Raw genomic sequence first — 115,343 nt, 5'->3', positions numbered from 1 at the left:
CCGGACGAACGCAGCAGCCCCAACGTCACAGCCATGTTTTGAGGGACCGAGGGAACTGATCAGCGCCCGGACTTGGCTCACGATCAAACTACGATTGTGGCGGAGAATTGGGGATCGTAACAATCGATCCGTCCGTCGATTGGCTTGCTCATTTCCCTGCTCCTTGTCATCGTTACGCCTCTTACCTTGACCTACGCTGTCACATCGCAACCAAGCCGCTGCCCTCGTCGAGGCGCCAAGCGAACGCTGATGCGTCGGGGAGCTGCGAGCCCGACCACTACAACCCCAGCGGCTGACGGGGACTAGTCGTCAAAACCTGTGCAGAGTAAGAAAACTTCCGAAAGTGATAACCACTTTAGAGTGAACCTAACGAAGTGGGTTCCGGGCTCATCCCACTCACAAGCAACGGTGCAGCTGCTTTTCCAGCTCGACCGCGAAAGAAAGACGTCGACCCTAGTTGCATTGGTAACGTCGACAAACCATATCTCCACTCGGGTAAGCCCACTGAAGAGTTCAGAAGGTGGGAAGTAGGATGCCGGCAGGCTTACTGCGGGTATTTAGGGGGAAGAAGTGACAGCCGAAATTGCTATCCTCAACCGGAGTGCCGTTGCGCTTGCGGCTGACAGTGTCCTGACACTGGTCGGCTCCGAGTCTGGCAAAAAGACATTCGATTCGGCCGAGAAGATTTTTGAATTGACCAGATATCAGCCTATCGGTCTGATGATATACAACAATGCTACCTTCATGAACGTTCCGCTGGAGGTGCTGATTAGGCGCTACCGCGAAACGCTGACCTTGGGCGCGTTTCGTGTGGTTGCGCAAGCCCGGTCGGAATTTGAACGATTTCTCCTGGGTTTCAAAGCCTCGGAAACAGATCGGATGGAGCACTTTCAGCTGCTTCTGAACTCCGAGATAGCGACAATAAACAAGACCGTACTAAACGAAAAAATCAACGCGCTTCTTGCGAGGAAAAAGAAGCGGCCAGCGACGCTGAGACGGATCGCTGAGGGGGTGATAGCAAACCGTATTGCGGAATTGAAAAAAATACCTCTCAAGAATCAGGCTTTCATGAAGGACGTTACGTTCGAAACGTTCATGGGGCAGTTTGAGAGCGAGATACGGACTGCCGTCGAAGCGGGGCTCAAGACAACGATGGAGGAGATCGCAGAGTCCGTGCTTATCGGAATCGGAAGGCTAATGTTCTGCCTATTGAAGTCGGAGACACGTTCTCAGGCATACACGGGTTTGGTGTTTGCCGGATTGGGCAGCGATGACTTGTTTCCGTCGCTGGAATCAGTGGAGCTTGATGGGGTTTACTTTGGACAGGCCAGGACATTGAACTCCCTGTCGATTGACATTGACCGTGCCGGACCTACGTCCAGGATCGTACCATTTGCACAGACAGACATGGCTGAGCGTTTCATCCACGGCATCGATCGGACGTTCGAACGAGGGCTGCAGGAGTTGATGTCTGATGTGGTGGGGTCGCTAGTCGAACGCTTAGGCGGGAATGCAACCGGCAACAGTGCCGCGCTGGTAGATGAGACGCTGACAACCCTCCGTCAGTCGCTGAGCGAACTTAAAGATAGCGCCGAGGCGAAGCTCAATTCAGTTGTAAACCACATGTCGAGGAAGGAGCTTGGCGAGCTTGCATATTCCCTGGTGGAGCTTACCTCCCGCAAACGGCGGTATTCGACCGAGATCGAGACCGTCGGTGGCCCTATCGACGTCGCTATCCTCACCAAGAATGAAGGCTTCATATGGGTCAAACGAAAGCATTATTTCGATCTTGAGCTCAACCCCCGATTTCGCTCGCCCAAGGCGCAATATTAAGCCGGGCGGAAATAACCGATGATAGAGCGCTCATTTCGGACGGCAATTTGCGTGTGGGTATGAGTGAAAAATCCCCCGCCTGGATAAATTTCTGACCCCTCTAGAAAAAGACCGCGCACGGTATCAAACGGCCGAATACTAGGAAACGCATCGCCGGAAAGCTCATCGCTATGTGCCTTCATATTTTCATGAAGGTGTTCAATGACCGCGCAATCCAGATATCGGAGAAGTTTGTCCTTTCCGCCCTTGGGAGGATTGCTGTTTTCGGGGAGCTTCTTGCCCGCGGCATCGAAGCCTTTTTTCAAGGACGCATACGCGTCCTTCAGAAGTTCAAGGTCGTCTCGCGTGGTCAAATCGAGGCAGTTGCCAAGGTCGATCACGGCCCCGAGCACCGCCGGGTGCTTAATCTTTCCACGTTTATGACGATCTTGAGCCCATTCGAGCGCTCGACGTGGATCGCCCTCCCAAAAATACGCGCCAGGACCTAGCCAATCGTATTTTTCCGCGCTTGATTTTAGCTTGCCACCTGCGATGGCGGCATCCGCAATAGACTTGTCACAGCCGTGATAGCCCAGAACGAAGCCGGTGCGAATCTGGCTCACTTCCTTTTCGTCTTCTCAGATTCGTCTTCGCCGCCATATTGAGCTCTCAGCTGCCCTTTTGTGGTGAGCAGGCCCTCATCGATGAGCCATTTGGTCGCCTGTTTTTTCGATTGGGTGTTGGCTTCCGAGCGTTTAGCCAACATGTCCTTGATCGCCTGGCGCTGTTCTTTGTCCATGCTTTGCCTCCGGGCTAATTGTTCTTGCTCAGGCGGAGGTATGCCGCCGTGATGAGGTCCATCATAGTGGCCCGCCCGTCCTCGCTGAGAGTCGAGTCGGAGTAGAGGACGTTAGCTATGTCGGACAGAGGTTGAACTCTCTTCCCAACTTGATCGGCTCGCGCAACAAAGGCATCGGCGCTTAGCCCGGACCAGTTCACCAAAGCTGCAAGGCTATCGACGTCGGGGCGCTTGCCTTGGGCAATTCTTGTCAGCGTGGAAGCACTCACGCCAGATTGCTCGGCAACCTGCTTCCAGTTCAGACGCCGTACCAATCGCACACGTTCCAGGGCGGCATAGAATTCATTAGCCTTGAATTCCGGTTTCGACATCCAATTTCACTCTTGCAATCGACGGGTCCTAGCGTTACATAGGACAGCAATTGCACTTCTGCAATCGAAAACTCCATTCGCAAGGGAGGCTTAGGATGTCTGACGAGCCTAATCAGTTGCCTAGAAATGTCACGTTCATCCAGGTGGCGGACGTCGATCTGAATTTCCGTCCCATCAGCCTCACCGACGTAACCCCGACGGGAGAGCAGATTCTGGCGCTTTGCAACGTCACGCCGCGCAGTGACTACGTCGTGCTTCAATGGTTAGCCTCAGGCGATATAGAGGAAGTCCGGCCTGATGAAAATGCGTTGATTTCGGGACCCGCTCCCGCCCGCTTTATCGTTTCGAAAACCGATCGTCTGTTCCGGTTCAAGCTCGAAGACCATTCGCTAGTCTGGCCACGAGGTAAGATCTCTGAAGAGATTCTTCGGAAACTAGGCAACGTCGAGGCATCGTCGACCCTTTACGTCAGGAGGAAGGACGTTCCCGACGAGGTGCTTGAGACTGGTTCAGATCTCTCCCTGGCTGAACTCGGCGTCGAACAAGTCTACGCCAGCAAGCAAACGTGGAAAATCAACGTTCAAGGGGTGGTGGTTGAGTTTTCGGAACCGGAAATTACTGTGCGCCAGGCAATGCAGGAAGCTGGTTTCGATCCTGAGCAAAATTGGATTATTGTACTAAAGACCGCCAGCGGGCGCCGTAACGTGTCGACAGATGACCGGATCGACCTGCGTGAGCCCGGCATCGAGAAACTGCGCCTTACCCCACGCGACGTGAATAATGGCGAGCTGGCGAGAGAGGGTGGCAAGCGTGAGTTTCAACTCCTCAAGTCTGATGAGGACGGTCTAACAAGGCGTCAGCTTCCCTATGACACGCTCGTCGATGGGGCCAGACGTTGGCTCCTGCTCAAAGGTTACAAACTTCCTGCTGGCTATAACGTTGCCGAGACCACGGTAGCGATCGAAATCCCAAGCAGTTATCCATCCGCTGAACTGGACATGTTTTATTGCTTTCCGGCGCTCAACTTGACGAGTGGGCGAATCATTGAACAGACCCAGGTCGTTCAAGATATCCGCGGTATAAAATTCCAGCGGTGGTCCCGCCACAGGGGACCGACCGCGCCATGGAGACCTATGCGCGATAGCATTCTGACCCACCTGACGCTTATTGACACCTCGCTGGTGCGAGAGGTTGAGCCGTGACTGATTCTTACAGCCTATCCCTGTCGGGATTTCACCATCAGATGCTGAAAAAGCATCTTTTAGGAGACGGGAATGAGGCTGCCGCTGTTTTATTCTGCCGTGATCTGTCTCCGCACCGCGCCAAGCTTCTAGTCTTTGACGTGCTGTTAATTCCAAACGATGAATGCAAGATCCGTAGGCCTGACTTCATCACCTGGCCCGGCGCGCGACTGTCCGCGGCGATGGACCGGGCAGAAGACGAGTGCTGTTCTCTGATCCTGATCCATTCGCATCCAGGAGGCTTTCTGGAGTTTTCTGGTGTCGATGATGACAGTGATCAGAGTGCTATTGGAAGTCTCTTTGGAGGCTGGTCCGGCGAACCGCCGCCGGCTGGCCACGGCTCGGCCATCATGGTCGCCAGCGGGCGGATTCGCGCCAGACTCTATGACCCGACCATGAGATCCACGCCGATCCCTGACGTCACGGTCGTTGGAGATGATATTCTTCATTGGAAAGACGACCAGCCGGAGAGGCCGGCAGTGATGGCGTTCGGCTCGGGCATGACCAACGAATTGGCTCAACTTCGGGCGGGGGTTATCGGTGTCTCCGGAACCGGCTCGATCATCGCCGAGCAGGCGGCTCGGATGGGCTTCGGGGCTTTGACCTTGGTCGATTTCGATCGAATCGAGCACCGGAATTTAAACCGTATTCTTGGATCGAGTTTAGAAGACGCGATCGGCGGGGAACTTAAGGTGAACGCCGTTTCCCGCGAAATCAGCCGACATCGAGATCAAATTCTGCTGCAACTCGTCCCAACCTCGATTATGACGCGAGAGGCCGTCCTTGCTACGGCATCGTGCGACATTCTGTTCTCCTGCGTGGACTCAGCCGAGGGGCGTCATTTTGTTGATCTGATCGCCCAAGCATTTGTGATTCCGTTGATCGACATGGGCGTGACCATTCCCACTCGGCGACAACGCAATGGCAATCCGGCGATAGCGGAACTGATGGGCCGAATCGACTATGTGCAGCCATTTGGCTCTACGCTAGGGTCCAGACAGGTGTTCACGCCAGCACTGCTAAGGGCCGAATACTTGGCTCGGGCAGACCCTGACGCCTACGCCCAGGAATTGAAGGAGGGGTACATCAAGGGAACTTTGGAAGAAGCCCCCTCCGTCATATCGTTGAACATGCGCGCCGCCAGCAGCGCCATGCTGGAGTTTGTCGCCAGGATGTTTCCGTTCAGGCACGAACCTAATCGATCAGCAGCTCGCACTTTGTTCGCACTGGCAGACGGAGAGGAAGAAAGGTTCTCCGAGGATACCTTCCCAGTTGATGAATTTGGTGTGGCGGGCCGAGGCTTAACGGCCCCTCTGCTGGGTCTGCCACTCTTGGAGGCATAATGTTCAAGCGGCTTTGGAAACGAATTAAGTCGTGGTTTGTACGGCCCTATCAGCCGGCCGGCGAGAAATTCGCTCCAGCACCTGCCGCTCGCAAAGTCGTTTTCTATGAATCCGATGAGCTACCGAAGGAGCTGCCAGATTTTGATATCGCAGTAGCACGAGAAGGCGGCCAACTGTGGGTAGCCGGTATGCTATGCCCCTGCGGTTGCCAGCGACGTGTTGAGCTCATGCTTCTCAATGAAGTGCGACCCCGATGGAGACTGCGGGTTGATGATGGGAACCATCCCACTCTGAGCCCCTCCGTCTGGTTGGCCGAGGGATGCCGTTCACATTTCTGGATAACTCGGGGTCAGATCCATTGGTGCACTCCCGATGAGCAACCCCACACCTGGGATGTGTCTCTGCCAAGCACCTGAGCCTCGTGGGAAGCGCTCAGCGGCACCAGGCGGGCTTGGTGACCAAAAAACCATGGGCGCGTTTTCACCACCGCGCTATCGAATGCGTAAGATCGCCGGAGACGCATCGCCGGAGACGCATTGTGGGGACGCACCACGCTCCATCCGCAATGCCTGCCTTCCATTTCCCCATAGACGGAGCCGTGCAGGGGGGCGGTCTTGCATCGCATTTGGGATTATACGCATGAGCGGTGTGCGCGGGCGATCAGCTGGCGAACGATTGCGCAAACGCCGTCTCCCGTTGGATCTTGGCCAGACAGCGCGGCGAGCTTTTTGACAATTTCACAGGCTTCCCACGAGAACGGTTCCCCTTCGTCGCGAAGGTCGATTTCGATGTCGTCACCGGTGAAATCGTCGCTCTGCCGTAGATAACCGATCTGGTCACCTTCGATGCCTTCCGGAAAGTGGGCAAGATATTCCGCGGGATCGATCATAGCGGCGTGCTCTCTAGCATTCTCCAAGCTTTCGGCCTCGAACTCGATTTCGTAGAAGGCGCGCGTGGTGACGCCGATGCGGAGCGAGAACTCAATCGTCTCCGGGCCGTCCTCATCTTCCGCCAATGCTTTACGCTCCCGGGCGGCCCACCAATCCAGGAAGCTGTCAGTGGTTTCGCCAGCTGCGACCGCGTCAACCCATGCCTGCCTTGAAGAGTCGACCATCATATTTTGCCCTCTGCCTTGAGGTTGTGCCAATCGCGTTCCCGCGCCCTCCGTGCGGCAGCCATCGCGGCGTCGTGCTTGGCTGCCAGTTGGCCGAAATGGCTGACTTGGTCGTATGAACGATTTTCAGCGTGGCGGGCCGCGCCTTTGGCTGAGGAGAGTGCAAGCCTAGTCTTGTTCGCGGCACGCGGCGCGCCAGCTGCCTTAGGCAGTCGCGCGCGAAGGCCAAGGCCTCCACCGCGGTCCGCGCGGCTTCGATTGCATCTTTGGGGACCGTTGGTGCTATGTCGATTCCGTCGGTGTCGATGCTCCATGAAGTGTAGGGGCGGCAACTCGCCATCGCCTCGGAGACGTCGTTGTTGAAGAGAGCCTTGAGTTCTTCCACGGTGTCGGCGTCGAGGTGTTCACTATGGTCGAATGCGTCCTTCCAAAAGTAATCGTCGATTTCATCTTGCGTGGCGCGCACGATGGATGCGGTGCCGTGTCGATTCTCGTCGTAGGCGTGGTAGACCCTGAATTTCATCAAAGGCTCCTCTTAAAAGGCCGATCGGTGCTTCGATAGCGTGAGCAGGCACTGGCACGATCTGCGGAATGCTTGCGGGCTGCGACGGCAAGATGCGGCGTGGAGTGGGCCGAAGGCGTTAGTTGGGCTTGGTAATCCTGATGATTTTGGTGTGCACCTTGGCCGTTGCGAAAGTGTCGGTGGGGAGGATTTCGAGCGTCTCGGCGTTGGGGTGTACGAAGGTAGTGGGGACCAACGCGACAAGGACCGCGTGCGCCTCGTGACCGCCGCGTCCGAGCAATGTCAGTGCTGCCGCGATGTGTTTGCGGACCTCACTGAAGGGCGGATTCATGATGATGCGCGGATATTCAACCCGTCCTTCGACCTCTGCAGCCCACTCGAGAAAACACCGGTTGATGACTGGGCCGAAGCGGTGAAGTCCGCTCGCGAGCTCGGTGTGTCGTTCAACCTGCGTGAGTTCATGCGGACTGTGGCCGGACGCCAGTAACGCCTTTGAGAGTTGGCCCGTGCCGGACTGGGCTCTAGCGTGAGGAAGTCGCCCTGCGGCCCAAGGTATGCGACCATCCGGGCCGCCACATCGTCCGGGGTGACGTGGCATTCGGTGAACTTGTCGACGATCACCGGTTCAACGACCCGAATGGGCTGAAGCTTGCCGAAGCCGTCGCGGTGTTTGATTGAGATCCGCATCGGCTTGTTGGGACGGGCATACACCGCGCGCTTCATTGCGTGTCATCCGAATTTTCGAGAACCGCCACGCTGTGGGGCGCCGGATGGGCTTTTGCGTCGGTGAAGAAGACGGCCACGAAGGGTGCCAGGTAACGCGGCTCATGTTTCGGGTTGATGCAAATACGGAAACGGAAGTCGCCACAGAGCGAAAGCCGCACCCCGCGTTGTTCAAGATGAAACTGGGCATATTTCGACTTGGTCATCTCGACCACGGGAAACGTCTGTATCTGATCGCGGTGATAGCGATGCCGCGACCGGAGTGCCTTTGCGTTGAGATTCAAAATAGGCGGCAGCGCATCTCTCTCTTGCGGGACCTCGTAGCCGACGGACTGCATCAGGTCCCGCCATTCCTCCGCAGACAGGGAAAGTTCAGTGTCGTTGGCGAGGTGGAGTGGCAGGGTGGCTTCGCTTTCCAGGATGAAGGTCTTGGCGTCAATCGCACGCGCCTGCGGCTTGTGCGCCCCGTGCTCGCGAGCAAAGGCTTGTAGGATGACCGGTGTGAGCTCACCCTCGTATCGACGCACCGGCCCGAGCAGTTCGCGTTCGTAGCTGAGCCGGTTGAGGGTGTGTTCGATGTAGCGGCGGCGCCTGTCGCTGGAAAGCGATCGTTGTGCGGCGTCAATGCACTGTTGCCGCGCTTCCTGCGGTGACACCTCGCCTCTCTCGACCTTGCCCCAAAGATCCCAAGGAGCGAGTTGGCCCGTGGGTATGCTGCGGCCGATTGCGACCTTGATGGTTTCGTCCTCGGTAACCTTCTCCCACATCGCGAATGTGAGGTAAGCGTGATTGATCTCACGCTGCATGTCGCGCAGGTCGGCAAGCAGAGTTTTGATGCGGTTGGCCCGCACGCGAGGGTCGTTTTTGTAGTTGGCGTGTAGTTGGACGCCTTCGGCGCGGTAGAGCCAGTAATTTGCCAGCTTCTGGGCCTTATTGGCATTGGTCATGGCGGCCTGCATGCGCTCCTGGGTTTTTCGCGCTTTGCGTTCCGAATGGTGACCGACCAGGATTGGCTGTCCGTAAGCGAACGCCTCGGACAGATCCTCCGCCGCGCGCTGGAATGCGTTCGCCTGGCGATGGCGCTTGATTGCGAGTTCGTCGAGCCGTTCAGCTTTCGCTTGCGCGCGTTCCACGAGAGTCATCTCTTCCGGTTCAATTTCACCGGCCAATTCGATGGCCAGATCCTCTCGCGCAGGAGACCACTTTGGGGCAACGAAGAGTTCCTGTTTTGGCGCCCAGACGAAGCCAGCGTCCTTGACGCGCTGGTAGGTCTCAGCATCCAGGCGAGCTGAAGGATAGAGGCGAAGCTTGTTGTCTTCAGGGGAATAGGTTGCGCTGATTATCATGGCGATCTCGCTGGTCAGGAACTGTGGTTCAGACATGGTCCGCCCGCGCGCAACAGACGCACTTCAGCCGAGCGGTTGCGGAAGTAGAACGGTGTTCGTTCAATGGGTTAGGAAGTTTACCTGACTCAGCCTTGGAGCGCTCTCGCGCAGGAGCGCGTCAGCTCTGCGGGTCGCGATACGCGAGATAGGACCGACGTTGCGCTGCGCAGCTATCGGACACGGTTGGCCGCAGTCGGCTTGGAACAGAAGGCCAATTCAGGACTGAGGGACGAAGGATCTATGTGTCGTATGAACGTGTCGGCCGAGCGGGGTCGCGTTGTTAGAACGGGTTCTGGACCGGGTCGGACGGAGCGAACACCTGGGGCCACAGAAGTGCGTAGGCACGTTTCTCGGTCGCGCATTCCCCTTCGGTCATGTCGGATAGCTGCGCGGGTGCACGTTCCTGGATCGTTTTCCAAATCTCGTCTTTTCGTTGTTGCGACAAATCCATCGTCGCGAATGTTTCCTTTAACGTGGCTTGCAATCGGTCTACTTCATCCGATGTGAAGAACGCGTCGTGGTCGGCGCAATATTTTGCCACGTAGAACCGCAGGGAAAACTGAAAGAATATACCCGCCTGTTCGGCTTCTCGTTCCGATACGGGCGCTGAGGTAGTTGTTGGTATATCTGGGCCCGTGGTTGTGGCGCCTTCGCCTTCAGCCGCGTTTGCCTTCTCCGCTAAAATCTTATCCCGCGCCGCACTTACAACTTGTTGGATGGCCGGAGGGGTTGAAGGCCAGCCATAGGATTGTACGAGGGCGGTAATTTCCGCGAGTTTTTGATCCGGGGAGGAGGAGCTTTGGGTGATCGCCGAGAGCTTCTCCATGAAGATAGGCGAAACACCCGGCACGACTTGGTTCTCTTCTTCTTCGTTTTCGTCGCTCTGCGCGACTTGATCAGAAATGTACGATGGCATGGTTCTCGGGATGTGCATCATTTCTCGTATTGTCGACGCGAGGCCAGGCTTCAAAGCAAACAGCACTCCACCGATCCCGATACAAACGATCATAGTCAGCACGCTCCGAACTACGGCGACTGGAGCAGCGTGAGGGTGCTTTCGAGTCAGTCCCATGATCAGTTCCCCAAGGTGAAAAAGGAAATATGATGGCTATAGACACTGGTTTGAATGGCGGCAAGCTGCGTCTTTGCTGCCATGAAGGGAAGGGCGGTTCTGGCTTGGAATTTGCGGCGGATACGGGTCGCTCAAGGCATGTCTCAGGACAGGCTCGCGGCGGACACTGAAATCGATCGGGCCTACTTGGGCGGGATCGAGCGGCAGACCGAAAATCCATCCCTGGATTTGATGGATAGGCTGGCTGCGGCTCTCGGTGTTGGGCTGGCCGAATTGTTTAGGCAGCCTGCTCCAGGGGAGGAGCCCCCAAAACCCTTGCGTAGTGGGCGACGCGCACGCGGCCACAGTTGAACTCTTAGAAAGCTTGGCCGGTTTGCCGGACCCCAGATCCTGGACGTGCCGTGCAGGACGCACATGATTGTTTGGAGTTCATTTTGTTTCCTCAGTCTGTTGGGCATCGTCCAAGGTTCAACCGAGCATCGTCGGCATTGCGTCCATGAGAGCTTGGCGATCGTTCGAGCGGGCGAGCAAATACATATTATAGTTGATACTTTTACGCGACGAATTCCGCAACCCAGTGCGGCATGGATATGCGCGCTCTGGTCGGCGACAATTTCGCTCGCCTTCGACGTGAAAAGGGTCTCACCCAAGAAGAGGTGGAGGCCCGATCGGGCTTTAGTCAGCAGTACCTGAGTGACTTAGAACGCGGCAAGCGCAACCCCACTGTTATCACCGTCTATGAACTGGCCGAGGCGCTCGGGGTCAGCTATCTCGATCTTCTTACACCTCTCCAACAACACAAAGGTCAGCCGGACTAACGACCGGTCCAGGGCGGCCTTTCGCTTTCCCGTCCGGCGTCGGATAGTTGCATTTCGACAATCACACCTAACGCACGATCACCAAATCCAGCCTTGCTGCGACAAGAATGTCTTCCGGCGGGTTCTCATCCGTCGGTGACGAAAGGCAGTGTTATTGTCGGAATGCTATGATCCGAGCTCCTGACAGCTTGGGACGGGGTTAAGAGGAACGGCGGGTAGTGTCTCAGTTTGAAATTTGAAGCGCAGGCGAAACCGCTGCGCCCCGTTTGCTCCAATAGGCCGAACCGCCTATACGCTTACCGGAAAGCATGAGGAGAACCCGATGGGTTGGAATGATCATATCCCCGATTTGTCCGGTGAGGCAGAGGCTGTTTTGTCCGGTGAGGCAGAGGCTGTAGCCGTCAAGGCGAAAGCGGTCGTTCGGTGTGAGCTTCACGAAGACATAGTGATCGACAATGGCGACCCGGATGCGAGATCATATGCTTTCGCAATCGGCACCAATCGATGGAAACAGGGAGACATGGGTTGCACACGCGAAGAGTTCATTGACGCAATCGCGGAAGCTATTGATCAGTCTGCCGACGAATGCCCCATCTGCGCCAAATATCGGGACGACTAATGCCGACCGGGCCTAAAGGACAGAGGCGACCGGCAGACGTAATCGGCAATGCCGTCTGCGTCATGCGCATACTACCCGCTTTCGTCGGCATTTGCAGCCGGGCAGCAGCGCGACTCTTTGAGGAACAAACTTGTTTCAAGCCGTTGGATCGTGACCGATAGCCGTCCAAAGCCGCCTAGCGGCGGCTTTGGATCTGGAGGCTTTTTTGGACTTCGTCAGCAGTCAGGCGTCTTCCGCCGTTTCGGTCTTGGCTAGGTTGAAGTCGTTGGCCGTCGGCGTTGTCACGATCGTTTCCATTACGTGGCGGACCACGCGATGAAAGTCGCAATAGCGTGCCCAAAGCAGTGAGGCGTATTCGGCTTCGCCCGCTTCCGCGATTGTACGAATGACGGCTTCGAGAGTGAAGGCCTCGAAGCCCACGCGCTCGCGCCCGTCGTCGTGCTGCGTGTCGCCGGACGGATCGTGTAGCTCCGCTGCGTAAATTGCCCCAGATGCGACCGCGCGCCGGTTCAGGCGTGGGACGATTGTGATGAACTTCCCGCGTGATGCGACACCTTTGTCGACCATCAGTTGCGCCATCACATGTTCTCGACGAAGTTGTTCGAAGCCGGGCCGCCTAAGTAGCGGATCTTCTGGGTCGAGATAGAGACCGGATTCTCGCGTGGTTTCGTCGTATCGGTCGCGGTGGCGGGCGGCGGGTGCCAACATTTCTTCGACGAATTTTATTTCGGCCGCGACGAAGCCTGGTTCACCTTCGGGGGTGACGATCTCGGCCAGGACGTCGAAGGCGGTGCCGTCGCCGAAGTAGTTTTCCTGGAAGCGGCCCGGGCTGTGTTCGAAGCGAATGCGGGTCACGCTGTGGACGAAGCCGGGCAGGAGAGTCTGCCAGACGGCGCTGGCCAGGTGGAGGTCAAAGGCCATCGGAGCCCAGAGATTGACCGTAAGTGCTTGAGAACTAAGGAGATTTGTCCATAGGCGCTCCTCGTCCCAGACGGAGCCCGGTTCACGAAACAGGAGCTCGGCCTTGGCAAGGGCCGTGACGTCGCTGGTCATGAAGTTGGCACCGGCCCGGGCCGCCGCAGGGGATATTCGGGACCCGAGCTTGATCCTTCGGGTATCGCCCTTGGTGCCCACGATGAATGCGCCGATCGGGAGCTTTTGTTCTTCGCGCCACAAGGCGCTTAGGAGACGGGCGGCGGCGCCGAAGCGGTTATCCGTGGAGACGAAGACCTGCTTGGCTCGGCGCACAAAGTCAGGGATCAGAGGTGGATGAACGAGGGGGCGTTCGAAGACGGTTCGGGCTCGGTCGGAGCTGCCAAAGGTAGGTTCGATATTGGTGAGAGATAGTGCCGTTTCCATTTGAACTCCTGTCGGTGACATAGGAGGTTCAATGAAAAGGGGCAGCAATTTATGGAAGTTCTGTTTTCTTTGGTCAAGGTGTTGGTGTTGGTGTTGTTGTCTTGATCTTGGGGTGTTGGTGGGAAGGTATAGGGAAGGTCCAGAGGAGATCTAGAGAAGGTCTAGGGGAGATCTGCTAATAATAATAGGGTTTCAACCAGACGGTTCGCATTCGCTACGCTGCAAGGGGCCGAGCGATTTCATCAACCTGTTCACAGGCAAACGCCTCATCCTGCACTTCCACTGCTGCTTTGTCCTCTCGTAGGCCGATGAAGCTTGCACCCCGCACGCAACCGTTCGAACTCAATTCCAGAAATTCGATTTCGGCAACGAGTTTCGGCGGCAACAACTGGATTTCGCCCTTCAAGGTAAGCGAAGCCAAAGGTTCTCCAAGTGAGCTGGATGTCGTAAAGAACTCGGCTAGCTCCCGTCGTTGGGGAACAGAAAAGCCGGTGCCCACGCTACCTCGGGGCGTAAGCGCGCCATCGTCCATCGTCGCGATAATTATCGACTTCACCGCGTTCGTTTTCTTATCGGGGCGCCAACCGGCGATTATGAACTCCTGACGACGTGTGAACTTGACCTTTCGCCAAGCCGGCGATCGGACGCCCGGTTGATATGGCGAGTTATGATCCTTGGCCATGACGCCTTCCCAACCTGCATTCTTCAGACTCTCGGCCAGCGCGTCACCCTCTAGGGTGTGCTCGACAAGTTTGACGCTCTCAATGCCCAGGGAGGAGATGGCTTCCGCAAGGCGCTCTTTCCGAGCGCACAACGGTAGGGAGGTGATTCTTTCGCCCGAGCAGGCAAGCAGATCGAACGCGAAGTAAGTGAGCGGCACGCTTTTGTTGGAAAGAGCTTTGCACAGCAATCCGAAGTCAGGCCGACCGTTCTGATCGAGCGCGCAGATTTCGCCATCCAACGCACAGTCCTGCGTCTCGCAGACGCTTTCCGGCAGAGAGCGGCCGAGGCGCTCTGTCCAATCGAGGCCGTTGCGCGTGAAAAGCCGCAGTTTGCCGTCCTTGATCACAAGCTGGCAGCGATAGCCGTCAAACTTCGGCTCGAAGATAAAGTTCGATCCTGACGGTAATTCGCGGGCAGGGGTTGCGAGTTGGCACGGCGTAAATTCAGACATGATGCCACTCCGAGTTGACTCGGAAGGTTCAACTGACCTCGCTGGTTGTTGCGTGTTTGCGGCGATCGTGGAAAGGCTCAGGCTTGGGAGGGCCGAAACCGATGATCCGAGCGATGCAGGAAGACGAAGTTCTCGAGGCGCTTGCCAAAGGAGTGAGACGCACCTCAGATTTGATACGCCAAGCCACCGAATACCATGGCGGCGCGGTGCGGACGGAATATCTTCTCACGGCCGATATCGCCCGCGAATTCATCGAGCGCCACTTCCAAGTCAAGGTCGAGTGCCTGAACAGGAGCTTGGTGAACGCTTTGACGCGTAGCAAGGGAACGGCGCCTAGTAAACTCCTTCGCTCGAAGAGGATCGATGTGGCGGTCGTAGAAAGTGACCTCATCCCTTTGGCGATCGTCGAGGTCAAAATTGGAGTGTCGAAACTCACGCGTTTGAAAGGCGATCTCGAAAAGATTTCGACGACCCTCGCTTTGATGCAACCGAAGTTCGCAAGCCGCGCGGTTGGCGCTCTGGTATTTCAAATGCACACGACCAGTAAAAAGTGGTATCGGGCCGAGCAGTTTAGAGCAGCTGCCGAAGCGAAGGAAAAGCGGCTTCGGGAGGAGCTTCGCATTTTCGCCAAGGGGCGAACTGACACTATTTTTGCTATGCACTCGCTCCAAAGACCCGATGAGGGAGTCACCGGAAGAGCGGTTGACGGGATAGGCGAAGAAGCCGAGTGGGGTGCATTCGGTCACGCCACCCGCTACCACGCGATCTTAATCCGCGACACCCGTCCGGTCCCGCCGCCTCCTTCAACGATCGCGGAGCTGCGCAGCCAATCCGGACGATAGTCTCGATGCCGCCTATCGCCCGGTCATATCCTGGAACGCGACGCCGCTGCATTTACGGACCTTCAGCCACCAAACCGGTCGAATCGTGTTCTTGATCGCCGAGGCGCGGCTCATCTTCAGCCTGTCCCGTTGACTCGAAAAGCCATTCCGCTGCTCGGGACGCCTGCGCGGCCGCGACAAAGATCGCTCGAGGGTCATCGCGCAACAGAGGAAGCCACCCTGCTAGGTATGCGGCATGATTTTCGTGCGGTACGCTGGCCAATCCCAACCCGGCCAAGAGGAATGCGGAACCGAGCTCGGCCACGAGTTCTTCGGCCGCATAAGCTCGCTTGCCAAATCGTGCCGAGAGATCGCGCGACAGTCGCGCCCTCGCGCCGGTCCAATGTACGAGCTCGTGTGCCGCGGTAGCCGCATATCCCTCGGGGCTCTTGAAATGCTCCCGCATAGGCAGCTGAATGTGGTCGGTTTGCAGGCTATAGAACGCCTGCGTTCCGCCAAACCTGACGACAGCACCCGTCTTATCGAGGAAACGGTCGAATTTGTCCGCGGTCCAATCGCTCTCAAGCTGGGGTTCGCCGTCCGGGGGCAATCCGTCAACTTGGTCGCGATTGAACAACACCGAAGTTCGCAAGACATAACGGCGCTCGGAAGATTCGCCCTCGTCGGCGCCCTCCGCGCCGTTTTGCTGCTTGTCGATTTCCTTATAGAAGACGACGAGGGTGCCCTTTTCGCCGCGACGAACCTGGGCACCTTTGGATTGCCACTGGCGGTAGCTGGCCCAGCGGTTATCGGCAAAGCCCGAGCGCTCGGCAGCGCACCAAAGGTTCAGAATGTTGATCCCGCGATATCGCTGGCCCGTCTTGCCATTCACGGGCAGACCCCCGCCCGTTCGATGCCAGGGACAGACCCATGCACCCGAATGGGTCTGTTGCAACTGCTCGATCAGAGCGTCTGTCACTTGCCGGTATATGCCTGAAACCATGGCCGCGTTCTCCAACGTTTTTCGCTGGGCGGTTCATCGGTCTGGCGCTTGAGTTGCGAGGAGGGGCAGCCAATTCAAGAAGCAGCGTGATCACCGGCTCTTTCAGGTCACCATAAGGCACCCCGTCTTGTCGCGATTCTCGGCCCTCTAAGCTGAATGTGTAACCGTTTGAATAAGCGGTTGTTAAGCAACTAAGCTTGCGCGTCAAATCTTATGAACCAAATGGGAGTATCGGCAACAAGGACGCATAGATGGACGACAGCCCAAGGGTGCAGCTGCCCAATTCAACCGACGGTGAAGCCCCTGGCCCGACGCCTTCCGAAGAGGCCCAAGCCTCTCAAATGGCGGCGGCACTACCTCCGGAGTTCGACCGGACGGACCCTGAGCTTTTTGTGAGGCAATATCTGCGTCACTATCGGTTGGAGATCCTGTTTGACGGCTCTATCGCCGAAACTGATGCTCACTTAAGCCCGCCAAAGACCGTGCCCGAGTTGCTCGCCAAACAGGAGGAAACGGTTCCGGACCTGATTGACCGGATGGTTCTATTCGCCAGGGTCCGCAACTACCGGTTCCAGAGGTCGATTATTTCCACCGCGTGCCGGCGAGTGGCAAAGGGAGCGCAGGGCTCTCGTCGAAAGACAGTGCTGCAGCCGCTGATAGAACCGCCACTTAGTGAGCTGGAAGTTGCCAAATCGCGAGACGAATGGAGACGAGTGGGCACTTTATTCGACCTTGAGCCATCACTCAGCGTTGCCATAATTAAGCACTTCATCTGGCAGGTGAAAGCGAAATCGCTTCGTAAAGGTGTAAAGCATCACTTAATGCCGATTGTTTGGAGCTCTATCCAAGGATCTGGCAAGACGACCTTCGTCAGCAGGCTGGTCGGCCCGCTAAAGGAACTCGCTTGCTTCACCTATTTGAGCGACATCGCCGATACGCGGTCCAAAGGGATTTTCGAGTTTCCCATCGTGGTCATCGACGACATGGCGCCTGAAAAAGGGGTAGCTGTCCTAAAATCCCGGCTCACTGGCGAAAAGATGGCGGGGCGTATGATGCACTCGTCGTCGCCTTCACCATACAGCATCAGGTCTACCCTCATCGGGACAGCCAACACCAGGATCCAGGAGCTGGTCCAGGACGCGACGGGCAGCAGGCGATTTGCGATGCTGCCGTTTCGCAACGGATCCGTGCCAAAGGGCGGCAGTCCGCACATATGGTCGACTGTCGAATCACTTGACTGTCAACTGCTTTGGCGCTCGGTGTCTGCAGCGGAGCCTTCGCCGATTCTAGACGTGCTCGATCAACTGACCCGGCATCAAGGTCAGTTTGTTCCAGAAAGTTCGGTCTTGAGGTGGGCGAAGGGGCTGGATTGCGCCTCAGAAGAGGTGCGCGAAATCCGTTACAAGACCGGAGTGTTGGGTGAAGAGCTGCGTCAACTTTTCATGAGACAAACCCGAGAGAGCATCAGCGCGCAGGCATTCTCGGCCGAGATATTGAAGAACTGCGATGACCCCGCCATGCCATTTGCAAAAAGGCAGAAAACTGAGAAGGGCGCCCTGTATGTCCTGAAGAGCAGCTTTGCTAAGGCCGCGACGCCAAACGCGGTCGTTTCGTCGTCGGCTGTTTTTTCGCCGCCGTCAGATCCGTCAGATCCGTCAGGTCCGCCAGATCCACCAGTTCGCGAGGCTACGCTGGCCGAAGCACACCTCGAACCCGCACCCCTAGGTGCCGACGCCGCAGATGGCAGTGGCGATTAATGAGCCTTGCGAATAAGTATCGCCCAACCCGTTTTTCAGAGGTTTTGGGGCAGCCTCACGCGGTCACATTCCTGTCGACCGTGATCCTGCGCAAGGCAAAGCCTCGGAACCTGCTGCTGTTCGGGTCTCATGCCTCGGGGAAGACGACGCTGGCCCGCCTCTATGCGAAGGCACTGAATTGCTCCGACGTAGCCCCCGATGGTTCCCCCTGCAACCGCTGCACGTTCTGTACGGACGTGGATTACGAGGACTGGGAGTATGATGTTCCCGGGACGGGTGGGGAGGATGCCGACATCGAGGCATGGCTGGACGGGCGCTACCGAAAGCCAACCGACTGGAAAACGACCGTGCTCTTCTTCGACGAAGCGCATGAAATCAAGCCAAAGGCAGCAGACAGTCTGCTCAAACGGGTCGAGGAGCCCTTGCCTGGCGTGGCATTCGTCTTTGCGACCACTGAGCCCAGGGCACTGAAGAATACGTTGCGCTCGCGTCTCATGGCCCTGGAAGTGCGTCGACTCGGCGCGACCGAGGCTGTGAAACTTCTTCGCCACGTTGCGGAACGAGAGGGCATCGCCTACGACATCGACGGCTTGGCGTTGCTGGCATCTATCAAGCGGGGATACCCAAGGGATTTGCTGATCGGGCTCGACCAGTTAGCGGGCATGGGCCCCATAACCTTGCAGTCCGTCAAAAGCATGTTTGGCCTCGATCAGACGGAAAGGCTGATCGACTTATTTCTTGCCTTGGCTGATGCAGACGAGGCACGGCAAATCACCATTCTTGCCGACTGGCCCGAAGAGGTCGGGATTATAGTCAAGTGGATACAGTCCTTTCTGACATCGGTATTTTATCGCGACATTCTAGGTCTCGATTTTGTCGGCGACCCGATCACCCAATCAATTACCGTGGGCAGGTCCGAAATTTTGGGGGGCTTCTGCCGGCGGCTGGATGTGCCTTCGCAACGAGATCTGCGCCCTTTTTGGGAGCCGATGTTGTCTTTCTGGGATCGCCCCTCATCCGACCATGAGACCGAGCTGCAATTGCGCTTGGCGTTGTTTCAGGACCTCGTGAACCGGCGCCTCGGCGAGGCGCGGAGCGCGCTGCAGATCGGGTCCTACGAATCCAAAGGGGAAAGTTTTGGGATCGCCGTTCCCGCGCCAGCCATTCACCCACAGACATCGTCTCAGAGCCTTGTCGAGGCCAACGAAAAGATCGGCCAGCCGAGCAACGAACCAAACAGTCTTGACATCGAGGGCGTCCGCGCGATCGTCAATCGAGCAAGTGCACTGACGCAGGCAACTGGCTACGTGATCAACGCTGCGTTTGAGATATCCTCCTACCCCGGTGTGAAGGCGCCGACCACTGTCGCGAGGGTGCAACGTTTTGTTCGAGAGCTGGAAGAGCAGGCAGCGGGCCGGCCCTCCTCCCTTGCCACGATTACCCTCTTGGAAGCGGGCCAATTCGGCCCGGTTACGGCCCGGATATGTGCCCACCTCACCCAGTTGGACACTCCGGGCGCACAGTCTCGGGTTCAGGAGTGGTTCGACGCCTTCTGGCAAGCCGACGAGGGCGTCCACGACTTTGATAGGCGACTTTCAGACGTGAAACGGGGCATGAAATTCCATTGGGCCGAAGTGATGGGGCTTTGCGCGGGCCTCGGCGGCGATTCCTTTTATCCTGATGTCGGTGCCAGGGCCCTCATGAAGAACCTTCGGGTTCAAAAAACGAGATGGCGACAGCCTGTGGCCATCCCCTATCGAGTGCTGACCTTCACCGGGCTGGTAGGTCAGGACGCTATCGAGAAAGCTGCCTCTGAGGGCATGGGGTTCCTGTCGGCATATGACGACCGCGCATGGCGACATATCAAATCTGAATGGGAGCCAAAAGAATGGCTCGATCGGAACAAGGAGTTTGCCCTTCGTCGTCGCCAAATTGAAGATCTGGAGATCTTTGGAGGCGACCCGGTTCAGCTCGAGGAAAAACGCCGACAAATTCGAGCGAGTTGGCTGGAAGTAAAGTCCCGGCCGCGGCGCTGGATGCCATGGTGGGGGCTTGAAGTCGATTCTTGATGTCGAGTTCCTGCTTGCGCCGCGGTTGCCGCCACGAGTGCTAGTTTACCGCATGAGGACCGGGCTCCTGCGCCACGAGATGGAGCGTGCATTGCGCGACCTCTTCGAACAAGAAGGTCGTGAGCTCTATCCGTGCAGACCCTCCATGGTGGGCTTGGCGAGCGGTGGTCAGGCACTCTTTGATGGCGTCTACCTTTGCGATCTATCACGCGAGACCGAGCAAGATTTGACGCCTGTAGTGAAGGCTCTTAGGGACCGTGAGACATCGTATCTCGCTGTTTTCGCACCGCATGGTTCTCGCTTGTTTGCGGACAAGACATGGCTAGGCGCTGATGGCATCTTGTTGGTGGAAGAGCCGATCGTTACCAGCGACGACATTCCGGACGCCGTCTGGCAATTTGTCGTTGCCAACTGCGACCTTCTTCCGACGGCTACGCCCGTGCCCAAAATCGTAAAAGAGCGTTTCACGGATCAACTCGGCGGAGGCAGATTGGCTTTGCCCAGCCTTGTTCAAGCCTTCGATGCATACGTGGCGCAGTCTTTTGATCAGCGGTCAAAGGAGTTTGTGGAGACCACAGAGCAGCAGGAGGAGGTCAAGGAGCGGAGCCTTCTGGCGGACCCGCTGCTTGATTATCTGGCAGACCCCACATTGCGAGATCGAGCCAATGTCCTCCGAGGCGTTGACCTTCGTGTTAGGAGGGGCCGGTCGTACGAATCGCTCATCGACGATCTTCACCAGTTGAGTGCGAACATCGCGCTGAAGATCTGTTCTGGGCGGGCCGTATCCGTTGATAGGTTCGATTTCGTGCTCTGGATTGCGCTGCTTGTCGCTTGGACGCCGTCTCTACGTTCAGTTGCTACGGAGGGGCATGATGGGGCAATACATCCCAATGAGTTCCTTCAAATTGTTGACCAGTTGCTGCGTGACTTCGCCACTCGTCAAACGTCAGATGGTCGGGACCGGCTGGCTGGCGTTTGGGATCGGATTGGGGATGTCTCGAGAGCACCTCGAGATGACGATCAAGATGAGCTTGGCCTAGAGCAATGCCTGGTGGAACTGCTCGGTCGGCAGGGAACATACGAACCGGAGTGGGTCGTGCGGCTCAGGGCAATCTTTTGCCTTGACGAAACCCAGTTATTGGCAGCGTCGCCGACCCCTTCGGGCAGCGGCCATGATGAGGGCAGGTTTTCGGCAAGGCTTTTCGACGAGATAGTCGGCCGGGACGCGGCCGTCGCCGCCGTAAAGGAACGGTTCGGGGCCGCAAGACACACACCTCTCTTCATCTATGGTCCCGATGGCGTCGGAAAAAAGACCTTCGCTAGGGCGTACGCCAGAGCATTCATGTGCACGGGGAGAGCCGAGGCAGATTATCTTTCTTGCGGAAGATGCGGCGTCTGCATGGCCTTCGACAATGGCGTCCTCGGCTACGTCGAGCTAGACGGCGCGGCGCATGGGAGTTCCTTGGACAGTGTCAGGGGCTGGCTGCGCGACATGAAGTATTTTCGGGCCTTCGCTGAGCGCAATGCGGTCATCCTGGAAAATCCAGAGCGGGCAGGGGGCTTGATCGATACTCTGCTCAAAACGCTTGAGGAAAGGCACAAGGCCACCTTGTTCATCGCCTGCGGCCGCGAGATCAACTCTTTAAGAGCGACGGGCGTGTCTCGCAGTGAGGTGCATCGTTTCGCGCGTCTCAGCAACGCAGATGCTGAGAGCCTCGTCGCCCGCTTTTGTTCCCATTACGGCCAACGTCTGTTACCCGGACCTGTGCTTGACCTGGTACTTGAAAAGGGCGGCGGGTTGCCGCGGCGATTGGCCGAAGCCTGCGCAAACGTTTGTGGCGGAACCGTCATCACAGCGGAAGATGCCGGGAAGGTATTGGGTTTTGGTTGGATAGGTGGAGTCATCGCGACGTGGACGTCGTTGCTGGGGGCCACGTGGACCGAACCTAGCACCCTCATCTCCGATCACGAGGGGGCGTCGCTAGGTGTGGCTGACCAGATGAGAGCGACATTGACTCACATAGCGCCGGGCAACGTGGGCCGAGAACCGGCGCTGCCTTCCTGGCGTCGACACAGCCGTGCCTTGACCCATCTTGCCGATGAGATGGCAAAGAGAGCTGCATCCACGGGACAGAGTTATGACAGCCTATGGGGCCGTCTATCGGCGTTTTGGTGCCTGGACCATGTTGACTTGGTTGGGCAGCGGCAAGCGTTCATGGAGACCCGGCGTATCCTGCGGGGTAATACCCAATGGGCGGCGTAGCACCTTCTTTGCGACTGTCGCGCAATTTAGCGCCCTACGGTCCATATTGAATCGCACTGACCGCTCTGTTTAACCCGCGCCACGACTTGAGGATGGCCGTCGCTGCTTTCTATACCTGAGCCGCGGACGCACGAAGGCTTTCAGGCCTGGCTTCGCCTCCAGCAGGGCTACTATGTCGAAGCCGATATCGATCGAATTGATGGCTGACTGAAGCTGGGCCAGGGCCGACGCCTTGACGTAGCGGCTCGTCTCGCCGGGCGTCGAATGCCCAGTGACATGGTCAAGCACGGCGCGTTCGACACCCGCTTGGTGCATCAAGGTGCTAGCCGAGTGGCGAAAGGAATGGAAATCCAGACCTTTGCGGTACACGCCTATGTCTCGGCGATAACGGGTAAACCACTTCGAAAACGAATGTCCTAAACGATTGTCTGCTCCGCCAGGCTTCAGATTGGGGAACAGTCGCACCTGTCGGGATTTGCGGCACTGGTCCACATATTCCAAAAAGCCGAGCTTAATGAGCGTGACGTGCAACGGTACCTGGCGGGCGGCGTTGGCATTCTTCAGCATCCGAGGCGGCTTATCGTTGATATCGAAGAAGGAGATGCCGTCGGCTTCCTTGACATCTTCTGTGTGCAACTGGGCGATCTCTTCCTGACGCATTCCGGAAAGAATCCCGATCAGGGGAATCCAGTACCGCTCATCCTTTAGGACCAGGGACCCAGGTTCAGCCCGACGCACTTCGGACTTGCACCCAGTGTAGAGAGGAGACGAAAACAGGGTCTCCAATTCGGGCCGGGTCCAGGCGTCGCGCTGCTCCGTGGCCTTCTTTGCAGACCCGAATCGGAAGCCGCTGAAGATGTTCTGGCTGACGGTTCCAGCCGAAAGAGCCGATCCCCAAAGCCCGCTCAGCGCGGAGAAATGTCTTTTGACCGTGCGCTGAGTGATCGGCTGAACGTTGCGCGTTTTGGCTTGCGACTCCGCCACCTTCAGGATTTCGTCGACCGATCGATTTCGATAGGCAGGCGCCTTCGAGTAGTCCCACGGTAGACGCTGTATCTTTTTGCGGAACTCGTCAGCATCGCCTCGAGCATATTGCGCGAGTGGCTTGTCGCCGCATATTTCGGCAAACAAACGATAGCTTGCCTTTGCCTGCCCTGCCGTTTGCTGGTCCCAAATTTTGACCGCGATCTGGTCGCAGCGGAACGCCTCAGCAATCTCCGAAAAATTCGGCCCGCCGCTTGCCACTGGCGGAGAGGGGACCGCCAAAGGGGCCGCGGCCTGGCTTGGCAGGACGGGCGTTGCGCTCGCTCCGCCAAGGGCATCTTTGAGCAGTCTGTCTCGAGGGTCGTGATTGAAGTCGCCGTCCTGGCGTGCCCTTAACTCACTTATAATGTCGATGCTAGCTCGTAGGATCGCCTGACGGATTTGATTGTATTCGCCCGGACCGAGGTCGCCTTCGGCCAGCTTGCTGCGCGCCATCACCGCCTGCGCCGCCGGATTGGCCTTCTCGAAATCATTCTTCCGCAGAGCGTCACGCTGCTCGGCGAGGGTCTGATCGAGATAGTCCGACCGCGCTTGATGGTCCTCCTCGGACCACAGCTGCTCCGGGAATAGCCGGCGATGGTCGTCAATCGTCAGGGTCAGCTGATAAAAGTCTTTCACCAGCCGGGCAATTTCATCGGATGAGAGCATGGAGGCGGCGGCCGCGAAAAGTCCTTCAGAATACCGATAGAGCAAATCAGCGCGCATTCTGGCAGACGCCACGGCATTTGTGGATAGGCTCCGTACCAATTCGGAGCGTCCGATCCGAGATCGCAGCGGCGAGGGCACGACTCGCCGGAAATGAAACACGCCATCTCGTCGAACCACGTTGAGCAGCCGACGTCCTCGTCCTGATTTGTAGCAGTCAATTGTAGCAAGGGGGTGTTCGGCGCTTCCTTCCGGTGAAGAAAGTGAGCTGGAACAGTCAGTTACGGGTTTGTTGGCTGGGGCGCCAGGATTCGAACCTGGGAATGTCGGTACCAAAAACCGATGCCTTACCGCTTGGCGACGCCCCAGCAGGCGGGGCATGCCCGCTTGCGCGCGGCCTTATAGGACGGGGCGGCGCAAAGCTCAATGCCGCAACATCAACTAAAAGCGGCTGCGATGCAGGTCACCATTTGCTGGCAGTTCGTCGCTGATCGCCAGCGGCCTGTCCCGGACCACCGCGGCCGCGCATCTGCCTCGCCCGCCTGGCCGACATTGGAGCAATACTGCTTCCGCGAAGCCGGCAATGCCGCGTTGCTCACGCCTGCGCCACACGCGCGCGGCAATCCTCGAGGACCGCCGCAAGCGTCTCCTCGAAAGAATGCTCGGGCGCCCAGCCAAGCAGCGTCCGAGCGCGGGTCGCATCGCCGACGATGCATGGCAGATCGCTTGGCCGCATCCGCAAGGGATCCTGCTCCACGACGATCTTGACGCGGCTTTGCGCCAGCAGCAGATCCAGAATGTCTGCCATGCGCCAGGAGAGGCCGGACGCAAGGTTGAAGATAGTGTTCGGCGCAAGCTTGTTGCTGTTCAAGACGGCGCGCGCATAGGCATTGGCGATGTCGCGCGCATCCAGGAAGTCGCGCCTGGCGTCGAGATTGCCGACGCGGATGACCGGCGGGGCCAGGCCTGCCTCGATCCGCGCGATCTGCATGGCGAAGGCCGGCACCGCGAATGCCTCGGTCTGGCCTGGTCCCGTATGATTGAAGGGACGCATCCGAACGCATTTCAACCCCCGGTACGACAGCGCGCCGAGCGCGAGGTCGGCCGCGGCCTTGGTCGCGGCGTAGTCGTCGACCGGGCCAAGCAGCGTGCTTTCGTCGAGCGGTCGCCCGGTCTTCGCGCTTTCGCCATACACCAGGCCGGATCCGACATGGATCAGCCAGCAGTCCGGCGCCTTGTCGAGGATGGCATTGGCTACGTTGAGCGCGCCGTTCACATGGATGCGCCAGGTGTTCCGCGGATCCGCCCGGGCGGCATCGAGGGCTGCGAGCGCCGCCATGTGGATGACATGCGTTGGCCGGTGGCGGGCAATGGCGTCCTGGACGGCGGCCGTGTCCGTCACATCCAGTTCCTCGACCTCGCCGAAAGCGGGGTGCGGGCCCCCATCCTTGGAGGTCGCGGCAATGACGACCTCAGAGCCGCAGATCTTGCGCAATGCGTCGCCGACATAGGGGCCGACGAAACCGTTGGCGCCGGTCATCAAAACGCGCATGCCGGCCTCACAAAGCATCATGCCGGCCTCACGAAGCATGAAGCGTTGTCCGGATGCGGATGCGTGGCGGAACGCGGCGTCACAACGACTTCCCTTTCAACGCCCGGCGGCTGCGTGGCGCGCGAGATCGGCGTCCACCATCTCGCGGATCATCTCTTCCAGGGAGATCGTCGCTTCCCATCCGAGCTTCGCCTTTGCCTTGGCCGGATTGCCGAGCAGGATTTCGACTTCCGCCGGCCTGAACAGGTCTGGATCGATGACAAGATAGTCGTCCATCTTCAACCCGACATGCTCGAAGGCGATCCTGCACATGTCGCGCACCGTCGTCGTCCTGCCGGTGGCGACCACATAGTCGTCAGGCTCTCCCTGCTGCAGCATCAGCCACATGGCGCGGACATAATCCCTGGAATGGCCCCAGTCGCGCCTGGCGTCGATGTTGCCCAAGCGCAACTCCCTCGCCAGCCCCATCTTGATGCGCGCGACGGAGTCCGTGACTTTGCGTGTCACGAATTCGATGCCGCGAAGCGGCGATTCGTGATTGAACAGGATGCCGCTCGAGGCATGGAGGCCGAAGCTCTCGCGATAATTGACGGTGATCCAATGGCCGTAGGCCTTGGCCACCGCATAGGGCGAGCGGGGATGGAAAGGCGTGGTCTCCGACTGCATCGGCTCCTGGATAAGGCCGTACATCTCCGACGACGAAGCCTGATAGAAACGCGCCCCGGGCACTTCTAGACGCAGCGCCTCCAGCACATTGGTGACGCCGATGCCGGTGACGTTGCTCGTCAGGATAGGCTGCTGCCATGACGATTTGACGAAAGACTGCGCGGCAAGGTTGTAGACCTCGTCAGGCCTTACGTCGCGCATGGTTCGGGTCAGGCCCGATAGATCCGTGATGTCGCCATCCACGATCCGCACGTCGTCCTCGATGGCCAGCCATTTCAGCCGCATCGTGTTGACGTCGGCCGTGCTCGACCGTCGCGCCAATCCGTGGACCTCGTAGCCCTTCGAAAGCAGGAGCTGCGCCAGATAGGCGCCGTCCTGCCCGGTGATCCCGGTTATCAATGCTGTCTTCGTCATCAATGGTCTCGGTGATCGAGCGAGACGCGGGGCGGAAGTCCCCATCATTGCTGAATTGCCCGCGCTCCAAACCAGCGGCAACCGCCGGCACCGCTGTCATTATACGGCCTCGGTCTTATCCGCCAGTGTGGCGACCCGCGCCCGTTCCAGCGCCATTGCCACGATTTCGCTTGCCCTTTCATGGCTGGCGGCCTCGGCATAGCAGCGAAATTCGGGAGCGTTGCCGGAGGGTCGCAGATGGATGATCTCGCCGCTGGTCATTCGCGCTCTCAGACCGTCGGTCTCATCTACATCCGCCACCATGCCGAAGGGCGCCAGGAACCGCTGCAACGCGTCGCGGTCGGCGAGCTTGCGCATCAAGCCGCGCGATGTCTCGACCGGGAAGTTCTCGAGCCGCTCGCTGGCGCAGACCGGAAGATTCCAGCTTTCACGCAGGTTGGACAGCGATTTCCCCGTCGATGCCACCGTGCCCAGCACCGCCAGGATGGGAGAGAATGAATCCCGCGTCGGCAGTGCCGACAATATTTTGCCATTCACCAGGCAGTCGGATCCCAGCAGAACTCCGCCATTGGCTTCGAAGCCGACGACGATGCCGCCTGCCTGCCGCGCGGCGTCCATTCCCTCGATGACGAAAGGCGACCCGACCTTCGTTCTCCTGACGCTGAACCCGAACGCTTCGGCTATGCCCGAGTTGGAGGTGACCGGCGTCACCACGACATCGGCCTTGAGGAAGAGCGCCGTGGCCAGCCCGATCAGGTCACCGCGGAACAATTCGCCGTTTTCGTCGATGACAAGAGGGCGGTCGGCATCGGCATCGGCCGAGACCACCGCGTCGAATTTGAACTCGCGCACCCAGTCCCGCAACATCGCCAGCGTTTCCTGGCTGACCGCCTCGGTATCGACAGGCACGAACGTATCTGTTTTGCCCACGACGATCACATCGGCGCCGAAGGATCGCAGGACCTCGACCAGCAGTTCCGCCGCAACGGTGCTGTGCTGGTAGACGCCGAGCCTCATTCCGGAAAGGGCGCCAGGGGGCAGGATGCCGCCGATACGGTCTCGAAAGGCCGCGAGCGCCTGTTCATGGCCGGCTTGCCAGTCCGCATAGGTCGGCGGCCAAGGATATTGATCCGACAGCTCTGCGACATGAGCGGTGATCGCGGCCTCATCCGCCTTGTTGATCTCGCCCTTCGGTCCATAGAACTTGATGCCGTTGCGGTCGGCGGGGATATGCGAGCCGGTCACCATCAGCGCCGCGGCGCCCTGCCGGCGGGCATAAAAGGCAAGCGCCGGTGTGGGGATCGGACCGCAATCGACCGGTTGGAAGCCGGCCGCGGCCAGCGCCGCCATGCAGTCCTGCGCGATTGCCGGGCTGCTGTCGCGCAAGTCCCGCCCCACGAAGACCTTGCCTTGCTGAAATCCAGTCGACCGCAGGCGCCGGGCGAAGCCCTCAGTGTAAAGTCCGCTTGGCCTTCCGACCAATTCGGAAGCCAAACCCCGAACGCCGCTTGACCCGAATTTCATCAGCCCGCTTTTGCTGTTGGAAGATCGCCGCTATTTGTTGGAGTGAGCCGGGCCCGGCTGTCAACATCAAAAAAACCTCGAAACCCGCGTCCTTTCTAATGTCCCCACACCGCCAGTTCGTTGCCGGCCGGATCGGTGAAGTGGAACCGTCTGCCGCCGGGGAAGGAAAAGATCGGCTTGACGATGGTCCCCCCGGCGCTCTCGACTGCTTCCAGCGTTTCCTCGAGATTCTCGGAGTAGAGCACGGGCAGCGGTTTGGCCGGCGCTTCCACGGCATCGGCCTGGAAACCGCCGTCGAGCCCTTCGGCGAAGGCGGAATAAGTCGGCCCGTAATCGGTGAATGACCATGAAAAGGCGGCGCTGTAGAAGGATTTGACGCTGTCCAGCGTGCCGCCGGTTGCCGGCAGCTCCAGATAGTCGAGTTTTCCGTTGAGTTTCATCACGCTACTCCACTATGTTCCTGTTATGTTCTATAACGCGCCATACCCTGCGGCAAGTCTTTTTGCCGCAGCTTTTGCTTAATCGATTGTAGTGACTGGGAGCGCTGGTCGGTGCCTTGCCTTTCGCACTGCAGCATCCTATCGCTCGGATCGGGGAGGCGGGGAACCGGGCCATGGTCCGGCTGTTTCTATCTTCCACGAACTGGAGGGCAAGCATGACCAAGTGGGTTTACACCTTCGGCGACGGCGCCGCCGAAGGCCGTGCCGGCGACCGCAATCTTCTCGGTGGCAAAGGTGCCAATCTGGCCGAGATGTGCAGCCTCGGCCTGCCCGTGCCGCCCGGTTTCACCATCACCACGGAAGTCTGCAACGCCTATTACGCCAACGGCCGGGCCTATCCCGATGGGCTCAAGACGGATGTCGTCGCCGCTCTCGACCATATCGGCCGCATCACCGGCCGCCGGTTCGGCGATCCGTCGAAGCTGCTTCTGGTCTCCGTCCGCTCCGGCGCCCGGGCATCGATGCCCGGCATGATGGACACGGTGCTCAATCTGGGCCTCAACGACGAGACGGTCGAGGCTTTGGCCGCCGATTCCGGCGATGCGCGCTTCGCCTATGACAGCTACCGCCGCTTCATCCAGATGTATTCGGACGTCGTCATGGGCCTCGACCACGAAGTGTTCGAGGAAATCCTCGAGGACCAGAAGGCGAGCCTCGGCCACGAGCTCGACACCGAGCTGACGGCCGCGGAATGGCAGGGCGTCATTTCGCTCTACAAGGCCAAGGTCGAGGAAGAGCTTGGCAAGCCGTTCCCGCAGGACCCGCACGAGCAGCTCTGGGGCGCGATCGGCGCCGTGTTCTCGAGTTGGATGAACAGCCGCGCCATCACCTATCGCCGCCTGCACGACATCCCGGAAAGCTGGGGCACGGCGGTCAACGTCCAGGCCATGGTGTTCGGCAATATGGGCGACACCTCCGCGACCGGCGTCGCCTTCACCCGCAATCCCTCGACCGGCGACAGGCAGCTTTATGGCGAGTTCCTGGTCAATGCCCAGGGCGAGGACGTGGTGGCCGGCATCCGCACGCCGCAGAACATCACCGAGGCGGCGCGTATCGCCGCCGGCTCCGACAAGCCGTCGCTTCAGAAGCTGATGCCCGACGCCTTCCAGGCCTTCGTCGACATTTCCGACCGGCTGGAAAAGCATTACCGCGACATGCAGGACCTCGAATTCACCATCGAGCGCGGCAAGTTGTGGATGCTGCAGACCCGCTCCGGCAAGCGCACCGCCAAGGCGGCGCTGAAGATCGCCGTCGAGATGGCGAGGGACGGCCTGATCACCAAGGAGGAGGCGGTCGCCCGCATCGATCCGGCATCGCTCGACCAGCTGCTGCACCCGACCATCGATCCGAAGGCGGCGCGTGATGTCATCGGCATGGGCCTGCCGGCCTCGCCCGGCGCCGCCACGGGCGAGATCGTCTTCTCGTCCGCCGACGCCGAGGACGCCAGGGCTCAGGGACGCAAGGCGATCCTGGTGCGCATCGAGACCAGCCCGGAGGACATTCACGGCATGCATGCCGCCGAAGGCATCCTGACCACGCGTGGCGGCATGACCAGTCACGCCGCGGTGGTGGCGCGCGGCATGGGCAAGCCGTGCGTGTCGGGCGCCGGCTCGCTGCGCGTCGACTACAAGGCCGCCACGCTGGTCTCGATGGGCCAGACCTTCCGCAAGGGCGACATCATCACCATCGATGGCGGCAACGGACAGGTGCTGAAGGGCGCGGTCGCCATGCTGCAGCCGGAGCTTTCCGGCGATTTCGCCGCCATCATGGAATGGGCTGACGCCCAGCGCCGCATGAAAGTGCGCACCAATGCCGAAACGCCGCTCGACGCGCGCATGGCGCGCTCCTTCGGCGCCGAGGGCATCGGGCTTTGCCGCACCGAGCACATGTTCTTCGACGGCGACCGCATCGTCGCCATGCGCGAGATGATCCTGGCCGATACCGAGAAGGACAGGCGCTCAGCACTCGATAAGCTGCTGCCGATGCAGCGCTCGGACTTCCTCGAGCTGTTCGAGATCATGGCCGGCCTGCCGGTGACGATCCGCCTGCTCGACCCGCCGCTGCATGAATTCCTGCCCAAGACCGAGGCCGAGCTTGCCGAGGTGGCGAGCGCCATGAATGTCTCGGCCGACAAGCTGCGGCAACGCACCGAGGCGTTGCACGAGTTCAATCCAATGCTCGGCCATCGCGGCTGCCGGCTCGCCGTCTCCTATCCGGAGATCGCCGAGATGCAGGCGCGCGCCATCTTCGAGGCGGCGGTCGAGGCCGGACGCAAGGCCGGCGCGCTGGTGGTGCCGGAAATCATGGTGCCGCTGGTGGGACTGGTGAAGGAGCTGGAATACGTCAAGGCGCGCATCGACGCGGTAGCGCAAAGCGTCATGCAGGAGACCGGCACCAAGATCGATTATCTCACCGGCACGATGATCGAGCTGCCGCGCGCGGCGATCCGCGCCCATGTCATTGCCGAAGCCGCCGAATTCTTTTCCTTCGGCACCAATGACCTCACCCAGACGACCTTCGGCATCTCGCGTGACGACGCGGCGTCCTTCCTTGAAACCTACCGGCAAAAGGGCATCATCGAGCAGGATCCGTTCGTGTCGCTCGATGTCGATGGCGTCGGCGAACTGGTGCGGATCGCTGCTGAAAAGGGCAAGGCGACCCGGCCCGGCATCAAGCTCGGCATCTGCGGCGAGCATGGTGGCGATCCGGCTTCGATCCGCTTCTGCGAGGAGGTCGGGCTCGACTATGTATCGTGCTCGCCCTACCGCGTGCCGATCGCCAGGCTGGCGGCCGCGCAGGCGGCCGTGGCGGCGGCGAAAGGCGGCGCCAGACGCGCCTGAGGGGGCGTTCCGGGGAGCGGCACCCCAAGGGTCCTTACGGTTTTGTATGGAATGTCACGCGAACGTGCGCGTGACGGCCCTGAATCTCGACATCGTTTCGAGGGAGTTTCCAACACCGAACTTTTTGGTGTCAGAAACCCATGTTGCAGATTGCTCCCACTGCTTTCCGGTCGATCCTTGTCCTGCAGACCAAATTCATCGGCGACATCGTGCTTGCCTCGGCGCTGGCGAACAACCTGCAGCTCGCATATCCGGGCGTCAGGATCGTGTTTCTCTGCGAAACGCATTTGGCCAGCTTCCTGACGGCTCAAGGCATTGCCGCCGAGGCTATCTCCCTCAGCCGCGCCAGGATGCGTGGCTCGCCGTTCGAGCGGGGACGCGAGCTCTTCCGCGTGGTGCGGGAATTGCGGCGGCATCGCTTCGACATGACCATCGACATCACCGACTCGAAAACCTCGCGTCTTATTTCCGGGCTGGTCAATGCTCCGGTCCGGGTCGGCTATTCTCCGACGGAGCGGCCTCTGCGCTGGCATGAACGCCAGCCCGCCACTGTCAGGATGAAGCCCTTCGGATTTGGCAAGAAGCACTTTCTCTACCGCTATCTGTCTCCGTTGGAGGCGCTCGGCGTCGACCTGCGCGTCAAGGCCCCGGCCATTCGACCGCTGCCCTTCGAGACGACCCGCGTCCTGGCTTTGCTGGCCCGGCACCACATCCTCCCAAACGCCTTCGTCGCGGTTCATGCCGGGGCAAGTTTCGCCGGGCGCCGCTGGCAGCCGGAGCGCTTTGCCGAGGCAATCGACAGGATTGCCGGCGAGACAGGCTTGCGCGTCGTCCTGGTCGGCGGCCCGGACGAAAACGAGGCGACCGACAGGATTGTGGCCGCGGCGAAGACGCCTGTCGTCAATCTGGCGGGCGCGCTGCGGCTGGAAACCCTGCTTGCGCTGCTCAGGCAGGCGCGGCTGTTTCTCGGCAACGAAAGCGGGCCGATGCATATGGCGGCCGCGGCCGGCACGCCGGTTGTCGGCCTGTTCGGCCTGACCAATCCGGTCCGCTGGGCGCCGATCGGCGTGCCCAGCATCTCGTTGCGGCCATCCATGCCCTGCGACTGCGTCGGCGGCGACCTGTGCCGCCGGACCGATCCAAGCAAGGCCTGCTGCGTCTGGCGCCTGGAGGTCGATCCGGTGGTCGAGGCCACGCTGGAACTTCTGGCACGGACGGAGATACCCCTGGAGGCCGCCGTCTGACATCCGCGGGAAAGCCGCCCGTCGGCCGCGTCGCCTCTTGGAGCAATTCCAGGAGAGATCTGAAACGTCGCGCTCGGCGCATTCGCCTTTCCGTGAGACGGGAAGCCCTTTTCGGCGCGTGAGTCGCTCTGGTCCACAATGTTGCAGTCTTGTATATGAGAGTCACGTGAAACACGCGCATGGCGGCTCCACATGTCGACGTCTCGGCCCAGCTTCGTGGACTCCGATCCGTCCGGCGCCCGGACACGGACGTCGCAGCGTCGCTCCGGCCCTATCCGGTCGATCCTGATCCTGCAAACGAAGTATATTGGCGATCTCGTTCTTTCTTCCGCGCTGGCGAAGAATCTGAGGCTCGAATACCCCGGCGCCCGCATCGTCTTCCTCTGCGACTCCCGCTTCGCCGGGTTCCTCACGGCCAACGATATCGCCTCGGAGGTTGTGACCTTCCGCCGTTCCCATATGCGCGGCACGCCGCTGCGACGCGCGCAGGAACTCATTGTCACGCTCTTTAGGCTGCGCCGCTACCGTTTCGACATGGCCATCGACATCACCGATACGCGGACGTCGCGGTTCATCTTAGGGCTGGTTGGTGCGCGGGTTCGCGTGGGGTATCAGGCGGGCAAAAGTCCCTTGCCTTGGCTCGACCTCCGATCCGCCAATGTCAAGGCGAAGCCGTTCGGCTACGGCGAGCGGCACTTTCTCTATCGATATCTTTCGCCGCTGGAGGCGCTCGGCATAGACCTGCGCCAGCGGGTTCCCGCCATCGAGCCGTCATCTTCTCAGACGGCGAAAGCCTTGGCGCTGTTGGACACGTTCCACCTTCGGCAGAGCGCCTTCGTCGCGGTGCATGCCGGGGCGAGCTTCCCCGGACGCCGCTGGCAGCCCGAGCGCTTTGCCGCCGCAATCGACCGGATATCGGCCGAAACCGGTCTCAGTGTTGTTCTGGTCGGCAGTCCGGATGAGCGCGAGGCAGCCGAAAAGATATTGGCGACTGCGACGACGCCGATCGTCAATCTGGTCGGAGCCCTCCCGCTCGAAACGTTGCCGGCGCTGCTCCAGCAGGCGCGGCTGTTTCTGGGCAACGACAGCGGTCCCATGCACATGGCGGCTGCGGCCGGCACTCCCGTCGTCGGCCTGTTCGGCCTGCAGAGCCCGGTCAACTGGGGACCGGTCAGCGTGCAGAGCATCGCGGTGCGCCCGCCCATGCCCTGCGACTGCGTCGGCGGGGGCATGTGCGAACGGCCTGACCCCAACAAGGCGTGCTGCGTGTGGCGCTTGGAGGTCGATACGGTAGCCGATGCCGTGCTCCAGCTGCTGGCGCGGACGGAGGTGGGCTTGGAAGCCGCGGTGTAAGGCGAAAGCAAATCTTCGCGACTGCCGCTTCTGGCGCTGTTTGTCGTCCCGATTTTTGCCTAGATGCCGGTTTTGTTGAGGCAAAGTTTGTTGGCGGCACGACGATGGCCGTGCGTGCCGGGTTGGAATGGATGATGGGTCTGCTTCGAAATTCTCTTTGCGTGCTTGCGCTGTCGCTCTTGGCGGCGTCGGCCGGCAATGCCGCGACGCTTCTCGAGCCGACGCTGCATCTGAAGACCCAAGCCTCGGAAGGGGGTGGGCGAGTCGCCCTGACGCTCGACGCTTGCGGAGGAAAGACCGACACAAGAATACTTTCGGCTCTTGTCGACAATCGCATACCGGCGACCATCTTCGTTACGGGCATCTGGCTCAAGCACAATGCCGCGGCCGTCGAGATCATGCGAGCGCATCCTGATCTGTTCGAGCTGGAAAACCATGGCGGCCGCCACATTCCCGCGGTCGATACGCCGCGGAAGATTTACGGCATAAGCAGCGCCGGCAGCCCGGACGCCGTGCAGGCCGAGGTTGAATCCGGCGCCGCGGCGCTCGCCAGCGCGGGCGGACCGGCGCCCAAATGGTTTCGCGGCGCCACCGCGGAATACAGCCCATCGGCGATCGCCATGATCCGCAAGCTGGGCTTCAAGATCGCCGGCTTCTCGGTCAATGGCGACGGCGGCTCGCTGCTCGGCGCCAAGGAAACGGCACGCCGCATCGGCGCCGCCAAGGACGGCGACGTCATCATCGCCCACATCAATCAGCCGACGCATGCGGCCGGCGAGGGCGTGGTTCAGGGGCTGCTCGCCTTGAAGCAGAAAGGCATGACCTTCGTGCGCCTGGACGATGCCGACGGTATAGGCAACGACGGCACCACCGATTGAGCGTGCGGTGCGGCGGCTGAATTTTGGCAGCCACATCCTTCCGAGATTGACGTGAACGCCCATCCCTCCGCCCTGGGATGACGACGCTTGGGCTTCGCCCGTCTCGGATCGCAGCGACGGCCCAGCCCAATCGAAAACTCAGCCCGGTTCGGCTTCGACCGTTACCTTGCTCGTGTAGAACGCGCCGTGGTTGCGGATCTCGGTCATTTCGTCGAACGGATGTTCATAAGCCCACATGGCGTTCGTGCCGGCTTCGCCGGCCGCCTGGACGCTCCAGTAGCTGGCATCGCCCTTGTAGGGGCAATGCGTCGAGTGCTCGGTGCCGGCGAGCTTGCTGAAGTCGATATCGTCGAACGGGATGTAGAAGGCCGCCGGGTAGGGTGGTTCTGAAAGCACCTTGGCCCGGGTGGATCTTGCGATGACGGTATCGCCGGCGCGCACGGTGACGCTGCCGCGATAGGGTTCGACGGTGATCACCTTGTCGGGATTGCGCTGGAAGCCGGGCGCAGGGTTGGCGGGCTTGTCCATGAATGGTCTCCTGGAGCAATTCCAGCAAAAGCGCGAAGCGGTTTCCGTCCGGAATTGCGTCAAAACAAAGAGAACGGTTTGCCGTTTCCATGAAACGGTGAAACGTTCTCGCGGCAGACTTACATGTGTCGGGTGAGTGCGTCGCGCAAGCCCGCGCGGCGCGAGGCTCCATCACCATTCATTGAACGTCTGTTGGCCAGCCGTCAGGCGGCTGTCTTGAAGGCATCCATGAGGCCGGCATAGGCGGCGGCAATGCCGGCCACCGGATTGGTGCTTCTTGCCGCGGTTTCGACCTTGAGCGCGCCGCCGCTGGTCGGCAGCGTCAGCAGCAGGAACTGGCGGTTGCCCGCCTCGCCGATGCAGGCGGCGGCGACATGCTCGCCATTCTCGCCGTTTTCGACGCGCATCTTAAACAGCAGCGTCCCGCCGACGGCTTCAAGCGCGCCGCCGACGACTTCGGCAAATTCATCTTCGGAAACGGTTTTGTTGTCCGGCGCCAGATCGTCCAGACTTTCGGCAAGCGTGCTTTCGAGGGCTTTTTCGTCGAGCTGCGCGTCCATGCGAACCACTCCATTCGCCAATCTCACCCAGCCCGTTAACGAAACTTAACGGCGAGGATGGCCGGATTATGGCGGTTTTCCCGGTTCTTCGATCCATCCCCGGGCTTCGACTTATGGCGGCTGGACAATCCGCCGGTTCGTTCCACAATGTGCGCAACAAACGACGCGAATGCGCGAAGGGGAGGAATAGATGCTCGGATTGATGCAGGAATGGCCGCTGCTTTGCCATAAGCTGATTGACCATGCCGAACGCCAGCACGGCAGCCGGGAGGTCGTGTCGCGCTCGATCGAAGGCCCGATCGTGCGCACGACCTTCGCCGAAATCCATCATCGGTCGCTCAAGGTGGCGCAACGGCTGGAGCGTGACGGCTTCGCGCTCGGCGATCGCATCGCGACCCTTGCCTGGAACACGGCCCGCCATATCGAAGCCTGGTACGGCATCATGGGCATCGGCGCGATCTATCACACGCTCAATCCGAGGCTTTTTCCCGAGCAGATCGCCTGGATCATGAACAATGCCGAGGACAAGGCGATCTTCGTCGACCTCACCTTCGTGCCGCTCCTGGAAAAGATCGCCGGCGCGGTGAAATCGCTGCGCCGGGTGATCGTGCTGACCGACCAGGCGCATATGCCGCAAACCTCTCTGGCCAATGCCGTCGCCTACGAGGAATGGCTGGCCGAGGCCGACGGCGATTTCACCTGGAAGACGTTCGACGAGAACACCGCCGCCGGCATGTGCTACACCTCCGGAACGACGGGCGACCCGAAAGGTGTGCTTTACAGCCACCGCTCCAATGTCCTTCACGCCATGATCGCCGCCATGCCCGACGCGATGGGCCTGTCGACGCGCGATGTCGTCCTGCCTGTGGTGCCGATGTTCCACGCCAACGCCTGGGGGCTCGGCCAGAGCGGACCGATGATCGGCGCCAAGCTGGTGATGCCGGGCTGCAAGATGGATGGCGCCTCCATCTACGAACTGCTCGACACCGAAAAGGTGACGTTCAGCGCCGCAGTGCCCACCGTCTGGATGATGCTGCTGCAATATCTGGAAGAGACCGGCAAGAAGCTGCCCTATCTGAACAAGGTCGTGATCGGCGGGGCGTCCTGTCCGCGTGCCATCACCGCAAAGTTCCAGGATGATTACGATGTGCAGGTGGTGCATGCCTGGGGCATGACCGAGATGTCGCCGCTGGGCACGCTCTGCACGCTGAAGCCGCAATATCAGACGCTGACCGGCGAGGCGCGGCTGGATGTCCAGGGCAAGCAGGGTTTTCCGCCCTTCGGCGTCGAGATGAAAGTGACCGACGACGATAACAACGCGCTGCCCTGGGACGGCAAGACCTTCGGGCATCTCAAGGTGCGCGGTCCCGCAGTGGCTCGCGCCTATTATGGCGGCGCCGGCGCCGAGCAGTTCGATACCGACGGCTGGTTCGACACGGGCGATGTCGCCCATATCGACGCCAGCGGCTACATGCAGATCACCGACCGCGCCAAGGATGTCATCAAGTCCGGCGGCGAGTGGATATCGACCATCGACCTGGAGAATCTCGCCGTCGGCCACCCGGACGTGGCGGAGGCGGCGGCGATCGGCATCCCGCATTCGAAATGGGGCGAGCGGCCCTTGCTGGTCGTCGTTAGCAAGCCCGGTCGGGAGCCGAGCAAGGGCGACATCCTCACCTTCATGAGCGGCAAGGTGGCGAAATGGTGGATGCCCGACGACGTCGCCTTCGTCGGCGAAATTCCGCACACCGCTACCGGCAAGATCCAGAAGACCAGCCTGCGCGCCCAGTTCAAGGATTACCGCCTGCCGACGGATTGACGAAAATGTTCGATCTTCCGGCTTCAAGCCCGCGCCAAAAACCGCTAACTCTCGGCCCGGGTTGGGACGATACGGCGAAGAATGGCATCTATTCCTGAACGGCAGACGTCGAGGGCGGCCGGCTGGTCGCGGCGGATCGGGGCATTTTCCCTCGTCCTTCTGCTCACCGCCGTTGCCGGTTACCGGCTCGGATTCGTCGAGACGCCGCCTTTCCTGTGGGTGCTTGCGGTCGTCGCGCTGTTGGCGGCGCTCGCCCTGTTGCTGGCGGGTCTCGGCCTGTCGAGGGTCTGGAGCTTCGGCGATCGCGGCGGCCGCGATCTCAGCGTCGGCGCGCTGCTGGCGCTGCTGGTTCTGGCGCCCTACGGCGTCGCCGTCTACTGGGCCACGATCTACCCGCCGCTGCGCGACATCTCGACCGATCTCGACGACCCGCCGGTCCTGGACACCAGCGACCGGACAAGCGACATGAACGAGCTGTCGCCGCCGACCCCTGGCGAACAGAGCCTGCAGGCCGATGCCTATCCGCTGGTCAGCGGCCACAGCTACAATCTGCCCTTCGAAACCGTCGTCGACGCTGTCGAAACCGTGCTCGACCGCCGCGACTGGCAACTGACGGCGCCTTATCCCGACATCAACGGGCAGAGCGAGGCGACGATCAATGCGCTGGCCAAGGGCTTTGTGCTCGGACTGCCGGCCGATGTTGCCATCCGCGTCACCGACGATGGCGAGCAAGTCATCGTCGACATGCGCTCGGCCTCGCGCTACGGCCGCTACGATCTCGGCGACAACGCCGCCCGCATCACGGATTTTCTTGGCGAGCTTGACCAGGAAGTCGCCGGGCAGGTCGGCGCGGCGCCGGCCGAGTGATCAGCCGGCGGGACTGAAAATGCCGTCGATCGCCGGGTCGCCTTCGGTGGCGATCAGGCCGCGCGCGACCAGATCCTCGAGATGGGCGAGGACCGACAGGCCTGCTGCGCCGTGCAGGCGGGGGTCGGTGTCGCGATAGATCGCTGCGACCATCTCCCTGATCGTCCGATCGCCGGCGCGGATGCGCTCCAGGATCGCCCTTTCACGCCTCTTGCGATGAGTCTTCAGGCCGCGCATGAACCTTTGGGGCGCGGTCACAGGCCCGCCATGGCCCGGCAGCAGCAGACGATCCTCGCGCGCCAGCAGCCTGTCGAGGGAGCCCATGTAATCGGCCATGGCGCCGTCCGGCGGCGCGACGATCGAGGTCGACCAGGCCATGACATGGTCGGCCGAAAACAGGATGCCGGTTCCCTCAAGGGCAAACGCGGCATGGTTGGCGGTGTGGCCGGGCGTCAGCACGGTGCGGATCGCCCAGCCGTCGCCCTCGGTCAGCGCATTGTCGGCCAGGGCCATATCGGGAACGAAGGCCAGGTCGGCGCTGGCGTCGAGCGGATTGACCTCGCCGATGCGCAAGGCCCGCGCCGGCCGGTGCGGGCCTTCGGCAAGCGTCGGCGCGCCGGTGCGCTCCTTCAGCCGTGCCGCCAGCGGCGAATGGTCGCGATGGGTGTGGCTGACGAAGATGTGGCTGACCGGCCGGCCAGCGATCGCCGTGAGCAGCGTTTCGAGATGCGCGTCGTCTTCCGGGCCCGGATCGATCACCGCCAGCGTGTCGCGGCCGACGAGATAGCTGTTGGTGCCGTGGAAGGTGAACGGGTTAGGATTTCCGGCGGTGATGCGCAGCACATCCGGCGCAACCTTGACCGCCCGGCCGTAGGCCGGGTCGAAGCTGGTATCGAATTCAAGCGCCATGCCGGATTCCTTTGCAATGCGGCAAAATGATTGCCGCCCGATACGGAAGCCAATATAGGAAATTCAATGCATGTCGCCCAAAAGTGCGCAGCGGTTTTGGGACACACGACATGCATCAAGAAGGTTTTTGAGCATGTCGCCCAAAAGTGCGCAGCGGTTTTGGGACAACGTCATGCATCAAGAAAGTTTTTGAAGCCAGCAAATCAGCCACCCGATGAATCAGCCAGAATGAGGAAGATCATGGCAATTGCAACCACGATGCGTCCGCTCGTTTCTCTCACTCTGCCGGAGCGGGGCGCCGCGCGGCTCGCGACCCAGCTTTTCCTGGCGCTTGCCGGAACCCTGCTGCTCACGCTTTCGGCCAAGACCAAAGTGGTGCTCGGCCCGGTCGACATGTCGCTGCAGACGCTGGCCGTGCTGCTGATCGCCTCGGCTTTCGGCCTGCGCCTGGCCGTCGCGACGCTGCTTCTCTACCTCGCCGAAGGCGCGTTTGGCTTGCCGGTCTTCCAGGGCACGCCGGAAAAGGGCATCGGCATCGCCTATATGATGGGCTCGACGGGCGGCTATCTCGCCGGCTTCGTGGTCATGGCGGCAATCGCCGGCTGGGCCGCCGACCGCGGCTGGGACCGCAGCCCGTTCAAGCTGTTCGGCGCCATGCTGACGGCGGAAGTCGTCATGATGGCCATGGGCTTTGCCTGGCTGGCGATGCTCATTGGGCCGGAAAAGTCCTGGCAGTTCGGCGTCCTCCCCTTTATTGCCGGCGACCTGATCAAGGTGGCCCTGGCCGCTAGCCTTGTGCCTGCGGTGTGGGCATTGCTCAAGCGCGGCTGATCGCGATCGACGAACGAAGGGCCGGCGGGCGACAGGCGCCCGCCGGCCCTTTTTCATGGCCCGGTCGGATTTCGCTCGAAACCACCGCATGCCGGATGATAGAAAGTGGAACCAGCGTCAGGAAGGAAGCAAACCCGACATTGACAAGCCGGTGCCCGAAACCTAAGCACGGGCAACTTGGCATCGAGGCGGGGGCCGAGGTAGTTCAAGGAGAGCTTGTTGAAAGGAATTATCCTTGCGGGCGGCAGCGGAACACGTCTTTATCCGCTAACATTAGCTGTATCTAAGCAAATACTGCCGATCTACGACAAGCCGATGATCTACTACCCGCTGAGCGTGCTGATGCTTGCGGGAATCCGCCAGATCCTCGTCATTTCAACTCCGCGCGACTTGCCGGTCTTTCAGGCTTTGCTGGGCGACGGTTCCGAATTCGGCCTGGAGCTCTCCTATGCCGAGCAGCCGCAGCCCAATGGTCTCGCCGAAGCCTTCATCATCGGTCGCGACTTCATCGGCAAGGACAGCGTGTCGATGATTCTCGGCGACAACATCTATTTCGGCGGCGGCCTGTCGCATCTCTGCCGCGAAGCGGCTGCGCGCGACGGCGGCGCCTCCGTCTTCGCCTACTATGTCGACGATCCCGAGCGCTATGGCGTGGTCTCCTTCGACAAGGTCACCGGCACGGCTTTGACGATCGAGGAGAAGCCGCAAAAGCCGAAGTCCAACTGGGCCGTGACCGGTCTTTATTTCTACGACAACAACGTGGTCGACATTGCTTCGACCATCCGCCCTTCGGCGCGCGGCGAGCTCGAGATCACGGCGGTCAACAATGTCTATCTCGGGCGCGGCGAATTGCACGTCCATCGCCTCGGCCGCGGTTATGCCTGGCTGGATACCGGCACGCATGACAGCCTGCTCGAGGCCTCGTCCTTCGTGCGCACGATCGAGCATCGCCAGGGCATCAAGATCGCCTGCCCCGAGGAGATTGCGCTGGAGCAGCGCTGGATCAGCGCCGACGAGGTTCTGGATCGCGCGGCGCGGCTCGGCAAGAACGAATATGCCGCCTATCTGCGCCGGCGGGTGGCCGATCTGATGGAGGAACAGGGTGCTTGAGGTCAGGCCGCTCGGCCTCGACGGCGTGCTGGAGATCGTGCCGAAGCGGCATGGCGACGCGCGCGGTTTTTTCAGCGAGACCTGGAATGCCGAACGCTTCGCCGAGGCCGGCATCCATCTCGCCTTCGTGCAGGACAACCATTCCTACTCCGCCGCGGCCGGCGTGCTGCGCGGGCTGCACTACCAGCTGCCGCCGCGCGCGCAAGACAAGCTGCTGCGCGTCGTCAGGGGCAGCGTGTTCGATGTCGCGGTCGACATCCGCCGCGCCTCGCCGACTTTCGGCAAATGGGTGGGGCTGGAGGTGTCGGCCGACAAGGGCAACCAGATCCTGGTGCCGAAGGGGTTCGCGCATGGCTTCGTCACGCTCGTGCCGGATGCGGAGGTGATCTACAAGGTGACTGACACCTATTCGCCCGAGCATGACCGGTCGATCCGTTTCGACGACCCTGCGATCGGCATCGCGTGGCCGGCGCTTGCCGGCGGATTCCAGCTTTCGGACAAGGACCAGAAGGCGCCAACGCTGGCCATGGCCGAAGTGTTTGCGTCGGCGGAGGGGGTGGCATGAATTTCCTGGTCACCGGCGGCGCCGGCTTCATCGGCTCGGCCGTGTGCCGGCATCTGTGCGCCAACCCGGCCTACCGCGTCACCAATCTCGACAAGCTGACCTATGCCGGCAATCTCGCGTCGCTGAGGCCGATCGAGAACGCGCACAACTACCGCTTCGAGCAGGCCGACATCTGCGATGAGCGCGCGGTGCTGGAGATATTGCGCCGCGACGACATCGACATCGTCATGAACCTTGCCGCCGAAAGCCATGTCGACCGCTCGATCGACGGCCCCGGCGCCTTCATCGAGACCAACATCGTCGGCACCTACCGCATCCTCAATGCGGCGCTGGAATATTGGCGCGGCCTGTCCGAGGAGCGCAAGGCGGGCTTCCGCTTCCACCATGTCTCGACCGACGAGGTCTTCGGCGACCTGCCATTCGACGGCGGCATGTTCGTCGAGGAGACGCCCTACGCGCCGTCCTCGCCCTATTCGGCCTCGAAGGCGGCGTCGGATCACCTGGTGCGGGCCTGGCACGAGACCTACGGCCTGCCGGTGGTGCTGTCCAACTGCTCGAACAATTACGGCCCCTACCACTTCCCCGAGAAGCTGATCCCGCTGGTCATCCTCAACGCGCTCGACGAGAAGCCGCTGCCGGTCTACGGCGCCGGCGCCAATGTGCGCGACTGGCTGTTCGTGGAGGATCACGCGCGGGCGCTGGAGCTGGTGGCCACCAAGGGGCGGCCGGGCGAGAGCTACAATGTCGGCGGCAATTCCGAGCGCACCAATCTCGGCGTCGTCGAGGCGATCTGCGATCTTCTCGACCTGAGGCGGCCGCGCGCCGGCGGCAAGCGCTATCGCGACCTGATCACCTTCGTCACCGATCGTCCTGGACATGACCGCCGCTATGCAATCGACGCCTCCAAGATCGCGCGCGATCTCGGCTGGGCGCCACGCGAGAATTTCGACAGCGGCCTGGCCAGGACCGTCGACTGGTATCTCGACAACAAATGGTGGTGGGACCCGATCCGCGAGCAGCGCTACGCCGGCGAGCGGCTGGGCCACGCTGCGGCGGCAAACAGCCAGAACAGTCCGGTTGCAGGCAACCCGGCCGGTACCGCGGCCGAGAGCAGGAAGGTGACCACGTGAGGCTTGCCGTCACCGGACGCGAAGGCCAGGTCGCCGCTAGCCTGGTCGAGGCGGCGCGGGGCCGCGACGATCTCGAAGTCGTCGCCGTCGGCCGCCCGGCGCTCGACCTTGCGCGGCCCGACACGGTGCTCGCGGCTTTGGAAGCGGCAAGGCCGGACGTCGTCGTTTCCGCCGCCGCCTACACCGCCGTCGACCAGGCCGAGGACGAGAAGGATCTGGCCTTCGCGGTGAACGCCACCGGCGCCGGCAAGGTGGCCGAAGCCGCGGCAAGGCTCGGCGTTCCCGTCATCCATCTGTCGACCGACTATGTCTTCGACGGCGCCAAGGACGGCGCCTATGTCGAGACCGACCCGACCGCGCCGCTCGGCGTCTACGGCGCCTCCAAGCTCGCTGGCGAAGAGGCGGTGGCCGCCGCCAACCAGCGCCACATCACCCTGCGCACGGCCTGGGTCTACAGCCCTTTCGGCAGGAACTTCGTCAAGACGATGCTGCGGCTGGCGGCCGACCGCGACGAGATCGCCGTCGTCGCCGATCAATGGGGCAATCCGACCTCGGCGCTCGACATCGCCGACGCCATCCTGCGTGCGGCGGCGAAGCTGCGGGACGACAGAAATTTCGCCGCCTTCGGTGTCTACCACCTGGCGGGCGAGGGCGACACCAACTGGAGCGGCTTTGCCCGTCACATCCTCGACACAAGCCGGGCGTTGGGTGGCCCGTATGCGAAAGTGCGCGATATCGCCACGGCGGATTATCCGACCAAGGCGAGGCGCCCGCAAAATTCGCGGCTGTCGAGCGCGAAGTTTGAGGGCGTGTTCGGGTGGCGGCCGCCGCGGTGGCAATCCGCCGTTGAAGCTGTGGTTGCGCGCCTCACGGAGGCTAGCCGGAATTTCGTCCCTCGCTCGGGAAAAGGCGCCTTGGACTTGTTGCAAAAACCGGTGCCAAACGATTCGACGCTGCTGAGGGACAACATTCAACGATGAACAAGCCGGCTAGCTTGTCAAAGATTAGCGATCATGAAACGGGCGCGAAATCAACGAATGTCGATGGGCGATCGCTTCACCGCCTCTACGACACGCATAAAGGCAAGGTTTCAGACAAATGGTCGATCTACCTGGACGAATACGAGCGGATTTTTTCGACCTATCGAAGCCTGCCCGTTCGGATCCTGGAGATCGGCATCCAGAACGGCGGCTCACTTGAGATTTGGGCAAAATATTTTCCGCAGGCGAAGGTTATACTCGGTTGCGATATCGACCAGAAATGCGGTCTCCTGAGTTTTCGAAACAAGAAGATCAGCGTCGTCGTCGGTGATGCTGGCTCCGAGAGTGTCCGCAAGAAAATTCTCGAGAGATCCGACGAATTCGACATCGTCATAGATGACGGTTCGCACAGGTCGTCCGACGTAGTACGCGCCTTCGCGCGTTATTTCCCCCATCTTTCGGATGGCGGAGTATTCGTCGCAGAAGATCTGCATACCAGTTACTGGAAGGAGTTCGAAGGTGGGCTCTATGACCCAATGTCTTCGATGTCGTTCTTCAAGCGATTGCTCGATCTGGTCAATCACGAGCACTGGGGGCTGGATCGTAGCCGGACAGATGCACTGGCGGCATTTGCTGATCGGTATGGAGTCGCGTTCGATGAATCTTCGCTGGCGTCCATTCACTCCATCGAGTTCCTGAATTCCCTTTGTGTCGTGACGAAGCGGCCACATCAGGACAACGTCCTGGGTTCCCGTCACATAGTTGGCCGGGAGGCGTTGGTTGAGCAGAGCATCCTGGATTTGGATGATGCGACGATAGCGGCCGCCAATCAGGCGGGAAATCCATGGTCGCTGCGGTCTGTGACAATCGAGCAGGAGATTACCGAAAATCGAGAATCCGGCGGCCAAACCACTGCGCGGCTTGGGGCGCTCGCCGACCAGATCGCGCAAATGCATGAAAAAATAAGGATCGACGAGGCCGGACTGGCCAGCGCCAGAGCCGAAATCAGCGAGAGGACGCAAGAAGTTCAAGTCCTTCGGGAGAAGCTCGCGGCTACGGAAGCGGCATCGCGCTCGTTGCTTGTCGAGCGGGACAGCGCTCGCTCGGAGCAGAAGCGACTGCACGACGTTCTCGATGCCGTCTACTCAAGCACGTCCTGGCGCCTGACCCATCCACTGAGAGCACTACGGCTCGGAATAAGGGGAACCAGAAACGGTTTCGGCGGCGTTCGCAGAACGCTGGCGCAAAAGGCTCGCATTGCATGGCATCGAATACCCTTGTCTGCCCGGCTCAAGCAGCGTTTGAAGGGCGCGGCGTTCTCTGCATTTCCCGGTCTTTTTTCCTCGACCAATGCCTATCGTGCCTGGAAGAGTTTTCAATTGCCTGGCTGGACGCCTGCAAACTGGTCGCCTTCCGGCGGGAAGGGTGCGGTCTTGTCGCCTGGCGCGGTCTACATCCCGCGCCTCGACGCTCAACCGCTGCTACAAAAACCCGTTCGCGTCGTGGCTTTTTACCTTCCTCAGTTTCATCCAATTCCTGAAAACGACGAATGGTGGGGAGAGGGCTTCACTGAATGGACCAACGTCAGGCCAGCGCAGCCACAATTTGTCGGTCACCATCAGCCGCATGTGCCTGATGAACTCGGTTACTACGACCTGCGCGATGTGGCCGTGCAGCGCCGCCAGGTCGAACTGGCGAAGCTCTACGGCGTCGAGGGCTTCTGCTTCTACTTCTATTGGTTCGGCGGCAAGAGGCTGTTGGAGAAGCCGCTTGAAAACTGGCTCGCTGATCGGAGCCTGGACCTGCCGTTCTGCCTGTGCTGGGCAAACGAGAACTGGTCTCGCAGATGGGACGGGCTCGACCATGAGATCTTGATCGCCCAGGACCATTCCTCGGATGACGATTTTGGCTTCATCGCCGAGGTCGCGCCCTATCTTCGCGATCCCCGCTACATTCGTATCGATGGCAAGCCGCTCCTGCTCGTTTACCGCCCAAGCCTCCTTCCTGCCCCGGGGGAAACTGTCCAACGTTGGCGAAAGTGGTGCCGGGAAAATGGCCTAGGCGAAATTTTTCTCGCCTATACGCAATCTTTCGAATCCGTGCCGCCTGAACAATACGGGTTCGATGCAGCCGTTGAATTCCCACCGAACCGGTCGGCGCCGCCCAACGTCACGCATTTGGTGACGCCGTTGAACGACGACTTTGACTCGACCGTCTATGACTGGTCAGTCTTTCCCGAACGCAGCAAGAACTACCCGCCTCGCGAATATAAACTCTTTCGGTCGGTTTGTCCGGGCTGGGACAACACCGCGCGTCGCAGGCATGGCGGCGGCGTGTTCATCAACAACACCCCGGAACTCTACCGTGCATGGCTGGAGAACGCCATCGACGACACGATCGCTCACGTCGAAGAGCCGAGCGAGCGACTGGTCTTCGTCAATGCCTGGAACGAATGGGCGGAAGGGGCGCATCTGGAGCCGGACGCCGCTAACGGCTTTGCCTATCTACAGGCGACCCGTGACGCGTTGGAGGCGGCGAACAGGAAATCCAGGCCCCGCATCGTGGTCGTTTCCCACGACGCCCATCCGCATGGAGCCCAATATCTGGCTATGGCGATGGCGCGCGGCCTGGGGGCGCTGGGATTCGATGTCGACATGATCGTCATGGGCGACGGGCCCATGCTGCCGCGCTTCGCCGAAGTCGCAACCGTTCACCGCATAGACCTCGCCCGCCAGCCCGAGGAGAGCGTGCTCGCAAAACTCCAGGAAATGCGAAACGCTGGCGCCGAAGTCGCCATCGTCAACACGACCGTTTCTGGTCTGTTGGTTCCTGTCTTGAAAGAAGCAGGCTTTCGTACGGTATCGCTGATCCACGAGCTGCCGGGAATACTGCGATCTTACGATCTTGCTGACCCTGCGTCGGCTATAGCCGGGAATGCAGATAAAGTTGTTTTCCCGGCCGAAATCGTGAAGGCAGGATTTGAGGAATTTGTCGGTCAGGCCGTCAACCGGTCAGTCATCAGACCGCAAGGCCTTTACTTGCGCACGCCCTACCGCGAAGACGATCGCGGTCAGCTTCGTGGCGCGGTTCGCACAAGATTGCAGCTACCAGCGAGCGCTCGCATCATTTTATCCGCCGGATATGCCGATCACCGCAAAGGGCTGGATCTCTTTGTTGATACATGCCTCAAGGTGATAAGTGCCAAGCCGGATGTCGTTGCTGTTTGGGTAGGTCATATAGACAGCGCCCTGCATGCGGTTCAAATGCGGCGGATAAAGGATGCCAGGCTCGAAGATCGATTTATCTTTGTCGGATTGGTCGACAATCCGCGAGATTACTATTTCTCGGCTGATATATATGTTTTGACTTCGCGTGAAGATCCGTTTCCCTCTGTGGTGCTCGAAGCGCTCGATGCATCAATTCCGGTTGTCGCTTTCGAGGGGGCCGGCGGCTTTCAGGACCTGCTGAAACGCGGTTGTGGCATCCTTGTACCGAAGCTCGACACGGATGCCATGGCCGGCGCCATTTTCACTCTGCTCGATGACTCGGACAAAGCGGGCCGCCTTGCGAAGGCCGGACACGAGATTATCCGCCAGGAGTTTGGCTTCGATCATTACCTTCACGATTTGCTGGCCTATGCAGGAAGGCCGCTGCCGATGGTGTCCGTGGTGGTGCCGAACTACAACTACGGTCGGTACCTGGACGCACGTCTCAGTTCGATCGTGGGGCAAACGGTACGGCCCTATGAACTCATTGTGCTTGATGACGCCTCGACGGACGACAGTGTCGAAACCATCGAACGTTTTTTGGCGCCTTGCGATATCCCAAGTAAGTTGATCAAGAACGATCGGAACTCAGGCTCGGTATTCCGCCAATGGATGCGCGGTGTTGAAGCGGCGCGTGGCGATTACGTCTGGATCGCCGAAGCCGACGATCTCGCCGCCCCTGACTTTCTGGCTAAACTTCTGCCTGCCTTCGAACGAGGCGATGTTGTCATGAGCTACTGTCAGTCGCGGCAGATGAGCGGCGACGGGCGCATTCTGAGCGAACACTATCTTGACTATGTCTCCGATATTGACCGGTCCCGCTGGACCAAACCTTACGTGGTGGACGGAAACGAGGAAATAACCCAGGCTTTGTATCTCAAGAACACCATTCCGAATGTCAGCGCGGTTCTGTTCCGTCGACGACCGCTGCTCGAGGTTCTCGGCGCGGAACTTGACGACATCGCTTCCTACAGGGATGCCGGCGATTGGGTCGCCTACCTGCGGCTGCTTGAGAAAGGGGGGATCGCGTTCGATCCCCGGCCGCTGAATTCGCATCGCCGTCATCAGTCGAGCGTCACCCGTTTCGACGTCAGGCACTTGCAAGAGATCGCCAAAGTGCAAGCGGAGACGATCGCGCGTTTCCACCTCGGGGCGTCAGCGCAAGCTGCGGCTGCCGCATATGTGCAGAGCCTGTATGAGCAATTCGGCTTAAGGGCCCCTGAAATAGTGCGAGCAGAATGACCGCGCCCTGGATCGCATTCCTTTTCGTCGAAAGGGACGAAGTCCTGGCTTCACAATAGACCGGCATCAAGTAAACGAATGCGGCCCACTCTTGCAAGAAATCCGGTCACTCTTGCCCTAGCCGACTGTTGCAAACTGAACCATCCGCGTTCTGGCTCATGCCGTCGCTCAAAAAGGAAATCTTCTTGAAAGCCGGGGCGAAAGTGCGGGCGGTAGGAAGGCAATGCATCGCGCATTCGGTCAATGCAGTACCTCACATTTTTCTCAGTCAGCGGATACTCTCCCGGCTCGCTTTGGATCGTCCGAAAAAGTTCGACAAGCAGGCGGTGCTGGTCGGCAGAAGGGCGTGCGATATTCACTTGCCGAAGGGCCTCGATCAGAGGGTAGGGCAGTGATCCGTTCCCTTCAACTTGACTGTAGTCGAACCCATCGCCAGGAACGTCGATCATGGTGAGAAAGTCCTTGAATAACGAACCCTCAACCCACTGCGCTCGATCATAGGGGGCCAGCGTCAGATTTGGCACTTTCAACCAGCGCCTAAGAATGTCCAACTGCGACGGGTCATAGGCGAAGGGCTGCTCGTTCAGCGGGCGAGTCCAGCGCGTGTCATAATGCCGGACCACCTCGTTGAAAGCTGAGACTACGATGTCGCTTGGGTGACGTACATAAGCGATGACCCGAATGTCGTGCCCCTCGAGGCATGATAGAAACAGATCGAGATCTACCCCCGCCTCGCAAAGCATTTCCGAGCTGATGAGCAGCGTTTTGCCTTCTGCCTCTGCCAGCGTCATTGCCAGCCGTGTCGGGCCATGATCGTTTGACCCTGGCATGAATGCCACAGCCAATGGGTTATGATTTGGCCACTCGGAGGTTGTCGGCTTGTAGAAGACTCCGTGCTGCAAAAGCAAAGCAGCGTTTCGAACTAAAAAAGCTTGAAGCGCACTCGTGCCCGTCTTGTGGACGCCGATATGGAGGATGATCGTCATGAAGTCGACCTCTCAGCGGAAGTCTGCAGTTTCGATCACCGAAGCCATAATGTCATTAGCGCTTCATGATTTTCCAACGGATTCAGGAGCGAACACGAGCTTGTTGCCGTGGAGCGAATCCGAAGGATCGCGACGCGCTTTAGGCTAGAGCCGCGACGCAGCTCGTCGATGTCCGAGGTCCCGGCCGATCGTTGGTCACCCTATCCCGGCTTCCTCAGAACATAGACCTCGGTCATGGGGCCAAGGACGGCAACGTCCTTTGACTGCATTCTTCTCACCTCGACGTCGAACCCCGTGCGCCTCTGAGCAGCGGCAGGTCGTATCCGTAGCGCCACGTTACGAGCGAACCCGACGGGTCCTGCGGGTTCCCGTGATATTCGGGCTCTCCGACAATGCGGACGCCATCTGAGGATTGGAATGCCACCTGTTCCGATTCCGTGCGTTCGGGATAGGTCGGTGCGGTGAAAATGCATATGCCGCCAAAGTCCAAGGTCCGAAAAATCTCCGCCAGGGCTTTGAAAGGTTCAAACAGGTGCTCCATCACGTCCAGGTGCACAACCAAGTCGAAGCATCTGTCGGGGAAGGTTTGCGCCTCCAGGTTCTCGTTCCTGATATGCCCGACCATCGTCCCGAAAGGCTTGTCGGGATAGTAGCCGGAGAAGACTTTTTTCGTGATATTGTACCAAAGCCAGAGCGATAAACCTCGCCCGCCAGGCGCCGCCTCATGAACCCGAAGTTCCTTAAGCTGCTCTCGTGAGAACATTGAAAAAAGGACTGCTGCTGCAGCCCTTTCTCGCGTGACGCAATCGTTGAGCGGGCAACCGATTGCCTTTAGCCCGTCTCTGCAACTGGCATAGTCGTCAGGCGCGACGAAGGTTCGTTTCTCCGAGCAAATCGGGCACGTGGCTTGAAATCTTTGATCCATCTGAAGCCTATTCCAAGATCTCGGTGTTTATGGTCGATTCCCCGATTTGGAGAACCCGGCACTGGACATCGGCACGATCAATCAAAACAATCTCGGCGGCGTGATCAACTCGCGCAGCATCGAAGGAGTTTCACATGAGCTTTGCCGCGTCCTTCAGCGGTTGGCTACCCTTGCGAGTGCCTGTTGGTTTGCGTAGCTCGGGCCCTCGCCAAGCCGGATCAATACAATGTCGCCTTGTATTTCCAGGCTGCCAGGTGCGGGCCATACAGGCATCGTCGAGAGCCGGACAATTGTTTGATCGACTTGCTGGTCCGTCGGACCGTTCAGATTGGAGTAGCCGAGCAGTTTCATATAGTAGGTGATGCGCCAGGCATTGCCCCCGTCCCACTCGAAGAACGAGTACCCGACGGTTGAACCGGGGGGCCTTGGATAGTTGGTGGTAAACGGCAGCCCGCCGAATACGGTCAGAGCGTAGGAGCGCTTGGCGTCAAAGCCGGGCATGGACGTCAGCCTCCCGTAGATAGCCGCGGCCAGGAGTGTGTCGTGCTTGTCGACAAGATAGCTGGACGCCTGGCGATAGTTTTGGATCACCTGGATCTGGAAGATCACCACGCCAAGCAGGATTGCCGACACCATGCCGATCCTCGCATTGCTGCTTGTCACCCCAAGGTAGACGAAGAGCCAGACCGCTATCGGCAGACCTACGAGACTTCTGACGGGCATGGTGCCTGCCGCCAGAACGTGGACGCCGAAAGGAATGAACAGGCAGACCAAAGCGGCTGCCAGCAGCAGCAACCTTGAGCGTGACGACTCCTTGAAAAGCGTCCAGCCGCCGAGGGCCACCAGCAGCGGAACTGCCCACAAAATAACACCGTAACTGCCGCGGTCCAGGCCAAGCGCCCCTCCGAGCGCTTCCAGCACCCGGCCCGTCACCACGACCGGATGCTGAAACAAGAAGCCCGGCTGGAAAAGCGACTCGAAATACTCACTTCTTTTGGAGGTGAACGATTTGAAAATTGCATTGCCGACGGCGTAGAAAATCGCCGAGCCCGCTATCAGGACGCCGGCGCGGGTCACGTCTTTCGGCAGCGAACTTTCAATGCCGGCCCGTGCCCGCAGAACGCAGACAACAATGCCCAAAACCAGGATTGCCGGTGCGAAACTCTGATAGATCGAGATCGCAAAACCGCCAGCAACGATCGCAACGAAGAAGCGCGAACCATCTGCCGGGAGATCTTTCTTGTTGATCAGCCAAATCGCAAGGGCACTGGCAGCCAGGCCGATCCCGACCGCGGCGATATTGGAGTAGAACTCTACGATGAAGAACCAGGTCGGGAAGGCACAGAAGATCGTGAAACAAGCATATTCGGCGATGGAAAGCCTATGCTTGTCGATGATGTCCATAACGAGCAGGTAAGCGGCAACGCAACCGGCGCCAAAGATCGCCGGCGCCAGCAACGGCATTACAGGATTTGGGATAAGGAACCTCTCGATCAGGTAGGCCCCCCAACGCCCCTGGGCAATCCAGATCGAAGAATCGGTTCTGAAGGCGGCTACCTCTTCGTCGATGGACAGCGAAAAGGAGGCCAACTCGGAAAAGTACATTGCGACAAAGATCGCAAAGAGATTGATGGCCGCCCGGATCGAAGAGGGGCGTATCAGCATCATCGGCGCAGTATCCATCGAGAAACCAGAAAGTTGAGCATCGTCGTTGCGGCCAGCGTTGGAAAGAATGCCGCTGCATGGCTTTGCAACACCCGCTCGAGAAAATGAAGGATCGCCAACCCCGCTGCAAACACCACCGCGACCGAACCGCCGACCGCCAGCCGATCCGCGAAGCCGGCGCGCCCGCCTGGAAAAACCCGATCCGGATAGAACACCATCACGAATACGAGGCCTGCCAGCCAGGCAATTGTGTAGGAGATTGCTGACGGGAGCACAGTCAAGCCGGCAAAGTAGACGGCGCTCGTCAGCGCGGTGTTCAATCCGCCGGCCACAAGAAAGCGGATTGCGTCTGAGCATATCCGGTCAATGGCCATCCGGTCTGACCGTGGCGAGGAAATCCGAATAATCCCTGATGTAGTCGCTTGCATCATAGGGATGCGAAGCCATGACGAGCAGCGCGGTATCCGGCTGGAATTTGTACTGAATGCCCCACACTCCGGGAGGCAGGTAAAGACCGATCGAGGGATCTGCCAGCGACACTTCCTTTCTGTCGTGCCCGTCATCGACGACCACCGACAGGCGTCCATGGGCGGCAATCAGGAATTGATGGCACTGCCGGTGCGCATGCTCACCCCTGACCTTGTCCGAAGGTACGCCGTAGACAAGAAACGACCGCAAGGGTTTGAAGGGCAGGTTCTGTCCGAACTCAAGCGGGGCCAGTTCGCCGCGCAGATCACTAAAGTGCGGCAACCGCCACAGCTCACATCCGCCAACGCCAAGCGCCATCCTGTCACCGGCAGCGCCGGGGGTCGCCTGCGTCATCACGGGCTCGACCTGCGGACCGGTCTGATAGCCGACGATGACGGCCGGATTTCCCACCACCACGGCGTTGGCCGGCACGTTCTTGGTCACCACGGCGCCGGCGCCGATCATCGCCTGGCGACCGATCGTTATCCCGGGCAGGATGGTTGCGTTGGCGCCGATCGACGCGCCGTCCTCGACGATCGTCTGGAGAAACGATTCCGGATAGTGTTTCGAACGCGGGAAACGGTCGTTGGTAAAGGCGGCATTCGGACCGACGAACACGCGATTGCCCAGCCGGACGCCGTCCCACAGCTGAACGCCGCTTTTGATCGTGACGTCATCGCCGACCGTCACATCATTTTCGATGAAGACATGATCGCAGATATTGCAGTTCGCGCCGATCACCGCCCTTGGGAGGACATGGGCAAACGCCCATACGCGTGTGCCATTGCCGACGCTCGTGCTTTCGCAGATGCCGTGCTGGTGAACAAAGAAAGTCTTGTCGTTCATGCGGACGTTCCGTCGACAATGCGGCTTATTATCCGCAATGGGCGCGATTTGGTGTTTTCAACGGCTCGCCAGAGATAACACCCAAGGATGCCTTGCACTGCGAGAATCGCTGACCCAAATCCCACGATAAGCAGCACCAGTGTCGTGTATCCGGCAGAGTCGATCCTGCCCAGCAAGCGGGCGATTACGGTCACTGCGGCAAACACAAGGCTGAGGATGCAGCCCGCGATCCCCACCCACAGTGTAAGCACGATCGGAAAGTCGGAAAACGAGAAGATCGAGTCCATCATATATCTGAGGCGGCGCCCCATGCCCCAGGCGCTTTTTCCGTGCTCCCGTTCGCGACGGTGATACGGCACGAATTCCCGCCTGAAGCCCACCCAGAAGAGTTGCACGACCAGCGAGCTGTTAGGCTCCGCGATCGACAGGATCGCTTCCAGCACCTGGCGGTTGCAGCCAAAAATATCGACGCCGCCGCTGGGCATGCTTGGCAGTATCAGCCTGCGGTAAACGCCCCAAAAAGCCCGGGACAGAAACCGCGTCAAAAACGGATCGTCTCGCCCCGCTCTGCGGCCGAAGACGACGTCCGCAGCGTCTTTCTCCAATATCGAAAAGAACTCGACAATCAGTTCCGGCGGCTCTTGAAGGTCGGCCGCCATGGCAGCCACATACTTGCCCGATGCATGCTCAAGCCCGGTCCGAATGGCGGTGAAGGAGCCAAAGTTCCGACTGTGAAAGATGATCTTGTAGTCGTAGCCGGTATCCTTCAAGGCCGTGACCAGCAACGCGCCGGATGCATCTGGCGATCCATCAATAACGAAGACAAACTCGATGTCGCCCCTATACCTGCCGTGAAAGCCGGCAACTGCCTGCATCAGGGCGGGGATATTCGCCTCGTTTCGATAGATGGGAAAGACGATGGAGCGCGCCGTCACAATGCCTCCCATTCACCGAGAGCCTTGCACACTTGCTCGATCTCGTCGCTCGTCAGGTCTGGGTGGCACGGGAGGGAACAAAGACGACCGATACTTGCCCTAGAGACCGCGAGATTTTGGGTCCCTTTCATGGGCAGGTCAGCCCAGCCAGCCTGATCGCAATCGAGTACGGGATAGTGGACATCTGTATCGACTCCGCGGGCCTTCATGAACACCCGGAATGCATCCCGATCGTCGCAGAGCAGGACCGCAAGGTGCGCGACGGCGCCGCTGCCTCCGTCGACGAACCGGAGCCGGTTCCCGGCAGCAGACTTGAATCGGTCGAGGATGGCGCGGCGCTGTTCATTGCGACTGTTCAAATCCGGAAGAAGGATATCCAAAATCGCGGCCTGGACCTCATCCATGCGGGAGTTGCGCCCTCCCGGCAATCCCACATGATATTTGGAGCTCCAGCCATATTGATGAAGCTGACGAACGCGGTCTGCCAGCCTGGGATTGGAGGTTAGGACCGCGCCGCCATCCCCCATCGCGCCGAGATTCTTAGTCGGATAGAAGCTGAAAGTGGCGATGTCACCAAGCGATCCGACCGTTTCATCCCCGATGCGTGCACCATGTGCCTGGGCGCAGTCCTCGATGACCGGTATGTGCGACATGCCCACATCGATAAGTCCTGCCCGGATAGCGGGAACATCGACGACACCGCCGTAAAGGTGGGTAACGACGATCGCAGCGGTGTCGGCACCCACTGCCTCCAGCACCGCTTGGATGCTTGCAAGCTGGCTGGCGGGTTCGATGTCGACATAGTGTGGAACGAGGTCGTTGTGCCAGCAGGCGCAACTGGCATATCCCCCGGCATTGGCCGCCACGATCACCTCGCGTCCATGCGAAGCGTTGAGCCCGACGACCGAGCGCAGAGCAAGCTCGAGGGCGTCTGTTCCGTTGGCGACGAGGATGCAGTCAGAGGCTCCCACAAATTTCGCAAAGTTTGCCGCGAATCGCTTCCCGGCCGCGCCATTGAGCCACCATCCGGATTGCAACGTGCTCGTTACTTCGCGCGCAATCTTGACCTCGTAGCGCTGATACAGGCGCTTGAGATCGTTCATCGGAACGGCATTAGGCTTCGTCATCAACAACTCAACAGCGTATCTTTATTGATCCTGGCCTGCTCGAACTGCAAACACCCAGAAAATTTCAGGTACTTCTAATATAAAGTATCTGAGATACTGCCGTCACGGGCAGAATGGAAGGCCGGAACGATGGGCACAACTATTGAGATTCCGGCCTAGCCGCAACAGCTACACGTCATTTTGCAAAACGTTGCAAGCCTAAAGCGCGTCGCGATCCTTCGGATGCGCTCCCATGCGCTTTAAGGCCCTTGATTTTACGCATGTTCTTTATCTCGAAACCGGTCCCCATTTTCGGGAGACATGCTTTAGGGGCTGGCCAACGCGGCCTCGACAGGTTTGACCGGCACCGCTGTCAGCGACTCCACTCGGCCGCCTTTGAGCGTTAGCCTCTTCGTGCACACGCTTTGAATAAGACTCTCGCTGTGGCTCGCCAGAACGATTATGCCTGCCTTTTCGGCCAGTTCATCCATGCGCTTCTTGGCCTTTTCCTGGAAAGAGGCATCCCCCGCCCCGATCCATTCGTCCATGAGCAGGATTTCGGGGTCGAGCGCCGTCGCCACCGAAAAGGCGAGCCGCGCCGCCATACCCTGGCTATAGGCCTTGAAGGGCAGGTCGATGAAATCGCCGAGCTCGCTGAAGGCAATGATGTCTTCCATCTTTTCTTCAATCTCGGCTTCCGACCATCCGTTGATCAAGCCCCGCAACACAATGTTGCGGCGGCCGGTCGCTTCGCGGCGAAACCCTATGTTGATGTTGAAAAGAGCGTCGACCTTACCTTCGATCACGACGCTCCCTCCGGAAGGCTCGTAAATGCCGTAGAGGACCTTCAGCAGTGTTGTCTTACCGGCTCCGTTCGGGCCGACAAGACCAAGCCGGTCGCCGGCCTTGAGTTCGAAACCGACGCCGTCGAGCGCCTGAACAAACTGCCTTCGGCCGGAGCCTTCTATTCGACCGCCAGTCGCGCCCAAACGCCGATCCGGCGCCGAAAGCGTCAGTTTTTCGTGCAGCTTGTAGATCAGGCTGACGTTGTCCAGCTTTATGGAAACCATCACAAACTCAAATCAAAAAGACGACCTGGCGGCGATAGCTGCCAAGCAGCAGCAGCGCGATCGTCCACGTGACCAACGCTGTGGCGCCGGTGATGGCGAAGGCGTTACTCGGAAACTCACCCCCGAGGATCGGAATGCGCGCAACGTCCAGGAAGTAAGAGAACGGGTTCCAGAGATAGGAGTATCTCTGTATCGCGTCTTGGCCATTATAGACCCAAAAGACGGGTGTGAAGAACATCCCAACGCGCATCAGATTGCCGACGATGAATTCGCTATCTGGGAAGAATGCGCCCAAAAACGCGAAGACCGTGATGAGGGCTGGTGTGGTCAACAAGATCAACAGCAGTCCAGCAAGCGACCACAGCCAGGCAGGCGTCAGCGACGGCCCGCTGATCAGCAGGATAATGATGCATCCGACAACTGCATAACCGGCCCGGATCACCGACTGTACCGTCAGCCGCATCACATAGACGAACAGCGGCAGCGTCGTACCTTCGATGAAGCTCTCTTCGCGCTTGAAGAGTGGGACGCTCAGGGAGATGATCTCCATGAGGTAAAACCACACCATAAGGCCGATGGCGACGTAGGCGCCATAGCCTGCCGCATCTTTGCCAATCGGTTGAAACACGAAAACGAATGTTCCCGCGAAGGCAAGATAGTTGACGAGAAGCCAAAGTGGTCCGAGCGTGGTGCGCCGATGCTGGTCTCCGATATCCTCATGAGCCAGGGCAATCCATACCCTTCGCAGCTTCATGGTTCGGGAGATGTCGTCGAGGGCGCCATTCAGTACCGAGATCATAGTCGTAGTGTCACAGTTTTTGTTCCGGTGATTCGCCTCTCGCCCCGCACGCCCCCTACACCTCTTTCATAGCTATTGCGACAAGCTTATGGCAGCGCGCTGCGGCTTAGTGAAGCCGGATCGTCATGCTATGATTTCCATTAGCAGAATCTGTTGGATGCTGCGGCAGTTTTCCTGAAGAATAACAGTCCAGTCTGAGTCGTTGCTGCTTTGAGACAAATCGTCAGCAAGATGATATCCGCCCAAAAAACCTCTGGCCCTCCCGCTCGCTCCGCGCTAAGGCGATAACCGGGTGACGGGGTTGGGGATTTGCAATCCAGAGTGGCGGCGGACGATGTTTTGTCCTGCGCGGTTCTGATAGCATGTCCCTGCGCCTGGAGTTCAGTACTACCCAATGACCGCCTATGTAGAAGCCGTGTCGGAACTCAGACCAAGGATGCGGCGCGCCATCATCATGGTCCAGGATCTCGTCATGGTCCTGGTGGCGGTGGCGCTCAGCCTCACCCTTTCGCAGTCGCGGCTGTCGTTCGAGGCGTTCTCCTTTGCCGGGCTGGCCTGCTGGGCGCTCATCGTGCTCATCGCCCATCTTTTGTTCCGCTCTTGTGGTCTTTACAATACCGTCTGGCGCTTTGCCTCCACGCCCGACTTCTTCAACATCCTCAAGGGCTGCGGCAGCCTGACGGTGGTCCTCTACCTGGCCTCGCTTGGCTTTCGCTTCTTCTTCCAGCCTGTCATGGGGCTCAACGAGCGCCAGTTCATCGTCTTTTTCCTGGTCTCCTTCACCATCATCTCAGCGCCCAGGCTCTACTACCGCTTCCTGCGGGACGGCGCGTCCTGGCGCATCCTGCGCCGCGCTCCGGACGCGCCGGTCAAGCAGGCGCTGTTCATCGGCCGGCTGAGCGAGGCGGACGTGATCGTGCGCTTCACCCGCACGGCGGTGCCGGCCGAATACGCCATCGCCGGCATCATGGCCACCGAGAGCGACGCGCCGCTCGGCACGCGGATCCAGGGCGTTCCGGTCGTGGCGCTCAGGCCGCGCCTGGTCGAGGTGCTGGAGGACTATGTCAGGGGCACGGAAAACCTCGATCTCCTGATCTTCGGCAATGGCGCGGAGCGCGACATCGAGGACTATGCCGAGCTGGTGCGCGTCGCCCGCCACAGCGGCATCGCCGTCGTCCAGTTCTCCGGGCTGTCGGAGCTGGGACAGGGCGGCAGGCTGGTTCTCGATACCGTCGAGATGGAAACCATCATGCGCCGTTCGGCGGTTGCCACCGACACGACACGCATCGGCGCCTTCGTCGCCGGCAAGCGGGTGATGGTCACCGGCGGCGCCGGCTCCATCGGCCGCGTGCTTGTCAAGCGCGCGCTGGAGCTGGGCGCCGAGTCGGTGCTGGTGGCCGACAATTCCGAATTCGGCATTTTCCAGCTCGATCAGCTGATCGACGAGAGGCACCGCGACCGGCTGACCAGCCGCATCGTCGACGTCACCGACCGGCCTCACATGATGCGTCTCGTCAGCGAGTTCAAACCCGGGATCCTCTTTCATGCCGCGGCGCTGAAGCACGTGCCGCTGCTGGAAGAGAACTGGGAAGCGGCGATCGAGACGAATGTCTTCGGCACGCTCGCCTGCGCCGAGATCGCCGCCGAATGCGGGGTGCCGCAGTTCCTGCTGATCTCCAGCGACAAGGCCGTCGCCCCGACTTCGGTGCTCGGCGTCACCAAGCGGGCGGCCGAGCAGATCGTCTCCTCGCTGCATGAGGCCCATGCAGCGCCATCGCCCTTGCATGCCGCCGCGGCGAACGGTCATGGGGCCGGCGCGCATCACACCCATTCCATGGGCGCGCATCGTTCCGGCACCAAGTTCATCGCCGTGCGCTTCGGCAACGTCTTCGGCTCCAATGGCTCGGTGGCGACCATCTTCCAGGCGCAGATCGAGGCCGGCGGGCCGGTCACCATCACCGACCGGCGCATGACCCGCTATTTCATGACCGTGGCCGAGGCGGTCGATCTGGTCATCATGTCGGCCGCCGATGCCGAGCAGCGCCAGGGCAAGGACGACTACGCCATCTACATGCTCGACATGGGCAAGCCCGTGCCGATCCTCGAAGTCGCCGAGACCATGATCCGCATGGCCGGCAAAAGCCCCTACACCGACATTCCGATCCGCTTCACCGGCATCAGGCCCGGCGAGAAGCTGCACGAGACGCTGCATGGCGAGAATGAAGAGGTCGTCAAGCTCGACATCGCCAAGATCTTCGGCCTCAGGAGCGACGTCGTGCAATGGTCCAGGATCGAGGCCGCGCTGCCGGCGCTGGTGGCCGCGATGCACGATCGCGACAAGGCCGCGGCGCTTGCCGTCCTGGCCGGCCTCTACCAGGCCGAGGCAGACCTCGGCGCGCACGGCCAGGCGGTGCCGAAAACGGCCGCACAGATCGGTTAGAGCAGTGCCGCCCGCCCGAAATCGGCCGTTGAAGCCCGTTCGAATGCGCCCGCGGGTTCAGAGACCGTGACCGCGAAAGGCCAGCGCGTGGCTGTTCTCATGGGCACGAAGGATGGCGCTGCATTCATCGGCGAGCAATTGGAATCGCTTTTCGCGCAGTCCTGGCCCGCGGTCGATCTGTGGGTTTCCGACGATGGCTCGACGGACGCCACGGTCGCAATCGTCGAGGCTTGGCGATCCCGCTGGAACAAGGGCTCCGTTACGCTGGTGGATGGTCCGCGAAAGGGTTTCGCCGCCAATTTCCGCTCGATGATCATCGATCCCCGCATCGATGCCGATTACTATGCCTTTTGCGACCAGGACGATGTCTGGGAGCCGGATCGGCTGGAGAGCGCCATCCGCTGGATCGAGGGAGAGGATAGCGACATGCCGCTCCTGTTCTGCTCGCGCACGGCGACCATTTCGGAGGCCGGCATCCCAGCAGGCTATTCGCCGCTGTTTCGCCGCCCGCCGTCTTTCCGCAACGCGCTGGTGCAAAGCATCGCCGGCGGCAACACCATGCTTTTCAACCGCAAGGCGCGCGACCTCCTGGCGAAAGCATCGGCAAGGACCGAATTCGTCAGCCACGACTGGTGGGCCTATCTCATCGTCACCGCCGCCGGCGGCAAGGTCCGCTACGAGCCGCGGCCGCTGGTCAGATACCGGCAGCACGCGGCGAACCTCGTCGGCGCCAATGTCTCGTGGAAGGCAAGGCTTTCAAGGCTCGGACGGCTGTTCCAGGGCCAGTTCGCTACCTGGACCGACACCAATCTCAGGGGCCTTGCCGTCAACCGCGATCTCATCGCGCCCGATCCCGCACTCTGCCTTCGCCTGTTCATCAGGGCGCGCAAGGGCAGCACCTTCAGGCGCTTCCGCCTGCTCGGCAAAAGCGGCGTCTACCGGCAGACATTGATGGGCACGCTCGGGCTCTACCTTGCTTTCCTTTCGCGCCGGATCTGAACCGTGACGGCAAAGCGGGTCTTTGATCTGGTTGTTGGGGCGGTGATGCTGGTTTTAACGTCACCGATCGTGCTGGTCGCGATGCTGGCGATCCGGGCGACGTCGGCCGGCCCGGCCATCTTCTCGCAAATCCGCGTCGGGCGGGAAGGCGCGCTCTTTTCCTGCCGTAAGCTGCGCACGATGCGTCGCGACACCCCCTCCTTGCCGACCCACCAGGCGCCAGCCAATTCGGTCACCGCGGTGGGCAAGGTGCTGCGCGCAACCAAGATCGACGAGTTGCCGCAGCTCTGGAACGTGCTCAAGGGCGACATGAGCCTGGTGGGACCGCGTCCGTGCCTGCCGACGCAGACGGAACTGATCGAACGGCGCAAGCAACTGGGCGTGCTCGCAGCGTTGCCGGGCATAACCGGGCTGGCGCAGATCAAGGGGATCGACATGTCGGATCCAAAACGCTGCGCCGAGACCGACGCGGCCTATGTCCAGGCGGCCTCCGTCGGCCTGGATATCAGGATATTGCTGGGAACGTTCTACCGCGCAGAGAGCGTGACGCGGAAACGATGAAACGCTCCTGGTTTCGGCGAAAACCGCCTGCGCTGGAATTAACTGGCCTGCCGCGCCAGTTCCTCGAGCCGGCCGAGCGTGTCGGCTTCCGGCATCCAGCCTTCCGAGGCCAGCAGCGACGGATCGCAGACCTGCGTCGCCACCAAAGCCTGCCACGACGCCTGTCGGCCACTGAGCGTGGCCAGCAGCCGGAACGGCCAGGCCGGCATGGGGACGAGCCGGGCGGACCGGCCGTATCCGCGCCGGAACGCGGTGATGATCTCAGACAGCGCAACCGGCGAGGCATCGCCCAGCACATAGGTGGGGCGCGGCGGCGTCGGACGGGCCAGGAGATGCGTCACGGCGCCAGCAACCGCGTGATGCGAGACCAGCGAACGAACCGCGGTAAAGGCGGCTGCGGGCAGCGGCAGACCGGTGGCGGCAAGACGCATCAGTCCGCGCAGATTTCCCTTCATGCCTTCGCCATAGACCGGCGGCAGCCGCAGCGCCGTCGCGCCCGCATGTCCGGCGGTCGCAAAAGCCTCCAGCATTGCGATTTCGCCTTCACGCTTGGAGCGCCCGTAGGCGCATTGCGGGGCAGGGGGCGTGGCTGCGTCGATCGTGCCGCTGAAATCGGCCGCCACGACGGCGCGGATCGAGGAGAGATAGATGAAGCGCCCTTCGGCGCGCTTGGCGGCCGCCTGGGCGAGCCGTCCGGTCAGTGTCGCGTTGACAGCCCGCAAGTCGGCCTCGCCGGCGCCGCGATCATTGTTGAGCGCCGCGCAGTGGACGACATGCGTCACGTCGCGCATCAGCGCCAGATAGGCTTCCTGCGGCGCATCGGCGCCGGGCAGCGCGACGGCATCATCCTCGCCTGCCAGCCGCTGCGGCAGGCGCGAAGCGGTCCGTACGTCGAATCCGGCTTGGCGCAACCGGCCGACGACCCGGCGCCCGATGAAGCCTGTCGCCCCGGTGACCAGGACCTTCATGGTTGCCGGCTGGCGCCCGGCGCCACCGCAGGCGCGTCCTTGGCGGTCGGCGCCACCGTCCGCCCGGACGCAAGGTAGGTCCCTGAAATCAGGAACACCATCAGCGTCGCGTCGAGGATATCGTGGCCGACGAGGATGCCGGCCATTCCGCCGATGAGATAGGTGATGACCGCGACGAGGACCATCGTCGCGCCGAACCGCTCGACCGGATCGACGCTGAGGCGCAGCGTCCTTGCCGCGTTCCATGCGGCGACGATGAAGATCGACGCCAGCGCCAGCCCCCCGAGCAGCCCGGCTTCGACCATCGCGGTCAGGAAGCCGTTGTGAAAATGGCTGAAGCCCGCGCTCAGACCGAACTGCTCATGAAAACCCTGCTTCATCAGGGCGCGGCTGGCCGTGATGCCATGGCCGAAAATCGGCATCTCGCGAACCGCGGCAAGGCCGATCTCCCACATTGCCACGCGCAAGCCGAGCGCCGTCGAATGATCGCCATTGGCGTTCAGCGCATCCCAGTCGCTGACCAGGAAGTCGGCTCGATCCATGATGGCGCTAGACCCGATGGCGGCGATCGTCAGGGCGACCACGACGCCGATCACCGCCAAGCGCGCCATGCTGGCGTTGGTGAACCGGCGGCGGTTGACGAGAAGCACGACGATACCGGCAATCGGCACCGCCACCCAGATCATGCGTGACCCGGAATAGACGATCGCAATGGTTCCGGCGATCGCCGCCAGGATCAGCAGCTTCGAGCGTTTCTCGATGCCTGACAGCGCGCCGGCGAGGCATAGCATGACGGCAAGGCAGGTAACGGTTGCGAAGACGATCGCGTTTCCGGCCCCGCCCTCGGCCCTCGTGCCCAGCCAGTGATACTGGACGATGGCGATCGCCAACGCGCCGAAACAGGCCGCGGCGCTTGCCAGAATGGCGATGCGTGCCAGCGCGGTCTTCTCGGTAATGCTCCAGGTCGAATAGGAGATCGGGAAAAGCAGGAAGGTGATCAGCGGCAGGAAGAACCGCAGATCGGCGGCCAGCGTGCCATTGACGATCGAAGCGAGAACCATGGCCGCGCAATAGGCGTAGATCGCCGCGGTCAAGGCGAGCATCGGCCCGTCGATGTTGAAGCGCCGCCGCTTCGCGGCCAGCAGCATTGCCGACCACACGCCGCCGGCATTGAAGGTGATGCTGACGAGCGATCCAAGCACCGGCGGCGAGAAAAAGCAGACGATCGAGAAATAGAAATTGATCTGAGCGGGCGTGAGCTGGCGTCGGAGCTTTGTAAACGGGTTCAAATGCTTGCTTCGCAATTTCCAGGTTGCGCCCGGATCCGTGATGCCAGCTGATGGCTGGCTGGACGTACCCGTTTGCCGCGCCTTGCCCGTTCCCCGAGCCCATATAGCCGCTGGCGTCGTTCCGCGATAGGCCGGTTGACGATGTTCCGACAGAAAACCTTGGTTCGGAGCGGCCGGCATCGGAACTTACGGTTCCTTTCCCCGCTTCCGCGTTTCGAGCGCCCTGGGAGGATTTTCCGCTTTCTCGGCCTCGCTTGGAAAATTCGTTCCCTAATCATCGTGCGTCCGGCGCGTCCCGCATTGTTATGAACAGCGCCGATCTGTTAGAACGCCCGCACGAAACAGTTTGTCCAAGTGAAATTTGCGCCCGGGCGGCATGGAATTGCGCCTGCAATGCAAGATTTCCGCTCGACGGCACGAGAGAACGCTCGACAGTCCATGAATATCGCGCTCACGCATCTGCAGCGGCTCGAGGCCGAATCCATCCACATCTTCCGTGAGGTCGCGGCCTCCTTCTCCAAGCCGGTGATGCTCTATTCCGTCGGCAAGGATTCCTCGGTGCTGATGCATCTGGCGATGAAGGCCTTCTATCCGGCCAAGCCGCCTTTCCCGTTCCTGCATGTCGACACCACCTGGAAGTTCCGCGAGATGATCGCCTTTCGCGACCAGATGGCGCAGAAGCTCGGCTTCGACCTGCTGGTCCACGTCAACGAGGATGGCTTGCGCGACGGCATCAATCCCTTCGATCATGGCTCCAACACCCATACCCATGTGATGAAGACGGTGGCGCTGCGCCAGGCGCTCGACAAATATGGTTTCGATGCGGCCTTCGGCGGCGCCCGCCGCGACGAGGAGAAGTCGCGCGCCAAGGAGCGCATCTTCTCCTTCCGCAACGCGCAGCATTCCTGGGACCCCAAGAACCAGCGGCCGGAAATGTGGAAGATCTTCAACACCCGCATCGCGCCGGGCGAGTCGATCCGCGTCTTTCCGCTGTCCAACTGGACCGAGCTCGACATCTGGCAGTACATCCTGCAGGAAAACATCCCGATCGTGCCGCTCTATTTCGCCAAGGAACGGCCGGTGGTCGAGCGCGACGGCATGCTGATCATGAAGGATGACGACCGCATGCAGCTGCGTCCCGGCGAGGCGATCGAGAACCGGCTGGTGCGCTTCCGCACGCTGGGCTGCTACCCGCTGACCGGCGCCATCGAATCGGAAGCGGACACGCTGGAGGCCATCGTTGGCGAGATGCTGACCGCCCGCACCTCCGAGCGCCAGGGCCGCCTCATCGATCGCGACGAGGCGGGCTCGATGGAAAAGAAGAAGCGCGAGGGTTATTTCTGATCATGCGCCACATCATGGCCAAGAGCCTCGCCCCGACCGATTCCATCCGCGACTATATGGCCGCGCAGGAGAAGAAGTCGCTGCTGCGCTTCCTCACCTGCGGCTCCGTCGATGACGGCAAGTCGACGCTTATCGGCCGCCTGCTCTCCGACACCAAGCAGATCTTCGAGGACCAGCTTGCCGCACTGGAGAAGGATTCGCGCAAGCACGGCACCACCGGCGACGACATCGACTTCGCGCTGCTGGTCGACGGGCTGGAGGCGGAGCGCGAGCAGGGCATCACCATCGACGTCGCCTACCGCTTCTTCGCTACGCCCAAGCGCAAGTTCATCGTCGCCGACACGCCCGGCCATGAGCAATACACGCGCAACATGGCGACCGGCGCCTCGACCGCGGATCTCGCCATCGTGCTGATCGACGCCCGCCAGGGTGTGCTGCGCCAGACCCGGCGTCATTCGATCATCGCCTCGCTGCTCGGCATCCGTCACATCGTGCTGGCGGTCAACAAGATTGATCTTATCGGCTTCGACAAGGCTGCGTTCGACCAGATCGTCGCCGACTATGGCGAGTTCGCAAAACAACTCGGCTTCGTCAGCGTTGTGCCGATCCCTATGTCGGCGCGATTCGGCGACAACGTCACCAGCCGTTCCGAGCGCACGCCCTGGTATTCCGGTCCGTCGCTCATCGAGCATCTGGAAACCGTGTCGGTCGACGAAGCCGCCGTCGAGCTGCCATTCCGCTTCCCCGTCCAGTATGTGAACCGGCCGAACCTCGATTTCCGCGGCTTCGCCGGCACCATTGCGTCGGGCACCGTTTCGCAGGGAGACGAGGTCGTCGTCGCCAAGTCCGGCAAGGCGTCCCGGGTCAAGCGCATCGTCGCGCAGGGCGGCGATCTCGATCAGGCGGTCGCCGGCCAGGCGATCACGCTGGTCCTCGAGGATGAAGTCGAGGTGTCGCGCGGCAACATGCTGGTGTCGCCTGCGGCACGGCCGCAGGTCGCCGACCAGTTCGCCGCCAACATCGTCTGGTTCGACGAGCAGGCGCTGCTGCCCGGCCGCTCCTACATCCTGCGCACCGAGACCGATCAGGTCAGCGCCACCGTCACCGACCTCAAATACCGGGTCAACGTCAACGATTTCGCGCATGAGGCGGCGAAGTCGCTCGACCTCAACGAGGTCGGCGTCTGCAATCTCTCGACCCGCGCGCCGATCGCTTTCGATCCCTTCGCCGAGAACCGCACCACCGGCGCCTTCATCCTGATCGACCGCATCACCAATGCCACCGTCGGCGCCGGCATGATCCTGCATTCGCTGCGGCGCGCGGACAACATCCACTGGCAGTCGCTCGACGTCGGCAAGCGCGGCCGTTCCGACCTGAAGAACCAGCGCCCGGCGGTGTTCTGGTTCACCGGGCTTTCCGGTTCCGGCAAGTCGACCATCGCCAACCTGTTCGAGAAAAAGCTGTTCGCCTCCGGCCGCCACACCTATATTCTCGACGGCGACAATGTCCGCCACGGGTTGAACCGCGATCTCGGCTTCACCGACGCCGACCGCGTCGAAAACATCCGCCGCGTCGCCGAAGTGGCCAAGCTGATGGCCGATGCAGGGCTGATCGTCATCGTCTCCTTCATCTCGCCCTTCGCCGCCGAGCGCCGCATGGCGCGCGAGCTGATGGCCGAGGGCGAGTTCGTCGAAGTGTTCGTCGATACCCCATTCGAGGAATGCGCAAGGCGTGACCCGAAGGGCCTTTATGCGCGCGCCCTGAGCGGCGAGATCAAGAACTTCACCGGTGTCGATTCTCCCTATGAGGCGCCGGAGAACCCGGAAATTCATCTCAAGACCCTCGGCAGGAGTCCGCAGGAGATGGCGGAAGCCCTCGAACACTGGCTGATCGAGCGCGACATTGCCGAGGAGCAGTATGACAATGGCGGCGGTATCTGACGACGAGGCGATGCTGGGCGTTTTCGAGCGCCTGGCGCTGGAAGCGGGGCGCGAGGTGATGCGCGTCTTTCACGAAGGCTGCGCCGTCGACAGCAAGGCGGACTCTTCGCCGGTGACGGAAGCCGACCGCGAAAGCGAGAAGATCATCCTTGCAGGCCTGCGCGCCGCCTATCCGGATATCCCATGCGTGGCCGAGGAAGAGGTGGCGGCGGGCATTGCCACGCCCGATCTCGATGGCGCCTTCTTCCTGATCGATCCGCTCGATGGCACCAAGGAATTCGTCAACCGCCGCACCGATTTCACCGTCAACATCGCGCTGGTGCGCCATGGCGTTCCGGACGTGGGCGTTGTCTACGCGCCCTGCACCGGGCGCTTCTTCAGTGGACGGCCTGGCAAGGCCGAGGCGCTGGAGGTCGATGCCGATTATCACATTGCCGGCCGCCGGCCGATCACCGTGCGGGCAGGGGGCACGCCACTGGCCGTCGTCGCCAGCCGTTCGCACAACACGCCTGAAACCGACGCCTTCATCCGCGACCTCGGTCCCGCCGAGATTGTCTCGATCGGCTCTTCATTGAAATTCTGCCTGCTCGCCGCGGCGGAGGCGGACGTCTATCCGCGCTTCGGCCGCACCATGGAGTGGGACACGGCAGCGGGTGACGCGGTGCTGCGCGCCGCGGGTGGCATGACGCGCACACTCGACGGCCGGCCGCTCGTCTACGGCAAGCGCAACCAGGCGAGCGACAGCGATTTCGCCAATCCGCATTTCATCGCAACAGGGAAGAGCGCTGCGTAGGGCTTTGGTGATTGGCCGCCCACTTCGCGTTCGTCATCCTAGGGCGGAGCAAGGAGCGAAGCGACGCACGCAGACCCTAGGATCCATGCCGTTACGCTAAGGCGTTGCAACGGTTACAGAATTCTGCTCCGCCGCGGTCACGTTCAACGTTACGGCATGGATCCTCGGGTCAAGCCCGAGGATGACGAAGGCGCTGTTTAAGCCGCCGCCACATGCGCCGAGTTCGACCCGATATAATTGCGGATCGTCTCGATGATGCGGTCCTGGTCGACTTCGCTGAGATAGGCGTGCATCGGCAGGCAGAGGATCTGCTTCGGCAGCGTTTCGGAGACGGCAAGACCCGTCGGCGTGCGCGGATAGTCCTTGTAGGCCACCTGCTCATGCAAGGGCTTCACATAATAGATCACCGAGGGGATGCCTTTTTCGCCGAGATGAGCCTTGAGCCCGTCGCGCTTCGGCGTCTCGATGGCGTACTGCGCCCAGGCCGAGCGGCCGTGGCCGAGATTGCGCGACGCCTTGACGATGTCGCCGAGGCCCTTGGCATAGCGGTCGGCAACCACCTGGCGGGCCACCATTTCCTCTTCGAGGATGGCGAGCTTCTCGATCAGAATCGCTGCCTGCAGTGTGTCGAGGCGCGAATTGATGCCGACGCGGACATTGTCATATTGCGTCTCGCCCTTGCCGTGAAAGGCGAAGGAACGAAGCTTGTCGGCCATCGCACCGTCATTGGTGAACATCGCGCCGCCATCGCCGTAGCAGCCAAGCGGCTTGGCCGGATAAAAGCTGGTCGAGCCGACATGGCCGAAGGCGCCGCACATCTTGGCGTCGGCGGAACCGCCCATCGACTGCGCGGCGTCCTCGATCACCAGGAGGTTCTCGCGTTTGGCGATCGCCATGATCGCCTCATAGTCGGCGGCGAGCCCGAACAGGTCGACCGGGATGATCGCCTTCGGCTTGAGGCGGCCTTCCTTCTTGATCATCTCGATCGCCGCCTCGAGGCTGGCGATGTCGATGTTGTATGTATCACGATCGACGTCGACGAAGACCGGCTCGGCCTTGGCCAGCGCCACCACTTCGGCGGTCGCGGCGAAGGTGAAGCTCGGCACGAACACCGCGTCGCCCGGGCCGATGCCGGCGGCAAACAGCGGCAGGAGCAGCGCATCGGTGCCGTTGGCGCAGGCGACGACATGCTTGACGCCGATATAGGCGGCGAGCTTGCTCTCGAATTCGGTGACCTGGGGTCCCAGGATGTAGCGGCCGTCCTCGACGACGTGGTCGATCGCGGCCTTCAGCCGGTCGCGGATACGTTCGCGCTGCGCGCCAAGATCGATGAACTGCATGTCGGCCTCGAATGCCAATAAAATCGGCCCGCTGGTATCAGACTTGGCGCGGTTGAGAAAGCCGACCACGGCGAGGGCGAATTGCCTATGTGTCGCAGCCTGTTACCGCTTTTGCCGGCGCAATGCCCGAAAAAGCCGGAAATCCGTGCTTTGCGAGGCGCTTGCGGCCTCTCTTGTCGCGGCGCCCCGTTGCCGGGAAACATAAAGTGATCGGCCGGGAAGGGCGATCCGGCGGCGGATCAGGCGATTTCGTGCCGCCATGGCGGGTTGGCGCCGGCCCGCGACACCGTTACCGCCGCCGCTCTGGCGCCGAGTTCCAGCGCCTTGCGGATGGCGTCTTCGGACAGGCTGCCGATCGCCGCCTTGGTGAGCAGGCCCTGCTCATGCAGCGAGGCCAGGATGCCGGCATTGAACGTATCGCCGGCGCCGACCGTGTCGACCACCTTCACCTTCTGCGGCATGACCGTCACCTTATGCGCCTTGCTGTAGCCGACCGCGCCTTCGCTGCCATGCGTGACGACGATCAGCTTCGGCCCGCGATCCAGCCAGTTACGCACCACATCCTCATGCGAGCCGGCCTCGTCGAACCATTTGAGGTCCTCGTCAGAGAGTTTGACGATGTCGGCCATCGCCATCATCTCGCGGATGCGCCGCAGGTGCTTGGCCTTGTCCGGGATGAAATTCGGCCGGATGTTGGGGTCGAGCATCATCACGCGGCTTTCGTGCTCGCGTCGCATGAACTCCTCATAGGCCGATCCGGCAGGCTCCGAGATCAGGCTGATGGCGCCGAACAACATCGCCTCGATCTCGGTGCCGAGCTTCGGCAGGTCCTCGATGGTCAGCATGCGCCCGGCGGTGTTCTCGTCATAGAAGGTGTAGGTCGCCTGGCCGTTGGTGAGCCGCACGAAGGCGAGCGTCGTCGGACGAGGGGACGTGTGCGCATAGGTGGAGCTCACCTTGCTGGCGCCGAGCGCGTCGCGGAACTGGCCGCCGAACAGGTCAGAGGAGAGGCCGGAGAAGAAGCCGGCCGGGGCGCCCAGCCGTCCAAGCGCGATCGCGGAGTTGAACACCGCGCCGCCAACATAGGGGGCGAAGGCGGCTTCGCCTTCCGTGGTGATGCGCGGCAGCATGTCGATCAGGGCTTCGCCACAGCAAAGGATCATGTCGTCTTGGTCTCCGGCGGATCAATCACGCCCTTGCGGATGATGATGTTGGCAAAGAGCCTGGGTTCGCTGGTCGCCACGATCGCATGCGCGGCCTTGACGCGTGCATAGAAGTCGGGTCCGGCCAGCGCAACCACCTTGTGGCCCGGCGCGCGTCTGGCGCAGACCGCTTCCATCTCGCGATGCACGGGATCGGCCAGCGTCGGGTCGCCCTGCACCGAGGCGCGGAACAGCGCTTCCGGCACCGCTTCGTCCACCGGCAGCACGCTGAGCACGGCGTCGAGGACCGGGATGACCTGGTGGCCGTCGGCGCGGATCAGCCGCCGCGCCTGTTCCTCGGCCGGATAATTGCCGTCGACGATCGCGATCTCGTCGCCATGGCCCATCGCCCTGAGCGTCGCCAGGAACTGCGGCCCGAGCAGCGAGGGGATGCCGATCAGCATGGTCAGGCGCCTCCGGTCGTGTTCGGTCTGACCAGGAAACGCTCGGAAAGCGGCAGGCTGGCGCCGCCCAGCGCCCGCGCGTGGATGCCGACGGTGCCCTCTCGCACGAAGGGCAGCTTCAGTCCCTCGGCATCGATGCCGGAGATGGCTTGCCGGATCGCCTCGACAAGACGGCGCCGCACATCGAGCGGCATCCAGCCGTCGATCACCGCCGCTTCGAAATCGATGACCGACGAGGCCGCGACGATGGCATAGGCAAGCGCGCGCGAGGCGCTGGCGATCCATTCGTCGAGCTCGGGGCCGATGTCGCCCCATTCCTGCGGCGAGGTCCAAAGATAGGAGCCGTCGATCCCCTTGGCGGAAAGCGCCTTCTCCAGCATTGCAATCGAGGCGACGTCGATGAGCTGCGTCGGCTTGCCGTCCGGCCCCGGCACCGGCATCGATCCGAGCGCGCCGGCGTTTCCCTTCGGCCCGCTGTAAAGGCGGCCGTTGAGAACGATGCCGCCGCCGGCAAAGGCGCCGATGTAGAAATAGACGAAGTCGCGCGCCGCGCCCGCCTGGCCGAAGACAAGCTCGGCGCCGCAGGCCGAAGTCGCGTCGTTCTGCAGGTAGACGGGGAACTCGCACTGCGCCTGGATGTCGGCGCGTATGTCGCGATGGCGCCATTCGTCCATGACGTCGCGCGGCGCGCCGGCCGTGTCGGCCCAGTTCCATAGCTCGAACGGCATGGCGATGCCGAGGCCGGCGATGCGCTTGTCCTGCGCCGGCGTCAACTCGGCGCGCATCGTCTTGATGCCGGCAGTGACGAATTCGACGGTCTCGCGCGGCGCGGGATAGCGGTAGGAATGCTGCAGCATGGCGCGCACATTGCCGAGGAAGTCGATCAGCACCAGCTCGGCGCTGCGCCGGCCGATCTTGAGGCCGATGAAGAAGGCGCCTTCCGGGTTGAGCGCCATCGGGATCGAAGGTTGGCCGATCTTGCCGCGCAGCGGCGCCTGGCGCACCAGCAGCTTGTCTTCCTCGAGCTCGCGCATGATCACCGACACCGTCTGCGCCGACAGCCCGGTCATGCGCGCGATATCGGATTTGGCCAGGCTGCCGTGCTGGCGCACCAGGGACAGCACCAACCGTTCATTGTGGTCGCGCATGCCGCTTTGGTTGGTGCCGCGATGCAGCCGACTCTCCAAAGCCTCGGGCGAACCGTGCCTCGCAATGCCGGTCTCCACCCTGTTCCTCCCGTTTGTTTCCCCGCGATGCTTTTCGTTCAGAATGAGTGAACGACGCAAGAGTGTCAATAATAAATAAGAGTGATTTAATTATTGACAGCCGTTCTGTCCTGGTGTTTTTTGAGATGTGTCCACGCTGGGAGAAAAGGTGGATGCGCTTGGGACGCCGGGTGGCCGGTGTCCGCAACAGTTCCATTGGGAGGAAAATCGTGACCAAGAAATCACTGCTGAAGTCTACCGTGTTTGCGGCCGCAGGCTTGGGCCTGATGGCGTTCGCTTCGTCGGCATCGGCCGCCGGCGTCGGCGCCTGCCTGATCACCAAGACCGACACCAACCCCTTCTTCGTCAAGATGAAGGAGGGCGCGACCGCCAAGGCCAAGGAGCTTGGCGTCGACCTCAAGACCTATGCCGGCAAGATCGACGGCGACAGCGAAAGCCAGGTGGCGGCGATCGAAAGCTGTATCGCCGACGGCGCCAAGGGCATCCTGATCACCGCGTCCGACACCAAGGGCATCGTGCCGACGGTGAAGAAGGCGCGTGACGCCGGCCTGCTGGTCATCGCGCTCGACACGCCGCTCGATCCGATCGATGCCGCCGACGCCACCTTCGCCACCGACAACCTCGAAGCCGGCAAGCTGATCGGCGCCTGGGCCGCCGCCACGCTTGGCGACAAGGCCAAGGACGCCAAGATCGGCTTCCTCGACCTCACCCCTCGCAGCCGACCGTCGACGTGCTGCGCGACCAGGGCTTCATGATGGGCTATGGCATCGACGTGAAGGATCCCAACAAGATCGGCGACGAGGACGATCCGCGCATCGTCGGCCATGACGTGACCAACGGCAATGAGGAAGGCGGCCGCAAGGCGATGGAGAACCTTCTCCAGAAGGACAACACCATCAACGTCATCCACACCATCAACGAGCCCGCCGCCGTCGGCGCCTATCAGGCGCTCAAGGCCGTCGGTCTCGAAAAGCAGGTGCTGATCGTCTCGGTCGACGGCGGTTGCCCAGGCGTGAAGTCGGTCACCGAAGGCGTGATCGGCGCCACCTCGCAGCAATATCCGCTGCAGATGGCCGCGCTCGGCATCGAGGCCATCGCCAATTACGCCAAGGACGGCACCAAGCCGAAGCCGACCGAAGGCAAGAACTTCTTCGACACCGGCGTCAACCTCGTGACCGACAAGCCGGCCAACGGCGTGAAGTCCATCGACACCAAGGAAGGGCTCGCCAAGTGCTGGGGCTGATGCCTGCCTGAGCGCACAAACCTCGCGGCTGGGGACTTGATCCCCGGCCGCATCGGGTGGACGATGCATTTTCGTAAGCGCTGATAAGCCCGGCGACAGACCGGAATGCGTAAACGCGGCACGGAGCCATGACGAAGTTCCGTGAGACGGGAGGAGATATGTCCCAAATCCAGGAATTCGAGAAGGTTCTCTCGGGCAGCGATACCAACGTCGCCGCCTTCGAGGAGCACGGCAAATCGTTTGTGAAGCGCGCCCAGCATTTCCTGCATTCCACGCCGGCGGCGGTGCCGCTGATCGTGCTGGTGCTGTCGATCATCATCTTCGGCGTCGCCATCGGCGGCCGCTTCTTTTCGTCCTACACGTTGACGCTGATCCTGCAGCAGATCGCCATCGTCGGCATCCTGGGCGCCGCCCAGACGCTGGTCATCCTGACCGCCGGCATCGACCTTTCGATCGGCGTGATCATGGTGATCTCGGCCGTGATCATGGGTAACTGCGCCATCACCTACGGCATGCCGACCATCCTGGCCGTGCTGCTCGGCCTTGCCGCCGGCGCGGCCTGCGGCCTGCTCAACGGCTTGCTCGTCGCCTACATGAAGCTGCCGCCATTCATCGTCACGCTCGGCACCTGGAACATCGTCATGGCGACGAATTTCATCTATTCGGCCAATGAGACGATCCGCGACGCCGACGTCGACGCCCAGGCACCGCTGCTGCACTTCTTCGCCCTGAGCTTCAGGGTCGGTTCGGCCGTGCTGACGGCCGGCGTCATCGCCATGGTGCTGCTGGTGATGCTGCTCTGGTATGTGCTGAACCACACCGCCTGGGGGCGCCATGTCTATGCCGTCGGCGACGACCCCGAGGCGGCCAAGCTTTCCGGTATCCAGACCAAGAAGGTGCTGATGGCCGTCTACACGCTTGCCGGCCTGATCGCCGCCTTCGCCGCCTGGGTCTCGATCGGCCGCAACGGCTCGATCTCGCCGTCCGCCGCCGTCACCGACTACAATCTTCAAGCCATCACCGCCACGGTGATCGGCGGCATCTCGCTCTTTGGCGGCCGCGGCTCGATCCTCGGCACGCTGTTCGGCGCCATGATCGTCGGCGTCGTCTCGATGGGTCTCAACATGCTGGGCGCCGATCCGCAATGGAAAGTCCTGCTCACCGGCGTGCTGATCATCGGCGCCGTTGCGGTCGACCAGTGGATCAGAAAGGTTTCGGTGTAATCATGACCCAGCAGCCTGTTCTTACCGCGCGCGGTCTCACCAAGCGCTACGGCCGCGTGACGGCGCTCAACAACTGCGACTTCGATCTCTATCCGGGCGAGATCCTGGCGGTGATCGGCGACAACGGCGCCGGCAAGTCGACGCTGATCAAGGCGATCTCCGGTGCGGTGATCCCCGACGAGGGGACGATCGAGCTCGACGGCAAGCAAGTTCTGTTCCGCTCGCCCATCGAGGCGCGCGAGGCCGGCATCGAGACCGTCTATCAGAACCTCGCTCTGTCGCCGGCGCTTTCGATTGCCGACAACATGTTCCTTGGCCGCGAGATCCGCAAGCCAGGCCCGCTCGGCAGCTGGTTCCGCATGCTCGACCGCCCGGCGATGGAAAAGCGCGCCCGCGACAAGCTCACCGAGCTCGGCCTGATGACCATCCAGAACATCAGCCAGGCGGTGGAGACGCTTTCCGGCGGCCAGCGCCAGGGCGTGGCGGTGGCGCGCGCCGCCGCCTTCGGCTCGAAAGTGGTGATCATGGACGAACCGACCGCGGCGCTCGGCGTCAAGGAGAGCCGGCGCGTGCTGGAGCTGATCCTCGACGTCAAGAAGCGTGGCCTGCCGATCGTGCTCATCTCGCACAACATGCCGCATGTCTTCGAGGTGGCCGATCGCATCCACATCCACCGGCTCGGCCGTCGGCTCTGCGTCGTCGATCCCAAGCAGATTTCGATGTCGGACGCCGTCGCGCTCATGACCGGCGCCAAGAAGCCGCCGGAGGATGCGCTGGCGGCTTGATCTCCAGGACAGGGAATTGCAGCAGGCAGGCTGTCGGCTCGATCACTTAATCGATTGAACGCATGCTGCAATGCGATAGGATGGGCTGGGAGAAACGGCGAAAGCCGCTATGATCAGGCCAACTGAACGAGAGGCGATATGACATCCGCCATGACGATCGAAGCCCCTGTCCTCGACCATCCCGATCCCAAGACGCTTGCCGAAGAAGTCCTGATGTCGCTCAAATACCGGGTCGGCAAGGACACCACCGTCGCCACGCCCTATGACTGGCTGACCGCCTCGATCAAGGTGGTGCGCGACCGCATCGTCGACCACTGGATCCAGGCGACCAAGGAAGCCTACGACCAGCAGGAAAAGCGGGTCTATTACCTGTCGCTCGAATTCCTGATCGGCCGCCTGATGCGCGATGCCTTCTCCAATCTCGGTTTGATGGAGAACATGCGCGAGGCGCTGTCCTCGCTCGGCGTCGACCTCGACCTGATCGCCGGCCTCGAGCCGGACGCAGCACTTGGCAATGGCGGCCTCGGCCGTCTCGCCGCCTGCTTCATGGAAAGCATGGCGACTGTCGACATCCCCGCCCATGGCTACGGCATCCGCTACGCCAACGGCATGTTTCGCCAGGAAATCCAGGGCGGCTGGCAGGTCGAATTGCCGGAGACCTGGCTCGACCACGGCAATCCCTGGGAGTTCGAGCGGCGAGAACGCTCCTTCGAAGTCGGCTTCGGCGGCTCGGTGGAATCGATCACCACAAAGGACGGCCGGCTGGAGCGTCACGTCTGGAAGCCGACCGAGCATGTGCTGGCGGTCGCCTATGACACGCCGGTGGCCGGCTGGCGGGCCAGGCGCGTCAACACGCTGCGGCTCTGGTCCGGCATGCCGATCGACCCGATCCTGCTCGACAAGTTCAACGCCGGCGATCACATCGGCGCGCTGGCCGAAAGCAACAAGGCCGACGCGCTGTCGCGTGTGCTTTATCCGGCCGATTCCCACATGGCCGGCCAGGAGTTGAGGCTCAGGCAGGAATATTTCTTCTCGACCGCCTCGCTGCAGGACATCGTCCAGCGCCATCTCAGCCAGTATGGCGACCTGAAGTCCTTGCCCGACAAGGCGGCCATCCACCTCAACGACACCCATCCCGCGGTCGCGGTGCCGGAGCTGATGCGGCTGCTGATGGACGTCCATGGCATGGATTTCGACCTTGCCTGGGACATCACCAAGCGCACCTTCGGCTACACCAACCACACGCTGCTGCCCGAGGCGCTGGAAAGCTGGCCGGTGCCGCTGTTCGAGCGGCTTTTGCCGCGCCACATGCAGATCGTCTACGCCATCAATGCCCAGGTGCTGCTGGAGGCCCGGGCCACCGGAAAATTCTCGGGCGACCAGATCGCACGCATCTCGCTGATCCAGGAAAATGGCGACCGCCGCGTGCGCATGGGCAACCTGGCCTTTGTCGGCTCGCATTCGATCAACGGCGTCTCGGCGCTGCACACCGAACTGATGAAGGAGACGGTGTTCGCCGATCTCCACAAGCTCTATCCCGATCGCATCAACAACAAGACCAACGGCATCACGCCGAGACGCTGGCTGATCCAGTGCAATCCCGGCCTGACCGCGCTTGCGCGCGAGGCGATCGGCGACCGCTTCATGGACGACATCGAGAAGATCAAGGGCCTCGATCCCTTGGCCGACGATGCCGCGTTCCGCGAGAAATTCGCCGCCGTGAAGCGCCAGAACAAGGCGCGGCTCGCCAACCTCGTCGCCGACCGGCTTGGCATCAGGCTCGACCCGTCGGCGCTGTTCGACATCCAGGTCAAGCGCATCCACGAATACAAGCGCCAATTGCTCAACATCCTGGAGGCGATCGCGCTCTACGACCAGATCCGCTCGCATCCCGAGCGGGACTGGATGCCGCGCGTGAAGTTCTTCGGCGGCAAGGCGGCGCCGAGCTACCACAACGCCAAGCTGATCATCAAACTGGCCAACGACGTCGCGAAGGTCATCAACGGCGATCCGTCGGTGCGCGGCCTGCTGAAAGTCGTGTTCGTGCCGAACTACAATGTCAGCCTGGCCGAGGTGATGATGCCGGCCGCCGACCTCTCCGAGCAAATCTCGACCGCCGGCATGGAGGCGTCGGGAACCGGCAACATGAAGTTCGCGCTGAACGGCGCGCTGACCATCGGCACGCTCGACGGCGCCAATGTCGAGATCAAGGAACATGTCGGCGACGACAACATCTTCATCTTCGGCCTCACCACCGCCGAAGTCGCCGAGCGGCGCAACAATGGCTACAATCCGCGTGAAGTGATCGAGGCCTCGCCCGAGCTGTCGCAGGCGGTGTCCGCCATTTCCTCCGGCGTCTTCTCGCCCGACGATCCCGGCCGTTATCGCGACCTGATGAACGGCCTCTACCAGAGCGACTGGTTCATGGTGGCGGCCGACTTCGATTCCTACGCCGCCTGCCAGCGCGAGGTCGACGCCGTCTGGCGCAACAGCCCCGACTGGCACGCGCGCGCCATCCGCAACGTCGCCCGCGTCGGCTGGTTCTCGTCCGACCGCACGATCCGCCAATATGCGAAAGACATCTGGAACGTGCCCGTCTGATATGATTGCATGAGCCACCAGGAATGTGGCCCCGGTGCATGCCGCCCAAATCACGGCATGCACCAAGACTAAGTTAGTGCATGCCGCCCAAAAGTGCGTAGCGGTTTTGGGATCGCGACATGCGCCAAGACAAAGAACGGCGCGTGCCGCACCAAGGCATGCGCCAGAACAAGATGCCCGGGGAGGGCGACCGCTTGATGAGGAAGCCGCGCGCGACCGCTGCGACAAGCGGGCCGGACGGACTGGCGCCTGCCGGCGATGTCGCGGCGATTGTCGCCGGAACGCATGGCGATCCTTTCGCGGTTCTGGGCGTGCAGGAGGCCGGCAAGGGCTTCGTCGCCCGCTGCTTCGTGCCCAACGCCGAATTCGTCACCGCCTATACGCTGACCGGCAAGGAGGCCGGCGAGCTCTCGCGCCGCGACGATGCCGGCTTCTTCGAGGGCAAGGTCTCGATCCGCAAGCGCCAGCCGCTGCGCTATCACGCCAGGAATGCCGGCGGCGACTGGTGGCTGACCGATCCCTATTCCTTCGGCCCAGTTCTGGGACCGATGGACGACTATTACATGGCCGAGGGCTCGCACTTACGGCTGTTTGACAAGCTCGGCGCCCATATCATCGATCATGAGGGCGCCACCGGCGTGCATTTCGCTGTCTGGGCGCCCAATGCCAGGCGGGTCTCCGTGGTCGGGACCTTCAACGACTGGGATGGCCGCCGCCACACCATGCGCGACCGCAAGGACACCGGCATCTGGGAATTGTTCATCCCCGATCTCGCCGCCGGCCAGCCCTACAAGTTCGAGATCATCGCGCCCGACGGCGTGCGCCTGCCGCTCAAGGCCGACCCGTTCGCCTTCGAATCGGAACTACGCCCGGCGACCGCCTCGGTGACGGCGCCGCCGATGGCGCATCAATGGGGCGACGAGGCGCATCGCGGCTACTGGCGCAAGGCCGATCCCCGGCGCGAGGCGATCTCGATCTATGAGGTCCATGCCGGCTCCTGGCAGCGTCGCGACGACGGAACGTTCCTCTCCTGGGACGAGCTCGCCGCGCGGCTGATCCCTTACGTGGTCGACACCGGCTTCACCCATATCGAGTTCCTGCCGATCTCGGAGCACCCTTACGACCCGTCCTGGGGCTACCAGACCACCGGCCTTTACGCGCCGACGGCTCGCTTCGGCGATCCCGACGGCTTCGCCCGTTTCGTCGACGGCGCGCATCGCGCCGGCATCGGCGTCATTCTTGACTGGGTGCCGGCGCATTTCCCGGTCGATGAGCATGGGCTGGTGCAATTCGACGGCACCGCGCTTTACGAGCATGCCGATCCGCGCCAGGGTTTTCATCCCGATTGGAACACCGCGATCTACAATTTCGGCCGCCGCGAGGTGGTGTCGTTCCTCGTCAACAACGCGCTGTTCTGGGCCGAGAAATACCATGTCGACGGATTGCGCGTCGATGCGGTCGCCTCGATGCTCTACCTCGATTATTCGCGCAAGGCGGGCGAATGGATCCCCAACGAGAAGGGCGGGCGCGAGAACCTGCAGGCCGTCAGCTTCCTGCAGAAGATGAACAAGGAGCTCTACGGCCACCACCCCGGCGTGATGACGATCGCCGAGGAATCGACCTCATGGCCGAAAGTGTCGCGTCCCGTGCATGAGGGCGGGCTCGGCTTCGGCTTCAAGTGGAATATGGGCTTCATGCATGACACGCTGGAATACCTTTCCAAGGAGCCGATCTTCCGCAAGCACCACCACAACGACATCACCTTCGGCCTGATCTACGCTTTCTCCGAAAACTTCGTGCTGCCGCTCTCGCATGACGAGGTCGTGCACGGCAAAGGCACGCTGCTCCACAAGATGGCCGGCGACGACTGGCAGAAGTTCGCCACGCTGCGCGCCTATTACGCCTTCATGTGGGGCTATCCCGGCAAGAAGCTCCTGTTCATGGGCCAGGAATTCGCCCAGCGCCGCGAGTGGAGCGAGGCGCGCGCGCTCGACTGGAACCTGCTCGAATTCGCGCCGCATCGCGGCGTCTGGCAGACCGTGCGCGACCTGAACTACCTCTACCGTTCGCGCCCGGCTTTGCATGCGCGTGACTGCGAGCCGGAGGGCTTTTCCTGGCTGATCGTCGACGACCGCGACAATTCGGTCTTCGCCTGGCTGCGCAGCGCGCCGGACGGCAACCCGGTCGCCGTCATTTCCAATTTCACGCCGGTGCCGCGCGAGAACTATCGCGTGCCGCTGCCGAGGGCGGGAAAGTGGCGCGAAATCATCAATACGGATGCCGCCGACTATGGCGGCTCCGGCATGGGCAATGGCGGCGTGATCGAGGCCAGCGGGGAAGGGGGCGGCGTATCGGCGACGATGCTTCTGCCGCCGCTGGCGACGATCATGCTGGAATTCGTCGCGGACTGAGGCAGATGATATCTCATCCTGCTCTTGCAGCGGTCCGGGCAACTTATTTGGGAGGGTAACAAAATGGCAGAACTCAAAAGAACCCAGCCGCTGGCGCGCGACGCCATGGCCTATGTCTTGGCCGGCGGCCGCGGCAGCCGTCTCAAGGAACTGACCGACCGGCGCGCCAAACCCGCCGTCTATTTCGGCGGCAAGACGCGCATCATCGATTTCGCGCTGTCCAATGCGCTCAATTCCGGCATCCGCCGCCTCGGCGTCGCTACCCAGTACAAGGCGCATTCGCTGATCCGCCACCTGCAGCGCGGCTGGAACTTCCTGCGGCCAGAGCGAAACGAAAGCTTCGACATCCTGCCGGCGTCGCAGCGCGTTTCGGAAACGCAATGGTATGAAGGCACGGCCGACGCCGTCTACCAGAACATCGACATCATCGAGGCCTATGGGCCGGAATACATGGTCATCCTCGCCGGCGACCACATCTACAAGATGGACTACGAGCTGATGCTGCGCCAGCATGTCGATGCCGGCGCCGACGTCACCGTCGGCTGCCTGGAGGTGCCGCGCCTGGAGGCGACCGGCTTCGGCGTCATGCATGTCGATGCCAAGGACAACATCATCGCCTTCGTCGAAAAGCCGGCCGATCCGCCGGGCATCCCGGACAAGCCGGAATTCGCGCTGGCATCAATGGGCATCTATGTCTTCAAGACCAAGTTCCTGATGGAGCAGCTGCGCCGCGACGCCGCCGAGCCCGGCTCCAGCCGCGACTTCGGCAAGGACATCATCCCCTATATCGTCCAGCACGGTAAGGCGATCGCCCACCGCTTCGCCAAATCCTGCGTGCGTTCCTCGCATGAGTCCGAGCCCTACTGGCGCGACGTCGGAACGGTCGATGCCTATTGGGAAGCTAATATCGACCTCACCGACGTTACGCCCGAGCTCGACCTCTACGACCGCGACTGGCCGATCTGGACCTATGCGGAATTGAAGCCGCCGGCAAAGTTCGTGCATGACGAGGACGGCCGCCGCGGCGAGGCGATCTCCTCGCTGGTGTCCGGCGACTGCATCGTCTCCGGCGCTTCGCTGCGTCGCAGCCTGGTCTTCACCGGCGCGCGCATCAACTCCTATTCGAAGCTGGAGGAGGTTGTGATGCTGCCCGACGTGACTGTCGGCCGCAACGCGCGCCTCAGGCGCGTCGTCATCGACCATGGGGTGCAAATCCCCGAGGGGCTGGTGGTCGGCGAGGATGCGGCGCTCGACGCCAAGCGTTTTCGCGTATCTGAAAAGGGCATCTGCCTGATCACGCAGGACATGATCAACAAGCTGTCGACCCCGTAGGGTCGATCAAGCCGTCAACTTGCCGATCAACCCTATCGGGTTGACGGCTTGATCAACAGATTGTCACTTTGACCTGTCACGTTGAGATCGGAATGTGGAGCGCATGCAGGTTCTGTCGGTCACGCCCGAAATCTTCCCGCTGATCAAGACCGGCGGTCTTGCCGACGTGACCGGCGCCCTGCCGATCGCGCTGGCTGGCAAGGGCGTCGCAATGCGCACGCTGGTCCCCGGCTATCCCGTCGTGATGGCTGCCTTCGCAAAGAAGAAACCTGTCTACCAGTATCCGTTGCTGCAGGGCGGCAAGGCTTCGATCCATGCCGTCAAGATCGGTGACCTCGACCTCTTCGTGCTCGACGCGCCGCATCTCTTCGATCGCCAGGGCGGCCCCTACGGCACAGCTTCCGGCGCCGACTGGCCGGACAACTGGCGCCGCTTCGCAGCGCTCAGCCAGGTCGGCGGCGACATTGCCGGGGGCGCGATCTCCGGCTACCAGCCCGACATCGTGCATGCGCATGACTGGCAGTCGGCGATGACGCTTGCCTATATGCGCTACGGCAAGGCGGTCGGCGTGCCATCGCTGATCACCGTGCACAACCTTGCCTTCCAGGGCCAGTTCGGCGCCGGCATCTTCGGTGAGCTCGGCCTGCCGGGCGTGGCGATGCAACTCGACGGCGTCGAATATTATGGCGGCGTCGGCTTTCTGAAGGCCGGTCTCCAGGCGGCCTGGGCGATCACCACGGTGAGTCCGACCTATGCGCAGGAAATACGCTCGCCCGAATTCGGCATGGGCCTCGACGGCCTGATCAACATGCGCGCCACCGACCTCTACGGCATCGTCAACGGCATCGATGTCGACATCTGGGATCCCGAGACGGACAAGCATCTCGTCGCCAATTATTCGGCCGAAACGCTCGCCGCCCGCGCCAAGAACCGCAAGGCCGTCGAGGAGCGCTTCGGTCTGGAGGCGGATGGCAGCCCGATCGTCTGCGTCGTCAGCCGGCTGACCTGGCAGAAGGGCATGGACATCCTGGCCGCGGTCGTCGACGGCATCGTCGCCGCCGGCGCGCGCCTCGCCATTCTAGGCTCGGGCGATGCCGGCCTCGAAGGCACGCTGCTAGCCGCCGCCGCGCGGCATCGCGGCCGCGTCGGCGTCGTCGTCGGTTACGACGAGGGGCTGTCGCATGTCATGCAGGGCGGCTGCGACGCCATCATCATCCCGTCCCGCTTCGAGCCTTGCGGGCTCACACAGCTCTACGGCCTGCGCTATGGCTGCGTGCCGGTCGTCGCCAGGACGGGCGGTTTGGCCGACACCATCATCGACGCCAACGAGGCCGCCTTGTCGGCAGGCGTCGCCACCGGTTTCCAGTTCGCGCCCAACAATGGCGGCGCCATGCTCCATGCCGTCCAGCGGCTGGTCGAGCAGCATGCGCGGCCGGTGACCTGGGCCTCGATCCAGCGCCAGGGCATGAAGGCCGATGTCTCCTGGGACAAGAGCGCCGAAAAATACGTCGAACTCTATCGCTTGCTGCTTTCGAAAAGGGCTGCCTGAGGCATGATAAAAACCGTCCCCACCAAACCCTATACCGACCAGAAGCCCGGCACGTCCGGCCTGCGCAAAAAGGTGCCGGTGTTCCAGCAGGAGCACTACGCCGAGAACTTCATCCAGTCGATCTTCGACGCGCTGGACGGTTTTCAGGGCAAGACGCTGGTGATCGGCGGCGACGGCCGCTTCTACAACCGCGAGGTCATCCAGAAGGCGATCGCCATTGCCGCCGGCAACGGCTTCGGCAAGGTGATGGTCGGCCAGGGCGGCATTCTCTCGACGCCCGCCGCCTCCAACATCATCCGCAAATACAAGACCTTCGGCGGCATCATCCTGTCGGCAAGCCACAATCCCGGCGGTCCGCATGAGGATTTCGGCATCAAGTACAATGCCGGCAATGGCGGCCCGGCGCCGGAAAAGATCACCGACGCGATCTTCGCCAGGTCGAAGGAGATCAAGAGCTTCAAGATCGCCGATATCGGCGAGATCGACATCGACACGATCGGCACCGTCAAGGCCGGCGACATGACGGTCGAGATATTCGATCCGGTCAAGGACTATGCCGAGCTGATGGAAAGCCTGTTCGACTTCGAGGCGCTGCGGAAGCTCTTCAAATCGGGCTTCCGCATGCGTTTCGATGCCATGCACGCGGTGACCGGTCCCTATGCCAAGGAAATCCTCGAACGCCGGCTCGGCGCGCCGGACGGCACCTGCCGCAACTTCAAGCCGCTGCCCGATTTCGGCGGCCATCATCCGGATCCGAACCTGGTGCATGCAAAACATCTCTATGACGAGATGATGGGGGCCGACGCGCCGGATTTCGGCGCGGCCTCAGACGGCGACGGCGACCGTAATCTGATCATCGGCAAAGGCATCTTCGTCACGCCCTCGGATTCGGTCGCGATGCTCGCCGCCAACGCCAAACTGGCCCCGGGCTACAAGGACGGCCTGAAGGGCATCGCCCGCTCCATGCCGACCAGCGGCGCCGCCGACCGCGTCGCCGAAAAGCTCGGCATCGGCATCTACGAGACGCCGACCGGCTGGAAGTTCTTCGGCAACCTGCTCGACGCCGGCATGGCGACGATCTGCGGCGAGGAAAGCGCCGGCACCGGCTCCAATCATGTACGCGAGAAGGACGGGCTGTGGGCCGTGCTTTTGTGGCTCAACATCCTCGCCGCGCGCGGCGAGAGCTGCAAGCAGATCGTCACCGAGCACTGGGCGACCTACGGCCGCAACTACTATTCGCGCCACGACTATGAAGAGGTCGAGAGCGACCGTGCCAACGCCCTGGTGGATGAGCTGCGCGCCAAGCTCGGTTCGCTGCCCGGAACGAGCGTGCGCGGCCTGAAGATCGCCAAGGCCGACGACTTTGCCTATCACGATCCGGTCGACGGCTCGGTGAGCAAGAACCAGGGCATCAGGATACTATTCGAGGGCGGCTCGCGCGTCGTGCTGCGCCTCTCCGGCACCGGCACCTCGGGAGCGACGCTGCGCGTCTATATCGAGCGCTACGAACCGGACAAGGCCAGGCACGATCTCGACACGCAGGAAGCGCTCGCCGACTTGATCGCCGCCGCCGACGACATCGCCGGCATCAAGAGCTACACCGGCCGCAACAAGCCGAGCGTGATTACTTGAGGGTGCAAGAGAAGGCTCCCCCTTCTCCCCTTGTGGGAGAAGGTGGCCGAGCGAAGCTCGGACGGATGAGGGGTGCTCCAGCTTGGCGCAAACCGGCGTTCACATCGCCGGCGCCTCACTCCGTCCAACACCCCTCATCCGTCTCGGCGCTGCGCGCCGATCCACCTTCTCCCACAAGGGGAGAAGGGGAGGCGCCCGCATGACCCAACTCGGCGCCACCATCACCGCCGAAGGCATTCGCTTCGCCGTCTGGTCCTCATCGGCGCGGCGCCTTTGGGTCTCGCTTTTCGACGACAGCGGCGCGCGCGAACTCGATCGGCTGGAGCTGAAGCCGGAAGGCGAGGGCGTGCACGCGCTCCTTGTCCCCGGCCTTGGTGACGGGACGCGCTACGGCTTTCGCGCCGACGGCGACTACGCGCCGGAGCGCGGCCTGTGGTTCGATCCCGACAAGCTCCTCACCGATCCCTACGCCGTCGAGATCGATCGTCCTTACCAATACCATTGGCGGCTTGCCGCCAAGCGCAACGAGGGGGCCGACACCGCACCCCTGATGCCCAAGGCGATCGTGGTGGCGCCGCCTGAGGCCGTGGCGCCTAAGCCGCCTCTGTTCCAACCCGGCGGCTTGATTTACGAGCTCAACGTCCGCTCCTTCACAAAACTGCATCCCGACATTCCGGAAGCGCAGCGCGGCACCATCACGGCGCTCGCCCATCCGGCGGTCGTCGAGCACCTGAAGCGTCTCGGCGTCTCGGCCGTCGAATTGATGCCGATTACCGCGTCGATCGACGAGCGGCACCTGCCGCCGCTGGGCCTCAGCAACGCCTGGGGCTACAACCCCGTCACCTTCATGACGCTCGACCCGCGTCTCGCGCCTGGCGGTCTCAAGGAGTTGCGCGACACTGTCGCAGCGCTGCGCAAGGCCGGCATTGGCACCATCCTGGACCTTGTCTTCAACCATACCGGCGAAAGCGACCGGCTCGGGCCGACGCTGTCGCTGCGCGGGCTCGATGCGCTGGCTTACTACGGGCATCAGTCGGATGGCCAGCTGGTCAACGACACTGGCACCGGCAACACGGTTGCCTGCGACCATCCGGTGGTGCGCGAGATGGTGCTCGACACGCTACGCCACTTCGTCCGCTTCGCCGGCGTCGACGGCTTTCGCTTCGACCTGGCGCCGGTGCTCGGTCGCGTCGATGGCGCCTTCGATCCGGAGGCGCCGCTGCTGCAGGGTATACCCAGCGATCCCGTGCTCGCCGACCGTGTGCTGATCGCCGAGCCTTGGGATATCGGCCCGAACGGCTATCAGCTCGGCAATTTCCGCCCGCCCTATCTGGAATGGAACGACCGTTACCGCGACGACGTCAGGCGCTTCTGGCGCGGCGACGCCGGCGCGATCGGCGCCCTGGCGACACGGCTTGCCGGCTCCTCCGACGTCTTCGGCAGGGACGGCCGGCCGATGACCCGAACGGTCAACTTCATCGCCGCGCATGACGGCATGTCGCTCGCCGACATCGTCGCCTATGAGCGCAAGCACAACGAGGCCAATGGCGAACAGAACCGCGACGGCCATAACGACAATCTGTCCTGGAACAACGGCGCCGAAGGCGAGACGGACGACGAGGCGATCAGCCTGGCCCGCTCCAACGATCGGCGCGCGTTGCTCGCCACGCTCTTTGCCTCGCGCGGCACCATCATGCTGACGGCCGGCGATGAGTTCGGCCGCACGCAAAAGGGAAACAACAACGCCTATGCGCAGGACAACGCCATCACCTGGCTCGACTGGGCCGGCCGCGATCAGGCACTGGAGCGATACGCATCATCGCTGGCCACGCTGCGCTGCGCCTTCCCGGTGCTGGCGGATACACGCTTCCTGACCGGCGTGCCCGCCGGCGGATCGGAAATCCCCGACGTGGCCTGGCTCACCGAGACCGGCATGCCGCTCGGCGAGGGCGATTGGAACGATGCCGGCCGACACCGCCTCGTCATGCTGCTCGGCGATAGCCAGGGCGCGCGCCTCGCGATCCTCGTCAATGGCGACCGCCGCCAATGTGTCTTCACCTTGCCGGTGCGGGAAGGCTTCGAGTGGCTCTCAGCGGTCGAGACGCAACCGGTCGATCTGGCACGGCCGCTGCCTGGCCGCTGTGTGAGTTTCGTGATTGAGCGACAGGCGGCGAAGGCACGCGCCAGGAAGGGATCGTAATGATCGATGGCAATGCTGGACAGGGTGCACAATGGTGGCGCGGCTGCGTCATCTACCAGGTCTATCCGCGCTCCTTCCAGGACACGACCGGCAACGGCAGCGGTGACCTCAATGGCATCACGGCCAGGCTCGCCCATATCGCTTCGCTCGGCGCCGACGCCGTCTGGCTGTCGCCCTTCTTCAAGTCGCCGATGGCCGATATGGGCTACGACGTTTCGGACTACCGCGACGTCGATCCGATGTTCGGCTCGCTGGAGGATTTCGACGCGCTCGTCGCCGAGGCGCACCGGCTCGGCCTGAGGCTCATCATCGACCAGGTGATCTCGCACTCTTCCGACAAGCACGAATGGTTCGTCGAAAGCCGCGCCAGCCGCGACAACGCCAAGGCCGACTGGTACGTCTGGGCCGATGCGAAGCCGGACGGCCGCGCGCCTAATAATTGGCAATCGCTGTTCGGCGGCCCCGCCTGGGAGTGGGATGCCACCCGCCGGCAGTACTACATGCACAATTTCCTCGCCGCGCAGCCGGATTTCAACTTTCACAATCCGGAGGTCCAGGATGCGCTGCTCGACACCGTGCGCTTCTGGCTGGAGCGCGGCGTGGACGGTTTCCGGCTGGATACCGTCAACTACTATGTTCACGACCGCTGGCTGCGCGACAACCCGCCTTTGGCCGCGAGCGTCGCCGGCACCAACGGCGCGACCAGCACCTATGCCTTCCAGGAGCATCTCTTCGACAAGACGCGTCCCGAGAATCTCGACTTCCTGAAACGCTTCCGCGCGCTGCTCGACGAATATCCGGATCGCGCCGCAGTCGGCGAGGTGGGCGACGAGGAGCGTTCGCTGCAGACGCTCGCTGCCTATGTCTCCGGCGGCGATAAATTGCAGATGTGCTACACGTTCGACCTGCTAAGCCCGCAATTTTCCGCCGCTCATGTGCGCGGCTGCGTGGAGGCGTTCGAGACGACCGCCCCCGACGGCTGGGTCTGCTGGGCTTTCTCCAACCATGACGTCGTGCGCCATGTCAGCCGCTGGACGCGGCCCGGCGAGAGCCCGGACGCGGTGGCGAAATTCTCGATCGCGCTGCTGTCATGCCTGCGCGGATCGATCTGCCTCTACCAGGGCGAGGAACTGGGGCTGGAGGAAGCCGAGCTCGCCTATGAGGATCTGCGCGATCCCGTCGGCATCCGCTTCTGGCCGGGCGTGAAGGGCAGGGACGGTTGCCGCACGCCAATGGTGTGGCAGGCAGAGGCGGAAAATGCCGGTTTCTCGACGGCCAAGCCCTGGCTTCCGGTGCCGCTGGCGCATCGCGCCCGCGCGGTCGACATTCAGGATGGCGAGGGCGGTTCCGTGCTCGCGGCCTACCGTTCGATCCTTGCCCTGCGCCGGCGCCATCCGGGGTTGATCGCCGGCTCCATCCGTTTTCTCGAGACCGAGGGCGACGTGCTGGCCTTCATACGCCAGCAGGAGGATGAGAGATTGCTGTGCGTCTTCAACTTCGCCGCGGAGCCGGCGAACTGGGCGCTGCCGGCCGAGATCGGGGATGTCGAGATAACGGCTCTTGCCGTTGATGTCGCCGGCGTTCTTGGCGGCGTTGTCGAGGAGAGCGCGCTGGCGTTGCCGCCCTTTGGCAGTTTTGTCGGAAGGATTGACTGATAGCGGCCTACTGGACGAGCACCGAGCGGCCGCATGTCGCGCCGGTCACGCGCACATCGGCCTCGCCGACATGCACGCCAAGCGCCCCAAGCACGTTGTAGACCAGGCTATCGACCGGCGCGGTCACGCCGTTGAGCAGCGTCGTCACCGCCGGCTTGACTGCGCCGAGCAGGGCGGTCACGTCGAGGCCGAGCCCCAGCGCGTTGACCGACAACGACAGGTTGTTGACCAGCGATGTCGTCAGCGACTGCGTCAGGTTCTTCGTCGAAACCGTCTTGATCGCCTTGTTGCCGATGTCGGTGGCAGTATAGGTCAGCGTGGTCGGCGCCATGTTGGTGATTGAAAAGGCCGACGATCCTTTGATCTGCAGCAGGTTGAGGTTGATCAGCAACAGCTTGAGGCTGACATCCGCGATCTCGGCGTCGGAGAAGGATTGCGGCTTGGTGAAGTCCGGGAAGCCGCTGGTGTTGCTGTCGGCCAGATGCGCCTCGACCACCCCTGGTTGCGCGGCGATCGAGACCTTGATGCTGGAGGGGCCGGTCGGACAGGTGATATCGGTCAGCTTGGCCTCGGCATAGGCGACCTCGATATTGAGCGGCAGGTTGACGGCAAGCAGATTGATGCCGCCGCCGAGATTGGAATTGCCGACGGTGACGCTGGCGTTTAGCTTGATGCGCGTCTGCGCCGTGCGCACCACGGTGCCTGCTTCCCCCACCGCGAGCCAGGGCGAGTTCTGCATGGGCTCGCCGATGGCGATGGCAAGCGTCGTCGATATCAGTCCCGGTATGGTAGTGCCGAGATTGACCGCGACCTGGTTCGTGCCGTTGGCCAAAGCCGCCGCCGCCGTCAACATGCTGAGTGCGCTGGCGTCGACCGACAGCCCGGCGGGTTTCTGTCCAAGGCCCAGGCTGCCCACCGAGCCAAGGTCGACGAGAGTGCTGAGCGGAATCTTGACGGTATTGGTGGCGCTGGAAGCCATGGTCTGCAATGCGATCTTGGCCGTACGGTCCAGCCCCGGCACGTTGGCCATGGCGGTGGCGATCTGGCCGACCGTCGCCTTCGAGGCGAGCACGTCCGAATAGGAAACGCCGGTCAGCCTGAGCTGCACGGCAAGTTGGTCGACGAAGGAGAGCACGTCGACATCGGCCGAGATCAGCGAATTGTAATCCATCACGCTGAGCGAGATGTTGCCGCCGAGAAGGCTGCCGATAAGCGCGTTGAGAATGCCGCCATTGAGACTGGCGAGTCGCGAGCCGACCGAGAAAGCTGCCTGCGGCTGCGCGCTGGCGATGGCCGTCGTGCCGAGTGTGGGCGGCGCCATGATCGAGCCGGCGAAATAGAGCGTGCCTTGCTTCTTCAGCGACACCTGCACGGCATTGTAGGGCAGCTTGCCCGCCTCGAACCGGCTGCCGGCGGCAATGGTGCTGACGCCCGTGTAGCGCCCCGGCACGACCTGGACGACCGCCTTGGAGGCGGTTGGCGCCACGTTGGTGCCTTGTTGCTGCACCGCGACCGATGTGATGCCGTTGTCGGCGAGCGTCGTCAGCACCGCCTGCTGGGCATTGGTGATGTTCGAGGCCGCGGTGATGGCGGCGAGGTCGACGATCGACTGCGCGGCACGGCGCTCGTTGTAAAGGGAACCTTCGTCGATCGCGAAGGCGGTCAGCGCCAGCGCCACTGGCGTGCACAGCGCCGTCATGACGGCGAAATTCGCGCTACGGTCGGCGACGAGCCTCCTCGTCGCCGCCATCAATCCCCCCTTGATGGACATCATATGCCTCCGACACGAATCGTCGACTGGCGCTGTATCGTCGTGCCCGGCAGCGGCAGCGTCCTGAACAGGTTCCAGATCGGCAGGTTGCGCGCATCATAGGTGACGGAGACGACGAACTGGCTGCCATCGGCGACACTGTCCTGTGCGTTGACGGTCAGCTTGTTGGGATCGACGAACGGGTAGCCGGAGACGTCATGCGCGATGAAATCGGTGACCAGTGCCTGCCGTTCGGTCTGGTTGAGGCCGGCGATCGCCGTTCGCGCCGCATCGGCGGCGATCTGCTGCACAGAATGGCTGGCGCCGAAATAGATTCCGTATGCAACCATGCCGAGCAAAAGCAGGATGAAAACCGGCGCAAGCATGGCGAATTCGACTGCCGATGTGCCCGTGGCATCCGTCCGGAAACGACAGCACGAAGCAAGGAATTTTCGGTTTTTCAGCATGTTGCGGAGAATGCCAAACCCCGCCTGCAAAAACAGAAAACGCGTCGAACAACCGGCGGGTGTGCCAAGTTGAAGTTCGGTTTATAACGTTAGTTTTCGCTGTTTTAGCGTGATGACGCTCACTTTGCGTCAAGCAGGCAATGGTTGAAATAAGATTCCGCTCTGTCTAGTCTCCAGCCACCAGCAGCCGGAAGGGACCGGCGGCACGCCTGAAAGGGGCCGTTTCAACGGTTCCGGGGCGTCAACACTTAAGAAAGGCGTGGCTGAGGGGCTGCGCCGACAGGGAGAACTTCATGCTGAAAAACATGCTGAAGGCGACGGCGTTCGCCACCACCTTGGCTCTGGCCACGGGCTCCTTCTACACCCATGCTTTCGCCGAAACCGTCTACAACCGCGGCGCCGCCGCGGAGGCGGAGACGGTCGATCCGCACAAGACGTCGACGACCTACGAGGCCGATATCATACGCGACCTGTTCCAGGGCCTCGTCATGCATGACCAGAAGACGAACCTCATTCCGGGCGCCGCCGAAAGCTGGACGGTGTCCGACGACGGCACCGTCTACACCTTCAAGCTGCGCAAGGACGGCCTCTGGTCGGACGGCACCCCGGTGACGGCGGACGACTTCGTCTATTCGTTCCATCGGCTCGAAGATCCGGCCACCGCTGCGGAATACGCCTCGATGCTCTATCCGGTGAAGGGCGCCGAGGACTTCAACACCAAGAAAGGCAAGGCCGAGGATATGGGCGTGAAGGCGATCGACGCCAACACGCTTGAAGTCACGCTGAAGGCTCCGACGCCCTATTTCCTGGAGATGCTGACCCACCAGGCGACCTATCCGGTCAACAAGGCTTCCATGGACAAGCTCGGCGCCGACTGGATCAAGCCGGGCAAGCTGGTTTCGAACGGCGCCTACACTCTGGCCGAATGGGTCCCTAACGACCATATGAAATTGGTCAAGAACCCGAAGTTCTGGGACGCTGCGAGCGTCAAGCTCGACGTGGTCAACTACATCCCGACCGAGGATCGCTCTTCGGCGATGAAGCGATTCGAGGCCGGCGAGCTCGACAGCTATGGTGACCTGCCGACCGAACAGCTCGCCGATCTCAAGACCAAATTCGGTGATCAGGTCCGTGTCGGGCCATATCTCGGCACCTATTATTTTGCGATCAAGACTGACAAGGCGCCTTGGGACAATGTCGAGCTGCGCAACGCCATCTCGATGGCGATCGATCGCGACTTCCTCGCTGAGAAGGTCTGGCAGAATTCCATGCTGCCCGGTTATTCGATGGTGCCTCCGGGCATCGAAGGCTACACGCCGGCATTGGCCAAATACGCCGACACGCCGCAGATCGACCGCGAGGACGAGGCTAAGAAGATCCTGGAGAAGCTCGGCTATACGCCTGAGCATCCGCTGAAGATGGAAATCCGCTACAACACCTCGGAGAACCATAAAAACACGGCGGTCGCCATCCAGGAACAGCTGAAGCCGCTCGGCGTCGAGGTGACGCTGCTCAACACCGACACCAAGACCCACTATGCCTTCCTCGAGCAGAAGGGCAATTACGACGTGGCTCGCGCCGCCTGGATCGCCGACTACAAGGATCCGGAGACCTTCCTCGGCATCTCGCGCAAGGCGAGCGGCAACAACTACTCGAACTACAACAGCCCGGCCTACGAGGCTGCCATGGACAAGGCCGCGGCCGCTGGCGGCAAGCCGGAAGAGCGCATGAAAGACCTCGCCGAGGCCGAGCGCATCCTCGTCGACGACGTCGGCGCGATCCCGCTGCTCTACTACAGCTACCACGACATCGTGTCCTCGAAGGTGCATGGCTTCGACGACAATGTGATGGACATTCATCCGTCCCGCTTCATCTCCAAGGACTGACAATCAACCTTGGCCGTGCCGCCGCTCCCCGTTTGGTGAGCGGCGGTCACGGTCTGTCGTCGTGTCGGGCCGAAAGTCGGATTGGATTTTCGAGCATCCCGGTGCGAAGATCAGAGATGCCAGCGCGCCACGATCCCGTCTGGAGAGTTGTCGCCCTGGCTGAAGCGGGGCGCCGATGTTGCGTTATGTCTTCCGGCGGCTGTTGACCGCCATCCCGACGCTGTTCGTCATCGTGACGGTGGCGTTCTTCCTGATCCGCGTTGCCCCTGGCGGCCCGTTCAACCAGGAGAGGGGCCTGAGCCCCGAGATCAGGGCCAATCTCGAAGCCCAGTTCGGCCTCAACGATCCGCTCTGGCTGCAATATCTTCACTATCTCGGCAATCTTCTGCGCGGCAGTTTCGGCCCAAGCTACAATCTGCCGGATTTCACCGTCACCGAACTCTTCGCCAAGGGCCTGCCGATCTCCGTTCAGCTTGGCACGTCGGCGCTGGTTCTGGCGCTGCTGTTGGGCTCCGTCCTCGGCACGATCGCGGCGCTCAACCAGAACAAAATCGCCGACTATTCGGTGATCGCCTTGGCCACCGCAGGCAGCACCATCCCGACCTTCGTCATCGCGCCGGTGATCCAGCTTGTCTTCGGGCTGTCCTGGAAGCTGTTGCCGATCGGCGGCTGGGGCGACGGCGCTTTGATCAACAAGGTCGGCCCGGTGCTGACGCTGGCCTTGCCGCAGATCGCCATCGTGGCCCGCCTGATGCGCGGCTCGATGATCGAGAGCCTGCGCTCCCACCACATCCGCACCGCCCGCGCGCTCGGCCTCTCCGACTGGTCGGTGGTGGTCAAGCACGCGCTGCGCGGCGCCGTGCTGCCGATCGTCTCCTTCACCGGCCCGGCAGCGGCGGCGCTGCTCACCGGCTCGATCATCGTCGAGACCATCTTCTCCATTCCCGGCGTCGGCCGCTATTTCGTCGATGCCGCGCTCAACCGCGACTACACGCTGGTCATGGGAACCGTGGTGGTGATCGCGCTCTTCACCATCGTCTTCAACCTGATCGTCGATCTTCTCTACGCGGTCGTTGATCCGAGGGTACGCTATGACTGACCTTGCCGTCGCCGTACCCGAGCCGATCGTCGGCCGCTCGCTTTGGGGCAATGCCTGGGCGCGGCTGAAGCGCAACCGCGCCGCCATGTTCAGCCTCTACTACCTGGCCTTCATCGCCGTCATCAGCGTGTTCGGCCCAATGGTCGTGCCGCACGAATACACCACCATCTACGGCGACTATGTGCGCATGCCGCCGAGCCTCTCGGCCTATCCGAAGCCCGACATGATACAGGGTGCGCTCACCGACGCCATCAAGCGCATGCGCGCCGACATCAAGGAATGGCACCAGGACGGCAATCGCGTCACCGTCACGGTCACCTCGACCAAGCCGATCGACGACCGCAACATCCGCTATCTCGACCGTTCCGACGCTTTTGACGACACCAGGATCGAGAACAAGTCGCCCGACGGCCGCGAAGTGACGATGAGCTCGGCCGTCAAGCAGCAATATTTCTACTTCGGCACCGACAACACCGGACGCGACCTGCTTTCGCGAACGCTGATGGCCGGGCGCATTTCGCTCGCCATCGGCCTGCTTGCCGGCGTCGTCGCCGGCGTCATCGGCGTCATTTACGGCGCGACGGCCGGCTTCGCCGGTGGCAGGGTCGACGAGGTGATGATGCGCATCGTCGACGTGCTCTATTCGCTGCCTTTCATCTTCTTCGTCATCATGCTGGTGGTGTTCTTCGGCCGCAACTTCGTGCTGATGTTCCTGGCGGTCGGCGCCGTGCTGTGGCTCGACATGGCGCGCATCGTGCGCGGCCAGGCGCTGTCGATCCGCAGGCAGGAATATGTCCAGGCGGCGGAAGCCATGGGCGTTGGCCAGCGCGGCATCCTGCTGCGTCATGTCATCCCCAACCTGCTTGGCCCGGTCGTCATCTACATGACGCTGCTTGTGCCGCAGGTCATCATCCTGGAAAGTTTTCTTTCCTTCCTGGGCCTCGGCGTGCAGGAGCCGATGACCAGCTGGGGCGTGCTGATCTCGGTCGGCGCAAAGAACATCGGTTACGCCAACTGGCTGCTGCTGTTCCCGGCTTTCTTCCTCGTCTCGACGCTGTTTGCCCTGAACTTCGTCGGCGACGGCCTGCGCGACGCGCTTGATCCGAAGGATCGCTGACATGGCCACCGAAACGATCCTCAGCGTCAAGGACCTGCGCGTCCGCTTCCAGACCCTCGACGGCACGGTTGAGGCGGTCAAAGGCATTAGTATCAACGTGAAGGCGGGCGAGACCGTCGCCGTCGTCGGCGAATCCGGCTCCGGCAAGAGCCAGACGATGATGGCGGCGATGAACCTCTTGTCCTCCAATGGCGAGGCGACCGGCCATGTCGACTACCGCGGCCAGAACCTTCTGACCCTGTCGAAGAGCGAGCTCAACAAGGTGCGCGGCCGCAAGATCAGCATGATCTTCCAGGAGCCGATGACCTCGCTCGATCCGCTCTACACCATCGGCAACCAGCTGATCGAGCCGATCCGCCGCCACCGCGGGCTCTCCGGACCGGCGGCGCGCGAGGAAGCGCTGAAGCTGTTGCGGCTGGTGCACATCCCCGATCCCGAGCGGCGGATGAAATCCTATCCGCACGAAATGTCGGGCGGCCAGCGTCAGCGCGTCATGATCGCCATGGCCTTGGCCAACGATCCCGACATCCTGATCGCCGACGAGCCGACGACAGCGCTCGACGTCACCATCCAGGCGCAGATCCTGGTGCTGCTCGCCGAGTTGCAGCGCAAGCTCGGCATGGCGATCGTCTTCATCACCCACGACCTCGGCATCGTGCGCCGTTTCGCCGACCGCGTCTATGTCATGCGCCAGGGCGAGGTGGTGGAGGAGGGCGCGGCGGAAGCGCTCTTCGCAAATCCGCAGCACGCCTACACCAAAATGCTGCTCGCGGCCGAGCCGACCGGCAGCAAGGCAGCACCGCCGGCCAACGCGCCGGTGCTGCTCGAAGGCCGCAATGTCGAGGTCGTCTTCAAGATCGGCGGCGGCTTCCTCGGTGGCGAGCCACTGATGCTGCGCGCCGTGGACAAGATCTCGGTCCGGCTGAAGCGCAACCAGACGATCGGCATCGTCGGCGAGTCGGGTTCCGGCAAGTCGACGCTTGGCCGCGCGCTGCTGAGGCTCCTGCCTAGCGACGGCGTCATCCGCTTCGGCGACCGCGACATCTCAGAAGCCGATCGCCAGGCGATGCGGCCGCTCAGGCGCGAATTGCAGCTCGTCTTCCAGGATCCGTTCGGTTCGCTGTCGCCGCGCATGACCGTCGGCCAGGTGATCACCGAAGGGCTTCTGGTGCATGAGCCTTCGCTGACCGGCAAGCAGCGCGACCAGCGCGCCGTCGAGGCGCTGCGCGAGGTCGGCCTCGATCCCAACGCTCGCAATCGCTACCCGCACGAATTCTCCGGCGGCCAGCGCCAGCGCATCGCTATTGCCCGCGCCATGATCCTGAAGCCGAAAGTGGTGGTGCTGGACGAGCCGACCTCGGCGCTCGACCGTTCGGTGCAGAAGCAGATCGTGGAATTGCTGCGCAAGCTGCAGGCCGACCACGAGCTGTCCTACCTGTTCATCAGTCACGACCTCGCTGTGGTGCGCGCAATGGCCGACTACATCATCGTGATGAAGCAGGGAAAGATCGTCGAGGAAGGACCGACGCAGGAAATCTTCGACAATCCGCGCGAGGCCTACACCCAGACGCTGATGAACGCGGCGATCGATTCGACACGATTCCGCATCAGCGCCTGAGGCCGGGCGAGTCCGACCGGGCGCCGGCTCACTGCGCGGAGGGGCACCGTTGCTTTCTGGCCGTGACGATCGCCTGCTGCTGTTGCTGCAGCCGTTCGATCCGGGCGCTTTCGCGATCGGCGACCGCCGTCTTCACACGTTCGCCGCCGAGCAGCCAGTTCGGCACGCTGGTATTGGCGACCTTGCCGCGGGCGATTGCGGTGCGCGAAATATCCGTGGCGGTGTCGCCCACCGCATTGTTGAGCTCGGCGCAGTTCATCTTGTCGTATTTCGCCGGACTGATCGACGCGGTGGTCGACGAGCAGCCTGCTGCCAGAAGCAGCGTCGCGATCGAAATGGCTGTAGGCTTGAATGTCATTCTCTCAGCCGCTCTGCGGGTTCCGCGCTCCACGAACCCAGGACAGTACGCCATTAGGTCAAAGGAACGGCCGGCTGTCGAGCACAATAGGCGGCACAAGCCAATCGGCTCACTGTTCCACGAAAAAAGTCAACGAGGCGCGCGGGATTGCAAGCATCCAAGTGCTTGTTTCTTCTGGTCGGAGTGGCAGGATTTGAACCTGCGACCCCCTCGTCCCGAACGAGGTGCGCTACCAGACTGCGCTACACTCCGTGACCAGACGGCGGGCTTATAGCCGCCGCTTTTCGATACTGCAAGCGGCAATGGCAGCACTTCTGTCGCATTTCGTCGGCTTTCGTCGCGCCGGTCGGGACGGCAGCGGGTTGAGGCAGTTCGCGAAAGGCGAGCTCCAGCCTTGTGTGACCAACCATGACCCCGCTAAAACGAGTTCTCCGGCCGCCTGGAGTCCCGAATCTTGCCTCAGCGCATCGTCAGTTTCGTCATGAGTGGCGGCGTCGGGTCGCGGCTGTGGCCGCTGTCGCGCGAGGACAACCCCAAGCAGTTCCATGATTTTTCCGGCGATGGCTCGATGCTGGCCAGGACCTTGCGCCGGCTGGCGGCGCGGCCGGACGGCGAGACGCCGATCTTCCTGATCGCCGCGGAACGTCACGCAGAGCGCGTCCATGCCGACCTTGCCGGCGTTGATCTCAAGGGCGGCGGACCGTTGTTCGAGCCGACGGGCCGCAACACGGCCGCCGCCGTCGCGCTGGCCAGCCTGCGCACGCTCTCCGAATATGGCGACGAGCTGGTGCTGGTGGTGCCGTCCGACCATGAGATCTCGACGACCGCTCAGTTCTGGCAAAGCATCGAGGCGGGCGCGGCCGCGGCAAATGCCGGGCGGCTCGTGGTGTTCGGCCTGAAGCCGACCCAGCCCGAGACCGGATATGGCTATATCGAGGTCGGGGCGGACAGGGGCGGCGTGTTCGACGTCTCGCGCTTTGTCGAGAAGCCGGATCTCGCCACCGCGCAGGCCTATCTCGACGCCGGCAATTTCTACTGGAACACCGGCATCTTCCTGTTCCGCGCCGGCGCCATGCGCGACGCCTTCGCGGCCTATGAGCCGAAAATCTGGCAGGCGACCGAAGCTGCCTACAAGGCGGCAACCAGCGATCTCTCGGGCCTTTACATGCCGCTGGAACTCTACTCGGCCATCCCGTCGACCTCGATCGACTACGCCATCATGGAGCGGGCCAAGGACATCGCCATGGTGCCGGCCGGCTTCCGCTGGAACGATCTCGGCTCTTGGCAGTCGCTGCTCGATGTCGGCCCGTCCGACAAGGACGGCAACGTCATCCTCGGCGATGTCGTCGCCATCGATTGCGAAAACTCCTATATCCGCGGCGATGGCCGCCTGCTTTCGGCGATCGGCATGAAGGATGTCGCTATCGTTTCGACAGCCGACGCGACCTTCGTCGCGCCGGTCAGCCACAGCCAGCACGTCAAGAAGATCGTCGAGCAGCTGGAGAAATCCGGCCGGCTGGAGACGAGATTCACGCCGGCGCATGACCGCGTCATCGAGAGCGGCGCCTGGCGGCGTCGCGTGCGCCACTGGCTGTTCGAGGAGACGCTGCCGCTGTGGTCGACGGTCGGCGTCGATGAGCGCCATGGCGGCTTCCACGAAGCGCTCGGCTTCGACGCCGCGCCGTTGATGAAACCCAAGCGAATGCGCACGCAGGCGCGCCAAGTCTACGCCTTCGCGGTGGCCAAGGAGCGTGGCTGGGACGGTCCGGCGGACAGGCTGATCGCCCACGGTATCGACTTCATGGCTGGTCAGGGCCGAACGAAGCGCGGCGGCTGGGTGCGCACGCTCAACATCGATGGCTCGGTCGCCGATCCTGTCGAGGATGCCTACGATCATTCCTGCGTGCTCCTGGCGCTGGCGCACGCCCACATGTCGGGCCATCCCGATGCGCTGCGGCTCGGCGAGGAGACGTTTGCCTTCCTCGACGCGCATCTGGAAGACAGCCGCATGACCGGTTTTCTGGAAACCTCCGATGGGGCGGAGGAGCGGCGCTCCAACCCGCATATGCATCTGCTAGAGGCCTTCCTCGCCTGGCACAAGGCGACGGGCGAGCGCGCCTATCTGCGCCGCGCCGCGCGCATCATCGATCTCTTCCGCAGTCATTTCTTCGATGCCGAAAGCTGGACGATTGGCGAGTATTTCGACAAGGGCTGGAAGCCGGCCGCGGGCGAGAAGGGGAGTTGGACCGAGCCTGGCCATCATTTCGAATGGGCCTCGCTGCTGGTCGATTTCGCCGCCCGCAGCGGCCAGAGCGAGCTCACCGCCTTCGCCCGCAAGCTTTATGCCTCGGCCATTGCCAACGGGCTCAACCGCGCAACCGGCCTCGCCTATGGCGCGGTCTCCCGCCAGGGTCTGCCGCTCGACACGGTCTCGCGAAGCTGGCCGCAGGCCGAGGCGATCAAGGCGGCGATCGCGCTGGACGGCTCGGGGGGGCCGGACCTCAAGCCCGAGATCGAGGCGCGCGTCGGCCGCCTGTTCCGCTGGCACATCGATCCGGCGCCGCTCGGTCTCTGGATCGATCGCATCGACGAGCGCGGCCGCTCACTGGCGACCGAGGTGCCGGCCAGCATCTTCTACCATCTGGTCTATGCGCTAACGCAGTATCTGGACGGGACGGCGCAGAAGGGGTGAGCCGGTTTTCGGCACGGCCCGAGCAAACATCGTCGTCATGGCGTCGCACTCCCGCGGACGATCAGCGCCAGCAGCGCGACGACCGGCGGCGCCGCGAATGACCAGACACCGATCTGCACATGGAGCAGCGCGGCCGTTCCGCATCCGAGAGCGAAGACGGCCACCATGCCCGACATCCGCGCGAGGCGCGACCGTGACGCGGCAGTATCCTCGGCGGACGAGCCGTAGATCAGGTCGGCCAGATCAAGCATGATTTGGGTCGTGGTGCCCGTCATCAGCGTCGAAGGCGGCAGGCTGGCGAGATGGACGCGATGCGCGGCGTTCTGCACCGCCATGGCCGAAACCAATATCATTCCCGTTACGATGGCGGCCCAATGGTCGCCATCCGGGAAAGGCCCGAGCCGGACCGCCAGAACGGCGGCTGCGATCAGCAATACGAGCTTGATCGTCAGCAGGTAACGAAAGACCGGCGCTTCGCGGTGTCTCAGCGTGTTCGACAACAGCCGGCTGAGGATGACAACAGCGCAAAAGACCGGCAGCGCAAGCAGCTTCGACAGGGCGCCCGACGTGCCGAGCGCCAGGGAGGCGCCGAGCGTCACAAAGTTGCCGGTGACATGCGCGGTAAACAGCCCCTGGAGCGCCAGGAAACCCATCGTGTCGACATAGCCGCCGTTGAAGCCGAGCAGCAGCGGCAACACGACGGCTCGCTTGTCCTTGGCTTCACCCGCCATCTTGGCCTCCTTTGCCTCCGGCAAGGTTGTGGCAAACCGCGGCAAGGAGAACAGCGCGATGATCTGCCGAAACGGATCGCGATATCAATAAGGCGCCGCTACGTCACCCGTCTCGACATAAACCGCCTTGAGCTGCGAATAATGCGCCAGCGCGGCAAGCGAGTTCTCGCGGCCGATGCCGGACTGCTTGACGCCGCCGAAGGGCATTTCGACCGGGGTCAGATTGTAGGCGTTGATCCAGCAGGTGCCGGCCTGCAGCTCGGCGATCACCCGATGCGCACGCGGCAGGTCTCGCGTGAACACGCCGGCCGCCAGCCCAAACTCGGTGTCGTTGGCGCGCTCGATCACCTCGTCCTCGCTGTCGAACTTCAAGACGCTCATCACCGGTCCGAAAATCTCCTCGCGCGTGATGCGCATCGTGTCGGTGACATTGGTGAACACGGTCGGCTCGATGAAGAAACCGCTCTCGAAACCTTGCAGCGACGGCACGTTCCCGCCGCAGGCCAGCTGAGCGCCATCCTGCTTGCCGGCTTCGATGTACGAGACGACCTTCTCCTGCTGCGCCTTGTTGACCAGCGGCCCCATCTGCGTTTCAGGGTCGAGCGGGTCGCCGATGCGGATCTTCTTGGTGCGCTCGACCAGCCGCTCGACGAAGCGATCATGCAGGCCTTTCTGCACGAAGACGCGCGTGCCGTTGGAGCAGATTTGCCCGGTCGAATAGAAATTGCCGAGCATGGCGCCGCCGATGGCGTTCTCGAGATCGGCGTCATCGAAGACGATCAGCGGCGACTTGCCGCCGAGCTCCATCGTCGCGTGCTTCATCTTGGAGCCGGCGAGCGACAGCACCTTGCGGCCGGTCGGCACCGAGCCGGTCACCGAAACTTTTGCCACCACATCATGGCCGACGAGGCCGGCGCCGACATCGCCATAACCCTGCACGACATTGAACAACCCGTCGGGCAGGCCGGCCTCCGAGTAGATCTCGGCCAGCGCCAGGGCCGAAAGCGGCGTGTTCTCCGAAGGCTTGAACACCATGGCATTGCCCATGGCCAAAGCCGGCGCCGACTTCCAGCCGGCGATCTGGATCGGATAGTTCCAGGCGCCGATGCCGACGCAGACGCCGAGCGGCTCGCGGCGCGTGTAGGCGAATGGTCCGCCGAGATCGATCATCTCGCCGTTGAAGGCGGCGACCGCTCCGGCGAAATATTCCAGGCAGTCGGCGGCGGAAGGGGCGTCCGCCACCAGTGTCTCCTGGATCGCCTTGCCGGTGTCGAGCGTCTCGATGCGCGCCAGATCGGCGTTGCGTGCGCGCAAAATGTCGGCGGCGCGGCGCAGGATGCGGCCGCGCTCGACGGGCTTCAGCCGCGCCCAGGCCGGCTGCGCGGAGCGGGCCGCCTCGATCGCCAGCTCCAGCACGTTCGGCGTCGCCGAATGCAGGGTGGCGATGGTCTCGCCGGTTGCCGGATAGATCACCGGCAGCGGCGTGCCGCCCTCATCCTCGATATAGCGGCCGTTGACATAGTGCGATGCGGTCGGCTGGGCGCGCATGGCTTTCTCCAAGTCTGTTCGCCAGGAGGGCGGTCAGCCCGACAATGCCCTATCGGTCCGCCACCTGCCAGCGCGGATTGATCCAGGGTTCCTGGTTGGATGGCGCCAGCGGCGTGCGGCCGAGGATATGGTCGGACGCCTTTTCGCCGGTCATGATCGAAGGGGCATTGAGGTTGCCATTGGTCACCCGCGGGAAGATCGAGGAATCGGCGACGCGCAGGCCCTCGACGCCGATCACCCGGCACTCCGGATCGACGACGGCGGTCAGGTCGTCGGCGCGTCCCATCCGGCAGGTGCCGCAGGGATGATAGGCGCTCTCGGCATGGTCGCGGATGAAGGCGTCGAGCTCGTCGTCGGTTTGCACATGGCTGCCGGGTGAAATCTCCTTGCCGCGGAAGCCGTCGAAGGCCTTCTGCCCGAAGATTTCGCGGGTCAGCCGAATGCAGTGGCGGAACTCGCTCCAGTCGTCCGGATGCGACATGTAGTTGAAGCGGATCACCGGCTTCGCCTTCGCATCCGGCGAGCGCAGCGTCACCGAGCCGCGCGACTTCGAGCGCATCGGCCCGACATGCGCCTGGAAGCCGTGCGACTTCGCCGCCGACTTGCCGTCATAGCGCACCGCCGCCGGGATGAAGTGATACTGGATATCGGGGTAGTCGACGCCGGCCTGCGAACGCACGAAGGCCGCCGCCTCGAAATGGTTGGTGGCGCCCAGGCCGGTCTTGAAGAACAGCCACTGCGCGCCGATCAATGCCTTGGAGAAGGGATTGAGCACCGAGTTCAGCGTGATCGGCCTGGTCGATTCCTGCTGGATATAGAGTTCCAGATGGTCCTGTAGATTGGCGCCGACACCCGGCCTGTCGGCGATCACCTTTACGCCATTTTCCTGGAGGTGCGCGCCTGGGCCGATGCCGGACAACATCAGGATCTTCGGCGAGTTGATCGACGACGCCGCGACGATCACTTCACGCCGCGCCTTAACGACCTGAATCTTTTTGTCAGCTTCGATCTCGACGCCGACGGCGCGTTGATTCTCGATCACCACGCGCCGGGCGAAGCCTTTGACCAGACTCACATTCTTGCGTTTGAGAGCCGGCTTCAGATAGGCGTTCGCCGCCGACCAGCGGCGACCGCCAAGAATGGTCTGCTCCATTGGCCCAAAACCTTCCTGCTTTGAGCCGTTATAATCGTCGGTGAGCTCGAACCCCGCCTGGCGGCCCGCCTCGACGAAGGCGCCGTAGAGCGGATTCTTGCGTGTGCCGCGCTGCACATGCAATGGTCCGCCGTGGCCCCGCCAGCCATCCTCGCCGCCGTCGGAATCCTCCATGCGCTTGAAGTAGGGAAGCACATCGGCGAAGCCCCAGCCGGCCGCGCCCTGTTCTGCCCAATGGTCGAAGTCGTGCGCATGGCCGCGCACATAGACCATGCCGTTGATCGAGGACGAGCCGCCGATCACCTTGCCGCGCGGCGTGGCAAGCACTCGGCCACCGAGATGCGGCTCAGGCTCGCTGGCGAAACCCCAGTCGTAAAGGCTCATATTGAGCGGGATCGACAGCGCCGACGGCATCTGGATCAGCGGTCCCATATCGGTGCCGCCAAACTCGATGACGATCACCGAGTGCTTGCCGTCTTCCGACAGCCGATAGGCCATGGCCGAGCCGGCGGAGCCGGAGCCGATGATGACGAAATCCGCTTCAAGCATTGTTCATATGCGCCATAAAATCGGCGAGCGAGACATTGCCGCCGGTTGCAACCACAAGGACGGTTTTGCCCGCCACATCCACCTTGCCGCCGAGAAGGGCGGCCAGCGACGCCGCGCCCGAAGGCTCCAGCACCAGCTTCATCCGCTCGAAGGCGATCTTCATCGCCCGCCGCACCGAGGCGTCGTCGACGGTGACGCCGCGCGCGCCGGCGGCGCTGACGGCCGCGAAAGGCGCGTCGCCTGGCTTGCGCGCCATCAGCCCGTCGCAGATCGATTTCGGCCCGATCGGCATGGTCTCGATCGCGCCATGCGCCAGCGATGAGCCCATGCCGTTGAAACCCTCCGGCTCGACGGCGATGATCTCGGTCCTGGGCGACAGATAGTGGAAGGCAAGCGAAACGCCGCCGATCAGCCCGCCGCCGCCGACCGAGCAGAACACCAGGTCGGCATGCGCCTTCTTCGCCGCCAACTGGTCGAGCGCTTCCAATCCGGCACCCGCCTGGCCTGCGACGATTTCCGGATCGTCGAAGGGATGCAGCAAGGTGAGGTGCTCGGTCTCGGCGATCTCGCGCGCCTTGGCGGCAGCCACTTCCTCACGGGCGCGATCGCCATGATCGGTCAGCACCACGCGCGCGCCATAGCCGGCGGTGGCGTCCCGCTTCGCGGCCGGCGCGTCGATCGGCATAACGATGGTGACGGGAATGCCCAGCGCCTGGCCGGCGGCCGCCAGCCCCTGCGCGAAATTGCCGGAGGAGTAGGCCACCACGCCCTTCTTCGCTTCATCCGGCGAAAGCCGCTTCAGCCGCCAATAGGCGCCGCGCACCTTGAAGGAGCCGGCCCATTGCAGCGACTCCGGCTTGACGAAGACGCGCGCCGCGCCGGTCTCCTTGGCCAAAGCCGCCGACTCCAGGAGCGGCGTCACCTGCGTGGCCGTCGAGGTGACGGCATAGGCCTGCCTCAGATGATCAAGCGGTGGGACGAGAATGTCTGCCATCATTCGCCTCTCGGATACCGTTTGCTCTCCTCGAGATTGTCGAGGTTCATGTGATTGCGCATATAGCGTTCCGATGCCTTCTGCAGCGGCTGGAACTCCCACGGGTAGTAGGCGCCGTTGCGCAGCGCCGGGTAGACGACCCAGCGGCGCGCCTGGCTTTCGCGCACGGCGGCATCGAAATCCGCCATGTTCCAGCGCGCGCGGACTTTTTCCATGAAGGCCGAGACCAGATCGGCATAGGCCGGGTTGGCGGCGAGATTGTCGAGCTCGCGCGGATCGGCGTCGAGGTCGAAGAGCTGCGGAGGGTCGAGCTCGCAATGGACGAATTTGTATTTGCCCTCGCGGATCGCCACCATCGGCGCGTAAGAGCCTTCAGCCGCATACTCCATCAGCACCGGCGCCGAGCGCTCTTTGCCGGCGGCAAGCGGCAGCAGCGACTGGCCGTCCGTCCATGGCGCGATTCCGCTCATGTCGATGCCGGCGAGGTCGCAGAGCGTCGGCGCCACGTCGAGATTTGAGACAGGCGTCTCGATCAACCCGGCCTTGATGTCCTTGCCGGCCATCATCAACGGCACGCGCGCCGCACCCTCGTAGAAGCACATCTTGAACCACAGGCCGCGCTCGCCCAGCATGTCGCCATGGTCGGAGCAGAACAGCACGATCGTGTTGTCCAGCATGCGGGTGCGTTCCAGCACCGACAGCAAGTCGCCGAGCTTGTCATCGAGATAGGAGATGTTGGCGAAATAGCCGCGCCGCGAGCGGCGAATCTGTTCCGGCGTGATGTCGAAACTGCCGTAGTCGGTTGCCTTGTAGAGCCGCTTTGAATGCGGATCCTGGCTGTCATAGGGAATGAAGCCGACTTCCGGCTCCAGCGCCGGGCAGTTCTCATAGAGGTTCCAGTACTTGCGCCGCGCGACATAGGGATCGTGCGGATGGGTGAAGGAGACGGTCAGGCACCATGGCCGGCTCGCCGGATCGTCCGACACGCGCGCGAACTCATAGAGCTTCTGCGTCGCGTGGAAGGCGACCTCGTCGTCATATTCCATCTGGTTGGTGATCTCGGCGACGCCGGCGCCGGTCACCGAACCCAGATTGTGGTACCACCAGTCGATGCGCTCGCCGGGCTTGCGGTAGTCCGGCGTCCAGCCGAAATCGGCCGGGTAGATGTCGGTGGTCAGCCGCTCCTCGAAACCGTGCAACTGGTCGGGGCCGACGAAATGCATCTTGCCGGAAAGCACTGTGTGATAGCCGGCACTGCGCAGATGATGCGCGTAGGTCGGGATCGAGGAGGCGAATTCCGCAGCGTTGTCATAGACCTGGGTGCGCGACGGCAGTTGCCCGCTCATGAAGGAGGCACGTCCCGGCGCGCAGAGCGGCGAGGCGGTATAGTTGTTGGCGAAGCGCGCCGAGCGCGCGGCCAGCGCCTTCAGATTGGGGGCATGCAGGAACTCGGCAGGGCCGTCCGGGAAGAACGTGCCGTTGAGCTGATCGACCATGACGATCAGGAAATTGGGTCGCCGGGTGGTCAAGGCAGGCTCCGTCCGTTGAGCTTGGTTTCGAGATAGTCTTCCACAAGCGCGATCGCGGTCTGCGCGTCCGGCACGCCGTCCTTCAGCGCGCGGCGGATGTAGAGCCCGTCGATCAGCGCCGCGGTCGTTTCCGCCACGCGGTCGGCCTCGGCCCGGGGCAGGAGGCCGGTCAGCCCGCTCATCAGGTTGGAATGCAGCCGCCGCGCATAGATGCGCAGCAGCCGCCGCAGCTCGGTCGATTTCTGCGCCTCGACATAGAAGGCAAGCCAGGCGGCGATGATCTCGGCCTGGAACTGGTCATCGGAGAAGCTGACAGCGACCACGGAAGAGACGCGCTCACGCGCTGCGCCGGCGGTGTGAAGCGCGCGCCTGGTGTCGATGTTGAGTTCCGTCAGGATGTGCCGCATCGTCGCGAACAGCAGTTCGTCCTTGGCGCCGAAATAGTGATGCGCCAGCGCCGACGAGACGCCGGCACGTCCGGCGATCTCCGACATCGTCACGTCCAGCGATCCGCGCTCGCCGATCGCTGAGATCGTCGCGTCGATCAGCGCCTTGCGGCGCACGGGTTCCATTCCGATTTTCGGCATTTTGGAGATCCGGTTCGGGTCGAGATTATTTTTTATTGACGCGTCAATCAATAAAAAATCGACGCCGGGATCAACCGATCGTGTCGTTCTGGCCCATGGCAGGGGCTGGAAAACGGTTCACTGTTGAACAATATTGAATCACGTGCCGCCAAGGATCGTGCTAGGCTGCGGCGCAAACGGAGATTGCCATGACCGCATGCATCGTCGGCTGGGCGCATTCGCGCTTCGGCAAGCTCGAAGGCGAGACGCTGGAGGGCCTGATCACCAAGGTTGCCATCGAGGCGCTCGACCATGCCGGCATCGGCCCCGACGATGTCGACGAGATCGTGCTCGGCCATTTCAACGCCGGCTTCTCCCCGCAGGATTTTACCGCCAGCCTCGTGCTGCAGGCCGATGATCGGCTGCGCTTCAAGCCGGCGACGCGCGTCGAGAATGCCTGCGCCACCGGCTCGGCCGCGGTCCGGCAAGGTATCCGCGCCATCGACGCCAACGCCGCCCGCATCGTGCTGGTGGTCGGCGCCGAGCAGATGACGACGACGCCCGGTCCCGAGATCGGCAAGAACCTGCTCAAGGCATCCTACCTTCCGGAAGAAGGCGACACCCCGGCCGGCTTTGCCGGCGTCTTCGGCAAGATCGCGCAGGCTTACTTCCAGCGCTATGGCGACCAGTCGGACGCGCTGGCCATGATCGCCGCCAAGAACCACAAGAATGGCGTCGACAATCCCTACGCCCAGATGCGCAAGGATTTCGGCTATGAGTTCTGCCGCCAGGAAAGCGAGAAGAATCCGTTCGTCGCCGGTCCGCTGAAGCGCACCGATTGCTCGCTGGTGTCGGACGGCGCCGCGGCGCTGGTGCTCACCGACACTGCGACGGCGTTGAACATGCGCCGCGCCGTCACCTTCCGCGCCAACGAGCATGTCCAGGATTTCCTGCCGATGTCGAAGCGCGACATCTTAGCCTTCGAGGGTTGCGAGCACGCCTGGAACCAGGCGCTGAAGAAGGCCGGCGTCACGCTCGACGACCTCTCCTTCGTCGAGACGCATGACTGCTTCACCATCGCCGAATTGATCGAATACGAAGCGATGGGCCTGGCCAAACCAGGCGAGGGCGCCAGGCTGGCGCTGGACGGCACGACGGCCAAGGACGGCCGCCTGCCGGTCAATCCTTCGGGCGGCCTGAAGGCCAAGGGCCATCCGATCGGCGCCACCGGCGTGTCGATGCATGTGCTCACCGCGATGCAGTTGACCGGCGAGGCCGGCGGCATCCAGGTGCCGGGCGCGAAGCTCGGCGGCATCTTCAACATGGGTGGTGCCGCCGTCGCCAACTACGTTTCCATTCTCGATCGCATAAGGTAGAAGCTGCCCGCACTAAAAGCAGCGCCCTCTGGCGCGTGCGGGAGGCAGCATGTCCAATCCAGTTCTGGTCGAAGTCACGCGCGGTTCTGTGGTCGAAAGCGGGCACCGCGGCGCGGTTTCGGTCTTCGACGCCGACGGCAAGCCCGTCTGGGAGATCGGCGACACCGACCGTCCGGTTTTCCCGCGCTCGGCGGTGAAAGCCATCCAGGCGCTGCCGCTGGTCGAATCGGGCGCTGCCGACGCCTATGGCTTCGGCAACCGCGAACTGGCGCTTGCCTGCGCCTCGCATTCGGGCGAACCCGCTCATGTCGAACTGGCGCGGGCAATGCTCGCCAGGGCGGGTCTCGATAAGACCGCGCTCGAATGCGGCGCGCATTGGCCCAACCATGAAGCCACCATTGCGCTCGCCCGCGCCGGTGATGTGCCGAGCGCCTTGCACAACAACTGTTCCGGCAAGCATGCCGGCTTCCTCTGTACCTGCGTGCATTCGGGCATAGCCCATCAGGGCTACGTCAAGGAGGGACACGCGCAGCAGGAGATGGTGCGCGACGCCATGCAATCCGTCACCGGCGCTGCCCACAACACCGACAACAGCGCCGTCGACGGTTGCTCGATCCCGACCTATGCCGTGCCGTTGAAGAGTTTTGCGCAGGGCTTTGCCCGCATGGCGACGGGCAGGGGCTTTTCGCCCGAGCGCGCCAAGGCGGCGAAGCGTCTGCTTTCGGCCTGCATGGCCGAGCCGTTCCTGGTCGCCGGCACCGGCAAGGCCGATGTCGCGCTGATGCAGGCAGCACCGGGCCGCATCTTCGTCAAAACCGGCGCCGAAGGCGTCTATTGCGCGGCGCTGCCCGAGCTTGGCCTCGGCATCGCGCTCAAATGCGATGATGGCGCCGGCAGAGGGGCGGAGGTAATGATCGCCGCAGTGCTGGCAAAGCTGTTGCGCGCCGATGAGGCGGTAGCGGCAAGGCTCACCCAACTCGCCCATCCCGCAGTCGAAAGCCGCATCGGCGTCAAGGTCGGCTTGCTGCGGCCGACGGCGGCGCTCAACTAGCGAGGTTTCGTCGGCACCGATATGCCCCGCGGGTAAGCCGAGGCAAAAATTATGTGCTAGCCTTCTCCACTATCAATCGGACGGTGGGCCAGATCATGCTGGAAGCGGACAAGGTGTTTGCCGGGTCGATCCCGGAAAATTACGATCGCCATATGGTGCCGCTGATTTTCGAGGCCTATGCCGCCGAGACGGCGCGCCGGGCGGCTTCCTTCTCGCCAGCCGCCGTTTTGGAGACCGCCGCGGGCACCGGGGCCGTCACGCGCGCCTTGGCGCCGAAACTCTCTCCCGATGTCAGCTACACCGTGACCGACCTCAACCAGCCGATGCTGGACTATGCGGCGTCGCGCCAGGGTCCCGACAGCCGCATCACCTGGCGCCAGGCAGATGCCTTGAAGCTGCCCTTCGACGACGCTGCCTTCGACCTCGTCTGTTGTCAGTTCGGCGCCATGTTCTTTCCCGATCGCGCCGCAGCCTATCGCGAGGCAAAGCGCGTCCTGAAGCCTGGCGGGCATTTCCTGTTCAGCGTCTGGGATCGCATCGAGGAGAATATCTTCGCCGACGACGTGACGAATGCGCTCGCCAGGATCTTTCCGCACGATCCGCCGCGCTTCCTGGCGCGCACGCCGCATGGTTATCACGACAAGGACTTGATCCGTAGCGATCTGGCCGCCGCCGGATTCTCCGATGTGGCGATCGATACGAGGGCCGAGCAGAGTCGCGCATCCTCGCCGCGCGTTCCCGCCGTCGCCTATTGTCAGGGAACCCTGCTTCGCAACGAGATCGATGCGAGGGAGGCTGGTAGCTTGGCGTCCGCGACCGACTATGCGGAAGCCGCGATCGCCGACAGACATGGCCGCGGCGCGGTGGCGGCCAAGATCCAGGCGCATTTTATCGTGGCTGTGGTCTAGCCCGTCTTGTTGCGTTTGGTTGGCATCTGTTCATAGTCGACCGAATGCCTTTGGCGATACATTGTGGTCGCTCAAATTCAACGCTCTGCTTTTAACGGGTTTCAGAGCTTTGCAAGCAAAGTCGGCTGCATATTGCTGCATATTCAAGACTTGGAACGGCATGGCATATCGCCGAATTGCACTTGGGCTTCTATACGGACTTCTTTTTATAGGCTGGGCGCTTTTAGCCTATGCTGTGCGGGCAGCGCATTGGGTTGCCGACAATGCGGGTCTGAAAGCCATGCTTGCGTGTGTGTTGGTCTATATCGGTGTTATGTCCGGATTAGTCTGGGCCATTAACAAGATCAACAAGGCTTTTCCGACGCTGGATTTTCCGCCTTCGAGTACTCACTCCGACCATGCTTGGTTCGTGGATCAAGTGGCGGTCGATATCGTACCGGAGGTCGCTCACGATAAGTCGCCGCCAATAAAACGCGAGAAGCCGAGCGATCGTTGAAAACGACCCCGGCATCACCTGACTGTCCTAGCTCACCTTGTTGCGCTCGACGGTCAGATGCGCATAGCCGCTGTCGCTTGCCTTCGCGAGGTCCCCGGTCACCGGATCGGCCCAACGCTGGCCGATGATGGCGCCATTCTGCGCGCCGTCGATGACGTTGTCCGAGATGACGGCCGTGCCGGACCCTTCGACGACCGAAACGACGATGCCGGTGCCGGCCTTGCGGATGATATTGCCGGTCGCCACGACATTGCGCAGATACGGCCCCCAGCCGAGCTGCATGCCATAGAGCGGCGCGTTCTCGACGACATTGCCGGAAACCGTCGTGTCGGCCTCGGCGCTGATGCCGACGCCGAAACCTGGCGGGTCGGCGGTGTAGGGGCCAACCGTCGTCAGGTTGCGCACGATGTTGTTTGAGCAGACGGCCATGCGGCCGCCTTCGTTGAAATTGACGATCGAGATGCCGTTGGCGGCGCCGTCGACGAGGTTGTTGCTGAGGATCGCGCCTTCGAAGGAGAATTCCGAATAGATCCCGGTCTCGCCCGAGCGCGAGCAGGTGTTGCCGGAGATCTGCAGATTGCTGGCGCTGTTGGCGCGGATCGCGGTGAAGGCGCAGTCGGAAACGACATTGCCCGAGATGATGACGTTGCCGGCGCGGAAGGCGTTGATGCCGTTGCCGTTCTGGCCGGTGCCGCCGCTGCGCGCGCCGATACGCTGGACGCGGTTGCCGCTGACGATGGTGCCGTCCTCCGCCGCCTGCCAGCGATGCACCAGTATGCCGCCATTGGCGCAGTCCGAAACCGTGTTGCCGGAAATCTCCAGCCCACCGGCCTCGACCGAATAGATGCCGGCATCCGCCGCGCCGGAAATATCGCAGCGGCCGATGCGGCCGGCGGCATGCTCGAGCGCCATCCCATTCTTGCCGCTGCCGGTCACCTGGCAATTGTCGATTGTCAGATGGGCGACACGGCGCAGGTCGAGCAGCCCTTGCGTGTAGTCGGCCAGCCAGCGGTTTGCGCCGTCGAAGACGAGGCCAGTCAGCTCGATATGCTCTGCCTGCTCGGCCATCATCAGATGGCCGTTACCGCCATAGACGATGCGCGTCGCGCCAGGCACGCCCGACAGGCGCACGCGGGCAGGCAGCTTGAGGTTCGACACAAGATAGGTGCCGGGCGGTAGGAACACCGGCTGGTCGCGGTCGCTGGCCTCGGCCAGCATCCTGGCGAAAGCCTTGCTCTGGTCGTCGACCGCGCCTGGCTGCACCCCGATCTCGGTGGCATCGATCGAGCCGCGCATCGCGGCCATCTCGATGCCGGGCAGCGACTTCGCCGATGCCTTGCCGGCAAAGACGCCGGCGACGGCGAAGCCGGCGGCCTGGGCAAGCAGCGTTCGTCTGTTCAACATCGGCACAGGTCCTGGCGTTTCGCCCTGTCTGTCGCAGGAATCGTGCCAGGATGGCCCTATCGGCAAACCGCTTGTGCAGTCGCGTCACCAAGCCTAAGTTCATTTCATGAGCAGAGCTTTCACCCGCGAAGAAGACAGCGAAAACGCCATTGCCGGCGTCGGCGAACGCCCGGTCAGCACGCACCGCAATCTGGTGACGGAGCGCGGCCTTGCTATGATCGAGGACAATCTCGCCGACCTGCGGGATGTGCTCGCCAAGGCAGAACGGAAGGGTGACCGCGAGCGCATCGCGGTGGTTTCGCGCGACCTGCGCTACTGGACGGCGCGGCGCGAGAATGCCGAGCTTTCCGTGCCGGAACCCGGCAGCGACGTGGTGCGCTTCGGCATGGGCGTCACGCTGGAAGGCGACGACGGCAAGAAGGTGCACTGGCGCATCGTCGGCGAGGACGAGGCCGATCCGTCGAAGGGCTCGATTTCCCACGTCTCGCCGATGGCCGTGGCGCTGTTCGGCAAGAAGGTCGGCGATGTTGCCGCCGTCAACGGCAAGGAATGGGAAATCGTCAAGCTCTCGGACAAGGCTGAGAATTAATTCCCGTTGGTTGGTGTGCGTTGCAGGTCCCCTGCCTTGGCGATTGGCCGAGACGCCTATCGCGGTCGTCATCCACGGGCGGAGCAAGGAGCGAAGCGACGCGCGCAGACCCGAGGATCCATGCCGTGACCTTGAAGCGCCGCGGCGGTCCAGAATTCTGCACCGTTGCACACCTCGGTCCAGGTAACGGCATGGATTCCAGGGTCTGCGCGCGTCGCTTCGCTCCTTGCTCCGCCCTGGAATGACGAGGTTCAGAAGCCTCCAGCTCATCGCCAACGTTTGCGCCGACTACCGCAATCTTTCAAAATCACTGTGTCGAGGAACTAGTCGTCAGCCAACGTTGAAAGCTTGCGCAGTGCAGCCTCGTATCTGTCCATGACATCGCGAGCGGCGTTCATTTGCCGCTTGTAGCTGTCATGGCGGATTGGCCTTAGAATGAGGCCATCGTCGGTTTCGATGATCTGGAGCTCGTCACCGACCTGAAGGTCCAGGCTGTCAAGCATTTCGCGTGGCAGCAGCAAAGCTCCCGATCCGTCATCAAGCCCGTGGAGGGTCGTCTTGAACATCATCGCGCCATGGTTGTATCTATTTCCATAGAACAACCTTTCAGCCAAACCGGCAAGCCCTCACTGATCCGCCAGCAACCGATCCATCAGCCGGTTCGCTGCTTCGGGGATCACCGTTCCCGGCGGGAAGATCTCCGCGGCACCCGCCGCTAGCACCGCGTCATAGTCCTGCGGCGGGATGACGCCGCCGGCGACGATCAGCATGTCGGCATGGCCGAGCTTCTTCAGCGCTTCCTTAAGCTCGGGGATCAGCGTCAGGTGTCCGGCGGCCAAGGAGGACGCGCCGATAATGTCCACGTCGTGCTGCACCGCGAGCTTGGCGATCTCGTCCGGCGTCTGGAACATCGGCCCGACGGTGACGTCGAAGCCGAGATCGGCAAAGGCGCTGGCGATCACCTTCTGGCCGCGGTCATGGCCGTCCTGGCCCATCTTGGCGACCAGGATGCGCGGCTTGCCGCCGGATTTCTTTTCGAACGCCTCGATCTTTTCCTGCAACCGGTCGAGCGCCGGACTGTCGCCGAGCGCGTCGCGATAGACGCCTGAGATCGTCTGGACCGCAGCCGTATGCCTGCCGAACACTTTTTCCAGCGCTAGCGAAATCTCGCCGACGGTCGCGTTGGCGCGCGCCGCCCGGATCGCGAATTCGAGCAGGTTCTCGCCGCTCTCGGCGGCACGCGTCAGCGCCGCCAGGGCGTTTTCCAGGGCCGCCACATCGCGCGTGCCTTTGAGCCGCTGCAGCTTCGCCAGTTGCCTGGCTTTCACCTCGGCATTGTCGATCTTCAAGACATCGACTTCGATATCCGTCTGCGGCCGGTGCGCGTTGACGCCGACCAGAATTTGCTCGCCGGAATCGATGCGCGCCTGGGTGCGGGCAGCCGCTTCCTCGATGCGCAGCTTCGGGATGCCCTTTTCGATCGCCGCCGCCATGCCGCCGAGGCCTTCCACCTCCTCGATATGGGCGAGCGCCCGCGCCGCAAGATCGTGCGTCAGCCGCTCGACATAGGCCGAGCCGCCCCACGGATCGATCATGCGCGTGGTGCCGGATTCCTTCTGCAGGATGAGCTGCGTGTTGCGGGCGATCCGGGCCGAATGGTCGGTCGGCAGCGCCATCGCCTCGTCGAAGGAATTGGTGTGCAGCGACTGGGTGTGCCCCTGCGTCGCGGCCATCGCCTCGATCATCGTGCGGGTGATGTTGTTGTAGGGGTCCTGCGCCGTCAGCGACCATCCGGAAGTCTGGCAATGGGTGCGCAGCGACAGCGAGCGCTCGTCCTTCGGCGAAAAGTTCTTCTGCATCAGGCTTGACCAGAGTAGCCGCGCGGCCCTGAGCTTGGCGACCTCCATGAAGAAGTTCATGCCGATCGCCCAGAAGAAGGAAAGGCGCGGCGCGAAGCGGTCGATGTCGAGCCCGGCAGCGACGCCGGCGCGCGCATATTCGATGCCGTCGGCGATCGTGTAGGCCAGCTCAAGGTCGGCCGTCGCGCCGGCTTCCTGCATGTGGTAGCCGGAGATCGAGATCGAGTTGAACTTCGGCATGTGCCTGGAGGTGTAGGCGAAGATGTCCGACACGATCCGCATCGAGGGCTTCGGCGGGTAGATGTAGGTGTTGCGGACCATGAACTCCTTCAGAATGTCGTTCTGAATGGTTCCGGCCAGATCCTTCTGCGCGACGCCCTGTTCTTCGGCCGCGACGATGTACAAAGCCATGATCGGCAGCACCGCGCCGTTCATGGTCATCGACACCGTCATTTCGTTCAACGGAATGCCGTCGAACAACTGCCGCATGTCGAGGATGGAATCGATCGCCACGCCCGCCATGCCGACATCGCCGGCGACGCGCGGATGGTCGCTGTCGTAGCCGCGATGCGTGGCAAGGTCGAAAGCCACCGACAGGCCTTTCTGGCCGGCCGCGAGATTTCGCCGGTAGAAGGCGTTGGATTCCTCGGCCGTCGAGAAGCCGGCATATTGCCGGATCGTCCAGGGTTGCTGGACATACATGGTGGGGTAGGGGCCACGCACGAAAGGCGGCAGGCCCGGATAGGTGTCGAGATTGGCAAGCCCCTTGAGGTCGCCTTGCGTGTAGAGGTGTTTTACGGCGATGCCTTCCGGCGTCATCCGTTGGCCCTTGAGCTCGACCGGCGCGCGACGCGGCGCCGACCAGCCGATCCGGCTGAAATCCGGGATCATGATCCGGCTCCGATCGACTGGTCGATGCGCACCGGAAACAGC

At 62.1% G+C, this 115,343-nt stretch carries 96 protein-coding genes, 2 tRNA genes and 1 pseudogene (1 of these 99 only partly in view); 49 read left to right on the top strand and 50 right to left on the bottom strand.

The features are described from left to right. The first annotated feature begins 570 nt into the window (after positions 1–570). The gene (locus EJ069_RS15830; protein ID WP_126062086.1) at positions 571–1,833 is read left to right on the top strand and encodes a hypothetical protein; all 1,263 of its coding nucleotides are present in this window, start codon (positions 571–573) and stop codon (positions 1,831–1,833) included. Here the strand turns inward: EJ069_RS15830 and EJ069_RS15825 are convergent. The 3 genes from EJ069_RS15825 to EJ069_RS15815 are packed head-to-tail and all read right to left on the bottom strand — an operon-like array spanning position 1,830 to position 2,982. After that, positions 1,830–2,435 carry a hypothetical protein gene (locus EJ069_RS15825; protein ID WP_126062085.1) on the bottom strand — a complete coding sequence of 202 codons (606 nt, stop codon included), beginning with the start codon at positions 2,433–2,435 and terminating at the stop codon, positions 1,830–1,832. The genes EJ069_RS15830 and EJ069_RS15825 overlap by 4 nt on opposite strands. After that, on the bottom strand, positions 2,432–2,611 hold the full coding sequence (locus EJ069_RS15820) for a hypothetical protein (RefSeq protein ID WP_126062084.1): 180 nt from the start codon (positions 2,609–2,611) through the stop codon (positions 2,432–2,434). The genes EJ069_RS15825 and EJ069_RS15820 overlap by 4 nt, the downstream gene beginning before the upstream one ends. 14 nt (positions 2,612–2,625) lie before the next feature. Beyond that, a complete protein-coding gene (locus tag EJ069_RS15815; protein ID WP_126062083.1) occupies positions 2,626–2,982 on the bottom strand; it encodes a helix-turn-helix domain-containing protein in 357 nt (118 codons plus the stop codon). A 95-nt stretch (positions 2,983–3,077) separates the two neighbouring features. Between EJ069_RS15815 and EJ069_RS15810 the strand changes: the two genes are divergently transcribed. Genes EJ069_RS15810 through EJ069_RS33770 form a run of 3 tightly spaced genes read left to right on the top strand, consistent with a single transcriptional unit; the run spans position 3,078 to position 5,982 of the window. Continuing rightward, a complete protein-coding gene (locus EJ069_RS15810; RefSeq protein WP_126062082.1) occupies positions 3,078–4,184 on the top strand; it encodes a multiubiquitin domain-containing protein in 1,107 nt (368 codons plus the stop codon). Further along, positions 4,181–5,566, top strand: coding sequence for a ThiF family adenylyltransferase (locus EJ069_RS15805; RefSeq protein WP_126062081.1), 1,386 nt, complete (start codon positions 4,181–4,183; stop codon positions 5,564–5,566). Before EJ069_RS15810 ends, EJ069_RS15805 begins: the two co-directional genes overlap by 4 nt. Further along, complete coding sequence (locus EJ069_RS33770) at positions 5,566–5,982, top strand: DUF6527 family protein (protein ID WP_126062080.1); 417 nt, start codon at positions 5,566–5,568, stop codon at positions 5,980–5,982. Before EJ069_RS15805 ends, EJ069_RS33770 begins: the two co-directional genes overlap by 1 nt. A 215-nt stretch (positions 5,983–6,197) precedes the next feature. Here the strand turns inward: EJ069_RS33770 and EJ069_RS15795 are convergent, their stop codons facing one another. The 6 genes from EJ069_RS15795 to EJ069_RS15775 all read right to left on the bottom strand — a co-directional run bounded on the left by EJ069_RS15795 (position 6,198) and on the right by EJ069_RS15775 (position 10,320). Then, positions 6,198–6,683, bottom strand: a complete 486-nt coding sequence (locus EJ069_RS15795; protein ID WP_126062079.1) for a hypothetical protein — start codon at positions 6,681–6,683, stop codon at positions 6,198–6,200. Then, complete coding sequence (locus tag EJ069_RS15790; protein ID WP_126062078.1) at positions 6,649–7,203, bottom strand: hypothetical protein; 555 nt, start codon at positions 7,201–7,203, stop codon at positions 6,649–6,651. The genes EJ069_RS15795 and EJ069_RS15790 overlap by 35 nt, the downstream gene beginning before the upstream one ends. A 118-nt stretch (positions 7,204–7,321) precedes the next feature. Beyond that, on the bottom strand, positions 7,322–7,534 hold the full coding sequence (locus tag EJ069_RS33000; RefSeq protein WP_210211335.1) for a hypothetical protein: 213 nt from the start codon (positions 7,532–7,534) through the stop codon (positions 7,322–7,324). After that, the gene (locus EJ069_RS15785; protein WP_210211334.1) at positions 7,531–7,926 is read right to left on the bottom strand and encodes a hypothetical protein; all 396 of its coding nucleotides are present in this window, start codon (positions 7,924–7,926) and stop codon (positions 7,531–7,533) included. The genes EJ069_RS33000 and EJ069_RS15785 overlap by 4 nt, the downstream gene beginning before the upstream one ends. Continuing rightward, positions 7,923–9,308: a DUF3560 domain-containing protein gene (locus EJ069_RS15780; protein WP_245456591.1), complete on the bottom strand. Its 1,386-nt coding sequence runs from the start codon at positions 9,306–9,308 to the stop codon at positions 7,923–7,925. The genes EJ069_RS15785 and EJ069_RS15780 overlap by 4 nt, the downstream gene beginning before the upstream one ends. A gap of 283 nt (positions 9,309–9,591) precedes the next feature. After that, on the bottom strand, positions 9,592–10,320 hold the full coding sequence (locus EJ069_RS15775) for a hypothetical protein (RefSeq protein ID WP_126062077.1): 729 nt from the start codon (positions 10,318–10,320) through the stop codon (positions 9,592–9,594). A 117-nt stretch (positions 10,321–10,437) separates the two neighbouring features. Between EJ069_RS15775 and EJ069_RS15770 the strand changes: the two genes are divergently transcribed. The 3 genes from EJ069_RS15770 to EJ069_RS15760 all read left to right on the top strand — a co-directional run bounded on the left by EJ069_RS15770 (position 10,438) and on the right by EJ069_RS15760 (position 11,820). Then, on the top strand, positions 10,438–10,734 hold the full coding sequence (locus EJ069_RS15770) for a helix-turn-helix transcriptional regulator (RefSeq protein ID WP_348639371.1): 297 nt from the start codon (positions 10,438–10,440) through the stop codon (positions 10,732–10,734). A 233-nt stretch (positions 10,735–10,967) separates the two neighbouring features. Then, the gene (locus EJ069_RS15765; protein WP_126062076.1) at positions 10,968–11,201 is read left to right on the top strand and encodes a helix-turn-helix transcriptional regulator; all 234 of its coding nucleotides are present in this window, start codon (positions 10,968–10,970) and stop codon (positions 11,199–11,201) included. A 322-nt stretch (positions 11,202–11,523) separates the two neighbouring features. Continuing rightward, positions 11,524–11,820, top strand: a complete 297-nt coding sequence (locus EJ069_RS15760) for a hypothetical protein (protein ID WP_126062075.1) — start codon at positions 11,524–11,526, stop codon at positions 11,818–11,820. A gap of 222 nt (positions 11,821–12,042) precedes the next feature. Here the strand turns inward: EJ069_RS15760 and EJ069_RS15750 are convergent, their stop codons facing one another. Together EJ069_RS15750 and ligD are read right to left on the bottom strand one after the other, a co-directional pair. Next, positions 12,043–13,179, bottom strand: a complete 1,137-nt coding sequence (locus EJ069_RS15750; RefSeq protein ID WP_126062074.1) for a hypothetical protein — start codon at positions 13,177–13,179, stop codon at positions 12,043–12,045. A 214-nt stretch (positions 13,180–13,393) separates the two neighbouring features. Beyond that, complete coding sequence (gene ligD / locus EJ069_RS15745; protein WP_126062073.1) at positions 13,394–14,353, bottom strand: non-homologous end-joining DNA ligase; 960 nt, start codon at positions 14,351–14,353, stop codon at positions 13,394–13,396. A gap of 101 nt (positions 14,354–14,454) precedes the next feature. Here ligD and EJ069_RS15740 point away from each other — a divergent pair, with 101 nt between their 5' ends. Then, complete coding sequence (locus EJ069_RS15740; RefSeq protein ID WP_126062072.1) at positions 14,455–15,195, top strand: hypothetical protein; 741 nt, start codon at positions 14,455–14,457, stop codon at positions 15,193–15,195. Positions 15,196–15,247: 52 nt separating this feature from the next. Here EJ069_RS15740 and EJ069_RS15735 read toward each other — a convergent pair whose 3' ends face one another. Beyond that, positions 15,248–16,177 carry a zincin-like metallopeptidase domain-containing protein gene (locus EJ069_RS15735; protein ID WP_126062071.1) on the bottom strand — a complete coding sequence of 310 codons (930 nt, stop codon included), beginning with the start codon at positions 16,175–16,177 and terminating at the stop codon, positions 15,248–15,250. A gap of 251 nt (positions 16,178–16,428) precedes the next feature. Here EJ069_RS15735 and EJ069_RS15730 point away from each other — a divergent pair, with 251 nt between their 5' ends. Genes EJ069_RS15730 through EJ069_RS15720 form a run of 3 tightly spaced genes read left to right on the top strand, consistent with a single transcriptional unit; the run spans position 16,429 to position 22,266 of the window. Beyond that, a complete protein-coding gene (locus tag EJ069_RS15730) occupies positions 16,429–17,934 on the top strand; it encodes a VapE domain-containing protein (protein ID WP_126062070.1) in 1,506 nt (501 codons plus the stop codon). Beyond that, positions 17,934–20,003, top strand: a complete 2,070-nt coding sequence (locus tag EJ069_RS15725; RefSeq protein WP_126062069.1) for an AAA family ATPase — start codon at positions 17,934–17,936, stop codon at positions 20,001–20,003. The genes EJ069_RS15730 and EJ069_RS15725 overlap by 1 nt, the downstream gene beginning before the upstream one ends. Beyond that, on the top strand, positions 19,987–22,266 hold the full coding sequence (locus tag EJ069_RS15720; RefSeq protein ID WP_126062068.1) for a hypothetical protein: 2,280 nt from the start codon (positions 19,987–19,989) through the stop codon (positions 22,264–22,266). The genes EJ069_RS15725 and EJ069_RS15720 overlap by 17 nt, the downstream gene beginning before the upstream one ends. Before the next feature lie 69 nt (positions 22,267–22,335). Here EJ069_RS15720 and EJ069_RS15715 read toward each other — a convergent pair whose 3' ends face one another. The 6 genes from EJ069_RS15715 to EJ069_RS15690 form a co-directional block, all read right to left on the bottom strand. After that, a complete protein-coding gene (locus EJ069_RS15715; protein WP_348639370.1) occupies positions 22,336–24,135 on the bottom strand; it encodes a site-specific integrase in 1,800 nt (599 codons plus the stop codon). Between the two features lie 113 nt (positions 24,136–24,248). Next, positions 24,249–24,323: transfer RNA gene (locus EJ069_RS15710), tRNA-Gln, on the bottom strand. A 227-nt stretch (positions 24,324–24,550) separates the two neighbouring features. After that, on the bottom strand, positions 24,551–25,546 hold the full coding sequence (locus EJ069_RS15705; RefSeq protein ID WP_245456588.1) for a GDP-mannose 4,6-dehydratase: 996 nt from the start codon (positions 25,544–25,546) through the stop codon (positions 24,551–24,553). Positions 25,547–25,603: 57 nt separating this feature from the next. Further along, a complete protein-coding gene (gene gmd / locus EJ069_RS15700; RefSeq protein ID WP_126062067.1) occupies positions 25,604–26,587 on the bottom strand; it encodes a GDP-mannose 4,6-dehydratase in 984 nt (327 codons plus the stop codon). A gap of 99 nt (positions 26,588–26,686) precedes the next feature. Beyond that, positions 26,687–28,111: a phosphomannomutase gene (locus EJ069_RS15695; RefSeq protein WP_126062066.1), complete on the bottom strand. Its 1,425-nt coding sequence runs from the start codon at positions 28,109–28,111 to the stop codon at positions 26,687–26,689. A 95-nt stretch (positions 28,112–28,206) separates the two neighbouring features. Next, positions 28,207–28,551: a VOC family protein gene (locus EJ069_RS15690; protein WP_126062065.1), complete on the bottom strand. Its 345-nt coding sequence runs from the start codon at positions 28,549–28,551 to the stop codon at positions 28,207–28,209. A 215-nt stretch (positions 28,552–28,766) separates the two neighbouring features. Here EJ069_RS15690 and ppdK point away from each other — a divergent pair, with 215 nt between their 5' ends. The 4 genes from ppdK to EJ069_RS15670 all read left to right on the top strand — a co-directional run bounded on the left by ppdK (position 28,767) and on the right by EJ069_RS15670 (position 34,926). After that, on the top strand, positions 28,767–31,451 hold the full coding sequence (ppdK, locus tag EJ069_RS15685; RefSeq protein ID WP_126062064.1) for a pyruvate, phosphate dikinase: 2,685 nt from the start codon (positions 28,767–28,769) through the stop codon (positions 31,449–31,451). Between the two features lie 140 nt (positions 31,452–31,591). After that, positions 31,592–32,695 (top strand): glycosyltransferase family 9 protein, encoded by a 1,104-nt coding sequence (locus EJ069_RS15680; protein WP_126062063.1) that lies wholly within the window; start codon positions 31,592–31,594, stop codon positions 32,693–32,695. Positions 32,696–33,133: 438 nt separating this feature from the next. Then, positions 33,134–34,048: a glycosyltransferase family 9 protein gene (locus EJ069_RS15675; protein WP_245456586.1), complete on the top strand. Its 915-nt coding sequence runs from the start codon at positions 33,134–33,136 to the stop codon at positions 34,046–34,048. A gap of 134 nt (positions 34,049–34,182) precedes the next feature. Then, entirely contained in the window at positions 34,183–34,926 is a 744-nt protein-coding gene (locus tag EJ069_RS15670) for a polysaccharide deacetylase family protein (RefSeq protein WP_126064747.1), read from the top strand. Between the two features lie 138 nt (positions 34,927–35,064). Here the strand turns inward: EJ069_RS15670 and EJ069_RS15665 are convergent, their stop codons facing one another. Both EJ069_RS15665 and EJ069_RS15660 read right to left on the bottom strand, forming a co-directional pair. Beyond that, entirely contained in the window at positions 35,065–35,454 is a 390-nt protein-coding gene (locus tag EJ069_RS15665; protein WP_042641822.1) for a DUF427 domain-containing protein, read from the bottom strand. A gap of 203 nt (positions 35,455–35,657) precedes the next feature. Beyond that, positions 35,658–36,014 (bottom strand): hypothetical protein, encoded by a 357-nt coding sequence (locus EJ069_RS15660; RefSeq protein WP_126062061.1) that lies wholly within the window; start codon positions 36,012–36,014, stop codon positions 35,658–35,660. A 190-nt stretch (positions 36,015–36,204) separates the two neighbouring features. Between EJ069_RS15660 and EJ069_RS15655 the strand changes: the two genes are divergently transcribed. Then, positions 36,205–37,833 (top strand): fatty-acid--CoA ligase, encoded by a 1,629-nt coding sequence (locus tag EJ069_RS15655; protein ID WP_126062060.1) that lies wholly within the window; start codon positions 36,205–36,207, stop codon positions 37,831–37,833. A gap of 81 nt (positions 37,834–37,914) precedes the next feature. Further along, positions 37,915–38,700 (top strand): DUF1499 domain-containing protein, encoded by a 786-nt coding sequence (locus EJ069_RS15650; RefSeq protein ID WP_126062059.1) that lies wholly within the window; start codon positions 37,915–37,917, stop codon positions 38,698–38,700. On the opposite strand, the gene EJ069_RS15645 is transcribed toward EJ069_RS15650, so the two are convergent. Further along, positions 38,701–39,609 (bottom strand): MBL fold metallo-hydrolase, encoded by a 909-nt coding sequence (locus EJ069_RS15645; protein WP_126062058.1) that lies wholly within the window; start codon positions 39,607–39,609, stop codon positions 38,701–38,703. A gap of 240 nt (positions 39,610–39,849) precedes the next feature. On the opposite strand from EJ069_RS15645, the gene EJ069_RS15640 reads away from it, so the two are divergent. The 6 genes from EJ069_RS15640 to EJ069_RS15615 all read left to right on the top strand — a co-directional run bounded on the left by EJ069_RS15640 (position 39,850) and on the right by EJ069_RS15615 (position 48,733). Continuing rightward, on the top strand, positions 39,850–40,440 hold the full coding sequence (locus tag EJ069_RS15640) for a biotin transporter BioY (protein ID WP_126062057.1): 591 nt from the start codon (positions 39,850–39,852) through the stop codon (positions 40,438–40,440). 219 nt (positions 40,441–40,659) lie between these two features. Then, positions 40,660–41,550 carry a glucose-1-phosphate thymidylyltransferase RfbA gene (rfbA, locus tag EJ069_RS15635; protein WP_126062056.1) on the top strand — a complete coding sequence of 297 codons (891 nt, stop codon included), beginning with the start codon at positions 40,660–40,662 and terminating at the stop codon, positions 41,548–41,550. After that, on the top strand, positions 41,543–42,115 hold the full coding sequence (rfbC, locus tag EJ069_RS15630) for a dTDP-4-dehydrorhamnose 3,5-epimerase (protein WP_126062055.1): 573 nt from the start codon (positions 41,543–41,545) through the stop codon (positions 42,113–42,115). The genes rfbA and rfbC overlap by 8 nt, the downstream gene beginning before the upstream one ends. Then, the gene (rfbB, locus tag EJ069_RS15625) at positions 42,112–43,245 is read left to right on the top strand and encodes a dTDP-glucose 4,6-dehydratase (protein WP_189476397.1); all 1,134 of its coding nucleotides are present in this window, start codon (positions 42,112–42,114) and stop codon (positions 43,243–43,245) included. Before rfbC ends, rfbB begins: the two co-directional genes overlap by 4 nt. Beyond that, entirely contained in the window at positions 43,242–44,225 is a 984-nt protein-coding gene (gene rfbD, locus EJ069_RS15620) for a dTDP-4-dehydrorhamnose reductase (RefSeq protein WP_126062054.1), read from the top strand. The genes rfbB and rfbD overlap by 4 nt, the downstream gene beginning before the upstream one ends. After that, positions 44,222–48,733: a glycoside hydrolase family 99-like domain-containing protein gene (locus EJ069_RS15615; RefSeq protein ID WP_126062053.1), complete on the top strand. Its 4,512-nt coding sequence runs from the start codon at positions 44,222–44,224 to the stop codon at positions 48,731–48,733. The genes rfbD and EJ069_RS15615 overlap by 4 nt, the downstream gene beginning before the upstream one ends. A 50-nt stretch (positions 48,734–48,783) precedes the next feature. Here the strand turns inward: EJ069_RS15615 and EJ069_RS15610 are convergent, their stop codons facing one another. The 9 genes from EJ069_RS15610 to EJ069_RS15570 form a co-directional block, all read right to left on the bottom strand. Beyond that, positions 48,784–49,719: a hypothetical protein gene (locus EJ069_RS15610; RefSeq protein WP_126062052.1), complete on the bottom strand. Its 936-nt coding sequence runs from the start codon at positions 49,717–49,719 to the stop codon at positions 48,784–48,786. 274 nt (positions 49,720–49,993) lie between these two features. Continuing rightward, positions 49,994–50,644 (bottom strand): methyltransferase domain-containing protein, encoded by a 651-nt coding sequence (locus EJ069_RS15605; RefSeq protein WP_126062051.1) that lies wholly within the window; start codon positions 50,642–50,644, stop codon positions 49,994–49,996. A gap of 153 nt (positions 50,645–50,797) precedes the next feature. After that, positions 50,798–52,312, bottom strand: a complete 1,515-nt coding sequence (locus EJ069_RS15600) for a glucosyltransferase domain-containing protein (protein ID WP_189476394.1) — start codon at positions 52,310–52,312, stop codon at positions 50,798–50,800. After that, positions 52,309–52,683, bottom strand: coding sequence for a GtrA family protein (locus tag EJ069_RS15595; protein ID WP_189476391.1), 375 nt, complete (start codon positions 52,681–52,683; stop codon positions 52,309–52,311). The genes EJ069_RS15600 and EJ069_RS15595 overlap by 4 nt, the downstream gene beginning before the upstream one ends. Further along, positions 52,673–53,623, bottom strand: a complete 951-nt coding sequence (locus EJ069_RS15590; RefSeq protein WP_126062048.1) for a WxcM-like domain-containing protein — start codon at positions 53,621–53,623, stop codon at positions 52,673–52,675. Before EJ069_RS15590 ends, EJ069_RS15595 begins: the two co-directional genes overlap by 11 nt. Continuing rightward, positions 53,620–54,558 (bottom strand): glycosyltransferase family 2 protein, encoded by a 939-nt coding sequence (locus EJ069_RS15585; protein WP_210211333.1) that lies wholly within the window; start codon positions 54,556–54,558, stop codon positions 53,620–53,622. The genes EJ069_RS15590 and EJ069_RS15585 overlap by 4 nt, the downstream gene beginning before the upstream one ends. Beyond that, positions 54,555–55,685 carry a DegT/DnrJ/EryC1/StrS family aminotransferase gene (locus tag EJ069_RS15580; protein WP_126062046.1) on the bottom strand — a complete coding sequence of 377 codons (1,131 nt, stop codon included), beginning with the start codon at positions 55,683–55,685 and terminating at the stop codon, positions 54,555–54,557. The genes EJ069_RS15585 and EJ069_RS15580 overlap by 4 nt, the downstream gene beginning before the upstream one ends. A 305-nt stretch (positions 55,686–55,990) precedes the next feature. Then, positions 55,991–56,734, bottom strand: a complete 744-nt coding sequence (locus EJ069_RS15575) for an ABC transporter ATP-binding protein (protein ID WP_126062045.1) — start codon at positions 56,732–56,734, stop codon at positions 55,991–55,993. A 7-nt stretch (positions 56,735–56,741) separates the two neighbouring features. Further along, entirely contained in the window at positions 56,742–57,533 is a 792-nt protein-coding gene (locus EJ069_RS15570; protein WP_126062044.1) for an ABC transporter permease, read from the bottom strand. A 394-nt stretch (positions 57,534–57,927) separates the two neighbouring features. Here EJ069_RS15570 and EJ069_RS15565 point away from each other — a divergent pair, with 394 nt between their 5' ends. From EJ069_RS15565 to EJ069_RS15555, 3 genes are all read left to right on the top strand, one after another. Next, positions 57,928–59,973, top strand: a complete 2,046-nt coding sequence (locus EJ069_RS15565; RefSeq protein WP_189476388.1) for a nucleoside-diphosphate sugar epimerase/dehydratase — start codon at positions 57,928–57,930, stop codon at positions 59,971–59,973. Positions 59,974–60,060: 87 nt separating this feature from the next. Continuing rightward, positions 60,061–60,972 (top strand): glycosyltransferase family 2 protein, encoded by a 912-nt coding sequence (locus EJ069_RS15560; RefSeq protein WP_245456585.1) that lies wholly within the window; start codon positions 60,061–60,063, stop codon positions 60,970–60,972. A gap of 3 nt (positions 60,973–60,975) precedes the next feature. Further along, positions 60,976–61,533 (top strand): sugar transferase, encoded by a 558-nt coding sequence (locus EJ069_RS15555; protein ID WP_281060072.1) that lies wholly within the window; start codon positions 60,976–60,978, stop codon positions 61,531–61,533. A 38-nt stretch (positions 61,534–61,571) separates the two neighbouring features. Here EJ069_RS15555 and EJ069_RS15550 read toward each other — a convergent pair whose 3' ends face one another. Together EJ069_RS15550 and EJ069_RS15545 are read right to left on the bottom strand one after the other, a co-directional pair. Beyond that, positions 61,572–62,501: an NAD-dependent epimerase/dehydratase family protein gene (locus tag EJ069_RS15550; protein WP_126062043.1), complete on the bottom strand. Its 930-nt coding sequence runs from the start codon at positions 62,499–62,501 to the stop codon at positions 61,572–61,574. Then, positions 62,498–63,790, bottom strand: a complete 1,293-nt coding sequence (locus tag EJ069_RS15545; RefSeq protein WP_126062042.1) for an O-antigen ligase family protein — start codon at positions 63,788–63,790, stop codon at positions 62,498–62,500. The genes EJ069_RS15550 and EJ069_RS15545 overlap by 4 nt, the downstream gene beginning before the upstream one ends. Before the next feature lie 438 nt (positions 63,791–64,228). Between EJ069_RS15545 and cysD the strand changes: the two genes are divergently transcribed. The 3 genes from cysD to cysQ are packed head-to-tail and all read left to right on the top strand — an operon-like array spanning position 64,229 to position 67,867. After that, positions 64,229–65,134 (top strand): sulfate adenylyltransferase subunit CysD, encoded by a 906-nt coding sequence (cysD, locus tag EJ069_RS15540; protein ID WP_245456583.1) that lies wholly within the window; start codon positions 64,229–64,231, stop codon positions 65,132–65,134. Between the two features lie 2 nt (positions 65,135–65,136). Further along, positions 65,137–67,074 (top strand): sulfate adenylyltransferase subunit CysN, encoded by a 1,938-nt coding sequence (gene cysN / locus EJ069_RS15535; RefSeq protein WP_145965058.1) that lies wholly within the window; start codon positions 65,137–65,139, stop codon positions 67,072–67,074. A gap of 10 nt (positions 67,075–67,084) precedes the next feature. Continuing rightward, positions 67,085–67,867, top strand: coding sequence for a 3'(2'),5'-bisphosphate nucleotidase CysQ (gene cysQ / locus EJ069_RS15530; protein ID WP_189476493.1), 783 nt, complete (start codon positions 67,085–67,087; stop codon positions 67,865–67,867). A gap of 197 nt (positions 67,868–68,064) precedes the next feature. Here cysQ and EJ069_RS15525 read toward each other — a convergent pair whose 3' ends face one another. The 4 genes from EJ069_RS15525 to EJ069_RS15510 all read right to left on the bottom strand — a co-directional run bounded on the left by EJ069_RS15525 (position 68,065) and on the right by EJ069_RS15510 (position 72,039). Then, positions 68,065–69,207, bottom strand: a complete 1,143-nt coding sequence (locus EJ069_RS15525; RefSeq protein ID WP_126062038.1) for a DegT/DnrJ/EryC1/StrS aminotransferase family protein — start codon at positions 69,205–69,207, stop codon at positions 68,065–68,067. 239 nt (positions 69,208–69,446) lie between these two features. After that, entirely contained in the window at positions 69,447–70,370 is a 924-nt protein-coding gene (locus EJ069_RS15520; protein ID WP_126062037.1) for a carbohydrate kinase, read from the bottom strand. After that, positions 70,367–70,813, bottom strand: a complete 447-nt coding sequence (locus tag EJ069_RS15515) for an RbsD/FucU domain-containing protein (RefSeq protein ID WP_126062036.1) — start codon at positions 70,811–70,813, stop codon at positions 70,367–70,369. Before EJ069_RS15515 ends, EJ069_RS15520 begins: the two co-directional genes overlap by 4 nt. A 2-nt stretch (positions 70,814–70,815) precedes the next feature. After that, the gene (locus EJ069_RS15510) at positions 70,816–72,039 is read right to left on the bottom strand and encodes an ROK family transcriptional regulator (protein ID WP_126062035.1); all 1,224 of its coding nucleotides are present in this window, start codon (positions 72,037–72,039) and stop codon (positions 70,816–70,818) included. 266 nt (positions 72,040–72,305) lie between these two features. Here EJ069_RS15510 and EJ069_RS15505 point away from each other — a divergent pair. The 10 genes and pseudogenes from EJ069_RS15505 (at position 72,306) to EJ069_RS15460 (ending at position 88,670) form a co-directional block, all read left to right on the top strand. Further along, positions 72,306–73,282: pseudogene (locus EJ069_RS15505) on the top strand (sugar ABC transporter substrate-binding protein). Positions 73,283–73,440: 158 nt separating this feature from the next. Beyond that, positions 73,441–74,505: an ABC transporter permease gene (locus tag EJ069_RS15500; RefSeq protein ID WP_041005280.1), complete on the top strand. Its 1,065-nt coding sequence runs from the start codon at positions 73,441–73,443 to the stop codon at positions 74,503–74,505. 2 nt (positions 74,506–74,507) lie between these two features. Continuing rightward, positions 74,508–75,290 carry an ATP-binding cassette domain-containing protein gene (locus EJ069_RS15495; protein WP_126062034.1) on the top strand — a complete coding sequence of 261 codons (783 nt, stop codon included), beginning with the start codon at positions 74,508–74,510 and terminating at the stop codon, positions 75,288–75,290. A gap of 138 nt (positions 75,291–75,428) precedes the next feature. Further along, the gene (locus EJ069_RS15490; protein WP_126062033.1) at positions 75,429–77,891 is read left to right on the top strand and encodes a glycogen/starch/alpha-glucan phosphorylase; all 2,463 of its coding nucleotides are present in this window, start codon (positions 75,429–75,431) and stop codon (positions 77,889–77,891) included. A gap of 197 nt (positions 77,892–78,088) precedes the next feature. Further along, positions 78,089–80,302 carry a 1,4-alpha-glucan branching protein GlgB gene (glgB, locus tag EJ069_RS15485; RefSeq protein WP_126064743.1) on the top strand — a complete coding sequence of 738 codons (2,214 nt, stop codon included), beginning with the start codon at positions 78,089–78,091 and terminating at the stop codon, positions 80,300–80,302. A gap of 63 nt (positions 80,303–80,365) precedes the next feature. Next, positions 80,366–81,634 carry a glucose-1-phosphate adenylyltransferase gene (gene glgC / locus EJ069_RS15480; protein ID WP_126062032.1) on the top strand — a complete coding sequence of 423 codons (1,269 nt, stop codon included), beginning with the start codon at positions 80,366–80,368 and terminating at the stop codon, positions 81,632–81,634. Positions 81,635–81,737: 103 nt separating this feature from the next. Beyond that, complete coding sequence (gene glgA / locus EJ069_RS15475) at positions 81,738–83,183, top strand: glycogen synthase GlgA (protein WP_126062031.1); 1,446 nt, start codon at positions 81,738–81,740, stop codon at positions 83,181–83,183. A gap of 3 nt (positions 83,184–83,186) precedes the next feature. Then, positions 83,187–84,815 (top strand): alpha-D-glucose phosphate-specific phosphoglucomutase, encoded by a 1,629-nt coding sequence (locus tag EJ069_RS15470; protein ID WP_126062030.1) that lies wholly within the window; start codon positions 83,187–83,189, stop codon positions 84,813–84,815. Between the two features lie 199 nt (positions 84,816–85,014). Beyond that, positions 85,015–87,015 carry a glycogen debranching protein GlgX gene (gene glgX / locus EJ069_RS15465; protein ID WP_126062029.1) on the top strand — a complete coding sequence of 667 codons (2,001 nt, stop codon included), beginning with the start codon at positions 85,015–85,017 and terminating at the stop codon, positions 87,013–87,015. Continuing rightward, entirely contained in the window at positions 87,015–88,670 is a 1,656-nt protein-coding gene (locus EJ069_RS15460) for an alpha-glucosidase family protein (RefSeq protein ID WP_126062028.1), read from the top strand. The genes glgX and EJ069_RS15460 overlap by 1 nt, the downstream gene beginning before the upstream one ends. 7 nt (positions 88,671–88,677) lie before the next feature. Here the strand turns inward: EJ069_RS15460 and EJ069_RS15455 are convergent, their stop codons facing one another. Both EJ069_RS15455 and EJ069_RS15450 read right to left on the bottom strand, forming a co-directional pair. Continuing rightward, positions 88,678–90,441, bottom strand: a complete 1,764-nt coding sequence (locus EJ069_RS15455; protein WP_245456578.1) for a TadG family pilus assembly protein — start codon at positions 90,439–90,441, stop codon at positions 88,678–88,680. Further along, positions 90,441–90,806: a TadE/TadG family type IV pilus assembly protein gene (locus tag EJ069_RS15450; RefSeq protein WP_245456575.1), complete on the bottom strand. Its 366-nt coding sequence runs from the start codon at positions 90,804–90,806 to the stop codon at positions 90,441–90,443. The genes EJ069_RS15455 and EJ069_RS15450 overlap by 1 nt, the downstream gene beginning before the upstream one ends. A gap of 374 nt (positions 90,807–91,180) precedes the next feature. Between EJ069_RS15450 and EJ069_RS15445 the strand changes: the two genes are divergently transcribed. The 4 genes from EJ069_RS15445 to EJ069_RS15430 all read left to right on the top strand — a co-directional run bounded on the left by EJ069_RS15445 (position 91,181) and on the right by EJ069_RS15430 (position 96,607). Further along, positions 91,181–92,773, top strand: coding sequence for a peptide ABC transporter substrate-binding protein (locus EJ069_RS15445; protein WP_126062025.1), 1,593 nt, complete (start codon positions 91,181–91,183; stop codon positions 92,771–92,773). Positions 92,774–92,948: 175 nt separating this feature from the next. Beyond that, entirely contained in the window at positions 92,949–93,872 is a 924-nt protein-coding gene (locus tag EJ069_RS15440) for an ABC transporter permease subunit (RefSeq protein WP_126062024.1), read from the top strand. Beyond that, positions 93,865–94,989, top strand: a complete 1,125-nt coding sequence (locus tag EJ069_RS15435; protein ID WP_126062023.1) for an ABC transporter permease subunit — start codon at positions 93,865–93,867, stop codon at positions 94,987–94,989. Before EJ069_RS15440 ends, EJ069_RS15435 begins: the two co-directional genes overlap by 8 nt. Before the next feature lies 1 nt (position 94,990). Continuing rightward, positions 94,991–96,607, top strand: a complete 1,617-nt coding sequence (locus tag EJ069_RS15430) for an ABC transporter ATP-binding protein (protein WP_126062022.1) — start codon at positions 94,991–94,993, stop codon at positions 96,605–96,607. A 28-nt stretch (positions 96,608–96,635) separates the two neighbouring features. Here EJ069_RS15430 and EJ069_RS15425 read toward each other — a convergent pair whose 3' ends face one another. Together EJ069_RS15425 and EJ069_RS15420 are read right to left on the bottom strand one after the other, a co-directional pair. Beyond that, the gene (locus EJ069_RS15425) at positions 96,636–96,965 is read right to left on the bottom strand and encodes a hypothetical protein (protein ID WP_126062021.1); all 330 of its coding nucleotides are present in this window, start codon (positions 96,963–96,965) and stop codon (positions 96,636–96,638) included. A 175-nt stretch (positions 96,966–97,140) separates the two neighbouring features. Then, a tRNA-Pro gene (locus tag EJ069_RS15420) sits at positions 97,141–97,217 on the bottom strand. A 202-nt stretch (positions 97,218–97,419) separates the two neighbouring features. On the opposite strand from EJ069_RS15420, the gene EJ069_RS15415 reads away from it, so the two are divergent. Next, a complete protein-coding gene (locus EJ069_RS15415; protein ID WP_126062020.1) occupies positions 97,420–99,657 on the top strand; it encodes an AGE family epimerase/isomerase in 2,238 nt (745 codons plus the stop codon). 35 nt (positions 99,658–99,692) lie between these two features. Here EJ069_RS15415 and EJ069_RS15410 read toward each other — a convergent pair whose 3' ends face one another. The 6 genes from EJ069_RS15410 to betI form a co-directional block, all read right to left on the bottom strand. Then, positions 99,693–100,388 carry a YoaK family protein gene (locus EJ069_RS15410; protein WP_126062019.1) on the bottom strand — a complete coding sequence of 232 codons (696 nt, stop codon included), beginning with the start codon at positions 100,386–100,388 and terminating at the stop codon, positions 99,693–99,695. Positions 100,389–100,472: 84 nt separating this feature from the next. After that, positions 100,473–101,936 carry a betaine-aldehyde dehydrogenase gene (gene betB / locus EJ069_RS15405; RefSeq protein ID WP_126062018.1) on the bottom strand — a complete coding sequence of 488 codons (1,464 nt, stop codon included), beginning with the start codon at positions 101,934–101,936 and terminating at the stop codon, positions 100,473–100,475. A gap of 49 nt (positions 101,937–101,985) precedes the next feature. Next, on the bottom strand, positions 101,986–103,638 hold the full coding sequence (gene betA / locus EJ069_RS15400) for a choline dehydrogenase (RefSeq protein WP_126062017.1): 1,653 nt from the start codon (positions 103,636–103,638) through the stop codon (positions 101,986–101,988). Beyond that, positions 103,631–104,635, bottom strand: a complete 1,005-nt coding sequence (locus EJ069_RS15395; RefSeq protein WP_189476387.1) for a threonine/serine dehydratase — start codon at positions 104,633–104,635, stop codon at positions 103,631–103,633. Before EJ069_RS15395 ends, betA begins: the two co-directional genes overlap by 8 nt. Beyond that, positions 104,632–106,161 carry a choline-sulfatase gene (gene betC, locus EJ069_RS15390; RefSeq protein ID WP_126062016.1) on the bottom strand — a complete coding sequence of 510 codons (1,530 nt, stop codon included), beginning with the start codon at positions 106,159–106,161 and terminating at the stop codon, positions 104,632–104,634. Before betC ends, EJ069_RS15395 begins: the two co-directional genes overlap by 4 nt. After that, positions 106,158–106,748: a transcriptional regulator BetI gene (betI, locus tag EJ069_RS15385; RefSeq protein WP_126062015.1), complete on the bottom strand. Its 591-nt coding sequence runs from the start codon at positions 106,746–106,748 to the stop codon at positions 106,158–106,160. Before betI ends, betC begins: the two co-directional genes overlap by 4 nt. 188 nt (positions 106,749–106,936) lie before the next feature. Here betI and EJ069_RS15380 point away from each other — a divergent pair, with 188 nt between their 5' ends. From EJ069_RS15380 to EJ069_RS15365, 4 genes are all read left to right on the top strand, one after another. After that, positions 106,937–108,103 carry an acetyl-CoA acetyltransferase gene (locus EJ069_RS15380; protein ID WP_126062014.1) on the top strand — a complete coding sequence of 389 codons (1,167 nt, stop codon included), beginning with the start codon at positions 106,937–106,939 and terminating at the stop codon, positions 108,101–108,103. A 49-nt stretch (positions 108,104–108,152) separates the two neighbouring features. Continuing rightward, positions 108,153–109,154 carry an asparaginase gene (locus tag EJ069_RS15375; protein ID WP_126062013.1) on the top strand — a complete coding sequence of 334 codons (1,002 nt, stop codon included), beginning with the start codon at positions 108,153–108,155 and terminating at the stop codon, positions 109,152–109,154. Positions 109,155–109,249: 95 nt separating this feature from the next. Next, positions 109,250–110,062 (top strand): methyltransferase domain-containing protein, encoded by an 813-nt coding sequence (locus EJ069_RS15370; protein ID WP_126062012.1) that lies wholly within the window; start codon positions 109,250–109,252, stop codon positions 110,060–110,062. A 61-nt stretch (positions 110,063–110,123) separates the two neighbouring features. Further along, on the top strand, positions 110,124–110,558 hold the full coding sequence (locus EJ069_RS15365) for a hypothetical protein (protein WP_126062011.1): 435 nt from the start codon (positions 110,124–110,126) through the stop codon (positions 110,556–110,558). A 27-nt stretch (positions 110,559–110,585) separates the two neighbouring features. Here the strand turns inward: EJ069_RS15365 and EJ069_RS15360 are convergent, their stop codons facing one another. Further along, the gene (locus EJ069_RS15360; protein WP_126062010.1) at positions 110,586–111,962 is read right to left on the bottom strand and encodes a TIGR03808 family TAT-translocated repetitive protein; all 1,377 of its coding nucleotides are present in this window, start codon (positions 111,960–111,962) and stop codon (positions 110,586–110,588) included. Between the two features lie 106 nt (positions 111,963–112,068). Between EJ069_RS15360 and greA the strand changes: the two genes are divergently transcribed. Beyond that, positions 112,069–112,551, top strand: coding sequence for a transcription elongation factor GreA (gene greA, locus EJ069_RS15355; protein ID WP_126062009.1), 483 nt, complete (start codon positions 112,069–112,071; stop codon positions 112,549–112,551). Positions 112,552–112,874: 323 nt separating this feature from the next. Here the strand turns inward: greA and EJ069_RS15350 are convergent, their stop codons facing one another. The 3 genes in view from EJ069_RS15350 to EJ069_RS15340 are tightly spaced (at most 60 nt apart) and all read right to left on the bottom strand, a layout consistent with a single transcriptional unit that may run on beyond the window. Next, positions 112,875–113,117 (bottom strand): AbrB/MazE/SpoVT family DNA-binding domain-containing protein, encoded by a 243-nt coding sequence (locus EJ069_RS15350; protein WP_126062008.1) that lies wholly within the window; start codon positions 113,115–113,117, stop codon positions 112,875–112,877. 60 nt (positions 113,118–113,177) lie between these two features. Beyond that, the gene (gene scpA, locus EJ069_RS15345) at positions 113,178–115,301 is read right to left on the bottom strand and encodes a methylmalonyl-CoA mutase (protein WP_126062007.1); all 2,124 of its coding nucleotides are present in this window, start codon (positions 115,299–115,301) and stop codon (positions 113,178–113,180) included. Then, positions 115,298–115,343: the 3' end of a methylmalonyl-CoA mutase subunit beta gene (locus tag EJ069_RS15340; RefSeq protein ID WP_126062006.1), read on the bottom strand. Its footprint extends 1,397 nt past the window's final position; 46 of the gene's 1,443 nt are visible here — the last part of the coding sequence; the start codon falls outside the window, past its right edge; the stop codon is at positions 115,298–115,300. The genes scpA and EJ069_RS15340 overlap by 4 nt, the downstream gene beginning before the upstream one ends.

The sequence above is a fragment of the Mesorhizobium sp. M2A.F.Ca.ET.043.05.1.1 genome (assembly GCF_003952445.1).
Classification (GTDB): domain Bacteria; phylum Pseudomonadota; class Alphaproteobacteria; order Rhizobiales; family Rhizobiaceae; genus Mesorhizobium.
This window is presented reverse-complemented; position numbering and strand designations above follow the sequence as displayed.

Excerpts from the sequence above, each read along its gene's own strand:
- EJ069_RS15410 (WP_126062019.1), bottom strand. The coding sequence starts at position 100,388 with ATGGCGGGTGAAGCCAAGGACAAGCGAGCCGTCGTGTTGCCGCTGCTG.
- EJ069_RS15580 (WP_126062046.1), bottom strand. The coding sequence starts at position 55,685 with ATGACGAAGCCTAATGCCGTTCCGATGAACGATCTCAAGCGCCTGTAT.
- betI (WP_126062015.1), bottom strand. The coding sequence starts at position 106,748 with ATGCCGAAAATCGGAATGGAACCCGTGCGCCGCAAGGCGCTGATCGAC.
- EJ069_RS15350 (WP_126062008.1), bottom strand. The coding sequence starts at position 113,117 with ATGTTCAAGACGACCCTCCACGGGCTTGATGACGGATCGGGAGCTTTG.
- EJ069_RS15605 (WP_126062051.1), bottom strand. The coding sequence starts at position 50,644 with ATGGATCAAAGATTTCAAGCCACGTGCCCGATTTGCTCGGAGAAACGA.
- EJ069_RS15615 (WP_126062053.1), top strand. The coding sequence starts at position 44,222 with ATGAACAAGCCGGCTAGCTTGTCAAAGATTAGCGATCATGAAACGGGC.
- EJ069_RS15770 (WP_348639371.1), top strand. The coding sequence starts at position 10,438 with ATGGCGGCAAGCTGCGTCTTTGCTGCCATGAAGGGAAGGGCGGTTCTG.
- EJ069_RS15515 (WP_126062036.1), bottom strand. The coding sequence starts at position 70,813 with ATGCTGATCGGCATCCCCTCGCTGCTCGGGCCGCAGTTCCTGGCGACG.
- EJ069_RS15790 (WP_126062078.1), bottom strand. The coding sequence starts at position 7,203 with ATGAAATTCAGGGTCTACCACGCCTACGACGAGAATCGACACGGCACC.
- EJ069_RS15680 (WP_126062063.1), top strand. The coding sequence starts at position 31,592 with ATGTTGCAGATTGCTCCCACTGCTTTCCGGTCGATCCTTGTCCTGCAG.
- EJ069_RS15665 (WP_042641822.1), bottom strand. The coding sequence starts at position 35,454 with ATGGACAAGCCCGCCAACCCTGCGCCCGGCTTCCAGCGCAATCCCGAC.
- cysD (WP_245456583.1), top strand. The coding sequence starts at position 64,229 with ATGAATATCGCGCTCACGCATCTGCAGCGGCTCGAGGCCGAATCCATC.
- EJ069_RS15750 (WP_126062074.1), bottom strand. The coding sequence starts at position 13,179 with ATGGAAACGGCACTATCTCTCACCAATATCGAACCTACCTTTGGCAGC.
- EJ069_RS15520 (WP_126062037.1), bottom strand. The coding sequence starts at position 70,370 with ATGATCCTTTGCTGTGGCGAAGCCCTGATCGACATGCTGCCGCGCATC.
- EJ069_RS15455 (WP_245456578.1), bottom strand. The coding sequence starts at position 90,441 with ATGTCCATCAAGGGGGGATTGATGGCGGCGACGAGGAGGCTCGTCGCC.
- EJ069_RS15725 (WP_126062069.1), top strand. The coding sequence starts at position 17,934 with ATGAGCCTTGCGAATAAGTATCGCCCAACCCGTTTTTCAGAGGTTTTG.
- scpA (WP_126062007.1), bottom strand. The coding sequence starts at position 115,301 with ATGATCCCGGATTTCAGCCGGATCGGCTGGTCGGCGCCGCGTCGCGCG.
- EJ069_RS15575 (WP_126062045.1), bottom strand. The coding sequence starts at position 56,734 with ATGGTTTCCATAAAGCTGGACAACGTCAGCCTGATCTACAAGCTGCAC.
- EJ069_RS15760 (WP_126062075.1), top strand. The coding sequence starts at position 11,524 with ATGGGTTGGAATGATCATATCCCCGATTTGTCCGGTGAGGCAGAGGCT.
- EJ069_RS15490 (WP_126062033.1), top strand. The coding sequence starts at position 75,429 with ATGACATCCGCCATGACGATCGAAGCCCCTGTCCTCGACCATCCCGAT.
- EJ069_RS15460 (WP_126062028.1), top strand. The coding sequence starts at position 87,015 with ATGATCGATGGCAATGCTGGACAGGGTGCACAATGGTGGCGCGGCTGC.
- EJ069_RS15645 (WP_126062058.1), bottom strand. The coding sequence starts at position 39,609 with ATGGCGCTTGAATTCGATACCAGCTTCGACCCGGCCTACGGCCGGGCG.
- EJ069_RS15640 (WP_126062057.1), top strand. The coding sequence starts at position 39,850 with ATGGCAATTGCAACCACGATGCGTCCGCTCGTTTCTCTCACTCTGCCG.
- rfbB (WP_189476397.1), top strand. The coding sequence starts at position 42,112 with ATGAATTTCCTGGTCACCGGCGGCGCCGGCTTCATCGGCTCGGCCGTG.
- EJ069_RS15705 (WP_245456588.1), bottom strand. The coding sequence starts at position 25,546 with ATGCTTCGTGAGGCCGGCATGATGCTTTGTGAGGCCGGCATGCGCGTT.
- EJ069_RS15655 (WP_126062060.1), top strand. The coding sequence starts at position 36,205 with ATGCTCGGATTGATGCAGGAATGGCCGCTGCTTTGCCATAAGCTGATT.
- ppdK (WP_126062064.1), top strand. The coding sequence starts at position 28,767 with ATGACCAAGTGGGTTTACACCTTCGGCGACGGCGCCGCCGAAGGCCGT.
- EJ069_RS15600 (WP_189476394.1), bottom strand. The coding sequence starts at position 52,312 with ATGATGCTGATACGCCCCTCTTCGATCCGGGCGGCCATCAATCTCTTT.
- EJ069_RS15550 (WP_126062043.1), bottom strand. The coding sequence starts at position 62,501 with ATGAAGGTCCTGGTCACCGGGGCGACAGGCTTCATCGGGCGCCGGGTC.
- EJ069_RS15500 (WP_041005280.1), top strand. The coding sequence starts at position 73,441 with ATGTCCCAAATCCAGGAATTCGAGAAGGTTCTCTCGGGCAGCGATACC.
- EJ069_RS15670 (WP_126064747.1), top strand. The coding sequence starts at position 34,183 with ATGGGTCTGCTTCGAAATTCTCTTTGCGTGCTTGCGCTGTCGCTCTTG.
- ligD (WP_126062073.1), bottom strand. The coding sequence starts at position 14,353 with ATGTCTGAATTTACGCCGTGCCAACTCGCAACCCCTGCCCGCGAATTA.
- EJ069_RS15470 (WP_126062030.1), top strand. The coding sequence starts at position 83,187 with ATGATAAAAACCGTCCCCACCAAACCCTATACCGACCAGAAGCCCGGC.
- glgC (WP_126062032.1), top strand. The coding sequence starts at position 80,366 with ATGGCAGAACTCAAAAGAACCCAGCCGCTGGCGCGCGACGCCATGGCC.
- EJ069_RS15380 (WP_126062014.1), top strand. The coding sequence starts at position 106,937 with ATGACCGCATGCATCGTCGGCTGGGCGCATTCGCGCTTCGGCAAGCTC.
- betA (WP_126062017.1), bottom strand. The coding sequence starts at position 103,638 with ATGCTTGAAGCGGATTTCGTCATCATCGGCTCCGGCTCCGCCGGCTCG.
- EJ069_RS15695 (WP_126062066.1), bottom strand. The coding sequence starts at position 28,111 with ATGAAATTCGGGTCAAGCGGCGTTCGGGGTTTGGCTTCCGAATTGGTC.
- glgX (WP_126062029.1), top strand. The coding sequence starts at position 85,015 with ATGACCCAACTCGGCGCCACCATCACCGCCGAAGGCATTCGCTTCGCC.
- EJ069_RS15650 (WP_126062059.1), top strand. The coding sequence starts at position 37,915 with ATGGCATCTATTCCTGAACGGCAGACGTCGAGGGCGGCCGGCTGGTCG.
- EJ069_RS15425 (WP_126062021.1), bottom strand. The coding sequence starts at position 96,965 with ATGACATTCAAGCCTACAGCCATTTCGATCGCGACGCTGCTTCTGGCA.
- EJ069_RS15375 (WP_126062013.1), top strand. The coding sequence starts at position 108,153 with ATGTCCAATCCAGTTCTGGTCGAAGTCACGCGCGGTTCTGTGGTCGAA.
- EJ069_RS15815 (WP_126062083.1), bottom strand. The coding sequence starts at position 2,982 with ATGTCGAAACCGGAATTCAAGGCTAATGAATTCTATGCCGCCCTGGAA.
- EJ069_RS15740 (WP_126062072.1), top strand. The coding sequence starts at position 14,455 with ATGATCCGAGCGATGCAGGAAGACGAAGTTCTCGAGGCGCTTGCCAAA.
- EJ069_RS15765 (WP_126062076.1), top strand. The coding sequence starts at position 10,968 with ATGGATATGCGCGCTCTGGTCGGCGACAATTTCGCTCGCCTTCGACGT.
- EJ069_RS33000 (WP_210211335.1), bottom strand. The coding sequence starts at position 7,534 with ATGAATCCGCCCTTCAGTGAGGTCCGCAAACACATCGCGGCAGCACTG.
- EJ069_RS15445 (WP_126062025.1), top strand. The coding sequence starts at position 91,181 with ATGCTGAAAAACATGCTGAAGGCGACGGCGTTCGCCACCACCTTGGCT.
- EJ069_RS15495 (WP_126062034.1), top strand. The coding sequence starts at position 74,508 with ATGACCCAGCAGCCTGTTCTTACCGCGCGCGGTCTCACCAAGCGCTAC.
- EJ069_RS15730 (WP_126062070.1), top strand. The coding sequence starts at position 16,429 with ATGGACGACAGCCCAAGGGTGCAGCTGCCCAATTCAACCGACGGTGAA.
- EJ069_RS15810 (WP_126062082.1), top strand. The coding sequence starts at position 3,078 with ATGTCTGACGAGCCTAATCAGTTGCCTAGAAATGTCACGTTCATCCAG.
- cysQ (WP_189476493.1), top strand. The coding sequence starts at position 67,085 with ATGCTGGGCGTTTTCGAGCGCCTGGCGCTGGAAGCGGGGCGCGAGGTG.
- EJ069_RS15360 (WP_126062010.1), bottom strand. The coding sequence starts at position 111,962 with ATGTTGAACAGACGAACGCTGCTTGCCCAGGCCGCCGGCTTCGCCGTC.
- EJ069_RS15595 (WP_189476391.1), bottom strand. The coding sequence starts at position 52,683 with ATGGCCATTGACCGGATATGCTCAGACGCAATCCGCTTTCTTGTGGCC.
- EJ069_RS15450 (WP_245456575.1), bottom strand. The coding sequence starts at position 90,806 with ATGCTTGCGCCGGTTTTCATCCTGCTTTTGCTCGGCATGGTTGCATAC.
- EJ069_RS15735 (WP_126062071.1), bottom strand. The coding sequence starts at position 16,177 with ATGGTTTCAGGCATATACCGGCAAGTGACAGACGCTCTGATCGAGCAG.
- cysN (WP_145965058.1), top strand. The coding sequence starts at position 65,137 with ATGCGCCACATCATGGCCAAGAGCCTCGCCCCGACCGATTCCATCCGC.
- greA (WP_126062009.1), top strand. The coding sequence starts at position 112,069 with ATGAGCAGAGCTTTCACCCGCGAAGAAGACAGCGAAAACGCCATTGCC.
- EJ069_RS15820 (WP_126062084.1), bottom strand. The coding sequence starts at position 2,611 with ATGGACAAAGAACAGCGCCAGGCGATCAAGGACATGTTGGCTAAACGC.
- EJ069_RS15395 (WP_189476387.1), bottom strand. The coding sequence starts at position 104,635 with ATGATGGCAGACATTCTCGTCCCACCGCTTGATCATCTGAGGCAGGCC.
- EJ069_RS15525 (WP_126062038.1), bottom strand. The coding sequence starts at position 69,207 with ATGCAGTTCATCGATCTTGGCGCGCAGCGCGAACGTATCCGCGACCGG.
- EJ069_RS15565 (WP_189476388.1), top strand. The coding sequence starts at position 57,928 with ATGACCGCCTATGTAGAAGCCGTGTCGGAACTCAGACCAAGGATGCGG.
- EJ069_RS15430 (WP_126062022.1), top strand. The coding sequence starts at position 94,991 with ATGGCCACCGAAACGATCCTCAGCGTCAAGGACCTGCGCGTCCGCTTC.
- EJ069_RS33770 (WP_126062080.1), top strand. The coding sequence starts at position 5,566 with ATGTTCAAGCGGCTTTGGAAACGAATTAAGTCGTGGTTTGTACGGCCC.
- EJ069_RS15610 (WP_126062052.1), bottom strand. The coding sequence starts at position 49,719 with ATGACGATCATCCTCCATATCGGCGTCCACAAGACGGGCACGAGTGCG.
- EJ069_RS15370 (WP_126062012.1), top strand. The coding sequence starts at position 109,250 with ATGCTGGAAGCGGACAAGGTGTTTGCCGGGTCGATCCCGGAAAATTAC.
- EJ069_RS15780 (WP_245456591.1), bottom strand. The coding sequence starts at position 9,308 with ATGTCTGAACCACAGTTCCTGACCAGCGAGATCGCCATGATAATCAGC.
- EJ069_RS15785 (WP_210211334.1), bottom strand. The coding sequence starts at position 7,926 with ATGAAGCGCGCGGTGTATGCCCGTCCCAACAAGCCGATGCGGATCTCA.
- EJ069_RS15570 (WP_126062044.1), bottom strand. The coding sequence starts at position 57,533 with ATGATCTCGGTACTGAATGGCGCCCTCGACGACATCTCCCGAACCATG.
- EJ069_RS15660 (WP_126062061.1), bottom strand. The coding sequence starts at position 36,014 with ATGGACGCGCAGCTCGACGAAAAAGCCCTCGAAAGCACGCTTGCCGAA.
- EJ069_RS15435 (WP_126062023.1), top strand. The coding sequence starts at position 93,865 with ATGACTGACCTTGCCGTCGCCGTACCCGAGCCGATCGTCGGCCGCTCG.
- EJ069_RS15690 (WP_126062065.1), bottom strand. The coding sequence starts at position 28,551 with ATGAAACTCAACGGAAAACTCGACTATCTGGAGCTGCCGGCAACCGGC.
- betB (WP_126062018.1), bottom strand. The coding sequence starts at position 101,936 with ATGCGCGCCCAGCCGACCGCATCGCACTATGTCAACGGCCGCTATATC.
- glgA (WP_126062031.1), top strand. The coding sequence starts at position 81,738 with ATGCAGGTTCTGTCGGTCACGCCCGAAATCTTCCCGCTGATCAAGACC.
- EJ069_RS15440 (WP_126062024.1), top strand. The coding sequence starts at position 92,949 with ATGTTGCGTTATGTCTTCCGGCGGCTGTTGACCGCCATCCCGACGCTG.
- EJ069_RS15590 (WP_126062048.1), bottom strand. The coding sequence starts at position 53,623 with ATGAACGACAAGACTTTCTTTGTTCACCAGCACGGCATCTGCGAAAGC.
- EJ069_RS15795 (WP_126062079.1), bottom strand. The coding sequence starts at position 6,683 with ATGATGGTCGACTCTTCAAGGCAGGCATGGGTTGACGCGGTCGCAGCT.
- gmd (WP_126062067.1), bottom strand. The coding sequence starts at position 26,587 with ATGACGAAGACAGCATTGATAACCGGGATCACCGGGCAGGACGGCGCC.
- EJ069_RS15775 (WP_126062077.1), bottom strand. The coding sequence starts at position 10,320 with ATGATCGTTTGTATCGGGATCGGTGGAGTGCTGTTTGCTTTGAAGCCT.
- glgB (WP_126064743.1), top strand. The coding sequence starts at position 78,089 with ATGAGGAAGCCGCGCGCGACCGCTGCGACAAGCGGGCCGGACGGACTG.